The 113,852-nt window shown below is 58.9% G+C and carries 105 protein-coding genes, 3 tRNA genes, 1 pseudogene and 2 riboswitches (1 of these 111 running past the window's edge); of the genes and pseudogenes, 65 read left to right on the top strand and 44 right to left on the bottom strand.

Going from position 1 to position 113,852, the window contains the following annotated elements:
* Both AB4P91_RS18020 and AB4P91_RS18015 read left to right on the top strand, forming a co-directional pair.
* Positions 1–295, top strand: the 3' end of a protein-coding gene (locus AB4P91_RS18020) for a tetratricopeptide repeat protein (RefSeq protein ID WP_150591957.1). It extends 398 nt beyond the left edge of the window; 295 of the gene's 693 nt are visible here — the last part of the coding sequence; its start codon lies off the left edge, out of view; it ends in the stop codon at positions 293–295.
* Between the two features lie 270 nt (positions 296–565).
* Positions 566–979, top strand: a complete 414-nt coding sequence (locus AB4P91_RS18015) for a DUF3304 domain-containing protein (protein ID WP_224795316.1) — start codon at positions 566–568, stop codon at positions 977–979.
* Positions 980–1,615: 636 nt separating this feature from the next.
* Here the strand turns inward: AB4P91_RS18015 and AB4P91_RS18010 are convergent.
* Positions 1,616–1,912 carry a hypothetical protein gene (locus AB4P91_RS18010; RefSeq protein ID WP_150591958.1) on the bottom strand — a complete coding sequence of 99 codons (297 nt, stop codon included), beginning with the start codon at positions 1,910–1,912 and terminating at the stop codon, positions 1,616–1,618.
* 494 nt (positions 1,913–2,406) lie between these two features.
* On the opposite strand from AB4P91_RS18010, the gene AB4P91_RS18005 reads away from it, so the two are divergent.
* On the top strand, positions 2,407–2,676 hold the full coding sequence (locus AB4P91_RS18005) for a DUF2790 domain-containing protein (protein WP_150591959.1): 270 nt from the start codon (positions 2,407–2,409) through the stop codon (positions 2,674–2,676).
* Between the two features lie 89 nt (positions 2,677–2,765).
* A complete protein-coding gene (locus tag AB4P91_RS18000; RefSeq protein WP_042559310.1) occupies positions 2,766–3,164 on the top strand; it encodes a hypothetical protein in 399 nt (132 codons plus the stop codon).
* Here the strand turns inward: AB4P91_RS18000 and AB4P91_RS17995 are convergent.
* Complete coding sequence (locus AB4P91_RS17995; RefSeq protein WP_150592572.1) at positions 3,161–3,430, bottom strand: DUF1652 domain-containing protein; 270 nt, start codon at positions 3,428–3,430, stop codon at positions 3,161–3,163. The genes AB4P91_RS18000 and AB4P91_RS17995 overlap by 4 nt on opposite strands.
* 371 nt (positions 3,431–3,801) lie before the next feature.
* Between AB4P91_RS17995 and eco the strand changes: the two genes are divergently transcribed.
* Together eco and AB4P91_RS17985 are read left to right on the top strand one after the other, a co-directional pair.
* Positions 3,802–4,287 (top strand): serine protease inhibitor ecotin, encoded by a 486-nt coding sequence (gene eco, locus AB4P91_RS17990; protein WP_395603346.1) that lies wholly within the window; start codon positions 3,802–3,804, stop codon positions 4,285–4,287.
* 21 nt (positions 4,288–4,308) lie between these two features.
* Entirely contained in the window at positions 4,309–4,614 is a 306-nt protein-coding gene (locus tag AB4P91_RS17985; RefSeq protein ID WP_150591961.1) for an NIPSNAP family protein, read from the top strand.
* Between the two features lie 30 nt (positions 4,615–4,644).
* On the opposite strand, the pseudogene ilvA reads toward AB4P91_RS17985, so the two are convergent.
* Positions 4,645–5,628: pseudogene (gene ilvA, locus AB4P91_RS17980) on the bottom strand (threonine ammonia-lyase, biosynthetic); the annotation flags it as partial.
* A 361-nt stretch (positions 5,629–5,989) separates the two neighbouring features.
* Here ilvA and AB4P91_RS17975 point away from each other — a divergent pair.
* From AB4P91_RS17975 to pncA, 5 genes are all read left to right on the top strand, one after another.
* The gene (locus AB4P91_RS17975; RefSeq protein WP_150591963.1) at positions 5,990–6,325 is read left to right on the top strand and encodes a DUF2834 domain-containing protein; all 336 of its coding nucleotides are present in this window, start codon (positions 5,990–5,992) and stop codon (positions 6,323–6,325) included.
* A 248-nt stretch (positions 6,326–6,573) separates the two neighbouring features.
* Positions 6,574–6,789, top strand: a complete 216-nt coding sequence (locus AB4P91_RS17970; protein WP_224787105.1) for a hypothetical protein — start codon at positions 6,574–6,576, stop codon at positions 6,787–6,789.
* 78 nt (positions 6,790–6,867) lie between these two features.
* On the top strand, positions 6,868–7,317 hold the full coding sequence (locus AB4P91_RS17965) for a sigma-70 family RNA polymerase sigma factor (RefSeq protein ID WP_395604975.1): 450 nt from the start codon (positions 6,868–6,870) through the stop codon (positions 7,315–7,317).
* Positions 7,317–8,075 carry an anti-sigma factor family protein gene (locus tag AB4P91_RS17960; RefSeq protein WP_395603345.1) on the top strand — a complete coding sequence of 253 codons (759 nt, stop codon included), beginning with the start codon at positions 7,317–7,319 and terminating at the stop codon, positions 8,073–8,075. Before AB4P91_RS17965 ends, AB4P91_RS17960 begins: the two co-directional genes overlap by 1 nt.
* 49 nt (positions 8,076–8,124) lie before the next feature.
* The gene (gene pncA / locus AB4P91_RS17955; RefSeq protein WP_150591966.1) at positions 8,125–8,751 is read left to right on the top strand and encodes a bifunctional nicotinamidase/pyrazinamidase; all 627 of its coding nucleotides are present in this window, start codon (positions 8,125–8,127) and stop codon (positions 8,749–8,751) included.
* A gap of 127 nt (positions 8,752–8,878) precedes the next feature.
* Here pncA and AB4P91_RS17950 read toward each other — a convergent pair whose 3' ends face one another.
* Together AB4P91_RS17950 and AB4P91_RS17945 are read right to left on the bottom strand one after the other, a co-directional pair.
* The gene (locus tag AB4P91_RS17950) at positions 8,879–10,180 is read right to left on the bottom strand and encodes an ATP-binding protein (RefSeq protein WP_150687234.1); all 1,302 of its coding nucleotides are present in this window, start codon (positions 10,178–10,180) and stop codon (positions 8,879–8,881) included.
* A gap of 4 nt (positions 10,181–10,184) precedes the next feature.
* Positions 10,185–10,886, bottom strand: a complete 702-nt coding sequence (locus AB4P91_RS17945) for a response regulator transcription factor (protein ID WP_150591968.1) — start codon at positions 10,884–10,886, stop codon at positions 10,185–10,187.
* A gap of 264 nt (positions 10,887–11,150) precedes the next feature.
* Between AB4P91_RS17945 and AB4P91_RS17940 the strand changes: the two genes are divergently transcribed.
* From AB4P91_RS17940 to AB4P91_RS17905, 8 genes are all read left to right on the top strand, one after another.
* Entirely contained in the window at positions 11,151–12,308 is a 1,158-nt protein-coding gene (locus AB4P91_RS17940; protein ID WP_395603344.1) for an efflux RND transporter periplasmic adaptor subunit, read from the top strand.
* Positions 12,309–12,323: 15 nt separating this feature from the next.
* Positions 12,324–15,422 carry a multidrug efflux RND transporter permease subunit gene (locus AB4P91_RS17935; protein ID WP_395603343.1) on the top strand — a complete coding sequence of 1,033 codons (3,099 nt, stop codon included), beginning with the start codon at positions 12,324–12,326 and terminating at the stop codon, positions 15,420–15,422.
* 176 nt (positions 15,423–15,598) lie between these two features.
* A complete protein-coding gene (locus tag AB4P91_RS17930) occupies positions 15,599–16,240 on the top strand; it encodes a DUF1345 domain-containing protein (protein ID WP_150591971.1) in 642 nt (213 codons plus the stop codon).
* 163 nt (positions 16,241–16,403) lie between these two features.
* Positions 16,404–17,429, top strand: a complete 1,026-nt coding sequence (locus AB4P91_RS17925; RefSeq protein WP_395603342.1) for a LacI family DNA-binding transcriptional regulator — start codon at positions 16,404–16,406, stop codon at positions 17,427–17,429.
* 161 nt (positions 17,430–17,590) lie between these two features.
* Positions 17,591–18,373 (top strand): AP endonuclease, encoded by a 783-nt coding sequence (locus AB4P91_RS17920; RefSeq protein WP_150591973.1) that lies wholly within the window; start codon positions 17,591–17,593, stop codon positions 18,371–18,373.
* Positions 18,366–19,409: a sugar kinase gene (locus tag AB4P91_RS17915; protein ID WP_395603341.1), complete on the top strand. Its 1,044-nt coding sequence runs from the start codon at positions 18,366–18,368 to the stop codon at positions 19,407–19,409. Before AB4P91_RS17920 ends, AB4P91_RS17915 begins: the two co-directional genes overlap by 8 nt.
* A 59-nt stretch (positions 19,410–19,468) precedes the next feature.
* Positions 19,469–20,767 carry an MFS transporter gene (locus tag AB4P91_RS17910; protein ID WP_395603340.1) on the top strand — a complete coding sequence of 433 codons (1,299 nt, stop codon included), beginning with the start codon at positions 19,469–19,471 and terminating at the stop codon, positions 20,765–20,767.
* A 13-nt stretch (positions 20,768–20,780) separates the two neighbouring features.
* Positions 20,781–21,758, top strand: coding sequence for a 2-hydroxyacid dehydrogenase (locus AB4P91_RS17905; protein WP_395603339.1), 978 nt, complete (start codon positions 20,781–20,783; stop codon positions 21,756–21,758).
* Positions 21,759–21,900: 142 nt separating this feature from the next.
* Here AB4P91_RS17905 and AB4P91_RS17900 read toward each other — a convergent pair whose 3' ends face one another.
* A complete protein-coding gene (locus AB4P91_RS17900; RefSeq protein WP_150591977.1) occupies positions 21,901–23,088 on the bottom strand; it encodes a pyridoxal phosphate-dependent aminotransferase in 1,188 nt (395 codons plus the stop codon).
* A gap of 221 nt (positions 23,089–23,309) precedes the next feature.
* Here AB4P91_RS17900 and AB4P91_RS17895 point away from each other — a divergent pair, with 221 nt between their 5' ends.
* The gene (locus AB4P91_RS17895; protein WP_150597825.1) at positions 23,310–24,047 is read left to right on the top strand and encodes a hypothetical protein; all 738 of its coding nucleotides are present in this window, start codon (positions 23,310–23,312) and stop codon (positions 24,045–24,047) included.
* Positions 24,048–24,114: 67 nt separating this feature from the next.
* Here the strand turns inward: AB4P91_RS17895 and AB4P91_RS17890 are convergent, their stop codons facing one another.
* The 3 genes from AB4P91_RS17890 to AB4P91_RS17880 form a co-directional block, all read right to left on the bottom strand.
* The gene (locus AB4P91_RS17890; protein WP_150591979.1) at positions 24,115–25,740 is read right to left on the bottom strand and encodes a methyl-accepting chemotaxis protein; all 1,626 of its coding nucleotides are present in this window, start codon (positions 25,738–25,740) and stop codon (positions 24,115–24,117) included.
* Positions 25,741–25,970: 230 nt separating this feature from the next.
* Complete coding sequence (locus tag AB4P91_RS17885) at positions 25,971–27,110, bottom strand: glycerate kinase (RefSeq protein WP_395603338.1); 1,140 nt, start codon at positions 27,108–27,110, stop codon at positions 25,971–25,973.
* A 248-nt stretch (positions 27,111–27,358) separates the two neighbouring features.
* Entirely contained in the window at positions 27,359–28,477 is a 1,119-nt protein-coding gene (locus AB4P91_RS17880) for a sugar diacid recognition domain-containing protein (protein ID WP_150591982.1), read from the bottom strand.
* A gap of 171 nt (positions 28,478–28,648) precedes the next feature.
* On the opposite strand from AB4P91_RS17880, the gene AB4P91_RS17875 reads away from it, so the two are divergent.
* From AB4P91_RS17875 to rarD, 4 genes are all read left to right on the top strand, one after another.
* Complete coding sequence (locus tag AB4P91_RS17875) at positions 28,649–29,959, top strand: MFS transporter (RefSeq protein ID WP_395603337.1); 1,311 nt, start codon at positions 28,649–28,651, stop codon at positions 29,957–29,959.
* A gap of 154 nt (positions 29,960–30,113) precedes the next feature.
* Positions 30,114–31,127 carry an aldo/keto reductase gene (locus tag AB4P91_RS17870; protein WP_395603336.1) on the top strand — a complete coding sequence of 338 codons (1,014 nt, stop codon included), beginning with the start codon at positions 30,114–30,116 and terminating at the stop codon, positions 31,125–31,127.
* 202 nt (positions 31,128–31,329) lie between these two features.
* Positions 31,330–33,453: an acyltransferase family protein gene (locus AB4P91_RS17865; protein WP_395603335.1), complete on the top strand. Its 2,124-nt coding sequence runs from the start codon at positions 31,330–31,332 to the stop codon at positions 33,451–33,453.
* A gap of 119 nt (positions 33,454–33,572) precedes the next feature.
* Complete coding sequence (rarD, locus tag AB4P91_RS17860; RefSeq protein ID WP_395603334.1) at positions 33,573–34,454, top strand: EamA family transporter RarD; 882 nt, start codon at positions 33,573–33,575, stop codon at positions 34,452–34,454.
* Between the two features lie 48 nt (positions 34,455–34,502).
* Here the strand turns inward: rarD and hppD are convergent, their stop codons facing one another.
* The gene (hppD, locus tag AB4P91_RS17855) at positions 34,503–35,579 is read right to left on the bottom strand and encodes a 4-hydroxyphenylpyruvate dioxygenase (protein WP_395603333.1); all 1,077 of its coding nucleotides are present in this window, start codon (positions 35,577–35,579) and stop codon (positions 34,503–34,505) included.
* Positions 35,580–36,121: 542 nt separating this feature from the next.
* Between hppD and AB4P91_RS17850 the strand changes: the two genes are divergently transcribed.
* Both AB4P91_RS17850 and AB4P91_RS17845 read left to right on the top strand, forming a co-directional pair.
* Positions 36,122–37,657: an EAL domain-containing protein gene (locus AB4P91_RS17850; protein WP_395603332.1), complete on the top strand. Its 1,536-nt coding sequence runs from the start codon at positions 36,122–36,124 to the stop codon at positions 37,655–37,657.
* Between the two features lie 235 nt (positions 37,658–37,892).
* Positions 37,893–38,258, top strand: coding sequence for a histone-like nucleoid-structuring protein, MvaT/MvaU family (locus AB4P91_RS17845; protein ID WP_150592573.1), 366 nt, complete (start codon positions 37,893–37,895; stop codon positions 38,256–38,258).
* 213 nt (positions 38,259–38,471) lie between these two features.
* Here the strand turns inward: AB4P91_RS17845 and AB4P91_RS17840 are convergent, their stop codons facing one another.
* Complete coding sequence (locus AB4P91_RS17840; RefSeq protein WP_150591989.1) at positions 38,472–38,990, bottom strand: DUF4946 domain-containing protein; 519 nt, start codon at positions 38,988–38,990, stop codon at positions 38,472–38,474.
* A 138-nt stretch (positions 38,991–39,128) separates the two neighbouring features.
* Between AB4P91_RS17840 and gloA the strand changes: the two genes are divergently transcribed.
* Entirely contained in the window at positions 39,129–39,650 is a 522-nt protein-coding gene (gene gloA, locus AB4P91_RS17835; protein ID WP_042559344.1) for a lactoylglutathione lyase, read from the top strand.
* Positions 39,651–39,877: 227 nt separating this feature from the next.
* On the opposite strand, the gene ahpF is transcribed toward gloA, so the two are convergent.
* From ahpF to AB4P91_RS17820, 3 genes are all read right to left on the bottom strand, one after another.
* Positions 39,878–41,440 carry an alkyl hydroperoxide reductase subunit F gene (gene ahpF, locus AB4P91_RS17830; RefSeq protein ID WP_150591990.1) on the bottom strand — a complete coding sequence of 521 codons (1,563 nt, stop codon included), beginning with the start codon at positions 41,438–41,440 and terminating at the stop codon, positions 39,878–39,880.
* A gap of 130 nt (positions 41,441–41,570) precedes the next feature.
* Positions 41,571–42,134, bottom strand: a complete 564-nt coding sequence (gene ahpC / locus AB4P91_RS17825) for an alkyl hydroperoxide reductase subunit C (protein WP_007958941.1) — start codon at positions 42,132–42,134, stop codon at positions 41,571–41,573.
* Positions 42,135–42,272: 138 nt separating this feature from the next.
* Complete coding sequence (locus AB4P91_RS17820; RefSeq protein WP_150597818.1) at positions 42,273–43,211, bottom strand: site-specific integrase; 939 nt, start codon at positions 43,209–43,211, stop codon at positions 42,273–42,275.
* Positions 43,212–43,389: 178 nt separating this feature from the next.
* Between AB4P91_RS17820 and AB4P91_RS17815 the strand changes: the two genes are divergently transcribed.
* Positions 43,390–44,406, top strand: coding sequence for a DNA-binding protein (locus AB4P91_RS17815; protein WP_395603331.1), 1,017 nt, complete (start codon positions 43,390–43,392; stop codon positions 44,404–44,406).
* On the opposite strand, the gene gorA is transcribed toward AB4P91_RS17815, so the two are convergent.
* Both gorA and galU read right to left on the bottom strand, forming a co-directional pair.
* On the bottom strand, positions 44,403–45,761 hold the full coding sequence (gene gorA, locus AB4P91_RS17810; RefSeq protein ID WP_150597816.1) for a glutathione-disulfide reductase: 1,359 nt from the start codon (positions 45,759–45,761) through the stop codon (positions 44,403–44,405). The two genes, AB4P91_RS17815 and gorA, sit on opposite strands and share 4 nt — an antisense overlap.
* A 129-nt stretch (positions 45,762–45,890) precedes the next feature.
* The gene (galU, locus tag AB4P91_RS17805) at positions 45,891–46,730 is read right to left on the bottom strand and encodes a UTP--glucose-1-phosphate uridylyltransferase GalU (protein WP_150591994.1); all 840 of its coding nucleotides are present in this window, start codon (positions 46,728–46,730) and stop codon (positions 45,891–45,893) included.
* A 258-nt stretch (positions 46,731–46,988) separates the two neighbouring features.
* Between galU and AB4P91_RS17800 the strand changes: the two genes are divergently transcribed.
* A complete protein-coding gene (locus AB4P91_RS17800) occupies positions 46,989–47,174 on the top strand; it encodes a hypothetical protein (protein WP_007912238.1) in 186 nt (61 codons plus the stop codon).
* Positions 47,175–47,322: 148 nt separating this feature from the next.
* Positions 47,323–47,610, top strand: coding sequence for a hypothetical protein (locus AB4P91_RS17795; RefSeq protein WP_150591995.1), 288 nt, complete (start codon positions 47,323–47,325; stop codon positions 47,608–47,610).
* Between the two features lie 3 nt (positions 47,611–47,613).
* Here the strand turns inward: AB4P91_RS17795 and AB4P91_RS17790 are convergent, their stop codons facing one another.
* Entirely contained in the window at positions 47,614–47,844 is a 231-nt protein-coding gene (locus AB4P91_RS17790) for a hypothetical protein (protein ID WP_042559352.1), read from the bottom strand.
* Positions 47,845–47,915: 71 nt separating this feature from the next.
* Positions 47,916–48,272 (bottom strand): hypothetical protein, encoded by a 357-nt coding sequence (locus tag AB4P91_RS17785; RefSeq protein WP_150591996.1) that lies wholly within the window; start codon positions 48,270–48,272, stop codon positions 47,916–47,918.
* A gap of 210 nt (positions 48,273–48,482) precedes the next feature.
* On the opposite strand from AB4P91_RS17785, the gene AB4P91_RS17780 reads away from it, so the two are divergent.
* The 4 genes from AB4P91_RS17780 to ada all read left to right on the top strand — a co-directional run bounded on the left by AB4P91_RS17780 (position 48,483) and on the right by ada (position 50,851).
* Positions 48,483–48,785: a DUF1883 domain-containing protein gene (locus AB4P91_RS17780; RefSeq protein WP_042559354.1), complete on the top strand. Its 303-nt coding sequence runs from the start codon at positions 48,483–48,485 to the stop codon at positions 48,783–48,785.
* 28 nt (positions 48,786–48,813) lie between these two features.
* Positions 48,814–48,990, top strand: a complete 177-nt coding sequence (locus AB4P91_RS17775; RefSeq protein ID WP_191623971.1) for a hypothetical protein — start codon at positions 48,814–48,816, stop codon at positions 48,988–48,990.
* A gap of 41 nt (positions 48,991–49,031) precedes the next feature.
* Positions 49,032–49,697, top strand: a complete 666-nt coding sequence (gene alkB, locus AB4P91_RS17770; RefSeq protein WP_395603330.1) for a DNA oxidative demethylase AlkB — start codon at positions 49,032–49,034, stop codon at positions 49,695–49,697.
* An 86-nt stretch (positions 49,698–49,783) separates the two neighbouring features.
* Positions 49,784–50,851 (top strand): bifunctional DNA-binding transcriptional regulator/O6-methylguanine-DNA methyltransferase Ada, encoded by a 1,068-nt coding sequence (gene ada, locus AB4P91_RS17765; protein ID WP_395603329.1) that lies wholly within the window; start codon positions 49,784–49,786, stop codon positions 50,849–50,851.
* A 14-nt stretch (positions 50,852–50,865) separates the two neighbouring features.
* Here the strand turns inward: ada and AB4P91_RS17760 are convergent, their stop codons facing one another.
* Positions 50,866–51,849 carry an MDR family oxidoreductase gene (locus AB4P91_RS17760; protein WP_395603328.1) on the bottom strand — a complete coding sequence of 328 codons (984 nt, stop codon included), beginning with the start codon at positions 51,847–51,849 and terminating at the stop codon, positions 50,866–50,868.
* A 188-nt stretch (positions 51,850–52,037) separates the two neighbouring features.
* Here AB4P91_RS17760 and AB4P91_RS17755 point away from each other — a divergent pair, with 188 nt between their 5' ends.
* The 13 genes from AB4P91_RS17755 to AB4P91_RS17695 all read left to right on the top strand — a co-directional run bounded on the left by AB4P91_RS17755 (position 52,038) and on the right by AB4P91_RS17695 (position 64,846).
* Entirely contained in the window at positions 52,038–54,491 is a 2,454-nt protein-coding gene (locus AB4P91_RS17755) for an autotransporter (protein WP_395603327.1), read from the top strand.
* A 111-nt stretch (positions 54,492–54,602) separates the two neighbouring features.
* Entirely contained in the window at positions 54,603–55,667 is a 1,065-nt protein-coding gene (locus AB4P91_RS17750; RefSeq protein WP_395603326.1) for an NAD(P)H-dependent flavin oxidoreductase, read from the top strand.
* 168 nt (positions 55,668–55,835) lie between these two features.
* Entirely contained in the window at positions 55,836–56,603 is a 768-nt protein-coding gene (gene modA, locus AB4P91_RS17745; protein ID WP_395603325.1) for a molybdate ABC transporter substrate-binding protein, read from the top strand.
* On the top strand, positions 56,604–57,284 hold the full coding sequence (gene modB / locus AB4P91_RS17740) for a molybdate ABC transporter permease subunit (RefSeq protein ID WP_150592003.1): 681 nt from the start codon (positions 56,604–56,606) through the stop codon (positions 57,282–57,284).
* 3 nt (positions 57,285–57,287) lie between these two features.
* Positions 57,288–58,367, top strand: a complete 1,080-nt coding sequence (gene modC / locus AB4P91_RS17735) for a molybdenum ABC transporter ATP-binding protein (RefSeq protein ID WP_395603324.1) — start codon at positions 57,288–57,290, stop codon at positions 58,365–58,367.
* 72 nt (positions 58,368–58,439) lie between these two features.
* On the top strand, positions 58,440–59,477 hold the full coding sequence (locus AB4P91_RS17730; protein WP_150597808.1) for a DNA topoisomerase IB: 1,038 nt from the start codon (positions 58,440–58,442) through the stop codon (positions 59,475–59,477).
* A 145-nt stretch (positions 59,478–59,622) separates the two neighbouring features.
* Entirely contained in the window at positions 59,623–61,260 is a 1,638-nt protein-coding gene (locus tag AB4P91_RS17725; protein ID WP_395603323.1) for an ATP-binding cassette domain-containing protein, read from the top strand.
* 71 nt (positions 61,261–61,331) lie between these two features.
* Positions 61,332–61,562, top strand: coding sequence for a hypothetical protein (locus AB4P91_RS17720; protein ID WP_042562104.1), 231 nt, complete (start codon positions 61,332–61,334; stop codon positions 61,560–61,562).
* Positions 61,563–61,683: 121 nt separating this feature from the next.
* Complete coding sequence (locus tag AB4P91_RS17715; RefSeq protein ID WP_150592007.1) at positions 61,684–61,914, top strand: hypothetical protein; 231 nt, start codon at positions 61,684–61,686, stop codon at positions 61,912–61,914.
* 721 nt (positions 61,915–62,635) lie between these two features.
* Positions 62,636–63,193 carry a GTP cyclohydrolase I FolE gene (folE, locus tag AB4P91_RS17710; protein ID WP_150592009.1) on the top strand — a complete coding sequence of 186 codons (558 nt, stop codon included), beginning with the start codon at positions 62,636–62,638 and terminating at the stop codon, positions 63,191–63,193.
* Positions 63,194–63,276: 83 nt separating this feature from the next.
* Entirely contained in the window at positions 63,277–63,819 is a 543-nt protein-coding gene (locus tag AB4P91_RS17705; protein ID WP_395603322.1) for a DUF3833 domain-containing protein, read from the top strand.
* Positions 63,816–64,526, top strand: coding sequence for an SDR family oxidoreductase (locus AB4P91_RS17700; RefSeq protein ID WP_150597805.1), 711 nt, complete (start codon positions 63,816–63,818; stop codon positions 64,524–64,526). Before AB4P91_RS17705 ends, AB4P91_RS17700 begins: the two co-directional genes overlap by 4 nt.
* Before the next feature lie 14 nt (positions 64,527–64,540).
* A complete protein-coding gene (locus AB4P91_RS17695) occupies positions 64,541–64,846 on the top strand; it encodes a DUF6482 family protein (protein WP_150592012.1) in 306 nt (101 codons plus the stop codon).
* Between the two features lie 312 nt (positions 64,847–65,158).
* Here the strand turns inward: AB4P91_RS17695 and AB4P91_RS17690 are convergent.
* The 7 genes from AB4P91_RS17690 to AB4P91_RS17660 form a co-directional block, all read right to left on the bottom strand.
* Positions 65,159–65,245, bottom strand: a tRNA-Leu gene (locus AB4P91_RS17690).
* A 195-nt stretch (positions 65,246–65,440) separates the two neighbouring features.
* Positions 65,441–65,514 (bottom strand) — tRNA-Cys (locus AB4P91_RS17685).
* A 45-nt stretch (positions 65,515–65,559) separates the two neighbouring features.
* A tRNA-Gly gene (locus AB4P91_RS17680) sits at positions 65,560–65,635 on the bottom strand.
* Positions 65,636–65,695: 60 nt separating this feature from the next.
* Entirely contained in the window at positions 65,696–66,256 is a 561-nt protein-coding gene (gene pgsA / locus AB4P91_RS17675; RefSeq protein WP_150592577.1) for a CDP-diacylglycerol--glycerol-3-phosphate 3-phosphatidyltransferase, read from the bottom strand.
* A 32-nt stretch (positions 66,257–66,288) separates the two neighbouring features.
* Complete coding sequence (uvrC, locus tag AB4P91_RS17670) at positions 66,289–68,112, bottom strand: excinuclease ABC subunit UvrC (RefSeq protein WP_395603321.1); 1,824 nt, start codon at positions 68,110–68,112, stop codon at positions 66,289–66,291.
* A gap of 1 nt (position 68,113) precedes the next feature.
* Entirely contained in the window at positions 68,114–68,755 is a 642-nt protein-coding gene (uvrY, locus tag AB4P91_RS17665; protein WP_016984198.1) for a UvrY/SirA/GacA family response regulator transcription factor, read from the bottom strand.
* Between the two features lie 127 nt (positions 68,756–68,882).
* Entirely contained in the window at positions 68,883–69,326 is a 444-nt protein-coding gene (locus AB4P91_RS17660; RefSeq protein ID WP_395604974.1) for a GNAT family N-acetyltransferase, read from the bottom strand.
* A 639-nt stretch (positions 69,327–69,965) separates the two neighbouring features.
* On the opposite strand from AB4P91_RS17660, the gene AB4P91_RS17655 reads away from it, so the two are divergent.
* The gene (locus tag AB4P91_RS17655) at positions 69,966–71,042 is read left to right on the top strand and encodes a 3-deoxy-7-phosphoheptulonate synthase (protein ID WP_150592039.1); all 1,077 of its coding nucleotides are present in this window, start codon (positions 69,966–69,968) and stop codon (positions 71,040–71,042) included.
* A gap of 55 nt (positions 71,043–71,097) precedes the next feature.
* Here AB4P91_RS17655 and AB4P91_RS17650 read toward each other — a convergent pair whose 3' ends face one another.
* Positions 71,098–72,177, bottom strand: coding sequence for a hypothetical protein (locus AB4P91_RS17650; RefSeq protein ID WP_395603320.1), 1,080 nt, complete (start codon positions 72,175–72,177; stop codon positions 71,098–71,100).
* 336 nt (positions 72,178–72,513) lie between these two features.
* Here AB4P91_RS17650 and AB4P91_RS17645 point away from each other — a divergent pair, with 336 nt between their 5' ends.
* From AB4P91_RS17645 to AB4P91_RS17600, 10 genes are all read left to right on the top strand, one after another.
* Positions 72,514–73,383, top strand: a complete 870-nt coding sequence (locus AB4P91_RS17645; protein ID WP_395603319.1) for an esterase/lipase family protein — start codon at positions 72,514–72,516, stop codon at positions 73,381–73,383.
* 96 nt (positions 73,384–73,479) lie between these two features.
* Positions 73,480–73,761 carry a peptidylprolyl isomerase gene (locus AB4P91_RS17640; protein ID WP_003445034.1) on the top strand — a complete coding sequence of 94 codons (282 nt, stop codon included), beginning with the start codon at positions 73,480–73,482 and terminating at the stop codon, positions 73,759–73,761.
* A gap of 133 nt (positions 73,762–73,894) precedes the next feature.
* Complete coding sequence (locus AB4P91_RS17635) at positions 73,895–75,763, top strand: extracellular solute-binding protein (RefSeq protein WP_395603318.1); 1,869 nt, start codon at positions 73,895–73,897, stop codon at positions 75,761–75,763.
* On the top strand, positions 75,763–76,824 hold the full coding sequence (locus AB4P91_RS17630; protein ID WP_150592043.1) for a microcin C ABC transporter permease YejB: 1,062 nt from the start codon (positions 75,763–75,765) through the stop codon (positions 76,822–76,824). The genes AB4P91_RS17635 and AB4P91_RS17630 overlap by 1 nt, the downstream gene beginning before the upstream one ends.
* Positions 76,824–77,846 (top strand): ABC transporter permease, encoded by a 1,023-nt coding sequence (locus AB4P91_RS17625; RefSeq protein ID WP_150592044.1) that lies wholly within the window; start codon positions 76,824–76,826, stop codon positions 77,844–77,846. Before AB4P91_RS17630 ends, AB4P91_RS17625 begins: the two co-directional genes overlap by 1 nt.
* A 9-nt stretch (positions 77,847–77,855) precedes the next feature.
* The gene (locus tag AB4P91_RS17620) at positions 77,856–79,430 is read left to right on the top strand and encodes an ABC transporter ATP-binding protein (protein ID WP_395603317.1); all 1,575 of its coding nucleotides are present in this window, start codon (positions 77,856–77,858) and stop codon (positions 79,428–79,430) included.
* Positions 79,431–79,571: 141 nt separating this feature from the next.
* Positions 79,572–80,987, top strand: a complete 1,416-nt coding sequence (locus AB4P91_RS17615; RefSeq protein ID WP_395603316.1) for a sigma-54 interaction domain-containing protein — start codon at positions 79,572–79,574, stop codon at positions 80,985–80,987.
* Between the two features lie 276 nt (positions 80,988–81,263).
* Complete coding sequence (locus tag AB4P91_RS17610) at positions 81,264–82,655, top strand: GntP family permease (protein ID WP_150592047.1); 1,392 nt, start codon at positions 81,264–81,266, stop codon at positions 82,653–82,655.
* 7 nt (positions 82,656–82,662) lie between these two features.
* Positions 82,663–83,436: a 3-hydroxybutyrate dehydrogenase gene (gene hbdH / locus AB4P91_RS17605; RefSeq protein ID WP_150592048.1), complete on the top strand. Its 774-nt coding sequence runs from the start codon at positions 82,663–82,665 to the stop codon at positions 83,434–83,436.
* A 147-nt stretch (positions 83,437–83,583) separates the two neighbouring features.
* A complete protein-coding gene (locus AB4P91_RS17600; RefSeq protein WP_395603315.1) occupies positions 83,584–85,539 on the top strand; it encodes an acetoacetate--CoA ligase in 1,956 nt (651 codons plus the stop codon).
* 5 nt (positions 85,540–85,544) lie between these two features.
* Here the strand turns inward: AB4P91_RS17600 and AB4P91_RS17595 are convergent, their stop codons facing one another.
* Positions 85,545–86,651: a PilT/PilU family type 4a pilus ATPase gene (locus tag AB4P91_RS17595; protein ID WP_395603314.1), complete on the bottom strand. Its 1,107-nt coding sequence runs from the start codon at positions 86,649–86,651 to the stop codon at positions 85,545–85,547.
* A 127-nt stretch (positions 86,652–86,778) separates the two neighbouring features.
* Here AB4P91_RS17595 and AB4P91_RS17590 point away from each other — a divergent pair, with 127 nt between their 5' ends.
* Together AB4P91_RS17590 and AB4P91_RS17585 are read left to right on the top strand one after the other, a co-directional pair.
* Positions 86,779–89,316, top strand: coding sequence for a PAS domain-containing protein (locus tag AB4P91_RS17590; protein WP_395603313.1), 2,538 nt, complete (start codon positions 86,779–86,781; stop codon positions 89,314–89,316).
* A 51-nt stretch (positions 89,317–89,367) separates the two neighbouring features.
* The gene (locus AB4P91_RS17585; RefSeq protein ID WP_395603312.1) at positions 89,368–89,643 is read left to right on the top strand and encodes a peptidylprolyl isomerase; all 276 of its coding nucleotides are present in this window, start codon (positions 89,368–89,370) and stop codon (positions 89,641–89,643) included.
* Positions 89,644–89,785: 142 nt separating this feature from the next.
* On the opposite strand, the gene AB4P91_RS17580 is transcribed toward AB4P91_RS17585, so the two are convergent.
* The 8 genes from AB4P91_RS17580 to AB4P91_RS17545 all read right to left on the bottom strand — a co-directional run bounded on the left by AB4P91_RS17580 (position 89,786) and on the right by AB4P91_RS17545 (position 96,548).
* A complete protein-coding gene (locus AB4P91_RS17580; RefSeq protein WP_150687177.1) occupies positions 89,786–90,718 on the bottom strand; it encodes a sugar kinase in 933 nt (310 codons plus the stop codon).
* 156 nt (positions 90,719–90,874) lie between these two features.
* The gene (locus tag AB4P91_RS17575; RefSeq protein ID WP_395603311.1) at positions 90,875–92,089 is read right to left on the bottom strand and encodes an amino acid deaminase; all 1,215 of its coding nucleotides are present in this window, start codon (positions 92,087–92,089) and stop codon (positions 90,875–90,877) included.
* 43 nt (positions 92,090–92,132) lie between these two features.
* Positions 92,133–92,897, bottom strand: a complete 765-nt coding sequence (locus AB4P91_RS17570) for an IclR family transcriptional regulator (protein ID WP_047301511.1) — start codon at positions 92,895–92,897, stop codon at positions 92,133–92,135.
* Positions 92,898–93,108: 211 nt separating this feature from the next.
* Positions 93,109–93,498, bottom strand: a complete 390-nt coding sequence (locus AB4P91_RS17565) for a RidA family protein (RefSeq protein ID WP_150597788.1) — start codon at positions 93,496–93,498, stop codon at positions 93,109–93,111.
* A gap of 21 nt (positions 93,499–93,519) precedes the next feature.
* Complete coding sequence (locus AB4P91_RS17560) at positions 93,520–94,317, bottom strand: amino acid ABC transporter ATP-binding protein (RefSeq protein ID WP_395603310.1); 798 nt, start codon at positions 94,315–94,317, stop codon at positions 93,520–93,522.
* Complete coding sequence (locus AB4P91_RS17555; RefSeq protein ID WP_042559394.1) at positions 94,314–94,976, bottom strand: amino acid ABC transporter permease; 663 nt, start codon at positions 94,974–94,976, stop codon at positions 94,314–94,316. The genes AB4P91_RS17560 and AB4P91_RS17555 overlap by 4 nt, the downstream gene beginning before the upstream one ends.
* Positions 94,977–94,985: 9 nt before the next feature.
* Entirely contained in the window at positions 94,986–95,648 is a 663-nt protein-coding gene (locus tag AB4P91_RS17550; protein WP_395603309.1) for an amino acid ABC transporter permease, read from the bottom strand.
* 51 nt (positions 95,649–95,699) lie between these two features.
* Positions 95,700–96,548 carry a transporter substrate-binding domain-containing protein gene (locus AB4P91_RS17545; protein ID WP_395603308.1) on the bottom strand — a complete coding sequence of 283 codons (849 nt, stop codon included), beginning with the start codon at positions 96,546–96,548 and terminating at the stop codon, positions 95,700–95,702.
* A gap of 353 nt (positions 96,549–96,901) precedes the next feature.
* Between AB4P91_RS17545 and AB4P91_RS17540 the strand changes: the two genes are divergently transcribed.
* Positions 96,902–97,321: a thioredoxin family protein gene (locus AB4P91_RS17540; RefSeq protein WP_395603307.1), complete on the top strand. Its 420-nt coding sequence runs from the start codon at positions 96,902–96,904 to the stop codon at positions 97,319–97,321.
* Positions 97,322–97,463: 142 nt separating this feature from the next.
* Here the strand turns inward: AB4P91_RS17540 and AB4P91_RS17535 are convergent, their stop codons facing one another.
* The 5 genes from AB4P91_RS17535 to cobW all read right to left on the bottom strand — a co-directional run bounded on the left by AB4P91_RS17535 (position 97,464) and on the right by cobW (position 106,181).
* A complete protein-coding gene (locus AB4P91_RS17535) occupies positions 97,464–99,023 on the bottom strand; it encodes a TerC family protein (RefSeq protein ID WP_150592058.1) in 1,560 nt (519 codons plus the stop codon).
* A gap of 405 nt (positions 99,024–99,428) precedes the next feature.
* Positions 99,429–100,091, bottom strand: coding sequence for a VWA domain-containing protein (locus tag AB4P91_RS17530; RefSeq protein WP_395604973.1), 663 nt, complete (start codon positions 100,089–100,091; stop codon positions 99,429–99,431).
* A gap of 2 nt (positions 100,092–100,093) precedes the next feature.
* Positions 100,094–101,095 carry an ATP-binding protein gene (locus tag AB4P91_RS17525; protein WP_150597887.1) on the bottom strand — a complete coding sequence of 334 codons (1,002 nt, stop codon included), beginning with the start codon at positions 101,093–101,095 and terminating at the stop codon, positions 100,094–100,096.
* Positions 101,096–101,258: 163 nt separating this feature from the next.
* Positions 101,259–105,107, bottom strand: coding sequence for a cobaltochelatase subunit CobN (cobN, locus tag AB4P91_RS17520; RefSeq protein ID WP_395603306.1), 3,849 nt, complete (start codon positions 105,105–105,107; stop codon positions 101,259–101,261).
* 3 nt (positions 105,108–105,110) lie between these two features.
* On the bottom strand, positions 105,111–106,181 hold the full coding sequence (gene cobW / locus AB4P91_RS17515) for a cobalamin biosynthesis protein CobW (RefSeq protein WP_047301522.1): 1,071 nt from the start codon (positions 106,179–106,181) through the stop codon (positions 105,111–105,113).
* A gap of 99 nt (positions 106,182–106,280) precedes the next feature.
* Positions 106,281–106,493: riboswitch (cobalamin riboswitch) on the bottom strand.
* Between the two features lie 530 nt (positions 106,494–107,023).
* Positions 107,024–107,246, top strand: a riboswitch (cobalamin riboswitch).
* A 120-nt stretch (positions 107,247–107,366) separates the two neighbouring features.
* Between cobW and AB4P91_RS17510 the strand changes: the two genes are divergently transcribed.
* From AB4P91_RS17510 to cobM, 4 genes are all read left to right on the top strand, one after another.
* Positions 107,367–107,564, top strand: coding sequence for a CbtB domain-containing protein (locus AB4P91_RS17510; RefSeq protein WP_150592062.1), 198 nt, complete (start codon positions 107,367–107,369; stop codon positions 107,562–107,564).
* Between the two features lie 11 nt (positions 107,565–107,575).
* Entirely contained in the window at positions 107,576–108,277 is a 702-nt protein-coding gene (locus AB4P91_RS17505) for a CbtA family protein (protein ID WP_395603305.1), read from the top strand.
* Positions 108,274–108,687, top strand: a complete 414-nt coding sequence (locus AB4P91_RS17500; protein ID WP_395603304.1) for a cobalamin biosynthesis protein — start codon at positions 108,274–108,276, stop codon at positions 108,685–108,687. Before AB4P91_RS17505 ends, AB4P91_RS17500 begins: the two co-directional genes overlap by 4 nt.
* 79 nt (positions 108,688–108,766) lie before the next feature.
* Positions 108,767–109,513, top strand: coding sequence for a precorrin-4 C(11)-methyltransferase (gene cobM / locus AB4P91_RS17495; RefSeq protein ID WP_210623380.1), 747 nt, complete (start codon positions 108,767–108,769; stop codon positions 109,511–109,513).
* A gap of 154 nt (positions 109,514–109,667) precedes the next feature.
* On the opposite strand, the gene nfuA is transcribed toward cobM, so the two are convergent.
* The 3 genes from nfuA to AB4P91_RS17480 form a co-directional block, all read right to left on the bottom strand.
* Positions 109,668–110,252 (bottom strand): Fe-S biogenesis protein NfuA, encoded by a 585-nt coding sequence (nfuA, locus tag AB4P91_RS17490; protein WP_042559410.1) that lies wholly within the window; start codon positions 110,250–110,252, stop codon positions 109,668–109,670.
* A gap of 58 nt (positions 110,253–110,310) precedes the next feature.
* Entirely contained in the window at positions 110,311–111,324 is a 1,014-nt protein-coding gene (locus AB4P91_RS17485) for an acyltransferase family protein (RefSeq protein WP_395603303.1), read from the bottom strand.
* 181 nt (positions 111,325–111,505) lie between these two features.
* Positions 111,506–113,788 carry a fatty acid cis/trans isomerase gene (locus tag AB4P91_RS17480; protein WP_150597893.1) on the bottom strand — a complete coding sequence of 761 codons (2,283 nt, stop codon included), beginning with the start codon at positions 113,786–113,788 and terminating at the stop codon, positions 111,506–111,508.
* Positions 113,789–113,852 lie beyond the last annotated feature (64 nt).

Raw genomic sequence — 113,852 nt, 5'->3', positions numbered from 1 at the left:
TGAAAAAGCTGCTGCTTCTAGCTATGTATCAGGAGTTTTTGGCTATGCGTCTTACATCGGCGAAGCCGTGCCAAAATACGGATTCTTGTCAGACCCAGTAAAATCATATGCATTGCTAACAAACCTGTTAGAGCTTGATGGCGGTGGAAATGTCATAAACAATGTAAAGGACGTACTACCAGAAGTTGAAAAAAACATATCAAAAGAGCAGATAGTAAATGCAAAGAAGCTCGCAAATACATGGAAGGCCGACCACCCACCGCTCTCATTTTTTCCTGACAAGCTAGGCTATTAACTACAGCGCGAGTATTTAGTTTAATTTTAGCAATGGTAATTTCAAACTATACTGGAATCAGTTCGGCGACTTCACAAATGACTCCTGAACAGATCGAAAGCTCAATAGCCGTGGCGAAACAATGGAAAGATACTCATCCGCCGCTTTCTTTCCAGAGAAACTAGGCAAGTAAAAACCGGAATGTAATCTTCACCTTTTGGACTTTAACACTTGATAGACATTGCTGCGGACGCACGTCGAAAACGAACATGGCGACGGAGACAAATAGCGTTGAGTGTACTGGCGTTGCTGCTCTACTACGCCACCCCCAAGATCCTCGCCCTACTCCGTACGCCCGGCGCCATGCTGACTTCGGAAAATTACACAGATCGTCCAATTTTCAGTTTCTGGATAAATGATTTTTGGGGTGGAAATCTCGCTGCAATGGGGAGTGGTGGAGTGACCTGCTGCCAAAGAGTTGAGGGAAAAACGGTTCGTGCTTCGTGGATCGTAAGCCTGACAGAAGATCAGTTCGACAAAGGAATGAGGCAAGAAGAGCATGAAGCGGTGTTACCTCTACCTCAACAAAAACGCACCGATCGTTATCTGCATGTGCGCTTCCTACCCGGAAATATTGTCGAGCTGAAATGGAGTCCAACTCTGGACAGCCCATTTGAACCTGAACTCGATGAAAGTGGCCTATGATTTAGCGTTTTTACAGTCGGTGAGAAACACACATTCTAGGCGCAAAACCAGAATGTAATCTTCAGCCTTTGGACTTTATGCATTTGATAGACATTGCTGCGGACGCACGCCGAAAGCGAACATGGCGACGGAGACAAATAGCGCTGAGTGTACTGGCGTTGCTGCTTTGCTACGCCACCCCCAAGATCCTCGCCCTACTCCGTACGCCCGGCGCCATGCTGACGTCTGCAAACTACACGGACCGCCCAATTTTCAGTTTCTGGATAAATGATTTTGGGGGCGGGAACTTGGCTGCAATGGGCGGAGGCGGGACCATGTGCTGCCAACGTATCGAGGGGGAAACCATTCGCGTCTCTTGGATACTCAGTCGGACAGGCGAACAGTTAAGGCAAGGCGTAAAGAAAGAAAACCATGAGGTCACTTTGCCGTGACCTCGCCGAGAACGCGGAGATCAATTTCTGCATGTTCGGTTTTTGCCGGGAAACATTGTCGAGCTGAAATGGGCCCCTGACTTGATCAGCCCGTTTGATCCTTTTCCTATCAAAGAGCCTGACCTTTAACTCATCGAAAAGATACGAGCGTAAGCACGGGCAGAAAGCGCTTCCGCCCGTGAATGCTAGAGCGTGCAACCAGCCTTTATACCGGCGCCTTCCAATTCAACATCTGCTGCTGCGCAACCTGCAGCAAATCATTGCCGTCCTGAATCAGCAGGTACAACGCATGCGTAATGTGCGGAATGTCTTGAACATCCGCGTGTTTGAAGCAGAGGCAATGCAGGGTTTCGAGGAGGTCGGCCGAGGCGCGGACGCGCTGGACGGCGGCTTCGAGGATGTCTTTGGGGTTGGCTTCGGTGTCGATGAGCAGCGTTGGGCTTTCGGTAACGTTGCTGTTGAGGGCGAGGTAGCGGTTTTGCAGCGGTTTAATTATTGGCATATGTGGTTACTCAGACTGGGGCGATAGTAACCGCCAGCACCGTGACCAAACAGTGGGAGGCGGACTGTATGCAGGCTTGGTCAACCGAGAACAACCCCAAACTCAGCTCGCCCGAAGGCGTCCTGCACACAGCCGCCACAGCAATGCACCGCGAGGACATAGATGTCCGCAGCGCAAATGATGGCACATCTGCAATGGGGGAAGTTATCAGGTGACCAAACCCGAATCGCTGATTTTGCAGCGACACCGAACCATACCCGCCCCACTCCAGCCGCCGAAAGCAGACAAGGCATCTGTCCTTGTAGGAATCCGCACTCCCTCCCGCGGAAATCGCCCCGCTCCCTGACAGCCGGCATTCAACTCGGTTAACCATCGCTTAACGCCGTGGTCAAAAACTCTACTGAACCGCACGCCCTCAGCCCTTCGCTGACGCCCAGTGCGGCAGGTTCGGCTACATTGCGCCGAACTCTCATCCGTCGTACGGGAGTCGCACCATGAACATTCGCACGTTACTGCTCACCACCGCCCTCGCCTCTACCGCGTTCGCCGGGCTGGCCCAGGCCAATGACACGTCCACCTCGTCCAACGCCGTTCCCTATCATTACGGTATGCCGCTGCATGTGGCGAAAGTGGTGTCGCTCACCGAGCCGCCAACGATGGATTGCAAGGTGATCACTGCCAACATGAAGTACATCAATAACAACGGGCAGCCTCAGGAAATAAGCTACCGGAAATTGTCTGACGCGTGCAGTTATCAGAACTGACAGAAAAGTCTGATTTGTGCCATTGCGGTAGGTTTGGCGGGCTCGCGGGGTTATGCTCGGGGCCCGCCTCACTGCCGCAAGGATTCGCCATGCAGTTGTCGTTTCGCACGTTGTCGAGCTTCACGTCTTTGTTGTGTTTTCTACTGGCGATCGTCTGGGGATTTTTGCCGGATATGTTGTTGGCCATCTGGAGCATCGAGTCTTCCGGGGTCGCAGGTTTTGTTGCGCGGCGCAGTGCGGTGTTGTTCGCGGCGTTGGGAGTGATGTTTTATCTGGCGCGCAAGGCACCGCCGTCGCTTGGGCGTAATGCGCTGAGCAACGGGTTTATCGTTGGGTGTTTTGGTTTGGCAGTGCTGGGTTTTGCTGAATGGCTGAACGGCCACGCCGGCCCCGGGATTCTGCTCGCGGTGCTGGTCGAGTTCGCGCTGGGCCTTGGATTTTTGCAGGCCCGGCGCGTGACGGTCGAACTGGGCGAAACGGTGCGTTAAATGGCTCTGGATCGTGGGCTGTAATGTTGCGGCAATGCTTTTCGCGCAAGTTCCGAACGCAGCCCGGCGATCAGGTCATTGATTTCACGACAGCCATTGAGGTGACTGGCATCGATGTCACTAACGAACAGATCGACCTGATCGGTCTTGTGATCGCCGAAAACCTTGACGGTCATCGACAAGTCCGGCGACAGCGTGCATTGGCAACGTTTAGGCAGAAAGCTGCTTTCAATGATGTTGCGTAGTTCCAAGGCAGAAAGAAACATGGTGAAGCTCTCCTTATAACTGAGACTGCCAATCAACTCTTCACGTTGACCGTTTTTGCTGCCCCTGCACGGGTGTGTCCCCGCTGATTCCTTGGGTGTAGCAAACGGTGGTACGGCGAAATGCCTCTTGGAGTGTAGGCGCCCGAAGCCGGTGCGCTGCACCAGACAGACGCATAAAGCATGCCTCTCATCGGATCGTTTTGACCCTCGTGAAATCAAGCACTTGCCGACAGGGCCAGCATTAAGCCAGTTGCAAATTGCATGAATCGCCCATTGAGGCACTGCAAATTGCATGTCGGCGGCGGTTTGCATTCAGCGCCGGTGACGGTAAGAATGGCGCTCAACCACACTACACCTGCAAGGAGGCTTTTATGGGTTCTTTCCCAGCTTACGCGACCGTCGGCCTGATAATCGCCAGCCTGTCCAGCCTCGCCCACGCGGCCAAACTGGAAGACGTCGCGCCGTATCCCAAGGCGGAGAGCGGTTTCACCCGTCAGGTCATTCATTTGCCAAAGCAGGACAAGGAAGAGAATTTCCAGGTCGAGATTCTCGCGGGCAAAACCCTTGAAGTGGACTGCAATCTTCAACGCCTCGGCGGGATGCTGGACGAGAAGAACCTCGAAGGCTGGGGTTACCCGTTCTACCGACTGGAAACAGTGATCGGCCCGATGAGCACAATGATGGCCTGCCCACCCGGCTCGCAGAAAAAACGGGCATTCGTGCCTGTCGTCGGCGACGGCTTCATGCTGCGCTACAACAGCAAGCTGCCAGTGGTGGTCTACGCGCCGACGGGCGTCGAAGTGCGTTATCGCATCTGGTCCGCCTCGGACAAAGTCGGCACTGCCCTTCAGGAATAACATGAGCAAGGAGCGTCATCGGTGATTACCTGCCACGTCAGATACGTGATCGACCCTTATCAATTGACCGAGTTTGAGGCGTATGCCAAGGCCTGGCTCGGCATTGTCGAGCGACTGGGCGGCACCCATCACGGCTACTTTTTGCCGTCCGAGGGTGCGAGCAATATCGCCTACTGCCTGTTCAGTTTTCCGTCGCTGGCGGATTACGAAAGCTACCGGCATATCGCGATGACCGACCCGGAGAGCACCGCGCTGGTGGAATCACTGGTCGAGAAGAAATTCATCATCAGCTACGAGCGCAGCTTCCTGCGCCCGTTGCTGCCCTGATCGCCATCACGCCGGGGCGCCGCATGCAGCGGCGCGCTCGGCTACATGGCGCAGGCTGTCGAAGTTGATGTTGGCGCCCGAGTCGATTGCCACGAAGGTCTGCTCGCGCACACCACTTCTCGCTACGTATTGCTTGATCCCCGCCACCGCCAACGCGCCGGAAGGTTCGGTGATCGAGCGGGTATCGTCGTAAATGTTCTTGATCGCCGCGCAGAGTTCGTCGTTGCTGACGGTAATGACTTCATCTACGCAAAATCGACACACTTCAAACCCGTACTCGCCGATCTGCGCCACGGCCACGCCGTCGGCGAAGGTGCCGACGCTGGGTAAAACAACCCGTTGCCCCGCGTGCAGCGCAGCTTTCAGGCACGCCGAGTGCTCTGACTCGACACCGATGATGCGCACTTCCGGGCGAAGGTATTTGACGTAAGCCGCTATGCCGGCGATCAAACCGCCCCCGCCTACCGGGATGAAAATCGCGTCCAATGCGCCTTGGTGCTGACGAAGGATTTCCATCGCAACCGTACCTTGACCGGCGATGACGTCCGGGTCATCGAAGGGTGAAACGAAGGTGCGGCCTGACTGCTCGGACATTTGCAGCGCATGGGCCAGGGCAAAAGGGAAGCTCTCGCCGTGCAGGAGCGCTTCAGCACCGCGACTTCGCACGCCCAGTACTTTGAGTTCGGGCGTAGTCGATGGCATGACGATGGTCGCCGCAATGCCCAGTTCACGCGCTGCCAATGCCACACCTTGCGCATGATTGCCGGCCGATGCGGTGATCACGCCACGTGCCTTCTGCTCGTCGCTCAGTTGCACCAACTTGTTGTAGGCACCGCGGATCTTGAAGGAGAACGTGGGTTGCAGGTCTTCGCGCTTGAGCAGGATGCGATTGCCGAGCGCTTCGGACAATGCCGGCGCGGCCTGCAATGGCGTGCGCACAGCAATGTCATACACCGGCGCGGCAAGGATCTTTTTTACGTAGTGCTCAAGCAGGGCTTGCTGGTCGTTCATCATCGTCTCCTGACTCACCCCACCCTGTAGGAACTGCCGAAGGCTGCGATCTTTTGATCTTGTCTTTGATTCTATAAACCAAAGTCAAAAGCTCGCAGCGTGCCGCAGCTCCTACAGGGGTCGGTGTTCGTGGTTAAAACCCGGGAGACAGAAAGTGAAAACCCGCCTCTAGGGCGGGTTGGGTGCTGCAGTCGTGAGCTAGCCCGCCAAATGAGGAATGGCGGTAATAATGCTTGGCTGGCAGCGCAACACAGTGGAAGTCATGGCCTGAAAATTAGCCCGAGCGCTGCTGGCAAGTCAATGGCCAATTTCAGGCGCAAACGATAGGCTGGCGGTTCTGCTCATCACTTCAAGGAATGAACGCATGATGTCTATCGCCCTGCCCCTCACCGCATTGCTCGCATTTACCGGCTACACCGTTTCGGTGATGCTCCAGGCCGAGCAGTCGTTGATCGATTTCGGCATCAGCCTGATGTCGCGGCCAGATACCGCGCAGGTGGTGATTGATCTGTATCTGCTGGCGACGCTGGCCGGGGTCTGGATGGTCAGGGATGCCCGCTCGCGTGGGCAGACGGTTTGGTCGGTGGTGCCTTATTTGTTGCTGACAGCGGTTTTTGTGTCGATCGGGCCATTGTTGTATCTGGTGGTTCGTGGGGTTCGGGAGCGCCTTAAGGTTGTAGATACGCCTCAGTTGAGCTGATCGCGATTTTTCGGTGCTGGTGAATCAGCCTTCGCGAGCAAGCTCGCTCCCACAGGGTTCCGCGTTATATCCATTTTTTAATGTGACCCCTGTAGGGGTGGGCGGTAAAGCTTTGGATCAACGGTGAACGCTCACGAGCAAAGCGCTTGAATTTAACGCCACCCTGAACAGTCACTGTCTATGTAATGAATAAAATGTCGCTCTGTGCTTTTTCAAACACAGACATGTCCCTTCGTGGAGCCTTGCCCATGACTATCCGATCCGTTATGTTCGCCGCCCCGTGGCTACTGGCCGCCGCCCTGTCCAGCCCAATGCTCATGGCCAGTGGCGATGAAAAGAACCCCGTGCAGAAACCCGAGTGTCCAAAAGGCCAGGTCTGGGACAGCAAGACCCAGAAATGCGTGCTGCTTACCAGCGGTGCCCACGCACTGACATCGATTCATCAAGCACCTGAACACCCATAAACGGAGTCCATCATCAGCGATCAGGCATTCAGAGCAGAGCTGGCTCAGCAGCTCGCACGACTGTGGCGCTACGGTCTGCTGCTGTCGCGCAATCGGCATGTGGCCGAGGACCTCGTGCAGACAACGTGTGTGCGTGCGCTGGAGCGTTCTGCGCAATACGTCGCGGGGACGCGCATGGATCTCTGGTTGCTGAGCATTGTGCATTCGATCTGGCTCAATGAAGTACGCGCTCGCCGCGTGCCTCAGGGTGGTGGACAGGCCGATGGGCAACTAACGCCCGACGGCGAATACGTGGCGCAAACACACGTCATGGCGGCGCAGGTGATCCGCCGCGTCGGTGCGCTGCCCGAAACCCAGCGCGAAACGGTGTATCTGGCCTATGTCGAGGGCCTGTCGTATCGCGAGGTCGCCGAGATCCTGCAAGTACCGATCGCTACGGTGATGAGTCGTCTGGCCACCGCGCGCCTGAAACTCGCCGAATACCCGCCGCTGCAAGCGGTCCCAAAAACCACCGAAGGGGATCGCTAATGAACACACCTTCGGATGAGCAACTGGTGGCGTATCTGGACGGCGAAATCGCCGAGGATTATCGCCGCCAACTCGACGCGGCCATCGCCGATGATCCGCTGCTGAACCTGCGCGTGCAGTGGCTGAATCGCAGCAGCCTGCCGTACAGAAACGCTTACGATGAACTGGCGCAACAGGCACCGCTCGATCGCCTGCAAGCGCGACTGGATGCCATCCCTTCGCCAGAAGCCCCGAGACTGAGTCGGCGCTGGTTTATCGGTGCTGCCGCCGCAACACTGGTGGCCGGCGGCGTACTCGCCGACCGCTTGTTTCTCGGCTGGCAGGCGCGGCAAACGCATGAGTGGCGAGGCTTGATCGGCGACTATATGGCGCTGTATGGGCCGCATACCCTCGACTACTTGCCTGCTGACCAAGCCACACAACGTGCGCAGTTGCGCACGGTCGATGCGCGAATGGGCCTGAATCTTTCGCCTGCCGTGTTGAAACTGCCGGGCGCCGAATTCAAACGCGCACAGATGCTTGAATATGACGGCGTGCCGATTGCGCAGATCGTTTATCTGGATGCCAGGCACGGGCCATTGGCGCTGTGCGTCACCCGCTCGAACAGCGGCAGCCGGCCGCTGGAGCATGAAAGTCGGCATGGTATGAATGTGGTGTATTGGACCGAGCGCGAGCATGCCTGGATGCTGATCGGCCATGACGCCCCGCCAGCACTGGCAGACAAGGCAAAATTGTTGAAAAGCCGCATAAGTGCATGACCCAGACTGCTCTATGCTGAGCGAGTGATTTTCCGAGGATGATTCACCGATGCCCATTTCGTCTCGTGCTGCTTTACTGGTGATCGACGTTCAGAACGACTTCATTCCCGGCGGCCAATTGCCGGTGCCTGAAGGCGATCATATTGTGCCGCTGATCAACCGCCTCGCCCGCCAGTTCAAACAGGTCGTTATTGCCCAGGACTGGCATCCAATCGGTCATGCGTCTTTCGCGTCCAGTCACCCCGGCCACCCACCTTACGATGTCATCCAGTTGCCTTACGGCGAGCAAACCCTGTGGCCCGAGCATTGTGTGCAAGCCACACCCGGCGCCGAGCTCCACCCGGAACTCGACCTGCCCCACGCCCAATTGATCATTCGCAAGGGCTGCAATCCTGACATCGACAGTTATTCGGCGTTTCTGGAGGCAGACCGTCGCACGACCACAGGGCTGTCCGGTTATCTGAAAGAGCGCGGCATAGACACGGTTTACATGGTCGGCCTGGCGCTGGATTTCTGCGTTATGTACTCGGCGCTGGACGCTCGGGCGGCGGGGTTCAATGCGTTTGTCGTGCTGGATGCTTGCCGGGCGATCGACATGAATGGATCGCTGGCGGCCGCGATTGACAGGATGCAGGGCGCTGGCGTTGGATTGATTCAATCGACCGAGCTGATCTGAACAACGCAGCACCCATTAGGAGTGAGCCTGCTCGCGATGGCGGTGTATCAACAACTTACGAGTTGACTGACACGACGCATTCGCGAGCAGGCTCGCTCCCACAGGGATATCTCCCGACGTGTGAGTTTCAGGCGGCTGTTGGTAACCACAAACGGAATCGCGCCCCACCCAATGGCGAAGACTCGACCGTCAACGTCCCGCCTTGAGCTTCCAGGGCCCTGCGACTAATTGCCAGTCCCAACCCAAACCCGCCCGTGGCACGATCCCGGCTGCGATCCAGTCGATAGAACGGCTCGAAAATCCGTTCGCGCTCATCGTCGGGAATACCGATGCCGTCGTCATCCACCCAGATCTCGCAACCCTCGGCGTTAACCTGTACGCCGATCTGAATGCGTTTCTCGCAGTAGCGCATGGCATTGCGCACCAGGTTCTGAATCGCTCGGGCGGTCAACCGCGGGTCGAGCGAAAAACGTTCGAGCTGACCGTGCAACAGCACGTCGATGACGATTTCCGGCGACTCCAGCTCTTCATCGACGCTGCCCAGGATGCTGTCGATGAACTCATCGAGCGAGACTTCGACCTGTTCCGGTGAATGCGCCGGATTTTGCAAACGACTGTAAGACAGCAATTCCAGCACCAACTCATCCAGCTCACGAATGTGCGCGACCAACCCCTGCAAGCGTTCGCGGCTAGCCGCTGGCAGGTCGTCGGAGAGTGCCAGTGCCAAGCCGAAATCCAGGCGCGTCAACGGCGTACGCAATTCGTGGGACACCGCATTGAGGAGGTCACGCTGCTGATTAAGCAGGTTCTCGATGTCGCCGGCCATGGTGTCGAACACCACCGCCAGGCTGCCGATGTTAGAGCTTGGAGCGATTTTCGTGCGCTCGCTCAAATGGCCCTTGCCGAAACGTTCGGCGGTGCCTTTGAGGCGTTCGAGATCGCGCCAGTGCGGGCGCAGCCACATCAACAGACACGCAAGCAGCGTCGCGCCGATCAATACGTTAATGCTCCAGTACAACAGATCGACGTCCATCGGATCCGGCGGCACGATCATTTGCACCGCCATGCTGTCGTCCAGCGGTGCTACCGCGAGGGTGCGCCAGCCCCAGTCACCAATGCGCACCACGTTCTCGCCGCGCCGCAGCCGTTCACGCTCAATGTCGGTAAATTCAGCGTCATCGATACGCGCCAGCACGATGTGCAACGGCTGGAAGTCCTTGTCCATCGACGCCGCCAGCGCCGGCCATTGATCTTGCGGCACCGCCCGGAACTGCTTGGCGATCAGCGATTGCAGACCACGGGAATAATCCAGGTTGTAGGTGACGAAGCGATCCCGGAAGGCCATGACCACCAGGTCTGGCACCAGATAGATGGCGGCGCTGTACGACACAATCGTCACCAGATACAGACGGAACAGGATGCGGAACATCAGCTCAGCATTCCCACTCGGAACGGCTGAACAGATAACCCTTGCCCCACACGGTCTTGATCTTGCGCGCCTCACCGGCGTTGTCGTCGAACTTGCGCCGCAACTTGGAAATCGCCACATCCACCGAGCGGTCGGTGCCGTTGAACTCTATGCCGCGCAGGCGTTGCAGAATCTGGTCGCGGCTGAGCACTTCGCCAGCGTGTCGGGCCAGCACCACCAGCAAGTTGTATTCACCGCTGGACAGTTCCACCGGCTGATCGCGCCAGGTCACGGTGCGTTCGGACAAGTCGATACACAGATTGCCCATGATGATGCGGTCGTTGGCCGTCAACGGCTCCCCGAGACTGCTGCGCCTTAACAGGGTCCGCACCCGCGCCAGCAATACACGCGGTTCGCAAGGTTTGGTGACGTAGTCGTCGGCGCCCATTTCCAGGCCGAGCACCTGGTCGTGGCTGTCATCACGGGCAGTGAGCATCAGGATCGGCAGCGTCGCCGAATCGGCTCGCAGCAGACGGCAGACTTGCAGCCCGTCGAGCCCCGGCAGCATCAGATCAAGGATAACCAGATCCGGTGGACTGACCCGCGCCCGTTCACGCACATGGTCGCCCCGACCAATGACGCTGACGGAATAACCATTGCGTTCCAGGTAGCTGGAAATCAGTTCGGCGAGGGCGGTGTCGTCTTCGACCAGGAGGATGTTGGGCATGGGTGATCCAGGAAAGTGCTGTGGCGACCGAGCAACCGCATTCGCGAGCAGGCTCGCTCCCACAAGTGAATGCAGTCCAAGTGTGGGAGCGAGCCTGCTCGCGAATGCTTTATATGTCGCAATAAATTTCAATGGCTTAAGGATATACGCCCTCACCCGTCCCTGAGTAAAACCCTTACACAATTTCACACAGCGCCTACAAAGCTTCACCGCTACTCTCGCCAACTGCCCGTAGGATGCGGACATCAATATTGGGGGTGGTAAATGTCGAACAAACTGCTGGCCGGGCTCGGCCTGATCGCCGTGGCGCTGACGCTGAGCGCCTGTGACTCTTCTTCGAAGGCCGAAGAGCAGGCACCGCCAGCAACCGTGCGCATCGAAACCATCGAAGCGCGCCCACTGTCGATCAGCAGCGAACTCAGCGGCCGGATCGCTGCACCGCGAATTGCCGAAGTCCGTGCCCGTGTGCCCGGCGTCGTACTGCAACGTAACTTTCGCGAAGGCAGCGACGTGAAGAAAGGCGATGTGCTGTTCCGCATCGACCCGGCGCCGTTCAAGGCTGACCTGGACAGCGCCGAAGCGGCGTTGCGCAAGGCCGAGGCCAATGCGTTTCAGGCGAGGCTGCAGGAACAACGCTACGCCCAGTTGATCGACGACAAAGCCATCAGCGCTCAGGATTATGACAACGCCCGCGCCAATACCCGGCAAACGGCCGCTGACGTCGCCGGCAACAAGGCTGCGGTGGAACGGGCCAGATTGAACCTGGGTTACGCCACCGTCACCGCGCCGATTTCCGGTCGTATCGGCCGCGCGCTGGTCACCGAAGGCGCGCTGGTCGGGCAGAACGAAACCACGCCACTGGCGCTGATTCAGCAACTCAATCCGATCTACGCCGACCTGACCCAGTCGACCCGCGAGCTCAACGAACTGCGCCGGGCATTCCGCTCCGGACAATTGCAGGAAGTCGGTCAGGATCAGGTCAAAGCGACCCTGATTCAGGATGACGGCAGCCTGTATCCGTTGCCGGGCAAACTACTGTTCAGCGACATCACCGTCGACCCGGGCACCGGCCAGATCATTTTGCGCAGCGAGTTCCCCAATCCCGATCTCGACCTCCTGCCCGGAAGCTTCATTCGCGTGCGCCTGCAACAGGCGACTATCCAGAACGGCATCACCGTGCCGCAACGCGCCGTGCAACGTGACAGCGCCGGGATCGCGCAAGTGTTGACCGTCGATGAGCAAATGCGTGTAGCCGAGCAAACGGTGCAACTGGGCGCCGTGCAAAACAATCGCTGGATCGTCACCGGTGGCCTCAAGCCGGGCGATCGCATCGTTATTGAAGGCCTGCAGCACGCCCGCCCCGGCGACAAGGTGCAGATTGACGACACCCCTCTTCCACTTGCCCAGACCTCTGGTCAGTAAGCAGGACGCTTTTATATGCCGCAGTTCTTTATCGATCGCCCCGTATTTGCCTGGGTGGTCGCCTTGTTCATTCTGTTGGCCGGTGCCCTGGCCATCCCGCAATTGCCGGTGGCGCAATACCCCGACGTCGCGCCGCCACAGATCGAAATCTACGCCGTGTACCCCGGCGCCTCGGCGCAAACCGTCGATGAAAGCGTGGTCAGTCTGATCGAGGAGGAGCTGAACGGCGCGGATCACCTGCTTTACTTCGAATCGCAAAGCAGCCTGGGCAGCGCCACGATCAAAGCGACTTTCCAGCCGGGCACCAACCCGGAACTGGCGCAGGTCGATGTGCAAAACCGCCTGAAAGTGGTCGAGTCGCGCTTGCCGCAAGCCGTGAACCAGCAGGGTTTGCAGGTGGAGAAAGTCTCCTCGGGTTTCCTCTTGCTGATCAGCCTGACGTCCAATGACGGCAAGCTCGATGACGTTGCGCTCAGTGACTATCTGGCGCGCAACGTGATGAACGAAATCAAGCGTCTGGACGGCGTCGGCAAGGCTCAGTTGTACGGTGCCGAGCGGGCCATGCGTATCTGGATCGACCCGCAGAAACTCATCGGTTTCAACCTGACCCCGGCTGACGTCAACGCCGCCATTGTGGCGCAGAACGCTCAGGTGTCGGCGGGCAGCATCGGTGACTTGCCCGGCCCGTCAACGCAGGAAATCACTGCAACAATTTTGGTCAAAGGCCAGTTGTCGACGCCGCAGGAGTTCGCCGACATCGTGCTCAAGGCCAACCCGGACGGTTCCACCGTGCGTATCGCTGATGTGGCGCGGGTCGAGATCGGCAGTCAGGACTATCAGTTCGGCACACGCCTCAACGGCAAGCCGTCTACCGCTGTCGGCGTGCAATTGTCGCCGGGCGCCAACGCGCTGAGCACGGCAACGCTGGTGCGGGCGAAGATGGATGAGCTGGCGCGCTACTTCCCGGCCGGCGTGGAATACAAGATCCCGTACGACACTTCGCCCTTCGTCAAAGTCTCGATCACCAAAGTGATCTACACCCTCGGCGAGGCAATGCTGCTGGTGTTTGCGGTGATGTTCCTGTTTTTGCAAAACGTGCGCTACACGCTGATCCCGACACTGGTGGTGCCGGTGGCGCTGATGGGCACGTTTGCAACCATGCTGGCGCTGGGCTTCTCGATCAACGTGCTGACCATGTTCGGCATGGTGTTGGCCATTGGCATTCTGGTGGACGACGCCATCGTCGTGGTGGAAAACGTCGAACGGATCATGGCCACCGAGGGTCTGTCGCCCAAGGAGGCTACGCGCAAAGCGATGACGCAGATCACCGGGGCGATCATCGGCATCACTCTGGTGCTGGTGGCGGTATTCATCCCGATGGCGTTCATGCAGGGTTCGGTCGGGGTGATCTATCAGCAGTTTTCGCTGTCGATGGCGACGTCCATTCTGTTCTCCGCATTCCTCGCCCTGACCTTGACGCCAGCGCTGTGCGCGACACTGCTCAAGCCAATCGCCAAGGGCGAGCAACACGAGAAGTCCGGATTCTTCGGTTGGTTCAACCGCCGCTTCGAGCAACTGACCGAGCGTTATCAGGGCTGGGTCGGTTATGCGCTGAAACGCACCGGGCGATACCTGCTGATCTATGGCGTGTTGTTGGTGGGCCTGGGGATTTGCTTCATGCGTCTGCCCTCCTCGTTCCTGCCGGTCGAGGATCAGGGTTACACCATTACCGATATCCAACTGCCGCCCGGCGCAACCAAGAACCGCACGGTGCAAGTGGCCGAGCAGCTAGAAGCGCATAACGCCGGTGAGCCTGGGATCAGCGACAGCGTGGTGATTCTCGGTTTCAGCTTCTCCGGTAGCGGACAGAACGCGGCATTGGCGTTCTCGACACTCAAGGATTGGTCGCAGCGCGACAGCGAAGATTCGGCCAGTTCGATTGCCGACCGCGCCAACATCGCCCTGAGCCAGATCAAGGACGCCATGGCGTTCTCGGTTCTGCCGCCGCCCGTGGACGGTCTCGGCACGTCCAGCGGTTTCGAGTTCCGTTTGCAGGATCGCGGAGGCCTCGGTCATGCAACGTTAATGCAAGCGCGCACGGAACTGCTGGCAGCCGCGGAGGAAAGTCCGGTCCTGATGAATGTGCGTGAAAGCGCACTGGCCGAGGCGCCGCAAGTGCAACTCGAAGTGGATCGCAAGCAAGCCAATGCCTTGGGGGTGTCGTTCGCCGACATCGGCAACGTGCTATCCACCGCCGTGGGCTCTGCCTATATCAATGATTTCCCCAATCAGGGACGTATGCAGCGCGTGGTGGTGCAGGCTGAAGGCGATCAACGCAGCCAGGTCGATGATCTGCTGAAAATGCACGTGCGCAACAATGCCGGAAAAATGGTTCCGCTGTCGGCATTCGTCCAGGCCAACTGGATTCAAGGGCCGGCGCAACTGACCCGCTATAACGGTTATCCGGCGATTGCGATCTCCGGCGAACCGTCACCCGGCCACAGCACCGGCGAAGCCATGGCCGAGATTGAACGCCTTGTCGCGCAGGGGCCGAAGGGTCTGGGACAAGAATGGACCGGCCTGTCGTTGCAAGAGCGCTTGTCCGGCAGTCAGGCGCCGATTCTGCTCGGCCTGTCGCTGCTGATCGTGTTCCTGTGTCTGGCGGCGCTGTATGAGAGCTGGTCGATTCCGACCTCGGTGTTGCTGGTGGTGCCGTTGGGGGTACTCGGTGCGGTGCTGGCAGTGACGTTGCGCGGAATGCCCAACGACGTGTTCTTCAAGGTCGGGTTGATCACCATCATCGGTCTGTCGGCGAAGAACGCGATCCTGATCATCGAGTTTGCCAAGAGCCTGTACGACGAAGGTCACGACCTGATCGACGCAACATTGCAAGCCGCGCGCCTGCGCCTGCGTCCGATCGTGATGACGTCGCTGGCGTTTATCCTCGGCGTGGTGCCCTTGGCGATTGCCACCGGCGCCAGTTCGGCGAGCCAGCAAGCGATCGGTACAGGGGTGATCGGCGGGATGATCACCGCAACGTTGGCAGTGATCTTCGTTCCAGTGTTCTTCGTCGTGGTCATGAAACTGGTAAAAAGATTCAGCAAACGTTCCTGACACGGTGGGAGCTGGCTTGCCAGCGATGGCGGCACTACGGACAAATGGATGTTGCCTGTCCTGACGCTATCGCTGACAAGCCAGCTCCCACAGGTTCTTTCTTAAGCCCCTCCGTGTCGCCAAAGCGGCCAGCGCTGGGCTAAGGTGTCTACACCACCTTGGCCCATTGAGTCCCCATGCGCTTGCTCGCCCGCACCCACCCTCGCCTTTCCGCAGCCGCCCTGCTCGGCCTCGCCGTCGGTCTGCTTTCGCCCGTCGACTCCATCGTCAGCAAAATCCTCTACGGCTGGAACGCCGGCGTATGGACTTACCTGATCCTGATGCTCTGGCTGACCGCGCGCTCCAAGGCCCCAGACGTGAGGCGCATTGCTGAAGTCGAAGATGAAAATGCCGGCCTGGTGTTGTTCGTGGTGTGCATCGCCGCGTTGGCGAGTCTCGCCACCATTACCTTCGAACTGGCCGGCAGCAAGGATCTGGACACCACTCACAAACTGATGCACTACGGCTTCACCGCCGTGACGGTGATTGGTTCGTGGCTGCTGATCGGGGTGATTTTCTCTGTGCACTATGCACGCCTGTTTTACACCTGGGACGGCAAGGAACCCGCGCTGCGTTTCGCCGAAGGGCTGACCACGCCCAACTACTGGGACTTCTTGTACTTCTCCTTCACCATCGGCGTCGCAGTGCAAACTGCCGACGTCGGCGTGGCGACGCGTGACATTCGCAAAATCGTCCTTGCACAGTCGTTGATCGGTTTCGTGTTCAACACGGCAATTCTCGGATTCTCCATCAATATCGCCGCTGGCTTATTCGGCTGACGGGTACAAGGGCGGCCTGATTTACAACGCCGCCCGTCAGGACCAGACGACTATCTGACGATCCTTCACTTGACGGACGATTGGATTCTGTTGTCTCCTGAAACCGGTTTCAGCGCTACACCAGCGACTGAACCTGATAAATCCAATAATAAGGTTTCAGACCGTGAACGACTTCTCCGCCGCCCAGCGCAGCCGCGTCACCATGCTTGATGTCGCCGAGCGCGCAAGCGTATCCAAGGCCAGCGTCTCGCGTTTCATCGGCGACGACCGCGTCCTGCTGTCCGATGCAATCGCTTTGCGCATCGAGCAGGCTATCGACGAACTCGGCTATCGGCCAAACCAGATGGCCCGTGGCCTCAAGCGCGGGCGCACACGCCTGATCGGCATGCTGGTGGCCGATATCCGCAACCCTTATTCAATTGCCGTGATGCACGGGGTGGAAACCGCCTGCCGTGCGCACGGCTACAGCCTGGTGGTGTGCAACACCGACCGCGATGACGAGCAGGAGCGCCAGCATCTGGCGCTATTGCGCTCGTACAACATCGAGGGGCTGATCGTGAACACCCTCGGCCATCACCGTGACGAGCTGCACGAGCTGCGCCGCGAGATGCCGCTGGTGCTGGTGGACCGCAAGGTCGACGGGCTCGACAGCGACATGATCGGGCTGAACAACCCGCAGGCAGTGGAAATGGCCTTGGCCCACTTGGAACAACGTGGTTATCGCGACGTGTTGTTGGTGACTGAACCTTATGACGGCACCAGTTCGCGGATCGAACGCGTCAGCAGTTTTCAGGCGCAGCTACAGCAGCGCTCTGCATTGAATGGGGCGGTGGTGGAAATCGGCGACGATCTCGCGACGCATCTTCAAACCTTTTTACACAATCCTTATCTCGGCCCGAAAGCGCTGTTTTGTGCCAATGGCGTGGCGGCGCTGGCCGCCACTCATGCGTTGCGCAAGATCGGTTCGCGGTTGTTCGAGGACATAGGGCTGATTGCCCTGGATGATCTGGATTGGTATCCGCTGGTGGGCAGCGGGATTACTGCGCTTGCGCAGCCAACAGAAGCGATTGGCGCGCGGGCGTTCGAGTGTTTGCTCAAGCGTTTGCGTGGAGATGATGAGGCGGCGCGGGTGGTGGATTTCGCGCCAGTGTTGGTTGTGCGAGGTTCCACCCTGGGGGTCTCGCAGTGATTGATCGGGCCTCATCGCTGGCAAGCCAGCTCCCACAATGTCCGTGTCGCTCACTAAACCGGTGGGCTCTGGCTTGCCAGCGATGACGCCCGCCAGAACCACACAGCACTGACTGATATTTTTTTGAACAAAAATGAAACCGGTTTCAGAGGTCTACAACAATGAATAAACCTGCCGTTTCCATCAGCCTGTCCAGCTACGGCGCCGAGCTAGTGCGCCAACGCGGGCAGGACTTTTTTATCGACGTGCTGGCCGCTGCCGGGGCCGATCGTATTGAATGGCGCGAAGAGTTGCTGACTCGCGAGAACCCCGCACAGTTGAGCGCAGCCGCCCAGGCACTGGGCCTGCAAAGCATCTATTCCTCGCCGATCGAGCTGTGGCTGGCCGGCCAGGCGCGCCCCAATCCTGAACTGATCACGGCCCTGCAGCACGCCGAGGGGTTCGGTTCGAAATGGCTGAAAGTCTCCCTCGGCTACTTCACCGACAATTGCGATCTGACGGTGTTGCAGCAACTGCTCGGCAACAGCCGTGTGCACCTGTTGGTGGAAAACGACCAGACGCTGCACGGCGGGCGGATCGAGCCGTTTCAACGCTTCTTTAATGCTGTTGAACAGCACAACTTGCCGATCAAAATGACCTTCGATATCGGCAACTGGCAGTGGCAGGACCAATCCGCTGCCAACGCCGCACGCCTGCTCGGTCGGCACGTCGGCTATGTGCATTGCAAAGCCGTGGCCCGGCGCGCCGACGGCAAACTGGTAGCAGTGCCGCCCGCCGTCAGAGACCTGCATCTGTGGGAGCAACTGCTGCGACACATGGACCAAGGCGTTATGCGCGCCGCCGAATATCCATTGCAGGGCGATGACCTGGTGGAGTTGACCACCGAACACGTCGCGACCCTCGCCCGCCTCGGCCAATCCCGTCTGGAGCCAGCCCATGTCTGAGATCGATATTCTGTCGTTCGGCGAAACCATGGCGATGCTGGTGGCCGAACAAAGCGGGGACCTGGCAAAAGTCGAGCACTTCCACAAGCGCATTGCCGGCGCCGACAGCAACGTGGCGATCGGCCTGTCGCGGCTGGGTTTCAACGTCGCGTGGCTGAGTCGGGTGGGCAATGATTCGCTCGGCCGATTTGTCGTCGACACCTTGGCGCGCGAGGGTCTGGAGTGCAGCCAGGTTGAAGTCTGCAAAACGCATCCAACCGGCTTCCAGTTCAAGTCCCGTTGCGATGATGGCAGCGACCCGCAGGTCGAGTATTTCCGTCGTGGCTCGGCGGCCAGTCACCTGTCGCCGCAATCGATCACGCCCGCACTGCTGAACGCGCGGCATCTGCACGCCACCGGTATTCCTCCCGCGCTGTCCGGTACGGCGCGGGAAATGTCATTCGAGCTGATGACCGGCATGCGCAATGCCGGACGCAGCGTGTCGTTCGACCCCAACCTGCGCCCGAGCCTGTGGGTCAGCGAGCGCGAGATGATCGGCGAGATCAACCGCCTCGCCGCGCTCGCCCATTGGGTGCTGCCGGGCTTGAGTGAGGGGCGATTGCTCACGGGGTTTGACGACCCGGCAGATATCGCTGCGTTTTATCTCGATCAGGGCGCCGAAGCCGTGGCGATCAAGCTCGGGCCGCAGGGTGCCTACTACCGCACGCAGCTGGATCAGGGCTTTGTTGCCGGGGTACCGGTGACCCATGTCGTCGATACGGTTGGCGCGGGTGACGGATTTGCGGTGGGCATGATCAGCGCCCTGCTGGAGCACCAGAGTTTTGCCGAGGCCGTGCGGCGCGCGAACTGGATTGGCAGTCGGGCGGTGCAGAGTCGCGGAGATATGGAGGGGTTGCCGACCCGTGCTGAACTGACTGTTGAATTCATGGACCCCATCGCTGGCAAGCCAGCTCCCACAGGGTCCTGTGGTGTTGCCACTGTTTTTGAAACACCACCAACCATTGTGGGAGCTGGCTTGCCAGCGATGAGGACCTGACAGTCAATCGATTAACCGAACCTGCTGCGACAAAAACAACAAGCTCAGGAGTCACACCCATGAAAACTGCAACCCTCGCCGCCCGCCGCTGGTGGTACATCATGCCCATCGTGTTCATCACTTACAGCCTGGCGTATCTCGATCGCGCCAACTACGGTTTCGCTGCGGCGTCCGGCATGGCCGAAGACTTGATGATCACGCCGGGCCTGTCCTCATTGCTCGGTGCACTGTTCTTCCTGGGCTACTTTTTCTTCCAGGTACCCGGCGCGATCTACGCGCAAAAACACAGCGTGAAGAAGCTGATTTTCGTCAGCCTGATCCTTTGGGGCGGGCTCGCGACGTTGACCGGCGTGGTCAGCAATGCCTACTGGCTGATCGTCATCCGCTTCATGCTCGGTGTGGTCGAAGCGGCGGTGATGCCGGCGATGCTGGTTTACCTGTGCCACTGGTTCACCCGCGCCGAACGCTCGCGGGCCAACACGTTTTTGATCCTCGGCAACCCGGTGACCATGCTGTGGATGTCGGTGGTGTCGGGTTATCTGGTGCAGCATTTCAGCTGGCGCTGGATGTTCATCATTGAAGGTCTGCCGGCGGTGCTCTGGGCGTTTATCTGGTGGAAACTGGCCGATGATCGTCCGGCCCAGGCCAAGTGGCTCAGCGACCAGGAAAAACACGATCTGGAAAGCGCCCTGGCCGCTGAACAGGTCGGCATCAAAGCGGTGAAGAACTACGCCGAGGCGTTCCGTTCACCGAAGGTGATCATTCTGGCCTTGCAGTTTTTCTGCTGGAGCATCGGCGTGTACGGCTTTGTATTGTGGCTGCCGTCGATCCTCAAGGCTGGCGCGCAAATGGACATGATCGAGGCAGGCTGGCTGTCGTCGCTGCCGTATCTGGCGGCCGTGATCGGCATGCTGCTGGTGTCGTGGGGCTCGGACAAACTGCAAAAACGCAAACGCTTCGTCTGGCCGCCGCTGTTGATTGCTTCCATTGCGTTCTACGGATCCTACGCGCTCGGTGCCGAACATTTCTGGTGGTCGTACACGCTGCTGGTGATCGCTGGCGCCTGCATGTATGCGCCTTACGGGCCGTTCTTCGCAATCGTGCCCGAGATTCTTCCGGCCAATGTCGCCGGCGGTGCGATGGCGCTGATTAACAGCATGGGGGCGCTCGGTTCGTTCGGCGGCTCGTACTTGGTGGGTTACCTGAACAGCTCGACCGGTTCGCCCGGTTCGTCGTACCTGCTGATGAGCGGTGCATTGCTGCTGTCGGTGGTGCTGACGATTTTCCTCAAGCCCGGCGCCAGTGATCGCGTCGTGACCAAAGCCGTCGCCACGCCTGCCGTGCCGGCTCACTCCTGAAGAGATCCTTGCCATGAAAAAACAGGTCGTTCTGTACAAGAAACTATCGCCCGCGCTCATGGCGCGCCTGCAAGATCAGTTTGATGTGACGCTGATCGAAAGCCTCGATGCCGACGGCCTCATGCAACTGCGTGATGCCCTGCCCCGCGCCCACGGCTTGCTCGGCGCCAGCCTGAAACTCGACGCCACATTGCTCGATCTGGCGCCACAGCTGGAGGCCATTGCCAGTGTGTCGGTGGGCGTCGACAACTACGACATCGATTACCTGACCCGCCGCAAGATTCTGCTGACCAACACCCCGGACGTGCTGACCGAAACCACCGCCGATACCGGTTTCGCACTGATCCTGGCCGCCGCCCGGCGCGTGGTCGAGCTGGCGAACATGGTGCGCAGCGGGCAGTGGCAGCGCAACCTCGGCCCGGCGCATTTTGGTACCGATGTGCATGGCAAGACCCTGGGCATCATCGGCATGGGCCGCATTGGCGAGGCGCTGGCCCAGCGTGGTCATTTCGGATTTGGCATGCCGGTGATTTACCACAGCCAGTCGCGTAAACCGGCGGTTGAGGCGCGATTCGATGCGCAGTACCGCAGCCTGGAAGACCTGCTCAAGCAGGCCGATTTCATCTGCCTGACCTTGCCGCTGACGGCGCAGACCGAGGGGTTGATCGGCGCCGAGCAGTTTGCGTTGATGCGCCCGGAGAGCATCTTCATCAACATCTCGCGGGGCAAGGTTGTAGACGAGGCGGCGATAATCGATGCACTGCGCCAGCAACGGATTCGTGCGGCGGGGCTGGATGTGTTCGAGCGTGAACCGTTGAATCAGGATTCGCCGTTGATGCAACTGGATAACGTGGTGGCAACCCCGCATATGGGCTCGGCGACGCACGAGACACGCGAGGCAATGGCGCGGTGTGCGGTGGAGAATTTGTTGGCGGCGTTGGGTGGAGAGAAGCCTTTGAATCCGGTGAATCCAGTGGTTTGGCAGGGCTGAGATTATCAGTGCCTGAATGGGCCCCATCGCTGGCAAGCCAGCTCCCCCAGTGGTGAGTGTCGCTCACAAATGTGATGAACACCGAATAACCTGTGGGAGCAGGCTTGCCAGCGATGAGGCCAGTACATCTGATGCAAAACGTTCAGGCACTGCGCGCCTGTAACAGCTGCGCGGCACACAGTGAAATCCGCGCACAGGCATCTGCCAGCCGCACCCGATCCACCACCAGCCCGATGCGAATATGCCCCGCTGCACTGGGTCCGAATGCCTCACCGGCCAGCACAGAGACGCCATACCCTTCCAGCAAGCGCTCGGCAAATGCCTGCGCGCCGAGTCCGGTCTGGCGCACATCGACCATCACGAACATGCCGCCATCAGGGCGGACCGGATGCAGCCCCGGGCAACCGTGCAAGCGCTCGCAGACCAGGTCGCGACGCAGGCGATATTCCTCACGCATCTGCGCCACTTCCGGCAGGTCGGTCTCCAGCGCGACTTGCGCGGCTTTCTGCACGAAATCCGGCAGGCCAAATAGCATGCTCAACGACAGATTGACCAGATGCCCGGCCAACGATTTCGGCCCGATCGACCAGCCGATGCGCCAACCGGTCATGGCATGGGATTTCGACAGACTGTTGATCGTCGCCGTGCGTTCGGCCATGCCCGGCAGACTCGCCGGACTGATGTGCTGGCCTTCGTAGAGAAGTTCGCTGTAGACCTCGTCGCTGATCAGCCACAAGTCATGACGCACGCACAGCGCGGCCAATTCCTGCCAGATCAGTAACGACAGGCTTGCACCGGATGGGTTGTTGGGACTGTTGAGCAGCATCACGCGGGTTTTCGCCGTGATGCGCGCCGCGACATCGGCGGGATCGACGCGAAAGCCGTTTTCCGGGCGAACCGGCACCGGCACCACCGTCGCGCCACACGCACCGAAAACGGCTTCATAGGTGACGTACATCGGTTCGGCAATGATCACCTCGTCACCCGGATCAAGCAGGCATTGCGCCACCGAATACACGGCGCATTGCGCCCCGGGCATGACGATCACATGGTCGGCATCGACCACTTGGCCACTGCTTCGCCGATGACGTTCGGCGATCAGCTTGCGCAGCGCCAAGCGGCCACGTACATCGGAATAGTGCGTGTCGCCGGCCAGCAGACTGTCGATCGCGCCGTGGATGATCGGCAGCGGCGTATCGAAATCCGGATCCCCGACGCTCAGCAATAAAATATCGACACCCTGAGCGCGCAACTCCAGTGCCCGGTCGTGAATTTGCCATGCCGCTGCGCCTTCGCCGGCGATTCGTTGGGTCAAGGCTGAATAGCGCATGCACGTCTCCTGATTGCGCAATGTCCAGCCTTCACCCTATCTCAATTCACAAAACGCGCCAGCGTCAAAAAGAATTAACTCAATTGAAAAAGACCTTCATCGTAATGCTTTTAACGAAGGGCCACACCTGTCAACTCTGACAGTAGCCCCTGCGCAAGTTTCCCCCCTTAAATAGACAGGCAAAACCCTTCCCATTGCGTACGTTATGAGCGAATAACCACATGTTAATTTCAGCTGAAGAAACACAATCCTTCAAACCTCCAGTCATCGACGGAGCCCTCCCCGACATTCCTGATGGACAGGCTAATCTTTTGCCCATCAGTCAGTTGGACCGCCCACTCAACATTACAATCGTGGAGGCCTTGATTGACCCTCCCATTCCACAAGGCCGGCGAGTTGATCTACATACGAAAGTCGGTTTGAGAGGGAGCGTTTTAGCAACTGCGGCAATCCAGTCAGTGACTACGCCGATACAATTTCCTATTCCCAGCGTGATACCCCCGGATTATTTTATTACCGAAGGAATCTACGAAGTGCGAATTGTACTGGAGTATCTTGGAAGCCACTCGGAGTCGGGTCCTGCCTTTTTCGAAGTAGACAAGACCGCCCCGAATTTTGGTAGTCCGGCCGCCCCGCCTGATCTTCCGGAAGAAGTGATCCGTGATGGCCTCACCTCCGACTATCTAGAAAAAAACCAAGACAAGGTCGTCATTGGAGTTGCGCCCTACTTCGGTCAGCGCCCAGGAGATGCCATTGAGCTTTATCTCGGCCGTTTCAACGAGCCTGTTTCAAGTACACAGGTCCTGGACTCAACCTCGGTTACACCTATCGAGTTGAAGGGGAGCGTTGTCCGTAACATAGGCAACGGCAATTGGCCGGTTTTTTTTACGCTAAAGGATCGCGCCGGCAATACAGGTCCGGTATCCAGAAGCCAATCCATCGACGTTAAACTGACCTGAATACCTTGTAACTACGAAAGGCGAAGCACACTTAATGCTTCGCCTTTTTCCTCCCAGAATCAGTCGCTCAAATCACAAAACGCGCCACCATGGCGTTCAAATCCACCGCCAGGCGCGACAGTTCGTGGGTCGCGGCGCTGGTCTGGTTGGCGCCTGCGGCCGATTGCGTGGCCAGGTCGCGGATGTTGACCAGATTGCGGTCAACTTCGCGCGACACCTGCGCCTGTTCTTCCGAAGCGCTGGCGATGACCAGGTTGCGTTCGTTGATCTGGTGGATCGACTGGGTGATCTGCTCCAGCGCAACGCCGGCGGCGCGAGCCATTTCCAGGGTGGACTGGGTGCGCTGGTTGCTTTGTTGCATCGATGAAACTGCTTCGCCGGTGCCGTTCTGGATACCGGCGACCATTTTTTCGATCTCTTGCGTCGACTGCGCGGTGCGATGAGCCAGCGCGCGCACTTCGTCCGCCACCACCGCAAAGCCGCGGCCGGCTTCACCGGCACGCGCTGCTTCGATGGCGGCGTTGAGCGCCAGCAGGTTGGTCTGTTCGGCGATGGCGCGGATCACGTCGAGCACCTTGCCAATGTCGCGACCCTGGGCGGCGAGACCTTCGATCATGTGCGAGGTGTTTTGCACGTCGTGGGTCATGGTCTGGATCGCGTCGACAGTCTTAACCACTTGATCGCGACCTTCGCGGGCGGCGTGAGTCGACTGGTTCGATGCTTCGGAGGTCGACACGGCATTGCGCGCGACTTCCTCGACAGCGGCGGTCATCTCGTTGACGGCGGTGGCCGCTTGTTCGATTTCATTGTTCTGCTGTTGCAGGCCGCGTGAGGCTTCTTCGGTCACGGCGCTGAGCTCTTCGGCAGCGGCACCCAGTTGCGTGGCGGAGCCGGCGATCTGTTCGATGGTTTTGCGCAGGTTGGTTTGCATGGCTGCGAGGGCTTCGAGCAGGCGAGCCGGTTCGTCCTTGCCATCGACTTCGATGCGTTTGCTCAAGTTGCCGCCAGCAATGGTTCGCGCGGCTTCAACGGCGCGGTTCAACGGGGTGACGATGCTGCGGGTCAGCAGCCAGGCCAGCAGCACGGTCGCCAGCGCAGCAACGACGGCGACAATGATGATGCCGGTGATGGCGCTGTCGTAATACTTACCGGCCTGAATCGACGCGGCTTTTGCGTCGGCAGCATTCATTGCGATCAGCTTGTTGAGCTGCTCGCCCATCTGGTCGGTGCCGTCCTTGATACGCGAGTTGATCAAGGCGCGCATTTCGTCGAGTTTGTCCTGACGCGACAGCTCCAGCATCTGGCTCTGCGCTTGCAGATAGTTGTCCAGCGTCGTAACGAATGTCTGGTAAAGCGCCCGTTCTTCAGCGCCTGCGGGCAGCGCGGCATAGCTGGCTTGAGCATTGCGCACTTTGTCCACCAACACATTGATGCGAGTCTGCGCCTCCTGCAAACCAGTGGGCTCGCGATTGACCAGCACGCGGAACGACAGAATCCGCAGGCGCAGCACGTTTTCCGTCACCACGCTGAGGTGCGTCACGCTGGGCAGTTGCGTTACGTCCATGTCGATTGATGCCTGGCGAATGATCGACATGCGATTGACGGCGAATACGCCGAGCACGATCACCAGCAAGGCAATAAAGGCAAAACCGAGGAAGGCACGGGGCGCGATATTCAGGTTACGCAAGGACATAGTTGGACTCTCGGAGGATAGAAACTACGAGCATCCATGCCTTGATCACCGGCCCGCGGGGCGGGCTTCAGTGCGGCGTCACTGTTTTGAGATTTGTTGTGCGCGCCTGTTGGCTGTATCGGCCGGACTTGAGGAAGGATGTGGGTAGAGATGAAATATTTTTCAGGGTGTAACGGCAGTGAAACACCCGACCGCCCATGTCGACGGCGCATTGCGTAGGTGCGAATGTCTCAGGGTTTTGCGGCCAGTTGCCACACACGGGCGATATCGGTAGCCCGTTCGCGCAGCAGTCGTGGTGCTTCGGCGCACGCTTGTTCGAGCGTCATCGGGCCACTAGTCACGGCGAAAGCGGCATCGATGCCGTGGCCATACAGTTCTTGATAACCGTCCCCCAGGGTTCCGGCGATTACGATCACCGGCACGGCATAGTGCTTGGCAATCCGCGCCACGCCGAACGGAGTTTTGCCGCGAAGCGTCTGCGCATCGAAGCGCCCTTCGCCGGTAATCACCAGATCCGCGCCCTTGACGGCTTCGGCCAGCCCGACCAGTTCGGCCACCACCTCGACACCGGCCTGAAACTGCGCGTCAAGAAACGCTTTGGCGGCAAAACCCAAGCCCCCCGCCGCGCCACTGCCCGGTTCATCGCGCACGTCGTTGCCCAGCACCTCGGCGCACAATTGCGCGAAATGACCGAGGGCCTGATCCAGTTGTTGAACCTGCGCTGGCGATGCCCCTTTCTGCGGGCCGAAGATCGCCGATGCACCGTGCGGGCCGCACAGTGGATTGTTGACGTCCGCTGCGATATCAAACCGCACCTGCGCCAGACGAGGATCGAGCTCAGTCAAATCCACACGCGCCAATTGCGCCAATGCCAAACCGCCCGGCACCAGCATTTGGCCTTGGGCGTCGAGCAACTTCACACCCAACGCCTGCATCGCCCCTGCTCCGCCATCGTTGGTGGCGCTGCCGCCAATCGCCAGGATCACCCGTTGCGCACCGGCATCGAGTGCGGCGCGAATCAGTTCGCCGGTGCCGAACGTGCTGCTGATGCAGGCATCGCGCTTGCCCGGCGGCACCAGTTGCAATCCGCTGGCCTCGGCCATTTCAATGATTGCCGTGTGGTTGTGCGGCAACCAGCCCCACGCGGCATCAACCGCCGAGCCCAACGGGCCACGCACAGTAGTGCGGCGCAACTCGCCTTCGCACGCCGCCAGAATCGACTCGACCGTGCCTTCGCCACCGTCAGCCATCGGGCATTTGACCAGCGTGGCGTGCGGCCAGACTTGCGCCAGGCCCAGCGCAATGGCCTCGGCAACGCCTTGGGCACTCAGGCTGTCCTTGAACGAATCGGGGGCGATGACGATCTTCATATGAATTCTCCAGTTCCAATGCCCCTCATGCTGCCAGTCGGCATGCGCATTGACGCCTGTCTGCTGCACAAGTGGCGCAGGGGTTTATTGTTCATTTCTACAAAAGGTCCTGGTGTTGATGCTGAATGTTCCGGCGCCATCGCTGGCAAGCCAGCTCCCACAGGGGCTTCGGTGGCTACCGATAGTGTGAACACCCCTAAAAACTGTGGGAGCTGGCTTGCCAGCGATGGCATCAGTGAAAGCAGCAATTAACCCGGTTCAATCTGCGGCAACAACTGCACACCCAGATACAACGCCAGCATCCCCTCCAGCCTTAGCGGATCCACCCCGCTGATCTCGGCAATACGCTCCATCCGATAGCGCAAGCTGTTGCGATGAATACCCAGCGCATCGGCACAGGCCTGACTCTGGCCATCGTGATCACACCAACTGCGCAGCGTCGCCAGCAACTGGCCGTTGCCGTCCTTGGCGATCACCTTGCGCAGTGGTTTGAGCAGTTCATCCAGCGCATCGTCGTTGCGATGGCGCCAGAGCATCACCGGTAGACGATAGCGATTGAGGGTCAACAAGCGCGAATGGGGCAATACCTCACGGCCGTAGGCCAGCAGATCGCCGACCCGACGATAACAACGGCGCAACCCGACCAGCCCGTCCGCCTGCCCGCCCACCGCAATGCGCAGGATTTTCCAGCCGAGGCCGTCGAGTTTTTCCAGCAAACGATCGTGCTCGATGTTTTGACTGGCCGGCCGACACCACAGCAGCGACGACTTGGCCGAGCTCACGCACCAACTGTCCGGGTATCGCGAGGTCAGCCAGGCACTCAGCGCTTCGACCGTTTGCCCCGGCCCGTGCTCAAGACCCAACTCGAACAGATACGGCACACGCGTCAATTGCGGCTTGAGCCCGAGTTGCTGCGCCTCGTCGACCAGACGCGGTGAATCCCCCGCGTCGCTCAGCAGCAAGGCCAGCAGATCATCGCAACGCTGGCGCCGCCATTGCTGCTCGGCCTGCTGATTGCGTTGGCCCACCAGCATTTCGGCGGTCATGCGCACCAGTTCGGCGTAAGTGCGCAGATGCTCTGGTTCGCCGGTAATGCCCAGCACGCCAATCAAGCGCTGATCGAGCCACAGCGGCAGATTGATCCCCGGCTGCACACCCTTCAGATGCAGGGCTGTCGGCGCGTCGATCTCCACCACGCGCCCGTTGGCCAACACCAGTTGCGCACCTTCGTGGCGGGTGTTGATGCGCTCCGGCTCGCCGCTGCCGAGGATCAAGCCCTGGCTGTCCATGACGTTGACGTTGTACGGCAAAATGGCCATGGCCCGGTCGACGATGTCCTGAGCGAGGTCGTGATCGAGTTCGAACATAACGGCTGCAATCCTTCTAAACAGGCGCGGACGGTTGGTCACCCGCACAGGGTCTGGTGGCAAACCCTGTGCTCAGGCACAAAGACAATCCGGCCGAAGGTGGCCGAGACTCTCAGGGCGATCAACGTTACCCTTTGCATCGCAAAAAATCATAATAAAGAGAGAGCCGCTATGTCGCAGAGCGCCGCAGCTACCCAGACCATCGACGACGATAAAAACGCCGTTTACAAACGCATTACCCTCCGCCTGATTCCCTTCATTTTTATCTGCTACCTGTTCAACTACCTCGACCGGGTTAACGTTGGATTTGCCAAACTGCAGATGCTCGACGCGCTTAAATTCAGCGAAACCGTGTACGGCCTCGGTGCCGGGATCTTCTTTATCGGCTACGTGCTGTGCGGCGTACCGAGCAATCTGGCCTTGACCAAATTCGGTCCGCGGCGCTGGATTGCGCTGATGATGATCACCTGGGGCACGTTGTCGACCTGCCTGTTGTTCGTCACCACACCGACCGAGTTCTATACCCTGCGCCTGTTCACCGGTGCGGCCGAAGCCGGGTTCTTCCCGGGCGTTGTGCTGTATCTCTCGCAGTGGTTCCCGACCTTCCGTCGTGGCCGGATCATGGCGCTGTTCATGTCGGCGATCCCGGTGTCCGGCCTGCTCGGTAGCCCGTTTTCGGGCTGGATTCTCAATCACTTCGCGGCGGGCCAGGGCGGTTTGGCCGGCTGGCAGTGGATGTTTTTGCTGCAAGGCATTCCGACCGTGGTGCTGGGCTTGCTGGCTTACTTCCTGCTGAGCGACAGTTTCGCCAAGGCCAAATGGCTGACCGCGCATGAGCGCGCGGTACTGGAAGCGGATCAAGCCGAGGACCTGGCGAACAAACCAAAAACCACCACCGATTCGCTGTTGGCGGTGTTCAAAAACCCTGCAATCTGGGCGTTCGGCCTGATCTATTTCTGCATCCAGAGCGGCGTGTACGCGATCAACTTCTGGCTGCCGTCGATCATCAAGAACCTCGGTTTCAGCGATAACCTGGTGATCGGCTGGTTGAGTGCGATTCCGTATCTGCTGGCGGCCGTGTTCATGCTGGTGGTCGGGCGTTCTGCGGACCTGCGCAAAGAACGCCGCTGGCATCTGGTGGTGCCTATGTTGATGGGTGCGATCGGTCTGGTGATTGCGGTGAATTTAGCCGGCAATCCGGCCATCGCTATCCTGGGTCTGACCATCGCGACCATGGGCGCGCTGACCGGCCTGCCGATGTTCTGGCCGGTGCCGACGGCCATGTTGAGCGCGGGCGCTGCTGCCGGAGGGTTGGCGCTGATCAACTCGATGGGACAGATGGCCGGATTCCTCAGCCCGTACCTGGTGGGTTGGGTCAAGGACAGCACCGGATCGACGGATGCGGCGTTGTATCTGCTGGCCGGTGTGATTGTTGCCGGGAGTGTGTTGGCATTGCGCATGACGCGGACATTGCGCGCCTGATTCAAGCCGTAACAAAAGATCGCAGCCTGCGACAGCGCCTGCACGGGATGGATGTACGCCGTGCAGGCGCTGTCGCAGCTGCGATTTTTTGCTTTGTCTTGCGCAGCGCATCTGATATTTGATTAGCGTTTTCCACCGACAAAAGGATTTCGGCATGAGTTATCGCACACTGGGTCACTCAGGACTGCAGGTCTCCACCCTCACCCTCGGCACGATGATGTTTGGCGAGCAGACCAGCACTGAGGAATCGCTGCGCATCATCGACAAGGCGTGGGATCAGGGGATCAACTTCATCGACACCGCCGACGTGTATACCAACGGCCGCTCCGAAGAGATCGTCGGTGAAGCGATTGCCGGTAATCGCCACGAATGGGTGCTGGCGACCAAGGTCGGTTTCGGCCCGGTGGACGGTGTGCCGAACCGTAGCGGCCTGAGCCGCAAACACATTTTCAACGGCATTGATGCCAGCCTGACCCGGCTCGGCACCGATTACCTCGACATCTATTACCTGCACCGCGAAGACCACAACACGCCGCTGGAGGTCTCGGTGGCGGCGATTGGCGATCTGATTCGTCAGGGCAAGATTCGTTACTGGGGTTTGTCTAACTATCGCGGCTGGCGGATTGCCGAGGTGATTCGCATCGCCGATAAACTCGGCGTTGATCGGCCAGTGATCAGCCAACCGCTGTACAACATCGTCAACCGTCAGGCCGAGACCGAGCAAATTACTGCGGCGCAGACCTATGGCCTCGGCGTAGTGCCTTACAGTCCGCTGGCTCGTGGCGTGCTAAGCGGCAAGTACGCGCCGGATGTGACACCCGACGCCAACAGCCGCGCCGGGCGTCAGGACAAGCGTATTCTGGAAACCGAATGGCGGGTCGAGTCGTTGCGCATTGCCCAGCAAATTCAGCAGTACACCGAGGGCCGAGGGGTGGGCATGGTTGAATTTGCGATCGCCTGGGTGCTGAACAACAGTGCAGTGACGTCGGCGATTGTAGGGCCACGCACGGAAGCCCAGTGGGATGCGTACACCAAGGCGCAGGCAGTCAGAATCACGGCTGAAGATGAAGCGTTTATCGATTCGCTGGTGGTGCCTGGACATGCATCGACACCAGGCTTCAACGATGTCAGTCATTTTGTGTCAGGGCGTAAACCCCATTCGGTGTGACGTTTTCCTCTCTACCTTGGCGCTCTCACTACAGGAAAGCGCCAAGGTGGCGGATCGTTTGATTACAAGATCCGAGCTGAACCAGGCGATTGAAAAAATCTCTGTAACATTTCTGATACCCTGCGCATCGCGCCTTTTTCCAATGAATTGAGCGCAATCAAAAAACAAATCAGATCGTTCGAGACTGTTTCAGGATAAGTAAATGCTCAATCGCCCTTTTGAGTTTGCATGGAAGCCTTTGCGCGCGATATGGCATAAAGCACTCGGCGCCAATGACAAGACCGCAGAAGCCCCCTCACCCTCGGCGCAGGCCTCTGCGACCCCGCATCGCAAACCCACTATTGAATACCGTGCAGACATCGACGGGCTGCGGGCGATTGCCGTTCTGCTGGTGTTGATCTTTCACGGCGGATTGACGTTGTTTCCGTCGGGCTATATCGGTGTGGATATCTTCTTCGTGATCTCGGGGTATCTGACGACCTCGATCATCATGAAGTCGCTGGACAATGGGACGTTCAGCTTCTCGGGGTTCTACACCCGCCGTATCTGGCGATTACAGCCGGCCATCATTGCGTTGCTGATCGCCACACTGATCATCGCAACGGTGCTTTACTTGCCCGATGACTATGTCGACTTTCTGAAAAGCGGCAAGTACACCTCATTACTCCTCTCGAACCAGTATTTTTCCAATGCGACAACCGGTTATGCGACACCCGATGCGGCGACTTTGCCGCTGCTGCACACCTGGTCGCTGGCTATCGAGTGGCAGTGGTATCTGGTCCTGCCTTTGGGCATTTGGCTGCTCAACCGCTATGTGGCGAAAAAAGCCTTCAAGGTGACCGTCCTCGGTTTAACGGTCGCGGCAATGGCGCTGGCCTTGTACTGGTCGCACACACTGACGGATAAAAACTACTACCTCTTTACCGCCCGAATTTTCGAATTGATGATCGGCTCCTGTGCCGTGATTTTCAGCACGGACAAATTCAGGCTCAATCGATTAAGTGCATCGTTGGTCTGTACGCTTTCGCTGGCGACGATTCTCTACTGCGCGACGCGGGAAGATATCCTCGCGGGGTTCCCGGGCTACCACGCCATAGCGGTTTGCATCGCGACCGCAGCCTTGCTCTTTCGGGGCATTGGCGATGCGAGCGTCACTTCCAGAATACTGGCCCTCAAACCGCTGGTATTTATCGGCACCCTCTCCTACTCGTTGTATCTGTGGCACTGGCCGATTCTGGCGTTCGTGGCCTATGTCGGCATCACGCTTACGCCGATGGTGACGGTCATCTACTTCGTCGCCACGTTTGTGATTGCCTGGCTTTCGTTCGTGCTCATCGAAAACAAATTTCGCAAGCCAAGGGCGGGATTTGCCAAAACCCTGATACTGCTGATGCTGCTGCCCGCGATCGGACTCTCGTTGCTGCACACTGCCGGCAAGAAGCACGATGGATGGCCCGAGCGTTTTGGCGAAGATTCGAGTCAGGTCTTCAGTGGTCTGAAGGCCTATGTCCCAGTCCACCGGGAAAAATGCCTGGGTGTCAGTGATGGCACCGACCTCGGCTGCATCATGGGTGCCGCCCAGGCAGACCCGCAGGTCTTTCTACTGGGTGATTCGTTTTCGAACCATTACTGGGGATTTGTTGAAACGCTGGCTAAAGATGCCAACCTGTCGGCACTCGCACAGGGTTACCCGGCGTGCCTGGCACTGCCCAAGGTCTACCTCTACGACGCGAAAAAATACAAGGGCGGGCTGTATCAAAAGTGCCATACCGCCGCTCAGCAATATTACGACCTGATCAGCAAAAGCCATTTTGAGTACGTGATCGTTGGCCAATTCTGGGAGGCCTACCTGAACGCTGACATCGTCACGAAACAGGATGACCCTCGCAGCACTGAGCTCTCACAACAACGTCTGGGCGTGGCGATCCGCGAAGCCCTGGACATCATCGTCAAGTCGGGCGCCACGCCCATCTTCCTGATGAACACGATGCCAATGCCGGCGGGTATCAACGACTGCCTGTTAAAACGAGTCAAGTTGCGGGGCTGGATGGGAAGCACCGAGCAGAGCAGTCTGTGCGCCACCTCACCCTGGTCGGGTGGCGAAGACCCGGTATTGGCGAAACTGTTCAGCGAACTGCAGGAGGAGTACCCCAGTCTGATTGTTATTGACCCGAAAGGTGTTCAATGCCAAGACGGCAATTGCGCGACGGTCATCGACGGTTTTCCGGTCTATCGTGACATTGGCCACGTGACTGACTATGCCTCCTACAAACTCGGCCAAATGTACCTCAAACGCTTCAGGAACCCGTTGAGGAGTACTCCGTAAGTTTTCTGCAAGCGCTACCGCCATAACGGATGTGTGGAATATCGAGCACTCGAGCAATATTCAGCACAAAAACCACGTATCCTTCGCGCCCCGTTTGATCACCCACCCGCGAGGACAGTTTGTCTAAAGGTATCGCTTTATCGGTTACAGCCTCGGTGCTGTTTGCCGTCATGTATTACTTCACTTCGTTGCTCACCCCGTTGAGCGGCGTGGAGATTTTCGGCTGGCGGATGCTCCTGACGGTACCGTGCATGACGGTGTTCATGCTGGTCTCCAGCGAATGGCGGCGGGTGCTGGAGTTGATTCGCCTGATGGCGGACAAGCCCAGACTTATCGGGGGGCTGATCGTCTCGTCAGCGCTGCTCGGCGTGCAATTGTGGCTGTTCATGTGGGCACCGCTCAACGGTTACAGCCTCGACGTGTCACTGGGCTACTTCCTGCTGCCGCTGGCCATGGTACTGACCGGGCGGATTGCCTATGGCGAGAGCCTGTCGTACCTGCAAAAGGTCGCGGTGTTCTTTGCAAGCCTGGGCGTGTTAAACGAGTTGTATCAGGTCGGCGGATTTTCCTGGGCGACGCTGGTGGTTGTGGTCGGCTATCCGCTGTACTTCGTGCTGCGCAAATACCTGAAAACCGACCACCTCGGCGGGCTGTGGGTCGACATGACCCTGACGCTGCCGGTCGCGTACTGGTTTGTGCAGAGTGGAGAGCAAGGCCTGGACGTGTTCAATCAATATCCGGGGTTGATGTGGCTGATTCCGCTGCTCGGCTTGATCAGCGCTTCGGCACTGGTGGTTTACATCATTGCCAGCAGGTTATTGCCGTTCAGTCTGTTTGGGTTGTTGAGCTATGTTGAGCCAGTGTTACTGCTGGGTGTCGCGCTGATCCTGGGCGAAAGCATCAAGTCCACTGAGTGGCTGACCTACATTCCGATCTGGCTGGCGGTTGTGGTGCTGGTGTTCGAGGGATTTAAACATCTGCTGCGACAGCGCAGACCTTAAAAGCAAAAGATCTGAAAAAGCCTGGCCGAAGCCAGGCTTTTTTATCGCTTACTCGGTCGCGAGTACACCGCGGCGAACCTGGTCACGCTCGATCGATTCGAACAGTGCCTTGAAGTTGCCCTCACCGAAACCATCATCGCCTTTACGCTGGATGAATTCGAAGAACACCGGGCCCATCAGGGTTTCCGAAAAGATCTGCAGCAGCAGGCGCTTGTCGCCCTGCTCCGATGAGCCGTCGAGCAGAATGCCGCGCGACTGCAGTTGATCAACCGGCTCGCCGTGGTTCGGCAGGCGCCCTTCGAGCATTTCGTAATAGGTTTCCGGTGGCGCGGTCATGAAGCGCATGCCGATCTTCTTCAGGTGATCCCAGGTCTTGATCAGGTCGTCGGAGAGGAACGCGACGTGCTGGATGCCCTCACCATTGAACTGCATCAGGAACTCTTCGATCTGCCCGGCGCCCTTGGACGACTCTTCGTTCAGCGGGATGCGGATCATGCCGTCCGGCGCGGTCATCGCTTTGGACGTCAGCCCGGTGTATTCGCCCTTGATATCGAAGTAGCGGATTTCGCGGAAATTGAACAGCTTCTCGTAGAAGTTTGCCCAATAAGCCATGCGACCGCGATACACGTTGTGAGTCAGGTGGTCGATAATCTTCAGGCCGGCACCGACCGGATTGCGATCAACACCTTCGATAAACACGAAGTCGATGTCATAGATCGAGCTGCCTTCGCCGAAACGGTCGATCAGGTACAGCGGCGCGCCGCCAATGCCTTTGATCGCCGGCAGGTTCAGCTCCATCGGCCCTGTTTCGATGTGGATCGGCTGGGCGCCGATTTCCAGCGCGCGCTTGTAGGCCTGCTGCGAATCCTTGACGCGGAACGCCATGCCGCACACCGACGGGCCATGCTCGGCCGCGAAGTAGGAAGCCACGCTGTTCGGTTCGTTGTTGAGGATCAGGTTGATCGCGCCCTGACGGTACAGGTGCACATTCTTGGAACGGTGGGTGGCGACTTTGGTGAAGCCCATGATCTCGAAGATCGGCTCCAGAGTGCCAGGGACCGGCGATGCCAGTTCGATGAACTCAAAGCCCATCAGGCCCATTGGGTTTTCGTATAAATCTTCCATGGTGACGCCTCATCATTTCTTATCAATTAACCAGGGTTATTTGTCAGTCATGCTGAGGGAGCTGGGTGGCGCGCAGGAGATGCCACGCACACTGCGGGCGAGAAAGTCACCGTAGATCAGTTGAAACCCGAATATCTTCATTGTCGACCCAAGGCTCTTGCGGGCGAGGCTTCTGCTGCCAGAAGACGAATTATTATTGTATGCGTAACCCGATTCTACACAGCGTAAATAGGGTTGTCTGCCCTCTCTATAAAATCCGCTTTTCTGGCGCCGGTGCAAGGGGTTTATTACACAGGTAAATGCCTGCCCGATCACCGCGGGATTCAACGCGACCATCAGCGTTGGCTCGCGTAGCATTGACCAGCGCCAGGCATCACCGGCGGCGCTGGCCTTTATCGCGCTGGCATCACGACTTAACCGGCAATGAGCGACATAAGTGTCATCTGCCATCTATTCTGCCCACTGGCTGAAATGTTTTTCAGCGGTGCACCGGTGCCTGGTCTGATGTTGGGCGCCCCACTTTCTCGCGACAGGATGCGCCCATGCCGTTGACCGTCAGACCTCGCCGTAAACGTAGCGTGCGCATCGCCATCACCCTGCTCAGCGCCCTGCTGCCAGCCTTGCTGGGTGGCGTGATTTTGTACATGCAAGCCGAGCGAACGCTTGCGCAGAGTTCACAGAAAACTGCCGAAGAGGCGTTGCGCCAGTTCGAGTTGATGCTTGACAGCACGGCCCAAGCGGCCCGGGATCTGCTGCCGCTGGCCGGTCAACCGTGTGAAAACGTCAAACTGGCCCTGCGCGAACAGGTGACCCGCCGCCCTTTCGTGCGCTCGACCAATCTGGTGTGGGACAACAATCTTTATTGCAGTTCGTTGTTCGGCGACTTCAAGGAAGCCGTCAAAGCAGGCGACTATGTTCAGGGCAAGTTGTGGTTGATGAACGGCAATCCGGTCACCCCCAACACCGCGCTGCTGGTGTATCGACTCAGCGAAGGGCGCGGTGGTGCACTGACGACACTGGATGGCTATCACTTGAGCAACATGCTGCGACTGATCGGCCGGCACACACTGCTGTTATTGCAGGTGGGTGATAACTGGATGTCAGCCAATGGCCAGGTCCGCCAAGGCGTGCTGCCCGCACTGCCGGTGGCGCAAACCATGCTGGACTCTTCCCGGCATGCCTTCAGCGTGTCGGCAGGTTTTCCAAAGGGTGAAACCTGGCGTTACATGGCCGAACAGTACCCACCATTGTTCAGCCTGCTGATGTTCTTTGGTGTGGTTTCGGGCGCCATCGGCCATGTCGTGCAGAAGCGCTCGACTTCGCCGAGCCACGAAATGCTTCGTGCTCTCGAAGCCGGCGAGTTCATTCCATACTTCCAGCCCGTGGTGCACGGCGACAGCAAGAAATGGTCGGGCGCTGAAGTGTTGATGCGCTGGAATCACCCCAAGGAAGGACTGGTGCGCCCGGACCTGTTTATCCCGTTCGCCGAACACTCAGGGCTGATCGTGCCGATGACCCGCGCCTTGATGCAACAAACAGCGGCGTTACTTGGGCCCCGGTCATCGACCTTTGCCGCACCGTTTCACATCGGTATCAACATTACCGCGAGTCATTGCCGGGATCTGCTATTGGTCAAGGATTGCCGTGAGTTCCTCGAATCCTTCGCGCCCGATAGCGTTAGCCTGGTGCTGGAACTGACCGAGCGCGAGCTGATCGAGCCTACCGAAATCACGCGGCAGCTGTTTGAGCAACTGCATGCACTGGGCGTGATGATCGCCATCGACGACTTTGGGACGGGGCACTCAAGCCTCGGTTACTTGCGCCAATTCAATGTGGACTTCCTCAAGATCGATCAGAGTTTTGTGGCCATGATCGGCGTTGACGCCCTTTCGCGGCACATTCTGGACACCATCATCGAACTCTCGGCCAAGCTTGATCTGGGCATTGTTGCCGAAGGTGTCGAAACACAGGCACAAGTCGATTATCTGACCGCGCATAACGTTAACTTCCTGCAAGGCTATCTGTACGGCAAACCCATGCCGGCAGCAGACTTCATTAGTGCATTAACTCACCATTAACTAAATGGACTTATGCGAGATGCGCCGACAAGGCGCACAAAAAATGATACAAAAGACCACTGCCGTTACATAAGGACAACATCAGGATTTACTCCTGACGCATTAACAACTACAATTTTTCTTGCCTGTGCAAAGATTGGCAGGCGAGCCACTTATCACCGAGTCGCTACAAGGCTCCAGTTTTAAGCTTTGTTTGCGGTTGGTATCAGCCAAATACACTATTGGAGTAAAGATATTGTCCAGACTCGCTGAATTTCGTGCAGCTGAAAAGGCCCTTCAGGAACAGCTCAAGCAGTTGGAATCGCTGAAGAACGATGCCGGGCTCAAGAAAGAAATCGAATTCGAAGAAAAGCTTCAAGGGCTGATGAAAAGTTACGGCAAAGGCCTCAAAGACATCATCGCCATTCTCGATCCGAATCCGACGAAATCCGCACTGCAAAGCGCTTCAGCGCCTAAAACCCGTCGAGCTCGCGTGGTCAAGGTCTATCATAATCCGCACACCGGCGAACTGATCGAGACCAAAGGCGGCAACCACCGTGGCCTCAAAGCCTGGAAGGAAGAGTATGGTGCAGGCACCGTTGATTCCTGGTTGCGCGGTTAATCCGGCCCCCACCAAAGCCCTGCATGATGCAGGGCTTTTTTATTGACAATATCTAACAAATGAAATGAATTTCATCGAGCAAGTTGCGACTTTTGTGTAACGTTACTGAGCCAAAAACCTGAACATTCTGCTGCATCATGTTGCGAGCGACGCCAACGTTAAACTTTGTGCTTAATCCCTTTGGGTATCTAACCGGCGAAAAAGTACAGAGGCTTAAAGTTTCAGGCTGTTTCTCACCGCGACAATTTCTTCTGCACTCGCCTTATAAGCTTCGGCCTGGCCGGCATAGGAAAGAACATAAGCCTTATCCGCCGCGACCGCCGCCACCAGCGTTTGCGATAACACATGCCGACCGTTTTCGGTCACCGTGCAAGTCGTCTCCAGCGCAGACAAAGAACCGAGCGTCGCCGGATGTACCTTGTTGCAGACACTTTGATAGCCGCCCTGGAAAAAATCCTTTTGTATCGACTTGCGCATTTCCAGCAAAACGCCCTGCAAATTGACTTGATGACCTGTTTCAACCTGAGTCATGGTCAACTCCATCACCATTACCTGATTGCCACCGGCATCGTTCTTGACCGCCCGCTGGCGAGAAACCTGCGGCGCGGTGTCGGCAAGCGGCTCCACCTGCCAGCCTGCGGGCCAGGTGATGCTCGGTTCTTCGGCAAACACAGTAGCGGTGCACAGAAACAAGCCAAAGAAAACTAACGGGGTTTTAAACAGTCGGATCATTGCCGGACGCACTCGAAGATTGAGCCGCAAAGTCTGAGCCCCGGCCGCGCCCACGGCAAGCCTGCCCTTTCATTTGGCGATGCCGGCAGGCATGCGTATCATTGCGCCAATCACTCGCCCATAGTTATTGGAGGGCCCATGAGCCTGCACGAACTGAACACTTTCCCCGGCGTAACCGCCACGCCAGACAGCGCAACCCACAATTTCGTTTTTAACCACACCATGCTGCGCGTCAAGGACATCACCAAGTCCCTGGATTTCTACACTCGCGTATTAGGTTTCTCGCTGGTTGAGAAGCGCGACTTTCCGGAAGCGGAATTCAGCCTGTATTTCCTGGCGCTGGTCGACAAAGCGCAGATCCCGGCCGACGCCGCTGCTCGCACCGAATGGATGAAGTCGATCCCGGGCATTCTGGAACTGACCCACAACCACGGCACCGAAAACGATGCTGATTTTGCCTACCACAATGGCAACACTGATCCGCGTGGTTTTGGCCACATCTGCATCTCGGTGCCGGACATCGTGGCAGCGTGTGAGCGTTTTGAAGCGCTGGGCTGTGACTTCCAGAAGCGCTTGACCGATGGCCGCATGAAAAGCCTGGCGTTTATCAAGGATCCGGATGGTTACTGGGTCGAGATCATTCAGCCTGCACCGATGTGAAAGGCGAAAAGCCCCTCACCCTAACCCTCTCCCAGAGGGAGAGGGAACTGACCGAGTTGTTTTTCATAGTTACGGCGGCCTGAGATATCAAGTCGAATTTAGATTTGAAGAGCATAAAAATCGGCTCCCTCTCCCTCGGGAGAGGGCTGGGGTGAGGGGCTGCATTTTCACGCACAATAAAAAACCCCATGATCACTCATGGGGTTTTGTCTTTTCAGGCCTGGCGTTTATGCCGGAGCCGAAGTCCGAATCAAGTGATCGAACGCGCTCAGCGAAGCCTTCGCGCCCTCGCCCACCGCAATCACGATCTGCTTGTACGGCACAGTGGTCACGTCACCGGCAGCGAAGATGCCCGGGATCGACGTCTCGCCACGGTTATCGACAATGATTTCACCACGCGGCGACAGCTCGATAGTGCCTTTGAGCCAGTCAGTGTTGGGCAGCAGACCGATCTGCACAAAAATCCCTTCCAGCTCGACAGTGCGCAGTTCATCAGTGTTGCGATCCTTGTAGCGCAGGCCGTTGACCTTCTGGCCGTCGCCGGTGACTTCAGTGGTTTGCGCACTGGTGATGACAGTAACGTTCGGCAGGCTGTGCAGTTTGCGCTGCAACACGGCGTCGGCTCGCAACTGCACATCGAACTCCAGCAGCGTCACGTGCGCCACGATACCGGCCAGGTCGATGGCCGCTTCAACGCCAGAGTTACCACCGCCAATCACCGCGACACGCTTGCCTTTGAACAGCGGGCCATCGCAGTGCGGGCAGTACGCCACGCCTTTGTTGCGATAGTCCTGCTCACCCGGCACGTTCATTTCACGCCACCGCGCACCGGTCGCCAGAATCACGCTCTTGGCTTTGAGGGACGCGCCACTGGCAAAACGGATTTCATGCAGCTCGCCGTTTTTACCCGGGGTCAGCTTGTCGGCGCGCTGCAGGTTCATGATGTCAACGTCGTACTGCTTGACGTGCTCCTCCAGCGCCGTGGCCAGTTTCGGCCCTTCGGTTTCCTGCACGGAAATGAAGTTCTCGATGGCCATGGTGTCCAGCACTTGACCACCGAAACGCTCAGCCGCAACACCGGTGCGGATGCCTTTGCGCGCGGCATAAATGGCCGCCGAAGCACCGGCCGGGCCGCCGCCGACCACCAGCACGTCAAAGGCTTCCTTGGCGCTGATTTTCTCGGCCTGACGCTCGATGGCGCCAGTGTCGAGTTTGGCGAGGATCTCTTCCAGACCCATGCGGCCCTGGCCGAAGTTTTCGCCATTCAAGTAAATGCTCGGCACGGCCATAATCTTGCGATCGTTGACTTCGTCCTGGAACAACGCGCCGTCGATGGCGACGTGGCGGATGTTCGGGTTGAGCACTGCCATCAGGTTCAGCGCCTGAACGACGTCCGGGCAGTTCTGGCAGGACAGCGAGAAATACGTCTCAAAACTGAACTCGCCTTTGAGCGAGCGAATCTGCTCGATGACTTCGACACTGGCTTTCGACGGGTGGCCACCGACTTGCAGCAGGGCCAGTACCAGCGAAGTGAATTCGTGGCCCATCGGGATACCGGCGAAACGCAGACTGATATCGGCGCCCGGGCGGTTGATCGAGAACGATGGCTTGCGAGCATCGTCACCGCTGTCGATCAAAGTAATTTGGCTCGAAAGACTGGCAACGTCTTTCAGCAGGTCAAGCATTTCACGGGATTTCGCACCGTCGTCGAGGGAAGCAACGATCTCGATCGGCTGGGTGACCCGTTCCAGGTACGATTTCAACTGGGCTTTAAGATTGGCGTCCAACATACGGGCGATTTCCTTTGGTGTGTTTCAGACATAAAAAAACGCCCGAGCGAATCTCGCCCGGGCGTTTTATTGGGCGGTGCAGCTAACTTAAGTAGGTGCGGAGTTCCGCCCTGAGTTGCGTGTCACGGACTTAGATCTTGCCGACCAGGTCCAGGGACGGAGCCAGAGTGGCCTCACCTTCTTTCCACTTGGCTGGGCAAACTTCGCCTGGGTGAGCAGCCACGTACTGAGCAGCCTTGATCTTGCGCAGCAGCTCGGAAGCGTCACGGCCAACGCCGCCGTCGTTCAGTTCAACGATTTTGATCTGGCCTTCAGGGTTGATCACGAAGGTGCCACGGTCAGCCAGGCCAGCTTCTTCAATCAGCACGTCGAAGTTGCGGGAGATCACCTGAGTCGGGTCGCCGATCATGGTGTACTGGATTTTGCCGATGGCTGGCGAAGTGTTGTGCCAGGCAGCGTGAGCAAAGTGGGTGTCGGTGGAAACGCTGTAGATCTCTACGCCCAGCTTCTGGAAAGCAGCGTAGTTGTCAGCCAGGTCTTCCAGCTCGGTTGGGCAAACGAAGGTGAAGTCGGCTGGGTAGAAGAACACGACCGACCACTTGCCTTTCAGGTCAGCGTCCGAGACTTGAACGAAGTCGCCGTTTTTGAACGCGGTAGCTTTGAACGGTTTTACTTGGCTGTTGATGATAGGCATTGATGACTCTCCGTCAGGGGTTATGAAGTTGATGGGGTGAATCCTACCCACTCACTCGACGGATGGCTCATTGGCAAACCTGATGCTGCTGATTTGTTTTCGCTATTAGCTGACTGTATTAATAGAAGAAAACGATATCTAGGGTGAAACCGGTTTATCCGTAATCCGAGCCATCCCTTGGAATGGGCTGGCTTCAACATAGCGCATGGCTGACTTCATATCCTTCCAGCCCACGTAATTCATTAACGATTTCAGGTCCCAGCCACTTTGATGGGCCCAAGTCGCAAAGCCACGGCGCAATGAGTGACTGGTGTAGCGCTCGGCGGCAATCCCGGCGCGTTCCAGCGCTTGGCGCAATAACGGGATGATGCTGTTGGCGTGCAAGCCCTCTTCACTCAGATTGCCCCACCGATCGATGCTACGGAAAACCGGGCCGCGCACGAGCGCCGCTTCGGTAATCCAGTCGATGTAAGCCTGCACCGGGCATAGCTTGAGCAGTGCCGGAGTCTGATACGTCTGGCCGAGGTTTTCCCGATCGCCCTTGCTGCGCGGCAGGTACAAGGTGATGCCATTGCCGGCATGCGCCTGTACATGCTCGATCTGCAAGCGGCACAACTCATCGCTGCGAAAGCCGCGCCAGAAGCCCAGCAGAATCAGCGCGCGATCGCGATAAGCCTTGAGCAATGACGGACGATCCTGCTGCGCCTTCGCAGTTTGAGCTTCCTGTTCCAGCCAATCGATGACTCTCTCCAAATCCTGCAATTGCAAAGGCTCGGCTTGTTTTTCCTGCGCCGGGTGCAGCGCCCGAATGCCTTTGAACACTTTGCGCACCACGGGCGCTTTCGTCGGGTCGGCAAAACCCTGGCTGTTGTGCCACTGCGCCAGCGCCGACAGCCGCAGCTTCAGCGTATTGATCGCCAGCACCCCCGCATGCTCGACCAGATACCGCGCAACGCTGTCGGCTGTGGCCGGCAGAAACCCACCCCACGTTATTTCGAAGTGCTCAATGGCGGCGCGATAGCTGCGACGGGTGTTGTCACGGGTGGCTGCTTGCAGGTAGCGATCCAGATCGCTCATGGGCTGTTTTCTCGCTGGCGTACTGATTCAAGGGTGTCGGAAACGCATTTTGCCCCCTGACACTGGGTAATACCAGTATATCCCGCCTCTTTAATATCAAGGATTTAACTTTATTGTCACCGTGGTACACTGCGTACCTTAGTGGCATGTACCACAGTACGTAACCGTAGGAGTTCACATGGCCCGTGGCGGCATTACCAAAGCACTGGTTCAGATTGCGCGCACAGCGATCCTGGCCCGCGGCGAACACCCAAGCATCGATGCAGTACGCATTGAAATGGGTAACACCGGCTCGAAAACCACGATCCATCGCTATCTAAAAGAGCTGGATGACGGCGCTCAGCCGATCGAAGCGTCGGCGGAGCCCATTGATGACGAGCTGACCGCACTGGTTTCGCGCCTTGCTCAGCGCCTTAAAGAACAGGCACAGGAACCCATCGAGCAGGCTCGCGAGCAGTTCGAGGAGCAACGCGAGGCACTCGAATCCGAACTGAAACAGGTTCGCCACGCTCTAGAGCAACTGGAGCATCAGCACGAGATTCAAGGCGCAGCACTGGAGCGCGAGTCGGAAGCGCTGGGCAACACCCGCTCGATGCTGCAAACCGAGCAAACCCGCAATGCCGGTCTGAATCAGGCATTAGCCGATTTCGAATTGCGCTTGCAGGACAAGGACGAGCAGATCCGCTCGCTGGAAGAAAAACACCTGCACGCCCGTGATGCGCTGGAACACTATCGCAACGCCACCAAGGAGCAGCGCGAGCAGGAACAGAGCCGCCACGAAGGCCAGGTGCAGCAAATCCAGGCAGAGCTGCGTCAGGCGCAGCAAAGCGCGATGGTGCGCCAGGATGAAATTACCCAACTGCATCGCGACAACGAGCGCTTGCTCACCGAGAACCGCGGCACTCAACGCGAACTCAGCCTGATGCAAGACCAGCTCAAGCAAAGCAATCAGCGCCAGGATCAATTGCTGGAGCAAGCCTCCCGCGTTGACAGTGAGCGCACCCTCCTCCAGGAACGTCTGCGCGTAGCAACACTGGAAAGCCAGACACTCAAACAGAGCGTCGAGGAGCAGACGCTACTCAATCAGTCACTGGAAAAGGAATTGACCAAGGCTCAAGCGAGCCTGGAGGACAGCCTTCGCCTGACAGCTACCGTTGCGGCAGCGCCAGACTCAGCCAAACCGAAAGACGCTTAAGCGCCGACCGGTGTACGCATGGTGACAAACTCTTCGGCGGCCGTCGGGTGCACCCCGATCGTGTCGTCGAAGTCACGCTTGGTCGCGCCAGCCTTCAGCGCAATCGCCAGGCCCTGGACGATTTCGCCCGCGTCCGGACCGACCATGTGGCAACCAAGAACCTTGTCAGTCTTGCCGTCGACCACCAGCTTCATCAGCGTTTTTTCCTGACATTCAGTCAGGGTCAGCTTCATCGGCCGGAAACGGCTCTCGAAGATCACTACATCGTGACCCGCTTCACGCGCTTCTTCTTCGGTCAAACCGACAGTGCCGATGTTCGGCAGGCTGAACACAGCCGTCGCGATCATCTTGTAATCCACTGGACGATATTGCTCGGGCTTGAACAGACGCCGCGCCACGGCCATGCCCTCGGCCAATGCCACGGGCGTCAGCTGCACGCGACCAATGACGTCACCCAGCGCCAGAATCGACGGCTCAGTGGTCTGGTATTGCTCATCGACCTTGATGAACCCTTTGTCGGTGAGCTGAACATCGGTGTTTTCCAGCCCCAGGTTGTCCAGCATCGGACGGCGACCGGTCGCGTAGAAAATGCAATCGGCCTCCAGCACACGGCCATCCTTGAGCGTGGCTTTCAAACTGCCGTCCGCCTGCTTGTCGATGCGCGCGATGTCGGCGTTGAACTGCAGGTCCATGCCGCGCTTGGTCAGCTCTTCTTGCAAGTGCTTGCGCACCGAACCATCAAAGCCTCGCAGGAACAGATCGCCGCGGTACAGCAATGTGGTGTTGGCGCCGAGGCCGTGGAAGATCCCGGCAAACTCGACCGCGATGTAACCACCACCCACGACCAATACGCGCTTGGGCAGTTCTTTGAGGAAGAACGCCTCATTGGAACCGATCGCATGTTCATGCCCCGGAATCTGCGGAATCTGCGGCCAGCCACCGGTAGCGATCAGGATATTTTTTGCAGTGAAGCGCTCGCCATTGACTTCGACTTCATGCGGACCAACGATCTTCGCGTGAGCTTCGTGCAGGGTCACACCGCTGTTCACCAGCAAATTTCGATAAATACCGTTCAGGCGATTGATCTCGCGATCCTTGTTGGCGATCAACGTCGCCCAATCGAAATTCGCCTCACCCAGACTCCAGCCAAAACCGGACGCCTGCTCGAAGTCTTCGGCGAAATGCGCGCCATAGACCAGCAGCTTCTTCGGCACACAGCCAACGTTGACGCAGGTCCCGCCCAGATAACGGCTCTCAGCCACCGCCACTTTCGCACCAAAACCGGCAGCAAACCGCGCTGCCCGCACACCACCGGAACCAGCACCAATTACATAAAGGTCAAAATCGTAGGCCATTTCTATCTCCTCGGCAGGCGATCAGCATACCTGCAGACGTCCATTGGGCAAGCACTGCCATCCATATAAGGGCTGAAAATGAAAAAGCCACCCGAAGGTGGCTTTTTCGTGCAGATGGATCAAGCGCTCTTAATAAGCCTTGCCAGTCTTGTAGAAGTTCTCGAAGCAGAAGTTGGTCGCGTCGATGTAGCCTTCAGCGCCACCGCAGTCGAAACGCTTGCCTTTGAACTTGTAGGCCATTACGCAGCCGTTCTGGGCTTGCTTCATCAAGGCGTCGGTGATCTGGATTTCGCCGCCCTTGCCTGGCTCGGTCTGCTCAAGCAGGTCGAAAATGTCCGGAGTCAAAATGTAGCGACCGATGATGGCCAGGTTCGACGGCGCATCTTCCGGCTTTGGCTTCTCGACCATGCTGTGAACGCGATAGATGTCGTCGCGAATCATCTCACCGGCAATCACGCCGTATTTGTGAGTTTCTTGCGGATCGACTTCCTGAATGGCCACGATCGAGCAGCGGAACTGCTTGTACAGCTTGACCATCTGGGTCAGTACGCCGTCGCCTTCGAGGTTGACGCACAGGTCATCCGCCAGCACCACGGCGAACGGTTCGTCACCGATCAGCGGGCGGCCGGTCAGGATGGCGTGGCCCAGGCCCTTCATTTCGGTCTGACGAGTGTAGGAGAACGAGCACTCGTCCAGCAGTTTGCGGATGCCGACCAAGTATTTTTCCTTGTCGGTGCCTTTGATCTGGTTTTCCAACTCGTAGCTGATGTCGAAATGGTCTTCCAGTGCGCGCTTGCCACGACCGGTAACGATCGAGATTTCAGTCAGGCCAGCGTCCAGAGCTTCTTCAACGCCGTACTGGATCAGTGGCTTGTTTACCACCGGCAGCATTTCTTTAGGCATGGCTTTAGTCGCTGGCAGGAAGCGAGTACCGTAACCGGCTGCTGGGAACAAGCATTTCTTGATCATATAAGTCCTTGAAAAGGCTGTGTGTTCGAGTTTCGGCGCAGTCTAATCAGGCGGCGTGCACCTTACAATGCCCCGCACTGGCTGACCGATGCCAAAATAGAGAAATATTCTTGCCGATAGTTCCATCGACACCTGCAGACCATCACCCAGCGTAGCGCAAAGTGAGCGACAAGCTGGATCACCATACGCTCATCGCCCCCGTTGTGAACATTTTGCCGGTATCATGGCGACTTTGAACCAGCGAACGAGACAGATTAGATGGCCGCCGTAAAAATCATCAACGGGTATGTGATCGACAAGAAAGACGGAAAGTGGACCCTCACCACGACCAATGGCGAACACATTGCCGGGCCTTTCGACAGCGAGCAGATGGCGACTGATGTAGCGTCGGTGTTCACTGACACTCCTGCATCGGCAAAGCGCCGCGGCAAAGATCAGGACTGATCGGCTGCCCAGCGCCGCAAGCCCTGCCGTCGAGCAGGGCTTTTTTGTGCCTGGCACACGAGCGTCGTAAACAAGTGGCCAATCGCTATAACCTTTTCACACCGGCGCTGTCAGAGCGTTTAGTCCCCCACCGTTGAAGACGACATCTATGAACATGAACAGATTTTTGCCACTGATCGCAATACTGGTATTGAGCGGCTGCGCCACTTCCCAACCGACCACCCTGAACAACGGCGAACAGGGGCTGACCATCGACTGCTCCGGCGAAGCCAATTCCTGGGCCACCTGCTATGAAAAGGCTGACGCCTCGTGCGCAGGGACGGGCTACCGCATCGTCGGCACTGACGGCACACCGGCGCCGAAGGAAAGCGAAAAGACACTGGGCGTCGATGTCGGCAATTACAAAAACCGCAGCGTGGTAGTGGTCTGCAAATAGACTCTACATGTGAATTTCCGCGAACTTGATCCCGAGTCCGCGTACGACTTCGATCAGATCGTCGAGCCGATTGAAAGACTCGACTTCGTCGTTTTCGTCCACCAGGAAATAACTGCGCCCGGCGCTCTTCTTGAAAAACACGATCCATTCTCCGGAATTTGCCGGGTTCTGGATGACATGTGTGGCAGAGATCAAACCCTCTGCATGGCGTTCGCGCACTTGCTCTCGCTTCATCACAACTCCTGAAATGAAAATGCCGTCACAGCATGACTGTGACGGCATTGATGCTGATGACCAACAGTCTATCAGCCGGATATACAAGCGTTGGCAGCGTTACGCACATCACGCGGGCGCACCGGCACATTGGACATGCGCTCATGCAGTTTGATGCTGCTACCGCCGGAGCGGTCTTCGATATCAAACACGGCAGCGGGGCCAGAAGACAGTTTGCCCGGAACAATCACGCGAACCCCCTCCTTTTGCGGCTGTACCTGCAGCGCGCCGCGGCTGTTCGCCAGTTTTTCGGTCAGGCATTGCGCATACTCATGGGGCTTCTTGCCAGAGATTACGCTCACGGTCGGGAGCGTTTCATTGATTTCGGAAACGTTCGCACAACCACCCATAGCCAAAACCAACGGCAGACACACCACACCCCACTTCATACAAAACCTCCGTTAAAGACCGTCCGACAGCACAAATGCCGTTTTTCTCCGGGGCCTTCTGCATTTAACCCGCATCCAATCGCGAATATCTGTTCAAAATTGTCAAACCAACGCCCGACGGCCAGATAATAACCTGTGCAGGCTGATAAACTGCGCCCAATTACAAGCTATCGTTTTGATTTTGTAGAAAAAGCCCTTCTGGAGGCGCCCATGAAATTCATTCACCAGCGCGAACACCTCAACGAAGACGACATCGTCGTCATCCAGTGCTCGCAAACCTGCAACATCCGTTTGATGAGCGACGCCAACTTCCGCAGCTTCAAAAATGGCGGTCGTCACTCTTACCACGGCGGCGCTTTCGACACGTTCCCGGCCCGTATCACCGCGCCGAGCACCGGTTTCTGGAACATTACCATCGACACCGTCACCACCCGGGCAATCAGCGTTACACGCAAACCGACGCTGACGCACTCGATCAAGATCATCCGCCGCTCCAGCTCTAAACTCAGCTGAGCCGCCCCGCGCACACAGACAGGTATTCATGACCGTGGCCCAAACGACTAAATACGTCATCAAGTACAAGCTCAACGGCGAGCGCCGTTTCGAGTTCGCGCAACTGGAGAGCGGCACCGAGGAAGAAGCCAAGGCTGCTCTCGACGCAATCCACGGGCAGACTGAAGATGTGATCAGCGATATCGCCGTCAGCAAGGCGCTGTAACAGACCAACAGAATGACTGCCGCAGGGTATTGGTGATCGCTATGCAGCCACCCACTTTCGATCTGTTCGCTGATCACGAACCCGTACAGCAGCCCCGCGCCGAACAGATCGGTGAACAATCGTGGGTACTGCGCGGATTCGCCCTGCCGTTGATCGATCTATTGCTACCGGCGTTGGACGCCGTTCTGGTCGCCGCCCCACTCCGCCACATGGTCACGCCGGGCGGCTTCAGCATGTCGGTCGGCACCAGCAGTTGCGGGCAACTGGGCTGGATTACTGACCGCAGCGGCTATCGTTATTCAAAGGTCGATCCACTCAGCGGATTGCCCTGGCCCGAGCTGCCGCCAGTGTTTGCCGATCTGGCAGAGGCCGCGGCGCAGGAGGCCGGTTTTTCTGACTTCAAGGCAGATTCCTGCTTGATCAACCGCTATATCCCCGGCGCCAAGATGTCATTGCATCAGGACAAAGACGAAAATGCCTACGCAGCACCGATCGTTTCGCTGTCGCTCGGCTTGCCGGCAATGTTTCTGTTTGGCGGTTTCGCTCGTGGTGACAAGAGCCAGCGGATCCCTCTGTTGCATGGCGACATGGTGGTTTGGGGTGGTGTCGATCGTTTGCGTTTCCATGGCGTTTTACCGATCAAGCAGGGGCGACACCCGCAACTGGGCGAACAACGCATCAACCTGACTTTTCGTGTTGCCGGATGAACCTTGAAATTTGACCGCAAGGCCCGGAGTGTCGTGTTCACCAACGCTGGTTAACCTGAATTAAACAGGTCAACGGATTAGCCATCATGAAAACGCTTTCGAGCACGCCCAACATTGAACACGATCCACGCTGGGCCGCTGTTGTGGCGCGGGATGCGCGGGCGGACGGGACGTTCGTCTATGCGGTGAAGACCACAGGCATCTACTGTCGCCCAAGCAGTCTTGCGCGCTTGCCGAAACCGCAGAATGTGGAGTTTTTCGCTACGGCGCTTGAGGCTGAGGCCGCCGGCTACCGCCCGAGCAAAAGGGCCAGCAAGGATCAGAGCGATGTACTCGCGCAACATGCTGCCACCGTGGCGCTGGCATGCAGGCAGATCGAGTCCGCCGACACTTTGCCGGCGCTCAATGAACTTGCCGAAACGGCCGGTCTGAGCCCGTTTCATTTTCACCGCGTGTTTAAAGCCGCGACCGGACTGACGCCCAAGGGTTACGCCAGCGCCCACCGCTCGCGCCGCGTGCGTGAGCGCCTGGCAGACGGCGGCTCAGTGACCGATGCGTTGTATGACGCAGGTTTCAATTCCAGCAGTCGTTTCTATGAAAGCGCCGATCACTTGCTGGGAATGAAACCCGGTGACTACCGCGCCGCCGGGCAAAACAACAACATTCGCTTCGCCGTTGGACAATGTTCGCTCGGGGCGATTCTGGTGGCACAAAGCGAGCGCGGGGTTTGCGCGATTTTGTTGGGCGACGATCCTCACCAACTGGTGTGTGATCTGCAGGACCAGTTTCGCAAAGCCAATCTTATTGGCGCCGATGCCGGGTTTGAACAGTTGATCGCCAAAGTCGTCGGTTTTATCGAAGCCCCGGCCATCGGCCTCGATCTACCGCTGGACGTGCGCGGCACGGCATTTCAGGAGCGCGTGTGGCAGGCGCTGCGAGAAATCCCGGTTGGCAGCACCGCCAGTTACGCCGACGTTGCCCAACGCATCGGCGCGCCGACATCCATGCGCGCCGTGGCTCAGGCATGCGGTGCCAACCGATTGGCCGTCGCGATCCCTTGCCATCGCGTGGTGCGCAGCGATGGCAATCTTTCCGGTTATCGCTGGGGGGTCGAACGTAAACGGCAACTGCTGGAGCGTGAAACGCAACCCTGAAGCTGCGTACTACTTCAGCGATTGACGTCCACCACAACGCGTCCGCGCAGCTGCCCTGCGAGCAGTTTCTGCGCGGCATCGATAACGTCGCCGAGGGCGATTTCATGGCTGATCAATGGCAGTAAGGCGAAGTCCAGATTCTTCGCCAGTCGACCCCATGCCTCCACGCGGCGCGCTTTTGGCTGAGTCACACTGTTGATGCCGGCCAGGGTAACGCCGCGCAAAATAAACGGCGCCACCGACGCAGGGAAATCCATACCCTGGGCCAGACCGCACGCGGCGACGGTGCCCTCTGCACGCGTGCTGGCGCAGGCATTCGCCAGCGTGTGACTGCCGACCGAATCGACTACCGCTGCCCAACGCTCCTTGGCCAGCGGCTTGCCCGGTTCGGACAGGGTCGCGCGGTCAATGATTTCACTCGCGCCCAATTGCTTGAGATAGTCATGCTCGGACACCCGGCCCGTGGACGCCACAACCCGGTAGCCAAGTTTGCTCAGCAGCGCGATGGCAAAACTGCCCACGCCGCCATTGGCCCCCGTCACAAGCACCTCGCCCTGCGCAGGCGTCACGCCATTACGCTCAAGCGCCAAAATGCACAACATTGCGGTGTAACCCGCCGTGCCGATCGCCATCGCCTGAGCAGCTGTAAAAGCTTTTGGTAACGGAATCAGCCAGTCGCCGTTGAGCCGGGCCTTTTGCGCCAGGCCACCCCAATGGCTCTCGCCCACGCCCCAGCCATTGAGCAGCACCTGATCGCCCACTTTATAGTCGGGATGTGAGCTGACCTCGACGGTGCCTGCCAGATCGATCCCCGGCACCAAGGGAAATTTGCGCACCACCGGGCTGCTGCCCGTAATCGCCAAGCCATCCTTGAAATTCAACGTGCTGTACGCAACGGCCACGGTCACGTCGCCCTCGGGCAACTGGTCTTCGTTGATCTGTTGAAAGTTGGCGCGATAACCGCTGTCGTCTTTATTGATCAAAATACCGTTGAACATGATGGCCTCTCATGGATGGGTTTCAGGGGGTCATGGCTTTCAAATATCACATCGCAATACGTTGCCACACTCGACTTTCAGCCAATCCACGAATCGGCCGGGTATTTCCATGGTGGCCGACTATGCTTTTTCGACGGTGGTGCTTTTGCTGGTTTTCCTCAGAAAACGGCCTGTCGATGGAGCGGTCAATGTCTTACCTGCGTTCTTTTTCATTCATGCTGATGCTGTGTCTGCTCGCCTTTGGAAGTGCGTCGGCGGCGCCCGCCACCAAGCCTGCCGAGACAGTCCCCAATGAGCCAGCATGGCCGCAAGTCATCACCCGCGAGAAGGCCAAACTGACCGTATATCAGCCGCAACTCGACAGTTGGGACGGCTACACCCTCAACGCCCGCGCTGCCGTCGAGGCCACCGGTGCCGATGGCAAAGCCACGTACGGCATCATTCAGTTCAGTGCCCATACGCTGGTCGACAAGGCCACGCGCTGGGTCGCACTCGATCAATACAAAATCATCAAAGCCGACTTCCCCGGTGATGCGGCTCAGGCTGACAAATGGCTGACAGTGCTGGAAAAAGACGCCGGGAGCCGGATAAAAACCATTTCACTGGATCAACTCGAGGCCGCCGTCGGTGTGCTATCGGCAGAGCAGAAAGCTGACAACGCGCCTCTGGAAAACACTCCGCCCGCGATCATCAGCTCCGACGTACCGGCGATGCTTGTCTACATTGACGGCGATGCAGCCTATCGTCCGGTCGAGAGCACTGCCCTGCAACGGGTGATCAACACCCGACCTTTGCTGCTGAAAGATGCGCAGGACAAACATTACCTGCACGTCTTCGATGGCTGGATGGTCGCTGACCAGCTCAACGGCGACTACAAGCGCCTGGCCACGCCGCCCGCCGACCTTGAAAAAGCCAAGCAGGCCGCCATCGCCAGTCGCCAGGTGGATCTGTTGACCGGGCTGAGTGACCCGAAAGACAAGGTGCCCAGCCTGGCCAAGCCACCGCAGCCAAAAATCTTTGTCGCCACAACGCCCACGGAGCTGCTTGTCACCGACGGAGCGCCACAGTGGCTGCCGATTCAGGGCACGCGGCTTTTATACGTGAGCAATACCACCGGGCACATCTTCAAGGAGATCGGTGATCAGAACAGTTACGTGCTGATTTCCGGTCGCTGGTTCCGCGCCGGCGACATGAACGGCCCCTGGACATTTACCCCAGCAGACGAACTGCCTGCAGACTTCGCCACCATTCCCGACGACAGCCCGAAAGAGAACGTCAAAGCCTCGGTCGCCGGCACGCCACAAGCCAAGGAAGCCGCGATTGCTGCGACCATCCCGCAGACCTCGGCAATCAAGAAAAGCGCGGTGAAAATGACCTCGCCGCAGTTCGATGGCGAACCACAACTCAAAGCCATCAATAGCACGCCGCTGCAATACGTGGTCAACAGTGCCACGCCGATTATCCGGGTCGACAACAACAGTTGGTATGCGGTGGAAAACGGTATCTGGTTTACCGCCACCACATTGAAAGGCCCGTGGATTGTGGCCAGCTCTGTACCGGCGGTGATCTACTCGATCCCACCCAGCTCGCCCATGCACTATCTGACTTACGTGAAAGTCTATGAGGCCAGCGGCGATACCGTGGTGGTCGGCTATACACCGGGTTATCAGGGTTCCAATGTGGACCCCGCCACCGGCGTGGTGGTCTACGGTACCGGTTATCCATACACGCCATGGGTTGGCAGTGTCTGGTACGGGCCGCCAGTGACTTATGGGCTCGGCGTCGCCATCCGTTACACGCCCTGGACTGGCTGGACCTTCGGTTTCGGTTTCGGCTGGAGTTGGGGCAGCAGCACCGTCGCCATGGGTTGGGGCTGGGGCGCGTATCCCTGGTGGGGCAATTATGGTTGGGGTTACGCCTGGGGGCCGCGCTTGTATCCGGCACCACTGGCGTGGGGTGGCGCAGCTTACGGATATCGCGGCGGCGCCGTGGCCTGGGGACCGGGAGGATGGGCCGGCACCACGGGCAATATCTATCATCAATGGGGTGACCGGGCGACGGTCAGCCGTGCCGGTGCCGGTTACAACGCCTGGACCGGCAATCGCTGGGCGGGTCAGGTGGGGTCCTCGTATAACTCGCGCACTGGCGTTGCGGCGGCAGGCCAACGCGGTGCCGTGCACAACGCCTTCACCGGTAACTATGCGGCCGGACGCAGTGGTGTGGCGACGGGACCGAACGGTGGCGCGATCGCCGGCCAGAAGGTCACCGCCGGCAACGCGCGCAACGGCACTCAAGTTACGGCCAGTCGCGGCGCGGCATACAACCCCAATACTGGTAAAACTACCCAATACGGCAGTGTTCGCGGAAAAAACGCCGGCGCCGCACACGTCGGCGACAACGTGTATGCCGGCCGCGATGGCAATGTCTACAAGAAGACCGATGATGGCTGGCAATCCGTGGCCAAGGGCGGGGAAAACCGCCCGACTCCGATCAATAACAACGCGCAATTGCAAAACCTCAACCGTGAATCCGCCGCGCGCAACTTCGGCAATCAGCGCACCCATCATTTTCAAGACTCCTCACGAAACATGAACCGTTCCTTTGGAGGAAGAGGTGGTGGTGGCGGATCTCATCGACGCTGAGAACCTGCGTCAGGTGATGTTCACAATTTCAAAGTGGCCCAGCGTCTGGTTTTGCTGGTAAAAACCGGCTGTGCCGTCCCTGCCCCTTTTCATCGTTCGGAGTCCGCTTCCATGAGCCAATGGCCAGATACCCGTATTCTCGACCTGCTCGGCATTCAATCGCCGATCATTCAGGGCCCGATGGCCGGTGCGACAAATTCATCCATGGTGATCGCCGTGTGCAACGCTGGCGGACTGGGGTCGATGCCGGCGGCGATGTTGAGCATCGAGCAGTTACGCGAAGAGCTGAAAACGATTCGCGAACACACCGACAAGCCCTTCAATGTGAATTTTTTCTGCCACCAGCCACCCGCCGCTGATGAACAACGCGCACGCGAGTGGAAGAACCTGCTGGAACCGTACTACCGCGAACTGGGTGCCGACTTCGAGGCGCCAACACCGGTATCCAACCGGGCCCCGTTCGACACAGCAGCATGCGAAGTGCTGGAAGAATTCCGGCCGGAGGTGGTGAGTTTTCACTTCGGTTTGCCAGAGAAATCCCTGCTCGATCGAGTAAAGGCCACCGGCGCAAAAATCCTCTCCTCGGCAACCACCGTCGATGAAGCGATCTGGCTGGAACACCATGGCTGTGACGCGATCATCGCCATGGGCTACGAGGCCGGGGGTCATCGCGGGATGTTTCTCAGCGAGGACTTGAGCAGTCAAGTCGGCACGTTCGCACTGGTACCGCAGATCGTCGATGCGGTGACAGTGCCGGTGATCGCCGCCGGTGCAATCGCAGATGCGCGAGGCGTCGCGGCAGCTTTCATGCTCGGTGCGTCAGCGGCTCAGGTTGGCACCGCGTACCTGTTCACCCCGGAAGCGAAAGTAAGCGCCTCTCATCACAAGGCCCTGCGCACCGCCAAAGAGAGTGAAACCGCGATCACCAACATTTTCACCGGGCGCCCGGCGCGGGGCATTCTTAATCGTGTGATGCGCGAACTGGGGCCAATGTCGGCCAAAGCGCCGGCATTCCCGCTGGCCGGTGGCGCCCTGATGCCTCTACGTGCAAAAGATGATGCGCAGTTCGCCAACCTGTGGGCAGGCCAGGCATTCACGCTGGGCCAGGACCTCAGCAGTGCTGAACTGACTCGCCAATTGGCCGAGGGTGCATTGGCGAAGCTGAATGCTCGTTGATGTCGCGCGCGGGGGGCGTTTCAGGTCAAGCGGCGCGTCAGGATAAATCCTCTCGCCACAAAGTGGGGATCGCTATATATTTCGCTACATAGCGATTTCCCCCTTTGCAACGGCGCAGTCCACCTCGAGTAAAACTGCCCTGTGCACCGCCCACATCGGAGCTGCTACATGACCATTCGCGCCTCACGTTTTGCCCCAGTCTGTCTCACCGCACTGCTTACAGTATTCGCCACCGGTGCTGCTCAGGCCGATGAAGTGCAGGTTGCTGTTGCTGCGAATTTCACCGCACCGATCCAGGCCATCGCTGCCGATTTCGAGAAAGACACCGGTCACAAACTGGTCGCAGCCTATGGCGCCACCGGCCAGTTCTACACTCAGATCAAGAACGGCGCGCCGTTCGAAGTGTTCCTCTCGGCGGACGACACCACGCCGGAAAAACTGGAAAAAGAAGGCGATACCGTCAAGGGCTCGCGCTTCACTTACGCCGTTGGCACCCTGGCGCTGTGGTCGGCGAAGGACGGTTATGTCGATACCAACGGTGAGGTTCTGAAGAAAAACCAGTACCAGCACCTGTCCATCGCCAATCCGAAAGCCGCGCCATACGGCCTGGCAGCCACGCAAGTGCTTGAAAAACTGAAACTGACCGAAGCGACCAAAGCCAAGATTGTCGAAGGCCAGAACATCACCCAGGCCTACCAGTTCGTTTCGACTGGCAACGCCGAACTCGGCTTCGTCGCGCTGTCGCAGATCTATAAGGAAGGCAAAGTCACCAGCGGTTCGGCGTGGATCGTACCGGCCAGCCTGCATGATCCGATCAAACAGGACGCGGTGATCCTCAGCAAAGGCAAGGACAACGCCGCCGCCAAGGCACTGGTTGAATACCTCAAGGGCCCGAAAGCCGCTGCGGTGATCAAGTCTTACGGCTACCAACTCTAAATGTCGCTGACGAGTGCCGATTTTGCGGCGATCTGGCTGACCCTCAAACTGGCGTCCCTGACCACCGCGATCCTTTTGATTATCGGCACGCCGATTGCCCTGTGGTTGTCGCGTACCCGCTCATGGTTACGCGGCCCGGTCGGGGCGATCGTCGCCCTGCCCCTCGTGCTGCCGCCGACCGTCATCGGTTTTTATCTGTTGCTGATGATGGGGCCACACGGTTTTCTCGGCCAGTTCACCCAATGGCTGGGGCTCGGCACGCTGACGTTCAGTTTCACCGGGCTGGTGATTGGTTCCGTAATCTATTCCATGCCGTTCGTGGTGCAACCGTTGCAAAACGCGTTTTCGGCAATCGGTACCCGCCCGCTGGAAGTGGCCGCAACGTTGCGCGCCAATCCGTGGGACACCTTTTTCAGCGTGATCCTGCCGCTGGCCCGCCCCGGCTTCATCACGGCGGCCATCCTCGGTTTCGCTCATACCGTCGGTGAGTTCGGCGTCGTGCTGATGATTGGCGGCAATATCCCCGACAAGACCCGCGTGGTCTCGGTGCAAATCTACGATCACGTTGAAGCGATGGAATACGCACAGGCCCACTGGCTGGCAGGCGCGATGCTGGTGTTTTCGTTTGTGGTGTTGCTTGCGCTGTACTCAAGCCGCAAGACCCGCGCGGGCTGGAGCTGATCGATGATTGATGCACGTTTGAAAATGGCCTATTCAGGCTTCAGCCTGGATGTCGATCTGCACTTGCCGGGCCGCGGCGTCAGTGCGCTGTTCGGCCACTCCGGGTCGGGAAAAACCACGTGCCTGCGCTGTATCGCCGGGCTTGAACGCGCAGAGCAAGGCTTTATTCGGGTCAACGACGAGATGTGGCAGGACAGCGACAACGGTGTTTTCGTCCCGCCGCACAAACGCGCGGTGGGTTATGTGTTTCAAGAGGCCAGCCTGTTTGCGCATCTGTCAGTGTTGGCCAACCTTGAGTTCGGTCTCAAACGTATTGCCAAGTCCCAGCGCCGGGTCGACATGACGCACGCCACTGAATTGCTCGGCATCGGTCATTTGCTTGAGCGTCATCCGCAGCACCTCTCGGGTGGCGAGCGTCAGCGTGTCGGCATCGCCCGTGCGCTGCTGACCAGTCCAAAACTGCTGCTGATGGACGAGCCACTCGCCGCACTCGACAGTCAGCGCAAAAACGAAATCCTGCCCTACCTGCAGCGCCTGCATGATGAGCTGGATATTCCGCTGTTGTACGTCAGCCATGCGCAGGACGAGGTCGCGCGCCTGGCCGATCATCTGGTGCTGCTCAGCGACGGCAAGGCCCTGGCCAGCGGGCCGATTGGTGAAACTCTGGCCCGTCTGGACTTGCCGATGGCCATGGGCGATGACGCCGGCGTGATCATCGAAGGCCAGGTCTGTGCCTACGACGCGGATTATCAGCTACTGAGCCTGCAATTGCCGGCCACCGAAATGAGCATCCGCGTAACGCATGCGCCAATGGCGGTGGGCCAGACCTTGCGTTGCAAGGTACATGCGCGCGACATCAGCCTGACCCTGCAAAACAGCGAATCCAGCAGCATCCTCAATCGCCTGCCAGTCACCGTCATCAGTGAGCTGGCCGCGGACAATGCTGCGCATGTGTTGATTCGTCTCGACGCGGGCGGCACGCCGTTGCTGGCGCGCATTACAAGGTTCTCCCGCGATCAATTGGGCGTGCGTCCTGGCCTGCAATTGTGGGCGCAAATAAAGGCAGTCGCGGTGCTCGCGTAAATCATTCGGCACGACGGCTTCGGCGTGCGGTCAATGGTTTTAACGACCACCGCGCCACCGAAGGAAGCCGCCATGCCCGACACCGAGCTGACCGATGCACTGCCATCCGACCTGCATTACGTCGATGACACACAGCCCGGCATTACCCGCAAAAAACTGCGCGGCAAGTTCAGTTACTTCGAACCGTCAGGCCAACGCATTACCGATGCGGATGAAATCAAACGCATCAATGCCCTCGCCGTTCCGCCGGCCTACACCGACGTGTGGATCTGCCCGGACCCCAGCGGTCATCTTCAAGCCACCGGCCGCGATGCCCGGGGCCGCAAGCAATACCGTTATCACGTGAGATGGCGTGAAGTGCGTGATGCCGACAAGTATTCGCGGCTGCGCGAGTTCGGCCAGGCATTGCCGAAGTTACGCAAACAACTGGAAGCGCTATTGGCTGCACCCGGTTTCAGTCGCGACAAGGTCATGGCCACGGTGATCACGTTGCTCGACGCCACGCTGATTAGAGTCGGCAATACGCAATACGCGCGGGATAATCGCTCCTATGGTCTGACTACCCTGCGCAGCCGGCATGTCGAGGTCAACGGCAGTGCGATCCTGTTCCAGTTTCGGGGCAAGAGCGGTATCGAACACCAGATCACCGTGAAGGATCGACGCCTGGCGCGGGTCATCAAACGCTGCCTGGAAATCCCCGGGCAGAACCTGTTTCAGTATCTGGATGAACACGGCGAACGGCACACCGTCAGCTCTTCCGACGTCAACACCTACCTCAAAACCCTGACCGGCGCAGACTTCACCGCCAAGGACTACCGCACCTGGGCCGGCAGTGCCTTGGCCTTGTCTGTATTGCGCGAGCTTAAACATGAATCAGAAACCGAAGCTAAACGGCATGTGGTGGACATGGTCAAAGGCGTCGCCAAACAGCTGGGGAACACGCCTGCAGTGTGCCGTAAGTGCTACATCCACCCGGCCGTGGTAGAAAATTTCATGCTAGGCGCGCTTGCCGAACTGCCGCGCCCTCGCGTACGCAAGGGGCTGCGCACTGAAGAAGTGGCGCTGGCGATGTTTCTCGAACGCATGAGCGAGATGACCGTCGCCCCTTGATCGACTCGGCACCGTCCTTTAGGCTAGCCACCTTTGCCTCCTCAGGATGATCGCAAACGTGAACAACCCGGCCTTCTAAAAATGTAATCGCGACTTGCCGCTTATTAGCGCTTGTCAGTTTTCACGACATTTTCTGGAGGTGCCGATGACTCACGTCTCGCGTACGCCTGCACTCGTCTCCCTCAATCAAATGGGCTTTCAATTCGCCAATGGCGAGACGATTTTCAATGACCTCAATCTCAACTTCGATCATCTGCCGACCGCTATCGTGGGTCGTAATGGCGTCGGCAAAAGCGTGCTCGCGCGGCTGATAGCCGGACAATTGCAGCCTGTTACCGGCAATGTGGTGCGTCCGGTTTCGGTGAGCTACGTCGCGCAAAACTTCGTCGCAATCTGCGGGCAGACAGTGGCCGACGCAACAGGCACGGCGCCGGGGCTCGCAGCGCTCGAGCGGCTGGCGAGGGGTTGCGCCAGTAGCGAGGATTTCGACCTCATCGGCGAACGCTGGGATTTACCGGAACGCTTGCGTCAGCGACTGGATGAAGCCGGACTGCCCGACATCGTTGCCACCGACCTCACTCAAACGCTCAGCGGTGGCCAACAAGCCAGAATTGCCCTGATCGGCGCGCTGCTGACCCCCGGGCAATTGTTGGTGCTGGATGAGCCGACCAACCACCTCGACAACGCGGGTCGGCAATGGCTGATGAACGCACTGCAAGCATGGCGCGGTGGCCTGATTGTCGTCAGTCACGACCGCCAGTTGCTGGAACAGATGCGTCGAATTGTCGAACTCACGCCATTGGGGGCGACTGTCTTCAGGGGTCGTTATTCTGAATTCACTGAACAACGGCGGATCCATCAAGCCGCGGCGCAGGCACAGCTTGATCAGGCCCGAGTCGAACGCCAGCGCCAGCGTGCGCGACTGCAACGCGAGCACGACACAACCCAGCGGCACGCCGCCAGCAGCCGGCGCAATGCACAGACCGCCAACGTGGCCGGCTTCGAACGGGCGGCGATGAAAGCGGCTGCGCGGGACATCATGGGCCACGTGCGACTCGGCCAGCAGTCACGCAAAACCGATCTGGATACCGGGGTACGTGACGCTTTCGCGAAGGTCGTGCCTGACGAGGCTGTCTTGATCAATCTGCCGGGCAGTCTCGTGCCGAGCACACGCCGGATCTGCACGTTGATCGACGCTCGTTTGCCCTGGCTACCGGCTGATGCACCATCGTCGCGGCTGAACCTCGACATCCACGGGCCGATGCGCATTGCGGTCAGTGGTCCGAATGGCTGTGGCAAATCGACGTTGTTGAATCTGCTAAGCGGTGAACGGCAGCCACTGTCCGGCGCCTGCATCACCCATGTGCCGTTGGCTTTCCTCGATCAACAACTGACGTTGCTGGATGATCGTATGTCTATCGTTGAACAGCTGAAGGAGCAACAATCACAGATGAGCGAAGGCACGTTGCGCAGTTACCTGGCGCACCTGCAACTCAACGCGCAGCGCGTCACCCTGCCCTGCGCTTCACTCAGTGGCGGTGAACGCCTGAAAGCCGCGCTTGCTCTGGCGTTATGGCGTCAGACACCCGCCCAACTACTGTTGCTCGATGAGCCGACCAATCACCTGGATCTGACTTCGGTAGAAGCTTTCGAACAAGCCTTGCGGACGTTTCCCGGAGCGATTGTGGCGGTTTCCCACGACCAGGCGTTTCTACGGGCGTTAAACCCAACCCATGAACTGCAGTGGCACGCCGAAGGATGGCGTCTGCAACCGACGAGTTGACCTGGCTGTTTTTTGCACAATTGCTTAAGGCTTCTATAGTTGATGTGACACGAATCAACTGCGGTGACGCCATGGAAGACATTTTCATCGTGAAGCGTTGCAACAAAATCATCATTCACGGGCGACGCGCCACTGATAGCCAGCATGATCCGGCAGAAGCCAAAAGCTGGTTTCGCATCTGCGATAGCCGCACTGGCGGTTTCATTGGCGATGGCTACGACGTGGAAGAGGACGCTCGAGACGAATGCAAGCGTCTCAACGCAGCCAGTTCAACCACACCGGCCCGACAGTTATCAAGCTGATGCCGATCAGCAGCGGGTCTATACTGAAACCAGCTGAAGGAGCAGCGCCCCATCGGCAGAAAGCTCGCAACTCGCGGGCTTTTTGCTGCTGTTCAGCGGTTTCAACGTACGGAGGTGTTTCATGTCCGAAAAAGAGTCCATCACCACCCTCCTCACCCTGCTCGACGCCCGGCAGGCGCGCCTCGCGGCGGCTTGCAAAGAGATAGCCGACTGGGTCGATCACCAGGGCGGGCACCCGACAGCCCTGCGCATCCGTGATCGCCTGAATGACATCGACAAAGATACTCCGCTGATCCGCAACTCACTGTCGGCACTCAAGCCTATTGATCGGCCACTGCCTCGATTCAGATGACAGTGGGTTTTACGCGGTAATCATCTGAGCCCTGACAGCGGTGGCACGCGCGTCACCGAAATCCTGGCTGGGCGTTTTTTATCTGGATTGTGAATGGGCGTGGTTCTTTTCACATAACCATCACATCTGCTGGCCTACAGTAGAGTTACTCCTTTAGAAACACCCCTCTCACCCGCCCGCATGCGGGTGTTTTTTTTCCTGCCGAAAACCTCCCCCGCACGAAACAAGCGAGAAAAGACCAGCGCAATGCGGCCCGCCGCACCGCGCGAAAAGCAAAAACCTCACACGGCCCAACCAACTGGCGCGCCGAATGGCTTGAACGGCTGACGACGATGGCCGGACTTCAGCCCTTGCCCCGTGGCTTTAGCGAACAGGCCTTTGTTTAGGACAGTATAAAAAGGGCCGATCCACTCGGCCCTTTTTCGCGTCTCTTGTGCGTCATCCATCGCCTCTCATTCAACGGGTCGAAGATCAAAGAGATGCACCCTTCACTCGTGCGTCAAACGCATTGCCATCGCCTGACGCACCCTACTGGGGTGTTTCCCATCCCTGGCTGGTTCTGAGATGTGAGGTTTTCGCAGCTGCACAAAAAGATTGCCGAGTCGTTGTCAGATGATTCTTTTCGGCCTATCTTGAATAAACCTATACAAAGACATTGTTCGCGTACAACTCTTTAGCGATGGGTTGACCTTCACGCACAGCAACGCCGCGAGACACTTGAATGAACCCACTCCTAGCCAGTCATTATCGTGAAATTCTTGTCGGCGTCGGTGAAAACCCCGAGCGCGAGGGTTTGTTAGATACGCCCAAGCGTGCCGCCAAAGCGATGCAGTATCTGTGCAATGGCTACACGTTGAGCCTGGAAGACGTCACCAACGGTGCCTTGTTCGAGTCGCAGAGCGATGAAATGGTGATCGTCAGCGACATTGAGCTTTATTCCCTGTGTGAACACCACATGCTGCCCTTTATCGGTAAGGCGCATGTGGCGTATATCCCCACCGGCAGGGTGCTGGGGCTATCAAAGGTCGCGCGAGTGGTTGATATGTTCGCGCGTCGCCTGCAGATCCAAGAAAACCTTACCCGACAGATTGCTGAAGCCATCCAGCAGATCACCGATGCCGCCGGTGTGGCGGTGGTCATTGAAGCCAGGCACATGTGCATGATGATGCGCGGCGTCGAGAAGCAGAATTCAATCATGACTTCTTCCGTGATGCTGGGCGCCTTCCGTGAGAGTTCGACGACGCGGCAGGAATTTCTGCAGCTCATCAGACGGCCATAAACCTATACAGCGCCTTCGCACTGTACAAGCAAATAGCTCGAAACTTCACCCTCATCCACCTGTGTACTTCAGGGAGTATGGCAATGACACGATTTCTGCTGTTAGTGGCAATGGCACTCAGCGTCGCAAGCTGCGGCAGTGTGGATGTCGCCCGTTATGCGGATCAGCAACCGGCATTGAATCTGGAGCATTTTTTCAGTCAGCCCGTCAAAGCCTGGGGGATGTTTCAGAAGCGCAGCGGTGAAGTTGTCAAGCGCTTCGAGGTCAACATCGTCAGCCGCCGCGAGGGCAACAACCTGATTCTCGACGAGCGCTTCCAATACAGCGACGGCACACGCCAGCGCCGCGTCTGGACCCTCACGCCCGAGGGCCAAGGGCGCTGGAGCGGTCGCGCGGATGATGTGGTGGGTGTCGCCCAGGGCCAAGTCGCTGGAAACACGTTGCACTGGCGTTATCGCCTGAACCTGCCGGTCGACGGCTCGACCTACGAAATGAGCATGGACGACTGGATGTTCCTGATGGACGAGGACACGTTGATCAACCGCACCACTATGTCCAAGTTCGGGGTAGAGGTCGGCCAAGTGACGCTATTCTTCCGTCGCCAAAGCCCCGGAGCGAGCCAATGAATCGCGTATTGACCATGGCTTCGCTCGGCGACGGTTATCGCGCGTTGGTGATCGGCGCCAGTGGAACCCTCGGCACGGCTTTTTGCGAACAGCTTGAACAGGATCCGCGCTGTGCCGGGGTTCGCGCGCTGGGGCGTCATACCGTCCCCGAGCTGGACCTTGAGCGACCCGAAACCATTGCCAGCGCCGCCACCGAGCTGGCAGCCGAAGCACCGTATCAATTGATCGTACACGCGGCCGGCCTGCTCCATCGCGACGGGATCAAGCCGGAAAAAAGCCTCAGTGCGATCGAGCTGGAGGCGCTTCAGACCGTGTTTCAAGTGAACGCGCTGGGGCCGGCAATGGTGCTGCGCCACTTTCTGCCGCTGCTCGATCCAATGGGGGCGATGGCGATGCTTTCGGCAAAGGTCGGGAGCATTGGCGACAACCGTTTGGGCGGCTGGTACGCCTATCGCGCCTCCAAGGCTGCGCTGAACATGCTGATCAAAACCGCCGCCATCGAACTGGCGCGCACTCGCCCGCAGAGCCGCTTGCTCAGTCTACACCCAGGCACGGTTATCTCGGGGTTGTCGCAACCTTTCCGCGGAGCCTCCAGTGCCCGGCCGGCAGACGTTGCCGCGGCCCAATTACTGACCTTGATAGACCAATTGACGCCGGCCGACAGCGGCCATTTCTTTGCTTACGATGGAGAACGCCTGCCCTGGTAGGCAAGGAGTGAAACATGAACCTGAAAACCCTCACCGAACATGCGGCCAACAGCGAAATACGCGAGCTGGAGCTGCTGTCACTCGAAGGTGGTTTTTATCTGGCACGGATCCGCCTGGACCACGGCCAGTTCACCCTGCTTGATGATGCGACCAAACCGATGCACCTGCGTTCGATCACCCACCTGCGCGACTTGCTGCAGACCGTCCCTGCATTTCCTTGCGTGCTGGTGCAGCAATGCGTGCACGACGAAATGTGCGGCCGGGATACAGGGCCTGTCGAAGAGCTGCGCATTCCGTTTTCGCTTACCGCGCCATTATGAACCGGACAGCGCCGGGCTCCACTGAATCAACGTTACCCGCCGGTTGCGCCTGGATTCTGTAAGCAGAATTTCAAATGCGGGATCCGAGCAAAAGCGGCAGCTGGCGAAGAGGAGCCAACAGAGAGCATTCACGAAGCTCGAGACCAGTCAGGGCCTATCTCTGTCGGGATGACAGAACAGGGTATCCGGACGCGTAAGGGCATGCAGGTAGCCCCTACTAAGTGACAGAAGGACAGGAAGTGCGGATGATTTTTGACTGCGGAAAAAACTAAGGGCCTGCATGAGGTATCTCATGCAAGCCCTTGATATAGATGGTGCCCGAAGCCGGAATCGAACCGGCACGCCCTTACGAGCGGGGGATTTTAAGTCCCATGCGTCTACCAGTTTCGCCATTCGGGCGGTAGCGCTGTGTTGCTGTTTCCAGCGGCATGCTCTCAATGCTGACAGCACGCAGGCTTCAGCAGCCGAGCGGGAAATATATACATCACTTCCCGGTGAAGCAAGTTCGCAATGAACGTTTTCAAGACTAAATCTTGCAACGCACCGCAAATAAAAAAGCTCCGTAAATCATGGATCTACGGAGCTTGTTTATAGTGGAGGCCGAGGTCGGAATCGAACCGGCGTAGGTGGATTTGCAATCCACTGCATAACCATTTTGCTACTCGGCCTCAAAGCATCTGCTGTCAGTAGCACAACAACAGACACGTACAAATTGGAGCGGGAAACGAGACTCGAACTCGCGACCCCGACCTTGGCAAGGTCGTGCTCTACCAACTGAGCTATTCCCGCTTGGTGATGCGCATTCTATAGAATTAAGAAGCTCCGTCAACCCCTTGATTCAAAAAAGTTTTATTTCTTTTCTACATCGGTCTTCAGATGTGGCCAAGCGGCGCGCAGGTATTGAACCATCGACCACAAAGTCAGGCCTGCCGACACCAGGAGCAAGGCGTAACCCAAGATAACCCAGAAATTGAAATCCTTCGGATGAGCCAACAGAATCACCAGCGCGAGCATCTGCGCTGCAGTTTTCCATTTGCCGAGATTCGATACAGCCACGTGCGCACGCGCACCGAGTTCGGCCATCCATTCACGCAGTGCCGAAACGACGATCTCGCGACCGATAATCACCGCCGCGGGCAGCGTGAGCCAGAGGTTGCCGTGCTCTTGAACCAGCAGCACCAGCGCAACGGCGACCATGAGTTTATCAGCGACCGGATCAAGGAACGCTCCGAACGGAGTGCTTTGCTCCAGGCGACGCGCAAGATAACCATCCAGCCAGTCCGTTGCTGCCGCAAAGGCAAACACCGAGGCAGAGGCCATGTAGCTCCACTGATATGGCAGATAGAACAGCAAAATGAAGATCGGGATGAGCAGGACGCGTAGAACGGTAATCAGATTAGGGATATTCATCGGCACAACTGGCTACGAGGTGAAGGGGCATTCTACTCGCTATGCAGGTTCGCATAAATCGACTCTGCGAGCTTTTTACTGATCCCCGGGGCTTTCGCTATCTCTTCGATGCTTGCACGAGTCAGCTCTTGCAATCCACCAAAATGTTTCAACAAGTCGCGACGTCGAGTCGGCCCTACTCCAGCAACGCCTTCCAGCGTTGACGTACGGCGGGTTTTGCCCCGACGTGCTCGGTGCCCTGTAATTGCAAAGCGGTGCGCCTCATCGCGAATCTGCTGAATCAGGTGCAGTGCCGGCGAGTCACCGCGCAAGGTGAATTCATGCGCAGCATCATTCAGATACAACGTTTCGAAACCCGCCTTGCGCGTTGTCCCCTTGGCGACACCAAGCAGGATCAAATCCGGCACGGCCAATTCATTGAGCACGTCACGGGCCATCGATAGCTGACCCTTGCCACCGTCGACCAGCAGAATATCCGGCAACTTGCCCTCGCCGTCCTTGAGCTTACTGAAACGTCGCGTCAGGGCCTGGTGCATGGCGGCGTAATCATCGCCAGCCGTGACACCTTCAATGTTGTAACGGCGGTAATCCGATTTGATCGCGCCTTCCGGGCCAAAGACAACACAGGATGCAACCGTCGCCTCCCCACTGGAATGGCTGATGTCGTAACACTCCAGCCGTTGCGGTGGCTCATCCAGGTTCAGCACTTCGGCCAAGGCCTCAAATCGCGCTGCAGTGTGCTGACGATTGGCCAGACGCGCACCCAAAGCCTGCTCGGCGTTGGTAACAGCCAATTGCTGCCAACGCGCGCGAGTGCCTCGTACCCGATGACTGATGGCCAGTTCGCGACCGCGCAATTCATGGATCGCCTCAATCACCGTCGGAAAGTCTTCGTGCATCACGTTGACGATCAGCTCGCTGGGCAGGTCGCGCTCCGGGCTGCTGATGAAGTAATGACCGAGAAACGCCGCCATGACCTCAGAAACGTCTTCATCAATTCCGACCTGCGGGAAGAAGTTCTTGCTGCCCAGCACGCGTCCGCCACGGACGCTGATCAAATGCACGCAGGCGCCCCCCGGGTTGACGAAAGCTGCGATGACATCGATATCGCCCGTGCCACCCTCCATGCTTTGTTGATCCTGCACACGGCGCAGCAGGGCAATCTGATCACGCAACTCGGCAGCGCGCTCGAATTCGAGGTTGATCGCCGCCTCTTCCATCGCGGTGGACAGCTCGTTGGTCAGCGCATGACTGCGCCCTTCGAGAAACATCACCGAATGACGGACGTCGTCAGCATAAACCTCAGGCTCGACCAGCCCGACGCAAGGTGCCTTGCAACGCTTGATCTGATATTGCAGGCACGGGCGAGTGCGGTTCTTGTAGTAACTGTCTTCACACTGGCGGACGAAGAACGTTTTCTGCAGCAGGCTCAGACTTTCACGGATGGCGCCAGCACTTGGATAAGGCCCGAAATATTTGCCCTTGGCCTTTTTTGCCCCACGATGAATGCTCAAACGCGGGAATTGGCCGTCGGACAAAAATACATAGGGATAGGATTTGTCGTCGCGCAACAGAATGTTGTACGGCGGCCGCCATTCCTTGATCAGCGTCTGCTCTAATAGCAGCGCCTCGGTTTCATTGGCGGTGATGGTCGTTTCGACCTGAGCAATGCGCCCAACCAGCGCAGCCGTCTTCGGCGCCAGGCCGGTTTTGCGAAAGTAACTGGCCAGTCGCTTCTTGAGGTTCTTGGCCTTGCCGACATACAACAGTCGCGCATCGCTGTCGAACATGCGGTACACGCCGGGGCGCCCGCTAACGGTCGACAGAAAGGCACTGGAATCGAATGTTTCAGTCATGTCAGAGGCTAGCATCAACCATGCCGTGACGAACCGCCAAAAGTGTCAACTCGACGTCGCTGCTGATCGAAAGCTTCTCGAAAATACGGTAGCGATAGGTGTTCACGGTTTTCGGTGAAAGGCACAACTTGTCGGAAATGATCTGAACCTTCTGACAGCCAACAATCATCAGTGCGATCTGGATTTCGCGCTCGGACAAGGCATCGAAAGGTGAGTCATTGGACGGCTGGAAGGACTTGATCGCCAATTGCTGGGCAATCTGCGGGCTGATATAGCGCTGCCCGGCAAAGACCAGGCGAATGGCCTGTACCATTTCCGGTAATCCGGCGCCCTTGGTCAGATATCCCGCAGCACCAGCCTGCAGCAACCGTGTAGGAAAAGGATCCTCTTCACACACCGTAACCGCGACCACCTTGATGTCCGGATGACTGCGCAGCAGTTTGCGCGTGGCCTCCAGTCCGCCGATGCCAGGCATCTTGACGTCCATCAGGACCACATCGGGTTTCAACTCTCGGGCCTTGATCAGGGATTCTTCCCCGGACTCGGCTTGGCCAACCACCTGCAAGCCATCAATATCGGCCAGCATCCGGGTAATGCCCGTACGAACGAGATCATGGTCATCGACCACCAGCACCCTAATCAAGCAGACACCTCGCGATATGGTCATATTGGGATGCCGGACACCTTAGCAAAAAGTGCCCGGCAGACCTAGCGGCAAGCGTCATTTAAAAAGTTTCAAACGATCATTGAGGGCTTGCCGGCCGTGGGTTTCAGAGCACAGGTGTACTGATATCGAGCTGCATTCGCAGGAAACACTCGTCCTCGCCTTGTACGTGTAGTCCTTTTCTCTCATACAATTTTTTTGCCGGATTATCTTCGAACACTGTCAGGCGTAACGCCGGGCGCCTTTCATGCCGGGCCATGCTGATAATCTGGTCGATCACCCAGGATCCTGCGCCCTGCCCCCGAAAGGCTTCAGCCATTTGCAATTCACGAATATACAGCGCCCGCACATCCCGACTTAGACTGAAAAAACCTGCCGGTACGTCATCAAGCACTATCAGCCAGTTTTCACGACCCGACCATGCCACGTCGAACGCCTCGTCCTGCCACAACAGCTCATGATGAATGTAGTAATGCAGCATGTTCTGACAGGTGAGAGCGCGGGCAAAAACCAAGTCTTCAGGTGTCGCCCGACACATACGAAATCTCATATTGCCTCCATCACCGGACTCACCCGCCCCCGCCATCTGCGGGTAAAAGTGGAGTGTGTCACAACGCATACTGCACTCAAGCAATAGGTGTTTCATTGGCGGCTTGATAGCATTTTCTGATTGCTGAGGTGTATTGGCCTCTAGTAAGCTCGGCGCATTCATCGGAGACAGACCATGTTCAACGCCCTCTCACAGCTTCACACCGCCAGCGCCCTGCGCTCGGTTGCGGCTGCCCGGGCGAATGACGTTTGCGCTCCGGTCAGCTTTTATTTTGGGTATTGGTTTAGCCACTGGCGCGCCTGATACCCACACGGCGCCCAAGCAAACGGGTCGCCTACCAGAGATTTCTCAACCCCCGGTCGGCTTCCCGACCGGGGGTTTTGTTTTTTCAGGCCACAAACTTTTCAGCCACACACCAGACACTTTGAGGATTCATCAAATGAACTACGCCACTTATTACCGTTACGACAGCTTTAGCGCCTGGCGATTTACCAGCCTCCGCTCGGGACAACCTGCCGCCTCCGATCGGTCACCTACAGGTGGCAAACCCGAACACGTAGCCAATACGGCCAATTGTCGAACACCCCAGTAGGGCCGAGCGAGCGGGAAGCACCCGCCGCCTGCCCAGGAAGACCGAATATGAACTCGTCCATTTCTGCACTGCCATTGTCCACCCATGCTTGCGCCAACGAAGCCCTGACCTTGCGTCTGCCGAGCTCGTTGCAACTCAAGCAACAATTGCCATTGAGCCATGCCTTGAGCCGGCAAGTCGCCGCCCATCGCCAAGCGGTTCGCGCGATCCTCAACGGTGAAGACCAGCGTCTGCTGGTAATTGTCGGACCTTGCTCAATCCACGACCCTCAGTCCGCCCTTGAATACGCTGGCAAGCTCGCTCGACTGGCTGAACAAGTCAGCGACGAAATGCTTCTGGTGATGCGCGCCTACGTCGAAAAACCGCGCACCACTGTCGGCTGGAAAGGTCTGGCCTACGACCCGCATCTGGATGGCAGTGATGACATGGCCGGTGGCCTGGCACTGTCCCGCGAGCTGATGCTGGAAATGATCCGGCTGGGTTTGCCGGTGGCGACCGAACTGTTGCAACCGATGGCCGCCGGCTACTTCGACGATCTGCTGAGCTGGGTTGCCATCGGTGCACGTACCACTGAATCGCAAATCCATCGCGAAATGGCCAGCGGCTTGAGCATGCCGGTGGGCTTCAAGAACGGCACCGACGGTGGTGCGACCGTTGCAGTCGACGCCATGCGTTCGGCAGCCCATCCCCATCGGCATTTCGGCGTCGACAGCCAGGGACACCCGGCCATCATTCAGACACCCGGCAACGTTGACACGCACCTGGTGTTGCGCGGAGGCCATCAGGGGCCGAATCATGATCGCGAAAGCGTGGCACGGATTCACGCCGAACTGATCCGCCTGAAGATCCCGAGCCGGATTATGGTCGACTGCAGCCACGCCAACAGTGGCAAGGATCCATTGCGCCAACCTGGCGTGTTCAACGAAGTGCTTGAACAGCGCTTGCAGGGCGATCGCTCGTTGATTGGCATGATGCTGGAGTCGCATCTGTTCGAAGGCTGTCAGCCACTCAGTGCATCGCTGCAATACGGTGTTTCGATCACCGATGGCTGCCTGGGTTTCAGCGCAACCGAGCAACTGCTACTCGACGCGGCTCAGCGCCTTGGCGCGAAAGCCAGAGGCTGATATCGAGACTTGCCCTCCGGTTTTTAAAAAAACCGGAGGGTGAAGCGCGTCGCAACTACGCCTCGACCCGCACCAGCGTAACCGCAGACGCCTGACTGACGTCGTCCAGACGCTCGACGGTGTAGGCAACAGAAACAGTCGACCCAAGATGCTCACGCCAGAAGCGCTGTGGAACGATGAAAATCAGCGGTTTGCCTGCGGTTTCCCGGGTGACTTCACGGTCATCCCGATGATTGAAATATGCACCGTCGCACTTGAGGTAGACCAGCTCACCCTCTTGCGTTTGGGCATTGCCGATCACCACAGTGACGCCATCGATCGAATCCTCCGTCAGTAGCACACCCCCCTCAGCTTCCAGTACATCAGGCGCATCCAGCTCACCGAGCAGCAACGGCGTGATGAGTATTCGCGCGGGCTCGGATTCGCGCACCACTCCACCCGCCTGCTCGATTCGGTAGCGTACCGAGACCTCGCCACCCAGATGGGCCGCGATGAATTCAGGCGGGACCCAAAATGACAGGACATCGGAGACTGCGAAGGTTTCGACCTTCAATCGATCGCTGAACGACAGCGGGGATGCCTCGCCAGACCACATCAACAGCACTTGGTCGCCTGCAGCCATGCGGGCGTATGGCTGAAGCGTGATGAGTACGCCTTCAGCGACACGCGCCGGATCCAGCGCCCCGCCACTTGCACCCTCGACATGCGGCGCAAGCAATTGCGCCCGCGTATCCCCCACAGACAATTGCAGGCGCGCAGACAATGCGGGCTCGGACAATGCTGCGCTGACGAGTGTCCAGCGGACCTCCAGCGAGCCGCCATCCAAAGCCGCGACGTGCATGCCCTTGATAACGAAAATGACGTCCTTGCCAACCTGGGCTTCGCTGACGAAGCGCACCATTTCATGCTGGTAGGCGTAGCCCTCGATATCCAGGCCGTCCCAGCTCAACAGCAGTTGATCACCACTGGCCATGCCCGGATACGGGGCGATACGGACGACAACCTTGCTTTGCGAGGGGTCGAGCACGAGGCCCTCCAGCGCATCAAGTGTCACTGCTGGCAACAATTCAACTGTCTTGCTGGCGCTGGCTGGGTGGCGCATCCGGTAGCAAAACTCGATCTCATGCGTGTTCATTCGCAATTCCATTCCTTGGACAAAACGCTGTCTTCATTGACGGCGTCGACAGCCAACATTGAACGCGTTTGCGGGTGCTCTCGCTATCAGCCCAATTCGCCGCATCCATGGCGCAAAAGCTGTAGAGCCGGTAGGCAAGTTGCGCAAATTCGAACTGCTTCCTGCAGGAGACGGCCGGAACTTCCGATTTAGGTTTCAACTGTTGCCGAAAACTCCCACGACTATTAGTCCAGATTCAACGGTCAATTGAAGCGCCTTCGTACCTCTTCAACGAGTTGTGTGTTTTAGAGTGGCCCACAGATTCCCCAATGAACTTCTGCGAAGAAAGGTAAGAACATGCAACGGAATGCTGTAACTCGTTATCCCATCCTTCTGGTACACGGCCTGTTCGGATTCGAGCGTATTGGCCATTTCGAGCTGTTTCATGACGTCAAGGAGGCGCTGAAAACTGCTGAAAACAGGGTGTTTGTTCCCCACCTCTCCGCCACCCACAATAACGAAATGAGGGGCGAGCAGTTGCTGGCGCAGATTGATCGTGTCCTGCGAGGCACAGGTGCCAGCAAAGTCAACCTCATCGGCCACAGCCAGGGCGCACTGACTGCAAGATACGCGGCGGCGCTTGCTCCGCACGCGGTCGCTTCGGTGACGTCAGTCAGTGGTCCAAACCACGGTTCCGAACTGGCTGACTTCCTGCGCAAGGCCCTGGTTCCAGGGCAATTGCCGGAACTGGTCGCGCACAATATTGCAACGCTGTTTGGCGATTTCCTTTCATTGCTCAGCGGAAGCGTCAACCTGCCGCAGAACGCACTGGCGGCGCTCAATGCACTGACTACCGAAGGGGTTGGCGCCTTCAACGACAAATTTTCACAGGGGTTGCCCAGCACTTGGGGCGGCGACGGCCCCGGGAAAGTCAATGGCGTGCACTATTACTCCTGGAGCGGAGTGCTGCCTGCAAACGGCCTGCCCAGCCTTGATCCGATTCAAGGCGTTCACCAGGCGCTGTCGCAATATTTCATAACAGAGGGACAGCAGAATGACGGTTTCGTAGGACGCTTCAGCTCCCACCTGGGGCAAGTGATCCGGTCTGACTATCCGCTGGACCACCTGAGCACCTTGCGCCGTCCTGCCAATGGGTTACCCAGTCAACTGGACCCGATTGGTCTTTACGTAGAACATGCCGCGCGCCTGAAAGCAGCGAATCTGTGATCAGATAGTCGACAATCCCACGGAACTTTGCCGAGAATTCGGCCACTGATTCCGGTAGGCTCCACACTTTACTGAAATAGATTGGAGAATTTCCCCATGGCTAAAGCCACTGCCCGCCACATCCTTGTTGCCAGCGAAGACAAGTGCAACGAACTCAAGGCCCAGATCGAAGGCGGCGCTGATTTCGCCGAAGTCGCGAAGGCCAATTCCACCTGCCCATCCAGCCGCCAAGGCGGTGATCTGGGTTCGTTCGGTCCAGGCCAGATGGTCAAGGAATTCGATACCGTGGTCTTCAGCGCGCCGATCAACGTCGTGCAAGGCCCGGTGAAGACCCAGTTCGGTTATCACCTGCTGGAAGTCACCAGCCGTCAGGACTGATCCTTCGTCTGATTGCTATACAACGGCCCGCCTTTTGGTGGGCCGTTGTGTTTCAGTTACACATACGGCTGGCGACGGACGCGCCTCTCGCGTACAACTTGCGCTTATCGATTACCCGGCTCCAAGGCTGACAATGCGACTGGTTTTCCCAACATTGATGCTCACCGCCCTCGCCCTGCTATCGGGCGCCGCTGGTGTGAACGCTGCACCGCAGCACGCGTTGACCGTGTATGGCGAACCCGCCAGATACCCCGCAGGCTTCAGTCACTTCGACTACGCCAACCCGCTGGCCCCAAAGGGCGGAACGATGCGCCGCTCGGCGCTCGAAATCGGTCACTTCGACCATATCCTTCCTTATATAGACAAAGGCATAGGCGTCAGCCAGATCGACGGCATGCTGTACTCACCGCTGGCTCAGCGTTCGATGGACGAGCCCTACACCGTCTACGGCCTGGTCGCGCAAAAAATGGAGCGCTCGGACGACGGCCTGTCGCTACGATTTTTCATCAACCCCAAGGCCCACTTCGCCGACGGTAAGCCGATCACCGCCGAAGACGTGCGTTACACCTACGATTTGTTGATGACCCAGGGCAGTTTGCGCTATCGCACGCAGTTCGCCGACGTCAAAGGCCTCGAAGTGGAAGCACCGCTGACCGTGCGCTTCGATTTCAAAAGCAATGAAAACCGTACCTTGCCCCTGGATATCGCGACCCTGCCGGTGTTTCCCGAACATTGGTGGAAGCGTCGCGATTTTGCCGGCGGTGGTGGTTATGAACCGCCACTGGGCAGCGGCCCTTATCGGGTCGGCAAGGTTGACTCGGGACGAAGTATCACGTTTGAGCGCAATCCCGATTGGTGGGGCAAGGATCTGCCGGTCAGCCGCGGCTTGTATAACTTTGACCATTTCAGCATCGAGTATTTCGGCGACACCGACGTTGCACGCCAGGTGCTGCGCGGTGGTGCCTATGACTACAACCGCGAGTTTTCGGCCACCGGCTACTCGATTGGTTATGACAGCCCTGCCCTGAGCGACGGACGTCTGCAAAAAGCCCATCTGGCCACCGAGGCGCCGCAATCGGCCCAGGGATTTGTGTTCAACCTGCAGAAACCGACGTTCCAGGATCGACGCGTGCGTCAGGCACTGGCCATGTTGTGGGATTTCGAGTGGAGCAACCGGCAGATGATGCGCAACCTGTACATCCGCCAGCAAAGTTACTTTTCCAATTCAGATCTGGCGGCGCGGGAGTTACCCGATGCACAAGAGCTGAAAATCCTTGAACCCTTGCGAGGACAGGTTCCCGACGAGGTCTTTACAACAGTCTTCGAGGCGCCGAAAACCGATGGCAGCGGCCTGATCCGCGACAAGCAATTGCAAGCCCTCGCTTTGCTTGAGCAGGCCGGCTGGAAACCTGACGGCGATCGACTGGTGAATGCCGAAGGCGAGCCGCTGAGTTTTACCTTTCTGGTCAGCCAGAACGGCATCGATCGACTGTTATTGCCCTACAAGCGCACGCTGAAACAGATCGGCATCGACCTAAACATCCGCCGCATCGACGCCTCGCAGTACGTCAACCGCTTGATGAGCCGCGACTACGACATGATCGTCACTGGCTATCCGGTCACTACGTCTCCGGGTGGCGAACTGCTCAACTATTTCGGCTCGGCGGCCTCCAACGACCCTGGTGCCAACAACTACATGGTGTTGAAAAACCCGGCAGTGGACACGTTGATCAACGGCCTGATCCGCGCCTCGACCAAACCCGACATGCTGCACTACGCCCATGCGCTGGACCGCGTGCTGCAATGGAATTACTACTGGATCCCCAACTACTACCCGCCGGGCAGTTCGACGGTCTGGTGGAACCGTTTCGGCATTCCGTCGGTTCAGGCGAGCAATGACGAAGCCATCGAGAGCTGGTGGGAAATCAGCCGCACGCCGCTGACCAATCAACAGATGACCGCCGAGAAAATCACCCGCGGCAGACCCGGAGGACCTCGCTGATGTGGGGTTACATACTGCGGCGTCTGCTGCTGATCATTCCAACACTGGTGATCATTCTGCTGGTCAATTTCGTCATCATTCAAGCCGCGCCGGGCGGCCCGGTCGAGCAGGCAATCGCGCACTTGCAGGGCATTGGCGGAACGAATGTCGGCGGCGGTTCGGGCGAGACCATGAGCGGTACATCACGCGCCAGCCGTGGTCTCGACCCGCAACTGATCAAGGACATCGAAAAACAGTACGGTTTCGACAAACCGGCCCATGAACGCCTGTGGCTGATGCTGAAGAACTACGCGCAACTGGACTTCGGTAAAAGCTTCTTTCGTGGCGCGACGGTCACTGACCTGATCCTGGAAAAAATGCCGGTGACCGTCTCGCTCGGGTTGTGGGCCACGCTGATCACTTACCTGGTGTCGATTCCGCTGGGCATCCGCAAGGCCGTGCATCATGGCAGCCATTTCGATATCTGGAGCAGCACGGCAATCATTATTGGCTACGCGATGCCGGCGTTTCTGTTTGCGATGTTCCTGATCGTGGTGTTTGCCGGCGGTACCTCGCTGAACTGGTTTCCGGTGCGTGGCCTGGTCTCGGACAACTTCGAATCGTTGTCGACCCTTGGCAAGATCGCCGACTACTTCTGGCATCTGGTGTTGCCGGTCACCGCGCTGGTGATCGGTGGATTCGCGACATTGACGATTCTTACCAAGAACTCGTTCCTCAACGAAATCACCCGCCAATACGTGGTCACGGCGCGGGCCAAAGGCTTGAGCGAGCGTCGTGTGCTGTATGGCCACGTGTTCCGCAATGCGATGTTGCTGGTGGTGTCGGGCATTCCTCAAGCCTTTATCAGTGTGTTCTTCGCCGGTTCCCTGCTGATCGAAGTGATCTTCTCCCTCGACGGCCTCGGCCGCATGAGCTACGAAGCGGCGGTTTCACGGGACTATCCGGTCGTGTTCGGCTCGCTGTTCATCTTTACCCTGTTTGGTTTGCTGATAAAACTGATTGGCGACCTGTGCTACACCCTCGTCGATCCGCGCATCGACTTCGCCGCGAGGAACGCCTGATGTTCAAGCTCTCGCCCCTGGGTCGTCGTCGCTTCGAGCGTTTCAAGAAAAACCGCCGGGGCTGGTGGTCGTTGTGGTTGTTCATCGGACTGTTCGTCGTGACGTTAGGCGGTGAACTGATCGCCAACGACAAACCGCTGATGGTCAGCTATCAGGACCAGTGGTACTTCCCGGTATTCAAACGGCACACCGAACAGGAGTTCGGCGGGCAGCTACCCTTCCAGGCCGATTACCGCAGCGACTACGTGCAGAACCTGATCCGCAAGGACGGTGGCTGGCTGCTGTTTCCGCCCATCCCGTTCAGTGACGACACACCCAATTACGACCTCAACAAACCGGCGCCCAGCCCACCCACGGCAGTCAACTGGCTCGGCACCGATGACCAGTCGCGGGATGTATTGGCGCGGGTAATCTTCGGCGCAAGGGTGTCGATTCTGTTTGCCCTGATGCTGACGTTTGTCAGCGCCGTGATTGGCATCGCTGCCGGCGCCTTACAGGGCTATTACGGCGGCTGGGTCGATCTGCTCGGGCAACGTTTGCTAGAGGTGTGGTCCGGGTTGCCGGTGCTCTATCTGCTGATCATCCTCTCCGGTTTCGTCGAACCCAATTTCTGGTGGCTGCTGGGGATCATGGCGCTGTTTTCATGGCTGGCATTGGTAGACGTGGTGCGTGCCGAGTTCCTGCGCGGACGCAATCTTGAATACGTCAAAGCCGCGCGCGCCCTGGGTTTGACTGACCGCAAAGTGATTGTCCGGCACATCCTGCCCAACGCCATGAATGCGACATTGAGCTACCTGCCGTTCATTCTGACCGGAGCGATTTCCACCCTCACCGCACTGGACTTCCTGGGTTTCGGCATGCCGGCCGGCAGTGCCTCGCTGGGCGAGCTGATCGGTCAGGGCAAACAGAACTTGCAGGCACCGTGGCTCGGACTGACGGCGTTTTTCACGCTGGCGCTGATCCTTTCCTTATTAGTGTTCATCGGCGAAGCGTTACGTGACGCATTTGACCCTCGATCCTGAAGCGTGGCCATGACTGACAACCTGATTGAAATCCGTAATCTGAACGTCGCCTTCCAGGGTCAGACCGTGGTGCGCGATTTGTGCCTGGATATCCGCCCCGGTGAATGCCTGGCACTGGTCGGCGAGTCCGGCTCGGGCAAATCGGTCACAGCGCATTCGATCCTGCAATTGCTCCCCGTAAGCGACGCGCACACCAGCGGCAGCATTCGCTATCGCGGGCAGGAACTGGTCGGCGCCGATCCGAAGGTCCTGCGTGAACTGCGCGGCAATCGCATCGCAATGATCTTTCAGGAGCCGATGACCTCGCTCAATCCGCTGCACACCATCGAAAAGCAGATCGGCGAGACGCTGTTGCTGCACCGCGGCCTCGGTGGCAAAGAGGCGCAAAAACGCATCCTCGAGCTGCTCGGCCTGGTGGGCATCCAGAAACCCAAAGAGCGGCTCAAGGCCTATCCGCATCAGTTGTCCGGCGGCCAACGTCAACGGGTGATGATTGCCATGGCGCTGGCCTGCGAACCGGAGTTGCTGATCGCCGATGAGCCAACCACTGCCCTTGATGTGACCGTGCAGCGCAAGATCCTGCTGCTGCTCAAATCCCTGCAACAGCGGTTGGGCATGTCGCTGCTGCTGATTAGCCACGACCTCAATCTGGTGCGCAGCATCGCCCAGCGCGTCTGCGTGATGAAGGCCGGCGAGATTGTCGAGCAGGCGCCCTGCGAAACGCTGTTCACCGAGCCGAAGCATCCTTACAGCTGCGTGCTGCTCAACGCCGAGCCAGAGGGCGAAGCATTGCCCCGGGATGAGCGCGAAAACGTCCTGGAGGTCGATGATCTGCGGGTGGAATTCGTCGTCGGTGGCGGGCTGTTTCAGCGCAAACAGTCCCTGCGCGCAGTGGACGGCATCAGCCTGAACATTCAACGCGGCAAGACCTTGGGCATTGTTGGCGAATCCGGTTCGGGCAAGTCGACGCTGGGTCAGGCAATTCTGCGTTTGCTCGATTCGCAAGGCAGCATTCGTTTTCAAGGCACAGCGCTCGATGGCCTTAATCAGAAACAACTGCGACCGTGGCGCCGGCAGATGCAGGTGGTGTTTCAGGACCCTTTCGGCAGCCTCAGTCCGCGAATGTCGGTGGCGCAGATCATCAGCGAGGGCCTGGAAGTGCATTGCGAATCCACCGCCGACGAATGCGATGAACAAGTGATCCGCGTACTCAAGGAAGTCGGGCTCGACCCGGACAGCCGTCATCGCTATCCCCACGAGTTTTCCGGTGGTCAGCGCCAACGCATCGCCATTGCCCGGGCGCTGGTACTGAAACCGGCGCTGATTTTGCTCGATGAACCGACCTCGGCACTGGATCGCACGGTGCAGAAACAAGTGGTCGCCCTGCTCCGTGATCTGCAGGAAAAACATGGTCTGACTTATCTGTTTATCAGCCATGACCTGGCGGTGGTACGCGCTCTGGCCCACGACATGATCGTGATCAAGGACGGTAAAGTGGTCGAGCGTGGCGCCAGCCATGATGTGTTTGATTCGCCGCAGCATCCGTATACCAAAGAGCTGTTGGCGGCGGCGCATCCGGGGTAGGCATAATTGGCGCCCGGTTTGAAACCGCGTCGCGGCATTCGCGAGCAAGTTCGCTCCCACAGATGAAATGCATGCTCCTGTGGGAGCGAGCTTGCTCGCGAAGAGGCCAGCACCGGCAACACACATTCAGGATCAGCCTTCATGAACACCACCGAAAGCCTCAAGGACTACCAACGGGTTCGCACCCTGGCGATCCGCTCGCTGTTCGAGATCATCGAGCAATCGAGCGAAGGCACGGTGATTGTCGATCGCGACGCCAACATCGTCTGGATGAACGAGCGCTACGCCCGACGTTTCGGCCTGGAGTCCGCTGCCGGTGCGATCGGCAAGCCTTGCGAAAGCGTGATCCCCGGCAGCCTGTTGCGTGAAGTGGTGCGCAGCGGGCGGCCGATTCTGCTGGATATGCAGGACACACCGAAAGAGCCGTTGGTGGTGATGCGCCTGCCGATTCACGACGATGCCGGCACGGTGATTGGCGCAATCGGTTTCGCCCTGTTTGATGAGTTGCGCACCCTGTCGCCGATGCTCAAGCGCTACCTGAGCATGCAGGAGGAACTGGCCTCGACCCGCTCCTTGCTGCGTGCGCGGCAGACCAAGTACAACTTTGCGCATTTCATCGGCACCAGTGCCGCCAGCCTCGAAGTCAAACGCCGCGCTCGCCGCAGCGCCAGCGCCGACTCGCCGGTTTTGTTGCTCGGCGAAACGGGCACCGGCAAGGAGCTGTTGGCCCAGGCAATCCACAGTGCTTCGCCACGGGCGCACAAGGCGTTTGTCAGCATCAACAGTGCGGCGATCCCCGAGGCGCTGCTCGAAGCGGAGTTTTTCGGCACGGCACCGGGCGCCTTCACCGGCGCTGACCGCAAGGGCCGCACTGGCAAACTGCAGATTGCTCAGGGCGGCACGTTGTTTCTTGATGAAATTGGCGACATGCCGTTGCCGCTGCAAAGCAAACTGCTGCGCGTGCTGCAAGAGAAAGAGTTCGAGCCGGTGGGCTCCAATGAAGTGATCCAGAGCGATGTGCGGGTGATCGCCGCGACATCGACAGACTTGCAAGCGGCAATCAAACGCGGTGAGTTCCGCGCTGACTTGTATTACCGACTCAACGTATTGCCCATCAATGTGCCGCCGTTACGGGACAGGCTCGATGACCTGCCCGCGCTCAGCGAAGCCATTCTCGAAGAGCTGCGCAGCCAGCACGAACTGCACCGCGAAGCCTTGGCGTTGCTCGGGCAGCATGCCTGGCCGGGCAACATTCGCGAGCTGCGCAACGTGCTGGAACGGGCGGCGCTGCTCAGCGATGACCTGATGCTTTCAGAGGTCGACATTCGTGCGGCAATCGGCACGTTTACGCCAGTGGAGCGGACCTGCGCACCGATTGTTGAACCGTTGGCCGTGGAAACATTCGCCCAGGCGCGCGAACGGTTTGACCGACAATTGATCCAGTCTGCACTTGTGCAATGTGGGGGCAAGGTGCCGGCCGCAGCGGCTCGGCTGGGGCTTGGGCGGTCGACGTTGTACAAGAAGATGATGGCGTTGGGGGTTGTCGAGTCTCAATAGAGAGACATGCATCTCGATATAAAGACAAGAACAAAAGCATCGCTGGCAAGCCAGCTCCCACAGGTTTATCGCAGTCCTGTGGGAGCTGGCTTGCCAGCGATGACGTCGGATGATTCAAAAAAACATCTCAAAACAGAGACAAAGCGTTTGTTTAAAGCCCGCCACTCAGAATAATTTCCATATATTTCAACAAGTTAGATATATGGCACAAAACTCGCTAAAGCCTCTCCCACACCTGTTTCAACCACAAAAATAACAATTCTGGAGAGACACACCATGAGTGTGATCATTGCCTTGGCAGCCCTCGCGCTGCTGATGCTCGCGGCCTACCGTGGCTACAGCGTTATCCTTTTTGCCCCGATTGCCGCCCTCGGCGCTGTCCTGTTGACCGACCCCTCCGCTGTCGCCCCTGCCTTCACCGGGGTGTTCATGGAAAAAATGGTCGGTTTCATCAAACTGTACTTTCCCGTGTTCCTGCTCGGCGCAGTGTTCGGCAAGTTGATTGAGCTGTCCGGATTTTCGCGCTCTATCGTCGCTGCCGCGATTCGCCTGCTTGGCACCAGGCAAGCCATGCTGGTCATCGTGCTGGTGTGCGCCGTGCTCACCTACGGTGGCGTTTCGCTGTTCGTCGTGGTGTTTGCGGTCTATCCGTTTGCCGCGGAGATGTTTCGCCAGAGCAATATCCCCAAGCGTCTGATCCCGGCGACCATCGCCCTCGGCGCGTTTTCGTTCACCATGGATGCCCTGCCCGGCACGCCGCAGATCCAGAACATCATTCCCAGCACCTTCTTCAATACCACCGCGTGGGCAGCGCCGTGGCTGGGTGTGATCGGCACGATTTTCGTGTTCTGCGCCGGCATGCTGTTCCTCCAGCGTCAGCGCAACAAGGCCCAGCGCGCCGGTGAAGGTTATGGCACCGAGCTGCGCAACGAGCCGGAAACAGCCGAAGACCTGAAGCTGCCAAACCCGTGGCTTGCGCTGTCGCCGCTGCTGGCAGTGGGCATCATGAACCTGCTGTTCACCCAGTGGATTCCGCAGTGGTACGGCAAGACCCACAGCCTCGCGCTGCCGGGCATGGCCACGCCGGTCACCACTGAAATCGCCAAACTGACGGCGATCTGGGCGGTACAAGCGGCGCTGCTGATCGGCATCCTCATGGTGCTGGTGTTCGGCTTTAAGGCGATTCGCAGCAAACTGGCCGAGGGCAGTAAGAGCGCGGTCAGCGGCGCGTTGCTGGCCGCCATGAACACCGCCTCCGAATACGGTTTCGGCGCGGTAATCGCCTCGCTGCCGGGGTTTCTGGTGCTGGCCGACTGGCTCAAGCAAATCCCCAATCCGCTGGTCAACGAAGCGATCACCGTGACCTTGCTCGCCGGGATCACCGGTTCGGCATCAGGCGGTATGAGCATTGCCCTGGCGGCGATGTCGGAGCAATTCATCAGCGCGGCGAACGCGGCGAACATTCCGCTGGAAGTGCTGCACCGTGTGGCCGCGATGGCCAGCGGCGGCATGGATACTCTGCCGCATAACGGCGCGGTGATCACGCTGCTGGCGGTTACCGGTCTGACCCACCGCGAAGCCTATAAAGACATTTTCTGTATTACGCTGATCAAGACCCTGGCGGTTTTTGTGGTGATCGGCACTTTCTACGCCACTGGCATTGTGTGAGGTATTGATGACGACTCTTACGGGCAAAACCGCACTGGTTACCGGCTCCACCAGCGGCATCGGCCTGGGCATCGCCCTTGCACTGGCCAAGGCTGGGGCCAACGTGATTCTCAATGGTTTCGGCGATGCCGCCAAAGTGATTGCCGAAGTGGCGCAGTCCGGCGGCAAGGTCGGCCATCATCCGGCCGACGTCAGCGACCCGGCGCAGATCGCCGAGATGATCGCGTACGCCGAGCGCGAGTTCGGCGGCGTCGACATTCTGGTCAATAACGCCGGTATCCAGCACGTCGCGGCGGTGGAAGAATTTCCGATCGAGCGCTGGGACTCGATCATCGCCATCAATCTTTCTTCGGTGTTCCACAGCACTCGCCTGAGCTTGCCGGGCATGCGCGACAAGGGCTGGGGACGAATCATCAACATTGCCTCCGTCCACGGCCAGGTAGGCTCGACGGGTAAAGCGGCTTATGTTGCGGCCAAACATGGCGTGATCGGGCTGACCAAAGTGGTCGGCCTGGAAACGGCGACGAGTAACGTCACCTGCAACGCTATCTGTCCGGGCTGGGTGTTGACGCCGCTGGTGCAGAAGCAGATCGATGATCGCGCAGCCAAGGGCATTGACCCGCAGCAGGCGCAACATGATTTGCTGGCAGAGAAACAGCCGTCACTGGAATTCGTCACCCCGCAGCACTTGGGCGAACTGGTGTTGTTTCTGTGCAGCGAGGCTGGCAGCCAGGTGCGTGGCGCGGCGTGGAATATTGATGGTGGGTGGTTGGCGCAGTAAGTTTTCGCGCAGCCATTCTCCTTGTGGGAGCGAGCCTGCTGGCGAAGGCGGTGCGTCAGTCCCGTATGCATTCACTGACAGAATGCTTACGCGAGCAGGCTCGCTCCCACAGGTGATGTGCATGAACAACAAAACAAGAGGCAACCCATGTCCGACATCCTCTGGCAACCCAACGCCAGCCGCATCGCCAAATCGCGGATGGACGCGTTCCGACGCTTCGTCAATGAGCGCCATTCGCTGAACCTTGGCAACTACCCTGTCCTGCATCAGTGGAGCATCGATCAGCGCGACGAGTTCTGGCAGGCCATCGTTGATTTCTTCGACATCGGCTTCCATGCCCAGCCCGACGCCGTGCTGCGCGAAGGCGCGAAAATGCCCAGCGCCGAATGGTTTCCCGGTGCGACGCTGAATTTTGCCGAGCACCTGTTGCGCCGGCGCGATGAGGCGGTGGCAGTCGTGAGCGTGGCGGAAAATGGTCAGCGCGAGCAGTTGACCTGGGCCGAGCTGGCCCGCCAGGTCGCGGGGTTTCAGGCAAGCCTGCAAGCAGCTGGCGTTGGTCTCGGCGACCGGGTGGCAGCGTGCATGCCAAACACCTGGCAGACCCTGGTGGCGATGCTCGCGACCACCAGCCTCGGCGCGATCTGGTCATGTTCATCACCGGACTTCGGCACCCATGGCGTGATCGACCGCTTTGGCCAGATCGAGCCGAAAGTGCTGATCACCTGCGCCGGCTATCGCTATGCCGGCAAAGAGATCGACCAGACGACCAAGCTCAATGAAATCCTTGCGCAACTGCCGTCGCTGCAACAGCTGATCATCGTGCCTTACGCGCGCTCGCAGGCTCGCGTGGACGATTATCGAACACACACCGATGTCACGCGCTGGGATGATTTCTACACGCCGGGCGGCGAGCCGTTCTTCGTCCCGGTGGCATTCGCCCATCCGCTGTACGTGCTGTATTCCAGCGGCACCACCGGCGTGCCGAAATGCATCGTGCACAGCACCGGCGGCGTGCTGCTGCAACACGTGAAAGAACATGGATTGCACGTCGACCTCGGTCCCGGCGACCGTTTGTTCTACTACACAACGTGTGGCTGGATGATGTGGAACTGGCTGGTGTCGGCCCTCGCAGTCGGCAGCGCTGTGGTGCTGTATGACGGTTCGCCCTTTCACCCAGGTCCCGAGCATTTGCTGGATCTGCTGGAAGATGAGCGCGTCAGCGTATTCGGCACCAGCCCAAAATTTCTCGCAACCCTGGAAAGCAATGGCCTCAAGCCCCGCGAAAGCCATGATCTGAGCGCCTTGAAAACCCTGCTCTGCACCGGCTCAGCCTTGTCGCCGCAGAGCTACGATTTCGTCTATCGCGACTTCAAACCGGACGTCTGCCTGGCCTCGATGTCCGGTGGCACCGATATCGTTTCCTGCTTCGTTAACGGCAATCCGCTATCCCCCGTGCGGCGCGGCGAGATCATGGGCAAAAGCCTGGGCATGGCGGTTGAAGTCTGGAACGACGCGGGTCAGCCGGTGATTGGTGAAAAAGGCGAGTTGGTGTGCACCCGGCATTTCCCGGCGACGCCGATCGGCCTGTGGAATGACCCGGAGGGCGAGAAGCTGCGCAAATCCTATTTCAGCCTGTTCCCCGGAGTCTGGGCGCAAGGCGATTACGCCGAAGAGTTGCCCCACGGCGCCATGATGATTCACGGCCGCTCCGACGCCGTGCTCAATCCGGGCGGCGTGCGCATCGGTACGGCGGAGATTTATCGGCAGGTGGAAAAAGTCTCGCAAGTGCTCGACAGCGTGGCTATCGGGCAGCAATGGCAGGACGATGTGCGGGTGGTGTTGTTTGTGCGACTTCAGGACGGTGTTGAACTGGACGAGGCACTGGAAGCACAGATCCGCCAGGTCATCCGCGCCAACACCACACCTCGCCATGTGCCAGCGAAAATCGTCGAAGTCACGGACATTCCGCGGACGATCAGTGGCAAAGTCGTCGAACTCGCCGTGCGCAATGTCGTCCACGGCGAGAAGGTCAAGAACACCGATGCACTGGCCAACCCCGAGGCGCTGGAGCAGTTTCGCAATCGCGTCGAACTCAACGACTGAACGGCTCAGTCCATCAGGCCCCACTCACCCGACGCGGATGGCGCCGCAACCGCATCCGCTTGCAACTTCAAACGCAGGCGCAGGTTGTTCACCGAGTCGGCATGTTTCAGCGCTTCGTCTTCGCTGATGGCCCCTTCCACCACCAGGGCGTGCAGCGCCGCGTCAAAGGTCTGCATGCCCAACTCAGCGGACTTCTCCATGATGCCTTTGAGTTCGCCCAATTCGTTACGCCGGATCAGATCGGCAATGGTGGGCGTGCCCAGCATCACTTCGACCGCCGCACGCCGTTGCCCGTCGAGCGTGCGGACCAAGCGCTGGGAAACGAAGGCCTTGAGGTTGTTGCCCAAGGCATGCAGTAACTGCGGTCGGCGCTCCTCGGCAAACAGGTTGATGATCCGATCGAGTGCCTGATGGGCATTGTTGGCGTGCAGGGTCGACAGCACCAAGTGACCGGTTTCGGCAAATGCCAGCGCATGTTCCATGGTTTCGCGGTCACGGATTTCCCCGATCAGTACCACGTCGGGCGCCTGGCGCAGGGTATTTTTCAGCGCGGCTTGAAAGCTGCGCGTGTCGACTCCGACTTCACGCTGGTTGATGATCGAAAGCCGGTGCCGGTGGATGTACTCGATCGGGTCTTCGATGGTGACGATATGTCCGCTGCTGTGGCGGTTGCGGTGATCGATGAGTGCTGCCAGCGAGGTTGATTTTCCCGAATCGGTGGCGCCGACAAACAGTACCAGCCCCTGCTTGAGCATCACGGTTTCGAGCAATACTGGCGGCAGCTTGAGATCCTCGAAACGTGGAATATCGAGTTTGACGTTGCGGATCACAATGGATACATCGTTGCGCTGTTTAAAGATGTTGACCCGGAAGCGACCGGTGCCGGGGCGTGAGATTGCCAGGTTCATTTCCAGATCCCGGTCGAACTCCCTGCGCTGCTCGGCGTCCATGAGGGAGGAGGCTACCGTTGCCACCTCGCCGGGTTTGAAAGGTTGCTCGCTCAACGGGGTAAGCACGCCTTCAAAACGTGCACTGGGCGGAGCGCCCGTGGAGAGGAACAGGTCCGAACCATGACGACTCGCCAGTTGTTTTAGCAGTGCATCGATTTCCATGGCTGAAAGCACCTGCGAAGCTTGCAATGAACAGAGAGGACCCGCGCCGTGACGCCGCGAGCCAATGCGCGTCTACCAGACTAGGATAGTAGACGCCGCCCTACCGACTGACGCTCAGGATGCAACGATGAACGCTGTACCAACCAGCAACGACGCCCAGGCACTGATTGCCCGTACCGATTGGAGCCGCAGCCCTCTGGGCGCTGCAGGCACCTGGCCGCAGAGCCTGCGCACCGCCGTGGACATCGTGATTCACTCGCCGATGCCGATGTTGCTGATGTGGGGTCCGGAGTTGACGCAGATCTATAACAACGGCTTTGCCCTGCTCGCCGGGAGCAAGCACCCGCACGCTTTCGGACAGCCGGCGCACCAGATATGGCCCGAACTTCGAGACTTTACCGATCCGATTTACAGCGCCGTCCTACAAGGTCAGGTACGCACCTACAGTGAACAGCGCTTCACCCTGCAACGTGATGGCAAGGATTCGGAGTTCTGGCTTGATCTCACGTATAGCCCGATCCGTGATGAAAACGCACAGGTAGCCGGGATCCTCGTTACCGCGATTGAAACCAACGAACGGCGGCGCATCGCTCTGGAGTTGCAGCAGCGTTCGGACGAAAGCCTCAGGGTTCAGCGCGACACCGAAGAGCGACTGCAACTGGCGCTCGCCGCCACCGATGCGGTCGGCACCTGGGACTGGGACATCGGTGAAGATCGCTTTATCGCCGACGCGCACTTTGCCCAGTTGCACGGCATTGATCCGGCCCGCGCCGGGCAATTGCCGATCAGCGATTATCTGAACGGCGTTCACCCCGAAGACCGTGCGCTGCTGGCCCGCAGCATCAAACATTGCATCACCCACGGCACGGAATACGCCGAGGAATACCGCTTGCTGTTGCCCGGCGGCGAGCAGCGCTGGGTATTCGCTCGCGGCCGCTGCTACAAGGATCACCATGGCCGGCCGGTGCGTTTTCTCGGTGCAGCCCTGGATCTGACCGAGCGTAAACAGACCGAACATGCGTTGCGCCAGAGTCAGACCGAATTACAACTGGTCATTAACGCCATGCCGATCCTGATCAGCTATGTCGACCACGAAGAACGCTTTCGCCTGAATAACGCGGCGTATCTCGACTGGTACGGTCTGACGCCGCAAGAGCTGTATGGTCGCACCATTCGCGAGGTAATCGGCGAGGAGGCCTATTTCCTGCGTTCGCCGTACATCGGCGAGGCGCTGGCCGGACGACCCTGCTCGTTCAGCCTGTACACGCCGCATCGCGACGGCAGCACCCGGCATGCGCTGATGAACTACTTGCCCCGCCACGGAGCGGATGGCGCGGTGAACGGCTTCTACATCTTTGTGATCGACGAGTCCGAGCGCAAGAAAACCGAAGAGGCGCTGCGCAATCTCAACGAAACACTTGAAGAGCGCGTCAGCGCCCGCACCGAACAATTGGCCCAGGCCAATGAGCGCTTGCAGAACGAGATGTTCGAACGCGAGCGCGCCGAAGATGCGTTGCGCCATGCACAGAAAATGGAAGCGGTCGGTCAGCTCACCGGCGGCATCGCCCATGACTTCAACAACATGCTCACCGGGATCATCGGCAGCCTCGACCTGATGCAACGCTATATCGCCAATGGTCGGGCCGACGAGATCGGGCGTTTTACCGACGCCGCCGTGTCGTCCGCCAACCGTGCCGCTGCGCTGACGCACCGCCTGCTGGCGTTTTCGCGACGCCAGTCACTGGATCGCAAAACCCTCGACGTCAACGCGCTGATCCGCTCGCTGGAAGATCTGATCCGTCGCACCAAGGGCGATCCGATCGCGCTCACGTTACGCCTGGCGGAAAACCTCTGGCCGGTCAGCACCGACGTCAGCCAACTGGAAAACGCCCTGCTCAACCTGGTGATCAACGCCCGCGACGCCATGCCCGATGGCGGTGAATTGCTGATCGAAACGGCCAATGTTTATCTCGATGGCAATGACATCACCACGCTGGAACCGGTCAAGGCCGGCGATTACCTGATGCTGGCGGTCAGCGACAACGGCAGCGGCATGACCCCTTCGGTGCTGTCCAAGGCTTTCGACCCGTTTTTCACCACCAAACCCATCGGCCAGGGCACCGGTCTGGGATTATCGATGATCTATGGTTTTGCGCAGCAATCAGGCGGCCATGTCAGCCTCGACAGCGTGCCGGGCCAGGGTACTTGCGTGCGTCTGTACTTGCCGCGTTTGCATGGCAGCGAACCGGAAAGGCCGGAGGCTGAACTTGTTGAGCAACCTGCGTCCATCGCCGCCGGTGAAACCGTGATGGTGGTCGAAGACGACCCGGCGGTGCGCATGCTGGTGCTCGATCTGCTCAGGGAGCTGGGCTACAACGGCTACGAGGCCGAGGACGCCAAGACCGCCCTGCCTTTGCTGGAGTCGAATGTGCGCGTCGATCTGCTGATCACCGACGTCGGGCTGCCGGGCATGAACGGGCGACAAATGGCGGAAATCGCACGCCAGCATCATCCGAAGCTCAAGGTGCTGTTCATGACCGGGTATGCGCAAAAGGCTGCCGAGCGTCAGGGCTTTCTTGAGGACGGTATGGACATGGTGGCCAAGCCGTTTTCGATTGAGCTGCTGGCCAGCAAGATCCGCACGATGATCAGCGAGACACCTTGAGTTGAGGCATAATCCGCGCCCCGCCGTCACCCCGTTATCAGGTACCGCACGATGAAAGCCCAAGCCCGCCACATTCTGGTGAAAACCGCCGATGAGGCCGAACAGCTCAAACAACGCATCGCCAAGGGTGAAGCGTTTGATGTATTGGCGAAGAAATACTCGACGTGCCCGTCCGGCAAGCGCGGCGGCGATCTGGGTGAAGTTCGGCCGGGGCAGATGGTCGGTGCGATTGATGCGGTGATCTTCAAGAAACCGCTGCGCACGGTGCATGGGCCGATCAAGAGCAAGTTCGGGTATCACCTGGTGCAGGTGTTTTACCGGGATTGAGTGGTTGGCTTGAGGGCCTCATCGCTGGCAAGCCAGCTACCACAGGGACCTGCCGGATGACATGGATCGTATGCACAGCGGTGATCCCTGTGGGAGCGGGCTTGCCCATGAACCGATTGCGCAGCAAGCGGCCATTCACCTTTTACCTCGGAATCAATGCCCCCGGCACCTGAATCACCTGGCTTGCCAATCGATGCCCGGCCTCGGCCGCATCCTCTGGACTTCCACCCAGCAAACGACTCGCCAGATAAGCCGCACTGAACGAATCCCCTGCCGCCGTGGTGTCCACGACTTTCTCGACTTTCTGTGCCGGCACTGCAAACGCCTCACCGTCACACCGAATCAGGCACGCCTCAGCGCCGCGCTTGAGCACCACTTCGGGCGTGCCAATCTGCGCGTAAGCCTCGAACACCGCATCGCAGCCACTGAACCCAAACAGCGCCTGCTCGTCCTCCACGGTCAGCAACGCCAGATCGATGTGCGGTAACACGCTGCGATAAGCCGCACGCGCCTCTGCCACTGACGCCCATAAACGTGGCCGGTAGTTGTTGTCGAAGACGATCCGCGCATCACGCTCGCGTGCATCGATCAGGGTCTGGATCAGTCTTTCTCTGCCCTGCGCACCGAGCACGGCCAGGGTGATGCCGCTGAAATACAGCACGTCGTAATCCGGCAACGCCGCCAGAGTCGGCTCGGCTGCCGCAGTGGTAAAGCAATCGCGGACGGCCGCCTCGTTGCGCCAGTAGAGAAAGCGTCGCTCGCCGTTGGCGTCGGTCTGGATGCAATACAGACCCGGCAAGCGTCCAGGCAGGCGCTGTACGAGATCGAGGCCGATGCCTTCGCTCGACCAACTCTGACACATGGCGTCGCTGAAGCTGTCATCGCCCAGCGCGGTGACGTAGTCGACTTGCGCTTTATCGCCCATGGCGCGCGACAGGTAGACGGCGGTGTTGAGGGTATCGCCGCCGAAGCTTTGCTGCAGGCTGCCGTCGGCACGCTGCTGGAGTTCGATCATGCATTCGCCGATCAGGGCGATGCGTGGGGTATTGGGGCCCAGGGGGCTGAGAGTGGTCATTTTTTGTGGTGTCTCTGGTTGATCGATGGTGTCTGATCTGGCCCCATCGCTGGCAAGCCAGCTCCCACAGCTTTTGGGTCGTACACAAAATGTGCATCCACACTTCACCCTGTGGGAGCTGGCTTGCCAGCGATGGCGGCGCCTCGGTCTGGAGACCTAGAAACACGTCTCCATGGTTTCGATCACCGACAACTGTTCATCCACCAGCAAGCCCACGCGCCATTTATCAAAGGTCAGGCACGGGTGCGATGTACCGAAGGAAATGATGTCACCAACGCGCAGCTCAACGCCCGGCGCCACCGTCATGAACGCATGCTGATCCATCACTGCCGTGACCTTGCACGCGCCAACGTCCTTGCCCACCGCCGGCACCACACCGGCCGGGTAACGCAGCAGCGGCACCGGCAGCCCGGCGTCGTACGCCACGTCACGCTTGCCCAGTGCAATCACCGCAAACCCCGGCTCCGGCAGCGACTGCACGTGCGCCCACACTTCCAGTGCCGGACGCAGGCCTTCGTGCAGATCACTGCGACGATCAAGCACGCAGCACTGCGCCTCTTTGTAGATGCCATGGTCGTGCGCCACATAACTGCCTGGTCGCAACACGCTGAGGAAGCGGCCAGCAGCATTCTGCGCCTCGAACGATTCGGCAATCAGGTCGTACCATGCCGAGCCCGACGCCGTGATGATCGGTTTGGCGATGGCAAACGCGCCGCTGTTCTGCAACTGCACGGCCAGGCGCACCAACGACGCGGCAAATTCGCGAATGCCGCTGACCGCATGATCGCCGTGGATCACGCCCTCGTAACCTTCGATACCGGTCAGCGCCAGCGCCGGTTGCGCGCTGATTGCCTTGGCCAGCTCAATGACTTCCTGTTCGCTGCGGCAACCGCATCGACCACCGACCACGCCGTACTCGATCATCACGTTGAGTTTCACACCGCGCGAGGCGAAGTAAGCGCCGAGATCGGCCACGTTGTCCGGGTGATCAACCATGCAATAGAAGTCGAACGACGGATCCGTCAGCAGATCGGCGATCAGCGCCATGTTCGGCGTGCCGACCAATTGGTTGGCCATCAGCACACGACGCACACCGTGGGCGTAAGCCGCGCGGGTTTGAGTGGCGCTCGCGAGGGTGATGCCCCACGCACCGGCGTCGAGCTGACGCTTGAACAGGGCCGGGGTCATGCTGGTTTTGCCGTGGGGCGCGAGTTCGGCGCCGCTGTCGCTGACGAATGCCTGCATCCAGCGAATGTTGTGTTCCAGCGCTTCGCGGTGCAGCACCAGCGCCGGCAGGCTGACGTCTCGCACCAGGTGCGCGCCGATGGCGGCGTCGCCCTTTTCTACAGCAGTATTGATGGCAGTCGTCATGGTCAAACTCCTCACATTCATTCGCGGCCGCAGGCGGCCGCGGTTATTCGTTGATGCGCCGGGCGAGGCTGTTGGCGCTCTCGATCAATACCCGGCGATAGTCGTTGTAATGGGTCTTGGCATCGGCCCGTGGGGCGACGATGCACAAGGTGCAAATGGCTACGCCGGAAGGGTCTTTGACCGGTGCGGCGAAGCAGTGAGTGAAGGTGTCGGCGACGCTGTCGAAGGAGAAGAATCCATCAATGCCGGCCTGACGAATTTCCGCCAGAAAGCGCTCCAGCGGCAAGCGTTCGCCGTCGGGCAGGATGTAGTCACCTTCGTCGATCAGGTCGATGATTTGCTGGTCACTCAAATGCGCGAGCAACAGACGCCCGGACGCGGTCCAGGGGATTGGCGCGTTTTCGCCGATATCGGAAGAGATACGGAAATGCCGCTCGCCCTCCTTCATCAACGCCACCGTGTATTTGCGCCCGTTGAGCAGGCACATCTGCGCGGTTTCGCGGGTTTGGCTGACAATCTCCTGCAAGGCATGATCGGCCTCGCGGCTGAGGTCGAAATGGCGCAAATGCGCCTGCCCGAGAAAGTACAACTGCCGGCCCAGATAGACGTGACCGTCCTTGCCCACCGGTTCCAGAATCCGTCGTTCCAGCAGGGACGCGACGAGTTCGTAGACCGTGGATTTCGGGCTGCCAATGCCGTTGGCGATGTCGTTGGGACGCAGCGGCTGGCCGATCTCCTTGAGGAAATCGAGAATATCGAACGCCCGGTCCAGACCGCGTGCCCGGCGCTTGATGGTGTCTTCGGTCATGTCATTGGGTTCCCATAAAAGTTGCCGGGATGGTAACTGGCCCGCGTTGCTGTGTCAGTCGGATCGCTGCCCTCACCCCCCGCCCTCTCCCGGAGGTAGAGGGAGCTTGACCGTATCGAGGCAGAAGAAACTGACATGCCCCGAACTCCGCATCGACAGGGATCAGTCCCCTCTCCCTCGGGAGAGGGCCAGGGTGAGGAGCAGCCTTCACTCAAACCTTCTTCTTGTACGCAATGCAGTCGACCTCGACCTTGCAATCAACCATCATGCTCGCCTGCACACAGGCCCGTGCCGGCGCATGTTCCGGTTTGAAGTATTCGCCAAAGACCTTGTTGAAACTGCTGAAATCCCGTGGGTCATCCAGCCACACCCCGGCACGCACCACGTCTTCCAGGCCATACCCGGCCTCTTCGAGAATCGCGATCAGGTTCTTCATGGTCTGGTGGGTCTGCTCGACGATGCCGCCAACAATGATCTCGCCATCCACCGCCGGCACCTGACCGGAAACGTGTAGCCAGCCATCGGCTTCAACGGCGCGCGCGAATGGACGAGGCTGGCCGCCTGCGGCGGTGCTGCCGGTGCCGTAACGAGTAATGCTCATGGGTGTTTCTCCTGATAAAAATTAAAACCGCGTGTTTTTGAGGAACTCAGCCAGACGCGGCGATTGCGGGCGTTCGAACAGTTCCTTGGGAGGTCCCTGCTCCTCGATTCGCCCCTGATTCATGAATACGATTTTGTCCGAGACCTCGAAAGCGAAGCGCATCTCGTGGGTCACCAGCAGCATGGTCATGCCGTCCTCGGCCAGCCCCTTGATCACGCTGAGCACTTCGCCGACCAGTTCGGGGTCGAGGGCTGAAGTGACTTCGTCGAACAGCATCAGGCTCGGGTTCATCGCAATCGCCCGGGCAATCGCCACGCGCTGTTGCTGACCGCCAGACAACTGGCCGGGAAAGTGATTGCGGCGCTCCAGCAGGCCGACCCGCTCCAGCCATTTCTCGGCCAGCACCACGGCTTCGTCCTTGTGCATTTTCTTCACCTTGAGCAGGCCCAGGGTGACGTTCTGCAACGCAGTCAAATGCGGGAACAGGTTGAATTGCTGGAACGCCATACCCGTCATCGCCCGATGACGGGCGATGACTTTCTCGCTATGCCGCACGCGCTTGCCATTGATCTCGTCATAACCGATGGACTCGCCGTCGAGCAGGATCTGCCCGCCCTGAAACTCTTCGAGCATGTTCACGCAGCGCAGCAAGGTGGTTTTGCCCGAACCGCTGGAACCGATCAGCGTCACGACGTTGCCGCGTTGCATGCTCAGGTCGACACCCTTGAGCACTTCGACCGCGCCGTATTGCTTGTGCAGACCGCGAATATCCAGCAGCGGCTGGCTGTTTGCAGCGTTGAAAACTTGAGCTTCAGTCATGGCAAGGCCACCCGCTTTTCAATGTGCCGGCCGAGTAATTCGATGCCGTAGTTGATGACGAAAAACAGAAAACCGGCGAACAGATAGAACTCCAAAGTCATGAAGGTCCGGGCGATGATCTGTTGGGTGCTGAGGAGCAATTCGGCCACGCCGATCACCGAGAGCAAGGTCGAGGCCTTGACGATTTCGGTGGACGAGTTGACCCACGTCGGCAGGATCTGCCGCAGCGCTTGTGGCAGCAGCACGTAACCGAGCGACTGGTAAAACGTCAGGCCAATCGCCTTGCCCGCTTCCATCTGCCCGCGCGGCAACGCTTGCAATGCACCGCGCACGATTTCCGCCACGTGCGAGCCGCAGAACAGCGTCAGCCCTAACGCACCGGCCTGAAACGCGCTGATCTGCCAGCCGGCCGCTGGCGCCATATAGAAGCAGGCCAGCACCAGCACAAACACCGGCGTACCGCGAATGATGTCGACGTAAAACCGGAACGGCGCACGCATCCAGAATCGGCCGTAAGTCAGCACCAGGCCGGTGACGACGCCGAGCAGCGTGCCGAACAATATCGCCAGCGCCGACACCTGCACGCTGGTCAGAAAGCCCTGCCACAAGGTTTCGCGGGCAATCCACAATTCATTCAACCAACTGGGGGATTCGTACATCACAGCCTCCTATCGGCGGATCGCCAGACGCTGCTCCAGATAACGCAGCAGCATGGCGATGAGGTAACAGGCCGCGACATACAACGCCGTGGTCACCAGCCAGGTTTCGATCACCCGGTAGCTTTCGACGTTGATCTTGCGCGCGTAATAAGTCAGCTCCGGCACCGCTATCGCGGCGGCCAGCGAGGTGTCCTTGAACAGCGAAATGAAGTTGTTCGACAGCGCCGGCAACACGTTGCGCAGCATCACCGGCACGGTGACGTAGGCTTTGACCTGCCATTCGCCGAGACCGATCGCCAACCCGGCTTCGCGCTGTCCTTTGGGGATGCTCAGCAAACCGCCCCGGAACACTTCGGTCAGGTAGGCGCCGGCATACAACGACAGCGTGATGATGAACGAGGGAATCTTGTCCAGCCGAACCCCAAGACTTGGCAACGCAAAGTAGATCAACAGAATCAACACCAGAATCGGCGTGTTACGGACCACCGTGACGTACACCGATGCCAGCACCCGCAAGGCGCGATGCCTGGACAGCAAGGCAAACGCCATCAGCAGGCCGATCACGCAGCCGATGGCGATCGACACCAGTGCCAACTGCAAGCCCAGACCGAGCCCCGCCAGCAAAGTGTCGAAATCGCGCCACACGGCGGCAAAGTTCAACTGATAGTTCATGGTCAGCAGTACCTTGAACGGGGCGATTGGGATCGCCCCGCTCTCACGGGATCATTTGAATTCGACTGGGAAACCGATCGCGGGCGACGGCAGGTCCACGCCGAACCATTGCTTGAATGAAGCGGCGTAAGTCGGGAACTCAACGCCGGTCATGGCTTCATGCAGCGCGGTGTTGACGAAGTTCAGCCAGTCCTGATCGCCGCGTTTGACCGCGCAGGCGTAGGTCTGTGGGCTCCACGCATAGGTCGGGCTGCGATAGCGGCCAGGGTTCTGCACCATCAGGTATTTGACCGAAGACTGGTCGGTGGCGGCGGCATCGGCGCGACCGGAGTTGACGGCCTGATACATCAGATCGACGCTGTCGTACTGATCAACCTTGGCTTTGGGCAGTGCCTGATGCACCAACTCTTCGGCGTAGACGTTTTGCAGAACGGCAACGGTGACGCCGTCCCCGCCGGCCTGCAGGTCTTCGATTTCCTTGTACTTGCTGTTGTTCGGCAGCAGCAGGCCGACCCCTTCGCGGTAATACGGCAGGGTGAACGCCACTTGCTGGGCACGGCTGGCGGTGACAGTGATGAACTGACAGCTCATGTCGACCTTGTCGGTCAGCAGGTTGGGAATCCGCGCATCGGACGACTGCACGACGAACTCGACCTTGCTCGGGTCGTTGAACAAACCCTTGGCCACAATCCGGGCGATGTCGATATCAAAACCCTGCAACTTGCCGTCCGCCCCCTGGAAATGCCACGGCGCATTGGTGCTGCCGGTGCCCACAATCAATTTTCCACGGGCCAGAACACTGTCGAGCTTGCCATCGGCGGCCTGGGCCAGGCCCATGGCAGCGGACGAAGCCGCGAGAACAAAAACACACGCTTTGAACAAGGAAGGTCGGCGATGCATGGCAAGCACTCCAGGAAGATGTTTATTCCGCTATACCGGAAGACGGTTTGTTACTACGGAATAGACAGCAGAAAGTGTGCCACAGGACTCGCGAAGAATCTGCCCGGGGTTTAAATGTTTTTGGAATCAACGGGATGCACATATCGCTGCATTCGGTACTGTTTGCGCCGCCGCTTCATGCTTGCTACCAATGACCCCACATGGCGGGTATCAGGGCCACATTTGAGTGCATAGTGATGAAATGAGGCCAGTTGCTCTGTGCTGCCTACCTGTCAACTCTGACAGTAGATGAAAGGTTCCAAGGGGATTACGGTTGCAGACAAGCACACTGTTGATTGGAAAAGGAAGTTTCCATGAACCCGACAACTCACCGTTCAGATTTGGCCCCCACGTACCGCAAAGCCCTGAAAACCTGGCGCCCGGTGATCCTGTATTTCGCCAGCGAACACTGCCCCGCCTGCGAATCGGCCGGGCCGGTGTTTCGCAAGATTGCCGCGCCGTATCGGCTGCGGGCGAATATCTACATGCTCAACACCCGTGAGTCGCCGCGCCATCCGCTGGTCACGGCTACGCCGACGGTGCTGTTCTATAAGCACGGCAGGCTGGTGAAAAAACTTTTGGGGATTGGTACAGAGGAAACGCTGGCGGCCGAGTTTGTCCGGCACATCGGCCGGGCCAGGTTACCGGCGGTGCCGCGCAAGCCGCGGCATGATTTGCATTGGCTTCGTCAGGCACTGCGCAACCTCTGTACCGTTGCCCGTGCACGAAGATGAGCGGGCCTGTGGCATCGCCATCGCGGGCAAACCCGCTCCCACAGAGTCTGGCGGTGCGCACAAATCTTGTGAACGACCGAAGTCCCTGTGGGAGCGGGCTTGCCCGCGATGAGTCCAGCGCAGCTAGTGTATTGCTGGAGGCTTACGCGACTTCCCGCACCAACAACACCCGCGTCACCCGCCGCTCCTCGACCGCTTTGACCGTCATCTGCCAGCCGGCATATTCCAGCCGATCACCCTTCATCGGCAACCGATCAAGCAAACTCATTACCAGCCCGGCCATGGTCTGATAATCCTCGGTGGGTTCGGCGCCGAAACCGGTGCGCTGACGCACACGCGTCAGGTTCAATGCGCCGCTGACAATGAACCCACCCTGCTCTTCGACCACGTCCGGGCCTTCGATTTCGCTGGCATCGGGCAACTCACCGGCAATCGATTCGAGGATGTCGGTCATGGTCAGCACGCCGACAAAATCGCCGAATTCATTGACCACGAATGCAATGTGCGTCGACGCCGCGCGCATCTGTTCCAGTGCGTTGAGGATCGAATAGCTGTCGAGCAGATTGATCGTCTTGCGCGCCAGGTGCTCCAGGTTCGGCTCGGTACCCGCCAGGTATTCCTTGAGCAATTCCTTCTTGTGCACGAAGCCCAGCGGTTCATCCACTGCGCCATCACGGATGAGCGGCAGGCGCGAGTAGGACGAGTGCATCAATCTGGTACGAATCGCCTCGGCATCGTCCGCCAGGTCGATACTGTCGACGTCGGCCCGCACGGTCATCAGTTGGCGGATCGGCCGCTCGGCCAGTTGCAGCACACCGCTGATCATCACTCGCTCGCGACGGTCGAACAGCTCGGCGCTTGGCGCATCACCGTTGTCCAGCAAATCGGAAATCTCTTCGCCGACTTCCTCCGCCGCCAGTGTGCGACCGCCCAGCAGACGCATGACTGCGTGGGCGGTGCGCTCACGAATCGGGCGCAGGCCCTGCATCGAGCGTTTGCGTCGAGCGCGGGCAATCTGGTTGAACACCTCGATCAGGATCGAGAAACCGATGGCCGCATACAAGTAGCCTTTCGGGATGTGGAAGCCCAGGCCTTCAGCGGTCAGGGCAAAACCGATCATCATCAAGAAACCCAGACACAGCATGATGACCGTCGGGTGCGCATTGACGAAGCGCGTCAGCGGCTTGCTCGCAACGATCATCAGGCCAATGGAGATGATCACTGCGATCATCATCACCGCCAGCTCATCGACCATGCCCACTGCAGTAATCACCGCGTCGAGGGAGAACACGGCGTCGAGCACGACAATTTGCGCAACGATCGGCCAGAACAGTGCGTACGCCGTGTTGCTCGTGCGCTCGCCGACATGACCTTCGAGCCGTTCGTGCAACTCCATGGTGGCCTTGAACAGCAGGAACACACCGCCAAACAGCATGATCAGGTCTCGACCGGAGAAGCTCTTGTCGAACACCTCGAACAGCGGCTGCGTGAGGGTGACCAGCCAGGAGATACTCGCCAACAAGCCCAGGCGCATGATCAATGCCAGCGACAGACCGATGATCCGCGCGCGGTCACGCTGGTGCGGCGGCAGTTTGTCCGCAAGAATTGCGATGAACACCAGGTTGTCGATACCCAGCACCAGTTCCAGCACGATCAAAGTCAACAAGCCTAACCAGGCCGTGGGATCCGCTAACCATTCCATAAAACGTCTCGATCTCTCTTCAGTAAATTCAGGCTGCCGGACACGGCAAAGCGCAACGCGAAGGCTCTGGGGCCGCGTTATCAACGATAGTCGTGTATCGGAAAACCGGATGCTGCGAATGCGTCAAGACTGCGCCAAGGCGCGAGGGGAACGTGCTTCGTATCTGAAGACTGGGAGGCTCCGAGAGGGTGTTCATGTAAATCCTGAATGAAAAAAGGCCTTGAAGCGTACAGCCTGAAGTGACTTTTCCTACAGCAGGAAATCATTTCAAAATCTGTAAGCCATCAGACATTTGTGGTTCCTGACGCCCCCCCTTCGCCGAGCAAGCTCGCTCCCACAGGAGAACGCATTCCAAAGGTGGGAGCGAGCTTGCTCGCGAAGAGGCCCTTTCAAAGAATGAAGATCTCAGGCCGGAATAAGGTCATCAATATGCCGATAATCCGCCTCCAGCGCCCCGGCCAGATCTTTCGCCCGTCCCAACCGGATCGGCCCACGCTCGATGTCGATCAACAGCCCCGGGCATTCCAGCACTGGCAAACCTGTCCACGCTTTCAAACGTCCATCCGTGACCACCAGCAAGCGCTGTTGCTCGGCGGGAAAGCGCTTGCGCCGGACCGTCAGCCATTGCTGCGCCTGCGACAATGCCGCGACTAACGGCGTACCGCCGCCCGCCCCCAAGCCATCGAGCCAGGTGCGCAAATCGCGGGATGCTTTCAAACCCTGCACCTGCCACTTCGGTGTCGCACCACTGGCGGTCAGCAATGCCAATCGCGCGCGCTGTCGATAGGCGTCATCGAACAGCTGCGCGAGCAGGCCTTTGGCATCGCTCAATGCCTGATGACGGCGCGTCGACGCCGAGGCATCGACGATCACCAGCCACAACTCATGGGGCGTGCGCGTGCGCAATTGGAACAGCAGGTCTTCACGACGTTGCGGACGCCCCTTGAGCAGCGTTCCCGGCCAATTCACTGAGCCACTGCGAGCCGCGTGACGCTTGCCCTGGCGTCCGTTGTCGAGCCGACCGGCACGGGGTCTGGCATTCGCCCCCGCGTCGGATCGGGGGCGAATGCCTAGGGCTTTTTTGGCCAGCTCGGGATTTCGCGACGGTTACCAGTGGCGAGCGCCGGGGCCGGCATGTCGCCCCACTGGCCCTGCCCTTCGCTCGGGTTCGCTGCAGCGTTTTCCGGGGATTGCGCCGGTTGTTGAGGGCTTGACGATGGCGGTTCACGACGACGATGACGCAAGGCAAATTCGGCCACGGCATCGATGTCCTCTTCGCCAATCGCCTCAGCTGCGCGCCATGCCGCGTGCGCACGCGCCGCACGCAGCCACACCAGATCGGCGCGCAAGCCATCGACGCCGGCGGCAAAACAGCGCTCGGTGATTTGCGCCAGTGCAGCATCGTCCAGAGGAATGCCGGCCAACGCGCTACGAGCGTTTTCACAGCGCTCGCGCAAACCTTGTTGGGCGCTTTCCCACTGCGTGCAGAACGCTTGCGGGTCGCTGTCGAAGTCGAGGCGTCGACGAATGATCTGCCCGCGCTCGGCCGGCGCGGTGTGGCCACTGAGCGCGACGTTCAGGCCAAAGCGATCGAGCAACTGCGGGCGCAACTCGCCCTCTTCCGGGTTCATCGTGCCGATCAGGACGAACTTCGCCGAGTGCCGATGGGAGATGCCATCACGCTCGACCACGTTGGTGCCGCTGGCCGCGACGTCGAGCAGAAGATCCACCAAGTGATCGGGCAGCAGATTGACTTCATCGACGTAGAGCACGCCGCCGTCAGCCTTGGCCAGCACGCCGGGGGAAAACTGCGCGCGACCCTCGCTGAGGGCGGCGTCGAGATCGAGCGTGCCGACCAGACGTTCTTCGGTGGCGCCCAGCGGCAAAGTGACGAACTGACCGCTGGCGAGCAGGTCCGCCAAGCCCCGGGCCAGGGTCGACTTGGCCATGCCGCGTGGGCCTTCGATCAGCACGCCACCGATTTTCGGGTCGATGGCGGTGAGGCACAGAGCGAGTTTGAGGTCATCGGCACCGACCACGGCGGAGAGTGGGAAATGCGGGGTGTCGGTCATCTTCAGTACTCGGTCATGGTCGGTGATCTGGCGAGGTTCTTTGGGGCTACCCTGATCCACTGTGGGAGCGAGCTTGCTCGCGAAGGCGTCCTGTCAGGCAGTATTTCTGCGGATGACACTCCGCATTCGCGAGCAAGCTCGCTCCCACAGGGAATGGCGTGCATCAAGTGTCTTCTTCTATATCCAGCAACAAATTCTCCAGCGCCTCTTTATACGCCCCCGGTTCCTGCCACATCCCGCGTTGCTGCGCTTCCAGCATGCGTTCGGTCATGTCCCGCAGTGCATGTGGATTATGCTCGCGGACAAAATCGCGAGTGGCCGGATCAAGCAGATAAGCGTCAGCCAGCAGTGCGTATTGATGATCATCGATCAACTGCGTGGTGGCATCGAATGCGAACAGGTTGTCGACCGTTGCCGCCAGTTCAAACGCACCCTTGTAGCCGTGACGCTTGACCCCGTCGATCCATTTCGGATTGGCCGCACGCGAGCGGATGACCCGATTCAGCTCTTCTTTCAAAGTGCGGATCTTCGGCAAGTCCGGCTGGCTATGATCGCCGTGATAACTGGCCGCCGCTTCACCGCGCAGGGTTTCCACGGCCGCGAGCATGCCGCCCTGGAACTGGTAATAGTCGTTGGAATCAAGCAAGTCGTGCTCGCGGTTGTCCTGATTCTGCAGCACCGCTTGCACCTGACTCAGGCGCTGGACGAACTGTTCGCGGGCAGCGGTGCCTTCATCGGCACCGCCATAGGCGTAAGCGCCCCAGTTCAGGTAAACCTCGGCCAGATCCTCGCGGCTCTGCCACAGACGACCGTCGATGGCGCCTTGCACACCGGCGCCATATGCACCGGGTTTGGCACCAAAGATTCGCCAACCGGCCTGGCGCCGCGCGGCCTCTTCATCCAGACCCGATTGCTGCAGAGCCACCCGTTCGGCGCGTACTTTGGCGGCAAGAGGGTTCAGATCGTCGGGTTCGTCCAGCGCCGCCACCGCTTGCACGGCGGCGTCGAACAAACGGATCAGATTGGCAAACGCATCGCGGAAGAATCCCGAGACCCGCAGCGTCACATCGACCCGCGGTCGGTCCAGAAGGCTCAGCGGGAGGATCTCGAAATCGTCGACTCGCTGGCTGCCCGTGGCCCACACCGGGCGCACGCCCATCAGCGCCATGGCCTGGGCGATGTCATCACCGCCGGTGCGCATCGTCGCCGTGCCCCATACCGACAGGCCGAGTTGGCGCAGATGGTCGCCGTGGTCCTGCAGGTGCCGCTCGAGAATCAGCGTGGCCGACTGGAACCCGATGCGCCACGCGGTGGTGGTCGGCAGGTTGCGCACGTCCACCGAGTAAAAGTTGCGCCCGGTGGGCAGTACGTCGAGACGGCCGCGACTCGGCGCACCGCTCGGGCCGGCCGGGACGAAACGCCCGCTGAGGGCATCGAGCAGGCCGCGCATTTCTGCCGGGCCGCAGGCGTCGAGGCGCGGGGCGACGACTTCGTGCAGGTTGTCGATGATGGCGCGGACTTCGGCCCAACCCGATTCCTGTGGGAGCGAGCTTGCTCGCGAAGGCGTCGTGTCAGGCATCGTATCGTTCACTGGTCCACCGCTTTCGCGAGCAAGCTCGCTCCCACAGGAACCGTGCAAGTTTTCGCAGATCAGCTCGGCGGCGAACAGTTCGAGGCGTTCGCGGGTGTCGCCGGCGGTGCGCCAGGCCTCATCGGTCACGGTTTGCAGTTCGACGGGACGCGGGCCGACCCACGGCTCAGCCAGCGCACAATCCAACGGGTCAAAGCCCAGTTCAAACGCCTTGGCCAGCGCCCGCAACAGGCTCGACTGCGCCCCTTTGCCATCGCCGCGCGGAATGCGCAGCAATGCCAACAAGGTATCGATACGCAAACGCCCAGAGGGTGATTCGCCAAAAATGTGCAAGCCATCGCGGATCTGCGACTCCTTCAAGTCACATAAATACGTGTCGAGACGCGGCAGCCAGATCGCGGCATCGGCATCGCTGTCCATGGCGGCATCCAGTTGCAATTCGCGGTCGATCTGCGTGTCGCGCACCAACTGCAAAATATCGCGCTGCAATTCGCGGGCGCGGCGTGGATCGAGCAGCTGCGCTTCGTAATATTCGTCGGCCAACAGCTCCAGATTACGCAGCGGGCCATAGGTTTCGGCGCGGGTCAGCGGCGGCATCAGGTGATCGATGATCACCGCTTGCGTGCGCCGTTTGGCCTGGGCGCCCTCGCCCGGATCGTTGACGATAAACGGATAGATGTTCGGCAATGGCCCAAGCAACGCGTCAGGCCAGCAGTTTTCCGAAAGGCCGACACCCTTGCCCGGCAGCCATTCAAGGTTGCCGTGTTTGCCGACATGGATCACGCCGTGGGCGCCATAGGTGTTGCGCAGCCAGAAATAGAACGCCAGATAACCGTGCGGCGGCACCAGATCCGGGTCGTGGTACACCGCGCTCGGATCGACCTGATAACCGCGCGCCGGCTGGATACCGACGAACGTCAGGCCAAAGCGCAACCCGGCGATCATCAAGCGCCCTTCGCGGCACATCGGATCGTTTTGTGGCGGGCCCCAACGCTCGGTCACTGCCGCGCGATTGGCCTCGGGCAGTGCGTTGAACATCGCCAGGTAATCGTCCATCGCCAGACTTTGCTGGCACGGGCGCAAATCGATGGTGTCAAGATCATTGCTGACGCCACCGAGCAATTGCTGGATCAACGCGGTGCCGCTGTCCGGCAACTCGGCCGTCACCGGATAACCCTCGGCCTGCAACGCCCGCAAGATATTCAGCGCTGCCGCCGGCGTGTCGAGGCCGACACCATTGCCGATGCGCCCGTCGCGAGTCGGGTAGTTGGCGAGAATCAGCGCAATGCGTTTCTCGACATTCGGCACCCGCGCCAGATCGATCCAGCGTCGTGCCAGTTCAGCGACAAAATCCATGCGTTCGGGTTGCGCCCGATAGCAGACCACGTCGGACTGACTGCGCTCGCTGCGCCAGGCCAGATCCTTGAAGCTGATCGGGCGGCTGATGATGCGTCCGTCGAGTTCCGGCAAGGCGATGTGCATCGCCAGATCCCGCGGGCCGAGGCCCTGCTCGCTGTCGCGCCAACCGGGTTCGTTGTCCTGAGCGCAGATCGCCTGAATCACCGGGATGTTGCGGCGAAACGGCCGCAAATGCGGCGCTTCGGGACTCGACTGAGCAAAACCGGTGGTGTTGAGAATCACCCCCGCCTCGACTTCATCCAGCCAATCCTCGACCACCGACAGACAGCCGGGCTCTTTCAGACTCGCCACCGCAATCGGCAAAGGGTTCAGCCCCGCCGCTTGCAAGCGCTGGCAGAAAACATCGATGAACGCGGTGTTTGCCGCCTGCAAATGCGAGCGGTAAAACAGCACCGCCGCGACCGGTTGATCGGGCCGCCAATCGGCCTGCCAGTCACTCAGTGCGGCGCTGATTTTTTGTGGATGGTAAATCGCCGTGCGAGGCAGGGATTGGGGTTCGCCCCACGGGTAATCGCGGGCGAGCCAACGGCTGGCCAGGCAGTGAAAGAAATCCACTGCGTTGCCCATGCCGCCCTGTCGCAGGAACTGCCAGAGCCGGTCTCGATCCTCGGCGTTGACGGTGCTCAGGTCACTGAGCTCCGGATCGGGACGATCATCACCCGGCACCAGAATCACCTGCACGCCGCGCTCGGACAACTCGATCAAACGCTCGATGCCGTAACGCCAATAGGCAATACCGCCGTGCAGCGAGATCAGAATGACTTTGGCGTGGCGCAGCACCTCATCGACATAGAGATCAACCGAAGCGTGATTCTGCACCTGCATGGGATTGGCCAGGCGCAGGCTCGGATAATCCTCGGGCAATTGCTGCGCAGCTTCGGCGAGCAGCGCCAGGCTGGAATCGCCGCTGCACAGGATCACCAGGTCGGCGGGGGTTTGCCCGAGGTCGGCGATGTTGTCATCCGAGACGAAACCGCCGGGCTGGGTCCTGAGCAGGTGCATGGGTTAAACGCTGAGCGCAGCGCGCAGTTGCGCTTCGAGTTGCGCGGCGTCGAGTTCCTGACCGATCAACACCAGACGCGTGACGCGCGCTTCATCGGCGCCCCACTGACGGTCGAAATGCTTGTCGAAACGTGTGCCCACGCCCTGAATCAGCAAGCGCATCGGCTTGTTCGGGATCGCCGCAAAGCCCTTCACACGCAGAATGCCGTGCTTGACCACCAGTTGCGTCAGCGCGTCGAGCAACAGGCTTTCGTCGGCTTGCGGCAGTTCGATGGAGATCGAATCGAAGGCGTCGTGATCGTGGTCATCATGGTCGTCATCACCGTCGTGGTGATGGTCGTGATGGCTATGACGGCTGTCGATGTGTTCTTCGGAACCGGCGCCGAGGCCGATCAGCACGTCCAGCGGCACGCGGCCACTGCTGGCTTCGATGATCTTCACCGCTGGCGGCAATTCTTCGGCGACTTCCAGGCGTACGCGCGCCAGGTCTTCAGGGCTGATCAGGTCGGATTTGTTGAGGATGACGAGGTCGGCGCTGGCCAGTTGGTCGGCGAACAATTCGTGCAGCGGCGATTCGTGATCCAGGTTCGGGTCGAGTTTGCGCTGGGCATCGACTTGATCCGGAAACGCGGCGAAGGTGCCAGCGGCCACGGCCGGGCTGTCGACCACGGTGATCACCGCGTCAACCGTGCAGGCGCTGCGGATTTCCGGCCACTGGAAGGCTTGCACCAACGGTTTTGGCAGGGCCAGGCCGGAGGTTTCGATGAGGATGTGATCAAGGTCACCGCGACGGGCAACCAGCTCGCGCATTACTGGAAAGAACTCTTCCTGCACAGTGCAGCACAGGCAGCCGTTGGCCAGTTCATAGACGCGGCCGGTGGCTTCTTCTTCGGTGCAACCGATGGTGCATTGCTTGAGGATTTCACCGTCGATGCCCAACTCGCCAAACTCGTTGACGATCACCGCAATACGGCGGCCCTGCGCGTTGTCGAGCATGTGCCGCAGCAGCGTGGTTTTGCCCGAGCCGAGGAAGCCGGTGACGATGGTGACAGGGAGCTTGGCCAGTGTTTTCATCGGTATGCCCTTTGGCAAAGTGGCGGGCATACGGGACGAGAACCGGCACCGCGCGTGCGTGCCTGGAGAGTTCGCCACCGGATCACCCCGCCCGGTTGAATTGAGAATCTGTGACGAGGCAGGTCTCCTGGCTGACGGTGTTCAGGCGCTGGGCCTGGCATTCACTGCGCCTTCCCGCGGGCTCTGTGGATTGAGCTTGCAGTGGCGTGGCAGCGAATATCACCGTTCACAGTTGCGGGGGCAGCCGCGGCATTGACCGCGTTCCCTTCTTAGCTTCGGCAATGCCGAAGAACCTCGAAGGCGCAAGGCTACGCATGGTGCAGTGGTGGGTCAATGTTTGGATACGGGGCATCCGTTGCTGTGGGTGCTGCCGCTGGCGGTTTCGCTCTTACAGCGAGTCCCTTTTTCAAACGCCAAAAAGAAACCACAAGGTTTTGCCGGCATGACTCACCCACATAGGTAACAAAACAGTTCAAGCACATAGGTAACAGTTTTTAACTGGCACGCTCCTCCCCCACTCAACACAATGAGCGTTAGCTCGAGTGCAGCTTTTGATCTTGATCCACGGACGACGTCGGGAGGCTGAGTGGAGGGATTCATCCGGGGAGTACATCGAAAGGAGGTGCAGCGAAGCAAACCGGAATCGTTGCCCCGGATGGATTCCGGAGCGAAGGAACCCCGAGCTTTAGCGAGCGGGCCGGACGTTGGAGCAAGCGTTTTTGGTTACTTTTGAGGCGTTTTTCAAAAGTGACCCGCCGTAAGGGCGGAACCGTAATCAGCCACACCCGCAGCAACGGATAAGCCCCCAAAGCAAATTGACTAAAAACCCCACACCATGCTCTCCTACACAACTTGTTACGGGTGCCCTTCACGGGGTGAAACGGGAAACCGGTGAATCATGTGCTTTACTCAGAGCCATGTCAGTCCGGTGCTGCCCCCGCAACGGTAAGCGAGCGAAGCGTCAGATCCACTGTGCCCTTGCGGCATGGGAAGGTGACGCTTGCAGGTCGGCCCGACGCCAACCCCTCGTGAGCCCGGAGACCGGCCCGCAACACACAGTGCGCACCTGCGTCGCTGAACATAACAAACCCGCGGTGGGCGGGCGCTGTTTGAACCTCTGCGTGCCCGCGCCGCAGGGGGTTTCATGCGCTCTGTTCACCTGCTGACATTCCAGAGGGAAGCGCCATGTCAATCGTCACCAGCACCGGCAGCAACACGGACAAAATCTCCAGCACCACCACCCTGAGCCAGCGCCTGACCGCCGCCATCTTCGCGTCGATTCTGGGGGCAGGCCTCGTCTATTTCGCGGGCTTCTCGCACATCGAAGCCGTGCACAACGCGGCTCACGATACCCGCCATAGCGCCGCGTTCCCGTGCCACTGAGACCTGCCGACATGATCAAGCGAATTGCGCAAACCGCGGGCTTCACCGGTCTGCTGGCCGCCCTGCTGCTCACGCTGCTGCAAAGTTTCTGGGTGTCACCGCTGATTCTTCAAGCCGAAACCTATGAAAAATCCGAACCTGTTGCCGCCGTTCACGAACACGTCGCCGGCACCGCCGCGCACACCCATGATACCGAAGCCTGGGAACCGGAAGACGGCTGGCAGCGGGTGGTCTCGACCACGGGTGGCAATCTGGTGGTGGCCGTGGGTTTTGCCCTGATGCTGGCCGGCCTCTACACCCTGCGCGCGCCGACCAAAACCTCGCAAGGCCTGCTGTGGGGTCTGGCCGGTTACGCGACGTTCGTCCTCGCACCAACCCTGGGCTTGCCGCCTGAACTGCCGGGTACTGCCGCGGCGGATCTGGCTTCGCGGCAGTTGTGGTGGATCAGCACCGCCGCTTCAACCGCTGCCGGTCTGGCGTTGATTGCGTTCAGCCGTCATTGGCTGATGAAAATCCTCGGTGTAGCCATCCTCGCTGTACCGCACGTGATCGGCGCGCCGCAACCGGAGGTGCATTCGATGCTCGCTCCGGAAGCACTGGAAGCGCAGTTCAAAATCGCCTCGCAATTGACCAACGTCGCGTTCTGGCTGGCCTTGGGCTTGATCAGCGCCTGGTTGTTCCGCCGCAAGATCGATGGTCAATACCACGCATGACAACTGACAGCGCAGCGCCGACTTTCGTGGTCGGTCTGGGCTGCCAGCGCGGCTGCCCTGCGAGCACGCTGCGCGCGTTACTCGATCAAGCCTTGCAAGCCAACCGCATCGAACTGCATGCCGTGAAGGCTTTGGCCAGCATCGACTTGAAGCGCGATGAGCCCGGCCTGCAGGAACTCGCGAATCAGCTGGCCCTGCCGCTGCTGTACTTCAGCTGTGAGGAATTGGCCAGTTATGAACCGCAACTCAGCCACCATTCGCAGATTGCCTTCGAACGCACCGGTTGTTATGGCGTAGCCGAAAGCGCCGCACTGGCACTCGCCGAACAGCTGATTCAGGCACCGGCAAAGCTGCTGATTTCCCGACAAAAATACGCACAGGCAACGCTGGCATTGGCCGGCGCCGCGTAAATTCCCGATAATCCCCGCCATCAATCATGAGCAATCTTCATCTGAAGCGTTGCCGCGCCTATTTCCCAAGGATTCAACGATGACCGTTTACTTCATCGGCGCCGGCCCAGGCGACCCGGAATTGATCACAGTCAAAGGCCAGCGGCTGATACGCAGTTGCCCGGTGATCATCTACGCAGGTTCGCTGGTACCGGCGGCGGTGCTCGACGGTCATCAGGCACAGACACTGGTCAATAGCGCTGAATTGCATCTGGAGCAGATCATCGATCTGATCAAAACCGCCCATGCCCAAGGTCAGGATGTGGCGCGGGTGCATTCCGGAGATCCGAGTCTCTACGGCGCGATTGGCGAGCAGATCCGCTATCTGCGTGAACTGAATATCCCGTTTGAAATCATCCCCGGAGTGACAGCGACCGCGGCATGCGCGGCGTTGCTGGGCGCAGAACTCACGCTGCCTGACGTATCGCAAAGCGTGATCCTGACCCGCTATGCCGACAAGACGGCAATGCCCGCCGGCGAAGAGTTGGGCAGTCTGGCGCAGCATGGCGCGACGATGGCGATTCATCTGGGGGTCAATCACCTGGAAAAGATCCTGACTGAACTGCTGCCGCATTACGGCGCCGACTGCCCGATCGCGGTGATTCACCGAGCGACCTGGCCGGATCAGGACTGGGTGGTGGGGACGCTGGCGGATATCGCCGAGAAGGTTGCCGCCAAAGGCTTTCGCCGCACAGCGCTGATTCTGGTTGGGCGGGTGCTGGGAAGTGAGGTGTTCAGCGAGTCATCGCTGTATCGCGCCGGGCATGCGCATCTGTATCGCCCATGACGGCCCCTTCGCGAGCAAGCTCACTCCCACAGGGTTGGTGAACGACATGGTTTCACTGTGTGCGCGTGCCTGCTCGCGAAGGCGTCCTGGAATTTCACACAAAAAAAACGGCACTCACGGGTGCCGTTTTTTATGCTCGCAGTGAACACCTGACTTAGTAGTAGGCGTTTTCTTTCTGCGTGTGGTCAGTCACGTCGCGAACACCTTTGAGCTCAGGAATACGCTCAAGCAAGGTGCGCTCGATGCCTTCCTTCAGGGTCACGTCTGCCTGGCCACAGCCTTGGCAACCACCACCGAACTGCAAAACAGCGATGCCGTCTTCAACCACATCAATCAGGCTGACCTGACCGCCGTGGCTGGCCAGCCCCGGATTGATTTCGGTTTGCAGGTAATAGTTGATGCGCTCGTTGACCGGGCTTTCGGCATTGACCATCGGTACTTTGGCGTTTGGCGCCTTGATGGTCAGCTGGCCGCCCATGCGGTCAGTGGCGTAATCAACAACGGCGTCATCGAGAAACGCTTCGCTGAACGAATCGATATAAGCGGTGAAGCTTTTCAGCCCCAGCGCGGTGTCTTCAGGTTTTTCTTCGCCCGGCTTGCAGTAGGCAATGCACGTTTCGGCGTACTGGGTGCCAGGCTGGGTGATGAAGACGCGGATGCCGATGCCCGGGGTGTTCTGCTTGGACAGCAGATCGGCCAGGTAATCGTGGGCGGCGTCAGTAATGGTAATAGCGGTCATGGAAACTCCTCGCAGGCTTGTGGCGGAGTTTACGCCAATCATTGCGCCGGACAAAGTCCTAGTATTTTTGTCGGGAATGATTCTCGACGGAACGGTCATCTATTTGCGCCTTGAGCCAACGATAGCTGCGTTTTTCCACCCATTCGTAGCTCAGCCACGAGCCCGCGCCAATGGCCAGCACACATGCGATAAACATCAGATACGGGTTGATGGCGTATCGTTGAGCGATGAATCCACCTGCAGACAGCACCAGCACGTGCATCAAATACACCGAATATGAACAATCCCCGAGCAGCTTGAGCGCCTTGTTGCGCTCGACGTAGCGCTCCAGCGCGATGCACGCCGTGACCAGCACCGCGCTCGGCACGCCCCAGTTCAGCAGTCTCGGTCCCGGAGCCAGATGATAAATCGCTGCCAATGCACCAACGATGCCCAACAGCGGCAGCCATAACCCCGCCCCTATCAGCCCTCGGCGGTAGAGCACGCCGATGCCGATCCCCAGCAAAAATTCATAGACGATGTCTGCCCGGTAAAACTCGTTGAGCAAGCCGAACGCCTGGCAAGCGGCAAACAACAGCGTCGCGACCACCAGCAGGCGCACCTGCCAGCGAAACACCAGCGCGCAGGCAAACAGCACGTAGAACAGCATTTCGTAATTGAGTGTCCAGCCGACATTCAGCGTCGGGTAGATGCCGTAACCACCAGGGTTTTGCGTCGGGATAAACAGTAACGATGACAGTAGATGACGCCATTCCAGCGTCTGATCCGGCAACAACGGATGGGCGAACACCACCAGCAGCGCCATCAATAGCGTATACAGCCAGTACGCCGGGACGATGCGAAACAGCCGATACAGAAGGAATTTTCCGGGTCGCAGATCCTTGTCTCCGGTGGACAGGAAAATGACCAGACCGCTGATGACAAAGAAAATGTCGACCCCCACCGCGCCCTTGTCGATGAACAACTGGCCAATCGGCCCGCGCGCCTGGAAGCCGAAAAAAATCTGCATGAAGTGATGGCAGACCACTGTCCACGCGGCAAGCGCCCGCAAGGCCTGCACTGAAATCAACATCGATCACTCCTGTCCAACCCCTCAAACCACCGCGAAGCCCTTGGGAGTGGACTGGCTCGCGATAATGAAAGGTCAGGCACCAGCAATGCTCAAGGGGCCGGGGCAATCGCGAGCAGGCTCAGTTTCACAGGGGTTTTGCGATGCTGCTTGAAAACTGGGACAGCAGGTATCACTCAAATGATCAAAGATTCTCGTAGCGGTTCATGTCCAGTACGCCCTCTTCCACCGGCTCGGTTTCGTGGATGTACTGACTTAAATCGTGGAAATAGAACCAGAATTGCGGATGACTGCGACGAATACCCCAGCGTTCGACGATTTTTTCGAAACGGTTGGCATCCTTGGCATTCTCCATCGCATCGACGAAGGCCGGCACCTGATCAGCGGGAATGTTGAAGATAAAGTTCGGATAACTGCTGAGCACGCCCGGATAGAGGGTCAGCGTATCCAGCCCCGGCTGATAGCGCAGGGATTCACCCAGCAGAAACGCCACATTACTGTGCGCGCGGTTGCGCATCAGGCTGTAAGCCTCGCGTTTACCGCTGGCCGTTTCGATACGCAGCATGGTCGCTTCCGGCAATTGGTCGATGACCTTCAAACCGGCCGCCGGGCGTGATGTCAGACGGCTCAGCGCCTGCTCGGCATTTTGCAACGCCGGGTCGATATTCGGCCGCGAGCAATAAGCGCCGGCGCAACGGTTGATCGGGTCTGGGCGCGCATTGAGATCGCCGTAGCGCGTGAGCAACTGCATGGCGAAGTCGTGTTTCGGGTCCTTCTCATCGAGTTTCAACGCGGTCGGCGTGTCGTCGTCGATGGCTTCGTAATCGAGCCACATCTTGAACTGGCCACCGCTCTGGTACCAATCGTTGAGATAGTCCTCACGGGAGTCGGCCGGCATCAGGCGCAGGAAGTTCTGCTCGGCACCGTTGCGGATCAGGTCGAAATACAAGCGGGTTTGCGCCTGATGCGAGACATTGCCGAAGACATCGAAGTTGACCGCCAACTGGTAATAGGTGCGTTCCAGCAGCGGGTAGTCGAACAGCCACATCGTTTGCGGCACTTCACCAATCAGGCCTTTGTTCACCGAGGCACTGTCAAAGTGGCGGAAGATGCTCAGCAACGCGTTGTCGTTGCCCGCCCACAGGGTCGACCAGCTCGGCGCCGGCAAGTCGGCGTAACTGTCGCGACGCAGCGCCTCGTATTCATTACGTTTGTCGCGGTAGTTGCGCCACAGGCTCAGCACACTGCCGACATCGTCGTTCTGCCCGGGCATGGCCAGCAACGGTGTGGCCTGGCCGCGATAGTTGGGGTCGGTGATGTACAGGTCATGTTCCGGCGCCTGGAACAGTGCCCAGAAGTTGTCGCGAATCACGTCGGTCGCGATCTGCCCCCGACACACCGGGCCGCGAATAAACGTGCGGACGAAATATTCAGCGTTATCGAGCATGAACTGATAGCGCGCCTGCGCCGGAATCGCCTCGAACGTGACGAACGGATTCGCCCGGCTCTGCGGGCCGTAACCCGGCAGCGCGTTGACCTGCCAGTTGCCGCTATAGAACAGGCTTTTGACCCGCGCCATCTTTGCCGCGCTCAGCGGATAGGTGATGTGGGTCTTGTGTACGATCACGCCCTGTACCGGCCACAAGCGGTAATACACCCGCGTGCCGGGATCGTCATTGGGACGGCGGGTGGCGATCAGGTCGATCGGCTGACCGGGCGGCGTACGCGAGCGCACCCACTGAAAAAAGTGCCCGGGCTCGCCGCCCGTGAAGTAGATGTGGGCCAGATACAAGTGCTCGAACAACCAGCGGCCGACCAGACTTTCCCGTGCACCGGGCAGGTTGAGCAGATTCTCCCACTGCACAATCTGCATCGCTTCCTGGGCACTCGGCGCCAGGCCTTGTTCGTCGATTGGCGCACCGGCGGCCAGCCAGCGCTGCAAGGTCTGGTATTGCTGATCGGTCAGGCCAGTGACGGCCAGCGGCATGCCTTCTTTCGGGTGAGCCCCTGCATAGCCGTCAAATTCGGCGGGCATCGCGCACATGTTCGGGCGGTTGAGACCCAGGACTATGTTTTCCGGCAGTCTGGCGTTGGGCTCAAGCGGGGTCTTGTGCCCCAGCTCCAGCATGCGCGCCATCAGCGCAGCCTGACTGCCCTGGGCGTCGAGTACCGAGTAAAAGCCTTTCTGCTGCCAGGCGCGTTGGCCGAAAGCGTCGTAGAACAATCTTGTGGTCGGCGCCGCCTGACTGCGCTCGCCGTCGTAGACCGGCATTTTGCTCGCGCCACGGCCGGCGCCCTCGCCACTGCCCAGGTTGAGCTGGCAGGCAGAGTCGTAGCACGCATGGCAGGCCACGCACTTCTCGGTGAAGATCGGCTGGATGTCGCGGCTGTATGAAATTGAGGGATCCTGCGCAGCGGCGCCCCAGCTTATAAACAGCAAGAAAATGCTGATGACGCGGTATGGCATGCCCGGAACCCCGATCCTGAAGAAAAACGCTGCGATTCTACAGTTCTGACGCTCGTACCAACAT

The organism is Pseudomonas sp. B21128 (assembly GCF_044218865.1).
In the GTDB taxonomy this organism is placed as follows: Bacteria; Pseudomonadota; Gammaproteobacteria; order Pseudomonadales; family Pseudomonadaceae; genus Aquipseudomonas; species Aquipseudomonas iridis.
This window is presented reverse-complemented; position numbering and strand designations above follow the sequence as displayed.

Excerpts from the sequence above, each read along its gene's own strand:
- eco (WP_395603346.1), top strand. The coding sequence starts at position 3,802 with ATGGGTTCTTTCCCAGCTTACGCGACCGTCGGCCTGATAATCGCCAGC.
- AB4P91_RS17565 (WP_150597788.1), bottom strand. The coding sequence starts at position 93,498 with ATGAGCATTACTCGTTACGGCACCGGCAGCACCGCCGCAGGCGGCCAG.
- AB4P91_RS17610 (WP_150592047.1), top strand. The coding sequence starts at position 81,264 with ATGAGTGTGATCATTGCCTTGGCAGCCCTCGCGCTGCTGATGCTCGCG.
- AB4P91_RS17720 (WP_042562104.1), top strand. The coding sequence starts at position 61,332 with ATGGAAGACATTTTCATCGTGAAGCGTTGCAACAAAATCATCATTCAC.
- modB (WP_150592003.1), top strand. The coding sequence starts at position 56,604 with ATGTCGCTGACGAGTGCCGATTTTGCGGCGATCTGGCTGACCCTCAAA.
- AB4P91_RS17615 (WP_395603316.1), top strand. The coding sequence starts at position 79,572 with ATGAACACCACCGAAAGCCTCAAGGACTACCAACGGGTTCGCACCCTG.
- AB4P91_RS17580 (WP_150687177.1), bottom strand. The coding sequence starts at position 90,718 with ATGACCACTCTCAGCCCCCTGGGCCCCAATACCCCACGCATCGCCCTG.
- gloA (WP_042559344.1), top strand. The coding sequence starts at position 39,129 with ATGAGCCTGCACGAACTGAACACTTTCCCCGGCGTAACCGCCACGCCA.
- AB4P91_RS17540 (WP_395603307.1), top strand. The coding sequence starts at position 96,902 with ATGAACCCGACAACTCACCGTTCAGATTTGGCCCCCACGTACCGCAAA.
- AB4P91_RS17885 (WP_395603338.1), bottom strand. The coding sequence starts at position 27,110 with ATGAAGATCGTCATCGCCCCCGATTCGTTCAAGGACAGCCTGAGTGCC.
- AB4P91_RS17525 (WP_150597887.1), bottom strand. The coding sequence starts at position 101,095 with ATGACCGACACCCCGCATTTCCCACTCTCCGCCGTGGTCGGTGCCGAT.
- AB4P91_RS17485 (WP_395603303.1), bottom strand. The coding sequence starts at position 111,324 with ATGTTGATTTCAGTGCAGGCCTTGCGGGCGCTTGCCGCGTGGACAGTG.
- AB4P91_RS17750 (WP_395603326.1), top strand. The coding sequence starts at position 54,603 with ATGAGCCAATGGCCAGATACCCGTATTCTCGACCTGCTCGGCATTCAA.
- AB4P91_RS17875 (WP_395603337.1), top strand. The coding sequence starts at position 28,649 with ATGTCGCAGAGCGCCGCAGCTACCCAGACCATCGACGACGATAAAAAC.
- AB4P91_RS17900 (WP_150591977.1), bottom strand. The coding sequence starts at position 23,088 with ATGCGCTATTCAGCCTTGACCCAACGAATCGCCGGCGAAGGCGCAGCG.
- AB4P91_RS17505 (WP_395603305.1), top strand. The coding sequence starts at position 107,576 with ATGATCAAGCGAATTGCGCAAACCGCGGGCTTCACCGGTCTGCTGGCC.
- AB4P91_RS17760 (WP_395603328.1), bottom strand. The coding sequence starts at position 51,849 with ATGTTCAACGGTATTTTGATCAATAAAGACGACAGCGGTTATCGCGCC.
- AB4P91_RS17730 (WP_150597808.1), top strand. The coding sequence starts at position 58,440 with ATGCCCGACACCGAGCTGACCGATGCACTGCCATCCGACCTGCATTAC.
- hbdH (WP_150592048.1), top strand. The coding sequence starts at position 82,663 with ATGACGACTCTTACGGGCAAAACCGCACTGGTTACCGGCTCCACCAGC.
- AB4P91_RS17920 (WP_150591973.1), top strand. The coding sequence starts at position 17,591 with ATGAATAAACCTGCCGTTTCCATCAGCCTGTCCAGCTACGGCGCCGAG.
- AB4P91_RS17975 (WP_150591963.1), top strand. The coding sequence starts at position 5,990 with ATGATGTCTATCGCCCTGCCCCTCACCGCATTGCTCGCATTTACCGGC.
- AB4P91_RS17715 (WP_150592007.1), top strand. The coding sequence starts at position 61,684 with ATGTCCGAAAAAGAGTCCATCACCACCCTCCTCACCCTGCTCGACGCC.
- AB4P91_RS17655 (WP_150592039.1), top strand. The coding sequence starts at position 69,966 with ATGAACTCGTCCATTTCTGCACTGCCATTGTCCACCCATGCTTGCGCC.
- AB4P91_RS17645 (WP_395603319.1), top strand. The coding sequence starts at position 72,514 with ATGCAACGGAATGCTGTAACTCGTTATCCCATCCTTCTGGTACACGGC.
- uvrC (WP_395603321.1), bottom strand. The coding sequence starts at position 68,112 with ATGACTGAAACATTCGATTCCAGTGCCTTTCTGTCGACCGTTAGCGGG.
- alkB (WP_395603330.1), top strand. The coding sequence starts at position 49,032 with ATGCAGCCACCCACTTTCGATCTGTTCGCTGATCACGAACCCGTACAG.
- hppD (WP_395603333.1), bottom strand. The coding sequence starts at position 35,579 with ATGGAAGATTTATACGAAAACCCAATGGGCCTGATGGGCTTTGAGTTC.
- AB4P91_RS18000 (WP_042559310.1), top strand. The coding sequence starts at position 2,766 with ATGCAGTTGTCGTTTCGCACGTTGTCGAGCTTCACGTCTTTGTTGTGT.
- modA (WP_395603325.1), top strand. The coding sequence starts at position 55,836 with ATGACCATTCGCGCCTCACGTTTTGCCCCAGTCTGTCTCACCGCACTG.
- AB4P91_RS17590 (WP_395603313.1), top strand. The coding sequence starts at position 86,779 with ATGAACGCTGTACCAACCAGCAACGACGCCCAGGCACTGATTGCCCGT.
- AB4P91_RS17780 (WP_042559354.1), top strand. The coding sequence starts at position 48,483 with ATGAAATTCATTCACCAGCGCGAACACCTCAACGAAGACGACATCGTC.
- AB4P91_RS17880 (WP_150591982.1), bottom strand. The coding sequence starts at position 28,477 with ATGTTCGAACTCGATCACGACCTCGCTCAGGACATCGTCGACCGGGCC.
- AB4P91_RS17870 (WP_395603336.1), top strand. The coding sequence starts at position 30,114 with ATGAGTTATCGCACACTGGGTCACTCAGGACTGCAGGTCTCCACCCTC.
- AB4P91_RS17840 (WP_150591989.1), bottom strand. The coding sequence starts at position 38,990 with ATGATCCGACTGTTTAAAACCCCGTTAGTTTTCTTTGGCTTGTTTCTG.
- AB4P91_RS17625 (WP_150592044.1), top strand. The coding sequence starts at position 76,824 with ATGTTCAAGCTCTCGCCCCTGGGTCGTCGTCGCTTCGAGCGTTTCAAG.
- cobN (WP_395603306.1), bottom strand. The coding sequence starts at position 105,107 with ATGCACCTGCTCAGGACCCAGCCCGGCGGTTTCGTCTCGGATGACAAC.
- AB4P91_RS17815 (WP_395603331.1), top strand. The coding sequence starts at position 43,390 with ATGGCCCGTGGCGGCATTACCAAAGCACTGGTTCAGATTGCGCGCACA.
- AB4P91_RS17575 (WP_395603311.1), bottom strand. The coding sequence starts at position 92,089 with ATGACGACTGCCATCAATACTGCTGTAGAAAAGGGCGACGCCGCCATC.
- AB4P91_RS17650 (WP_395603320.1), bottom strand. The coding sequence starts at position 72,177 with ATGAACACGCATGAGATCGAGTTTTGCTACCGGATGCGCCACCCAGCC.
- galU (WP_150591994.1), bottom strand. The coding sequence starts at position 46,730 with ATGATCAAGAAATGCTTGTTCCCAGCAGCCGGTTACGGTACTCGCTTC.
- AB4P91_RS17640 (WP_003445034.1), top strand. The coding sequence starts at position 73,480 with ATGGCTAAAGCCACTGCCCGCCACATCCTTGTTGCCAGCGAAGACAAG.
- AB4P91_RS17800 (WP_007912238.1), top strand. The coding sequence starts at position 46,989 with ATGGCCGCCGTAAAAATCATCAACGGGTATGTGATCGACAAGAAAGAC.
- AB4P91_RS17995 (WP_150592572.1), bottom strand. The coding sequence starts at position 3,430 with ATGTTTCTTTCTGCCTTGGAACTACGCAACATCATTGAAAGCAGCTTT.
- AB4P91_RS17630 (WP_150592043.1), top strand. The coding sequence starts at position 75,763 with ATGTGGGGTTACATACTGCGGCGTCTGCTGCTGATCATTCCAACACTG.
- AB4P91_RS17480 (WP_150597893.1), bottom strand. The coding sequence starts at position 113,788 with ATGCCATACCGCGTCATCAGCATTTTCTTGCTGTTTATAAGCTGGGGC.
- ahpF (WP_150591990.1), bottom strand. The coding sequence starts at position 41,440 with ATGTTGGACGCCAATCTTAAAGCCCAGTTGAAATCGTACCTGGAACGG.
- ahpC (WP_007958941.1), bottom strand. The coding sequence starts at position 42,134 with ATGCCTATCATCAACAGCCAAGTAAAACCGTTCAAAGCTACCGCGTTC.
- AB4P91_RS17545 (WP_395603308.1), bottom strand. The coding sequence starts at position 96,548 with ATGCATCGCCGACCTTCCTTGTTCAAAGCGTGTGTTTTTGTTCTCGCG.
- AB4P91_RS17890 (WP_150591979.1), bottom strand. The coding sequence starts at position 25,740 with ATGTCCTTGCGTAACCTGAATATCGCGCCCCGTGCCTTCCTCGGTTTT.
- AB4P91_RS17930 (WP_150591971.1), top strand. The coding sequence starts at position 15,599 with ATGCGCTTGCTCGCCCGCACCCACCCTCGCCTTTCCGCAGCCGCCCTG.
- AB4P91_RS17570 (WP_047301511.1), bottom strand. The coding sequence starts at position 92,897 with ATGACCGAAGACACCATCAAGCGCCGGGCACGCGGTCTGGACCGGGCG.
- AB4P91_RS17795 (WP_150591995.1), top strand. The coding sequence starts at position 47,323 with ATGAACATGAACAGATTTTTGCCACTGATCGCAATACTGGTATTGAGC.
- AB4P91_RS17850 (WP_395603332.1), top strand. The coding sequence starts at position 36,122 with ATGCCGTTGACCGTCAGACCTCGCCGTAAACGTAGCGTGCGCATCGCC.
- AB4P91_RS17950 (WP_150687234.1), bottom strand. The coding sequence starts at position 10,180 with ATGTTCCGCATCCTGTTCCGTCTGTATCTGGTGACGATTGTGTCGTAC.
- AB4P91_RS17635 (WP_395603318.1), top strand. The coding sequence starts at position 73,895 with ATGCGACTGGTTTTCCCAACATTGATGCTCACCGCCCTCGCCCTGCTA.
- AB4P91_RS17905 (WP_395603339.1), top strand. The coding sequence starts at position 20,781 with ATGAAAAAACAGGTCGTTCTGTACAAGAAACTATCGCCCGCGCTCATG.
- modC (WP_395603324.1), top strand. The coding sequence starts at position 57,288 with ATGATTGATGCACGTTTGAAAATGGCCTATTCAGGCTTCAGCCTGGAT.
- AB4P91_RS17725 (WP_395603323.1), top strand. The coding sequence starts at position 59,623 with ATGACTCACGTCTCGCGTACGCCTGCACTCGTCTCCCTCAATCAAATG.
- AB4P91_RS17500 (WP_395603304.1), top strand. The coding sequence starts at position 108,274 with ATGACAACTGACAGCGCAGCGCCGACTTTCGTGGTCGGTCTGGGCTGC.
- gorA (WP_150597816.1), bottom strand. The coding sequence starts at position 45,761 with ATGGCCTACGATTTTGACCTTTATGTAATTGGTGCTGGTTCCGGTGGT.
- pgsA (WP_150592577.1), bottom strand. The coding sequence starts at position 66,256 with ATGAATATCCCTAATCTGATTACCGTTCTACGCGTCCTGCTCATCCCG.
- AB4P91_RS17945 (WP_150591968.1), bottom strand. The coding sequence starts at position 10,886 with ATGCCCAACATCCTCCTGGTCGAAGACGACACCGCCCTCGCCGAACTG.
- AB4P91_RS17935 (WP_395603343.1), top strand. The coding sequence starts at position 12,324 with ATGCCGCAGTTCTTTATCGATCGCCCCGTATTTGCCTGGGTGGTCGCC.
- cobM (WP_210623380.1), top strand. The coding sequence starts at position 108,767 with ATGACCGTTTACTTCATCGGCGCCGGCCCAGGCGACCCGGAATTGATC.
- AB4P91_RS17510 (WP_150592062.1), top strand. The coding sequence starts at position 107,367 with ATGTCAATCGTCACCAGCACCGGCAGCAACACGGACAAAATCTCCAGC.
- folE (WP_150592009.1), top strand. The coding sequence starts at position 62,636 with ATGAACCCACTCCTAGCCAGTCATTATCGTGAAATTCTTGTCGGCGTC.
- nfuA (WP_042559410.1), bottom strand. The coding sequence starts at position 110,252 with ATGACCGCTATTACCATTACTGACGCCGCCCACGATTACCTGGCCGAT.
- AB4P91_RS17700 (WP_150597805.1), top strand. The coding sequence starts at position 63,816 with ATGAATCGCGTATTGACCATGGCTTCGCTCGGCGACGGTTATCGCGCG.
- AB4P91_RS17695 (WP_150592012.1), top strand. The coding sequence starts at position 64,541 with ATGAACCTGAAAACCCTCACCGAACATGCGGCCAACAGCGAAATACGC.
- pncA (WP_150591966.1), top strand. The coding sequence starts at position 8,125 with ATGCCCATTTCGTCTCGTGCTGCTTTACTGGTGATCGACGTTCAGAAC.
- AB4P91_RS17970 (WP_224787105.1), top strand. The coding sequence starts at position 6,574 with ATGACTATCCGATCCGTTATGTTCGCCGCCCCGTGGCTACTGGCCGCC.
- AB4P91_RS17820 (WP_150597818.1), bottom strand. The coding sequence starts at position 43,211 with ATGAGCGATCTGGATCGCTACCTGCAAGCAGCCACCCGTGACAACACC.
- AB4P91_RS17785 (WP_150591996.1), bottom strand. The coding sequence starts at position 48,272 with ATGAAGTGGGGTGTGGTGTGTCTGCCGTTGGTTTTGGCTATGGGTGGT.
- AB4P91_RS17550 (WP_395603309.1), bottom strand. The coding sequence starts at position 95,648 with ATGAACTATCAGTTGAACTTTGCCGCCGTGTGGCGCGATTTCGACACT.
- AB4P91_RS17960 (WP_395603345.1), top strand. The coding sequence starts at position 7,317 with ATGAACACACCTTCGGATGAGCAACTGGTGGCGTATCTGGACGGCGAA.
- AB4P91_RS17585 (WP_395603312.1), top strand. The coding sequence starts at position 89,368 with ATGAAAGCCCAAGCCCGCCACATTCTGGTGAAAACCGCCGATGAGGCC.
- AB4P91_RS17535 (WP_150592058.1), bottom strand. The coding sequence starts at position 99,023 with ATGGAATGGTTAGCGGATCCCACGGCCTGGTTAGGCTTGTTGACTTTG.
- AB4P91_RS17775 (WP_191623971.1), top strand. The coding sequence starts at position 48,814 with ATGACCGTGGCCCAAACGACTAAATACGTCATCAAGTACAAGCTCAAC.
- AB4P91_RS17755 (WP_395603327.1), top strand. The coding sequence starts at position 52,038 with ATGTCTTACCTGCGTTCTTTTTCATTCATGCTGATGCTGTGTCTGCTC.
- AB4P91_RS17705 (WP_395603322.1), top strand. The coding sequence starts at position 63,277 with ATGACACGATTTCTGCTGTTAGTGGCAATGGCACTCAGCGTCGCAAGC.
- AB4P91_RS17555 (WP_042559394.1), bottom strand. The coding sequence starts at position 94,976 with ATGTACGAATCCCCCAGTTGGTTGAATGAATTGTGGATTGCCCGCGAA.
- AB4P91_RS18010 (WP_150591958.1), bottom strand. The coding sequence starts at position 1,912 with ATGCCAATAATTAAACCGCTGCAAAACCGCTACCTCGCCCTCAACAGC.
- AB4P91_RS17865 (WP_395603335.1), top strand. The coding sequence starts at position 31,330 with ATGCTCAATCGCCCTTTTGAGTTTGCATGGAAGCCTTTGCGCGCGATA.
- AB4P91_RS17915 (WP_395603341.1), top strand. The coding sequence starts at position 18,366 with ATGTCTGAGATCGATATTCTGTCGTTCGGCGAAACCATGGCGATGCTG.
- cobW (WP_047301522.1), bottom strand. The coding sequence starts at position 106,181 with ATGAAAACACTGGCCAAGCTCCCTGTCACCATCGTCACCGGCTTCCTC.
- AB4P91_RS17910 (WP_395603340.1), top strand. The coding sequence starts at position 19,469 with ATGAAAACTGCAACCCTCGCCGCCCGCCGCTGGTGGTACATCATGCCC.
- AB4P91_RS17600 (WP_395603315.1), top strand. The coding sequence starts at position 83,584 with ATGTCCGACATCCTCTGGCAACCCAACGCCAGCCGCATCGCCAAATCG.
- ada (WP_395603329.1), top strand. The coding sequence starts at position 49,784 with ATGAAAACGCTTTCGAGCACGCCCAACATTGAACACGATCCACGCTGG.
- AB4P91_RS17790 (WP_042559352.1), bottom strand. The coding sequence starts at position 47,844 with ATGAAGCGAGAGCAAGTGCGCGAACGCCATGCAGAGGGTTTGATCTCT.
- AB4P91_RS17940 (WP_395603344.1), top strand. The coding sequence starts at position 11,151 with ATGTCGAACAAACTGCTGGCCGGGCTCGGCCTGATCGCCGTGGCGCTG.
- AB4P91_RS17595 (WP_395603314.1), bottom strand. The coding sequence starts at position 86,651 with ATGGAAATCGATGCACTGCTAAAACAACTGGCGAGTCGTCATGGTTCG.
- AB4P91_RS17620 (WP_395603317.1), top strand. The coding sequence starts at position 77,856 with ATGACTGACAACCTGATTGAAATCCGTAATCTGAACGTCGCCTTCCAG.
- AB4P91_RS17660 (WP_395604974.1), bottom strand. The coding sequence starts at position 69,326 with ATGAGATTTCGTATGTGTCGGGCGACACCTGAAGACTTGGTTTTTGCC.
- AB4P91_RS17560 (WP_395603310.1), bottom strand. The coding sequence starts at position 94,317 with ATGACTGAAGCTCAAGTTTTCAACGCTGCAAACAGCCAGCCGCTGCTG.
- AB4P91_RS17895 (WP_150597825.1), top strand. The coding sequence starts at position 23,310 with ATGTTAATTTCAGCTGAAGAAACACAATCCTTCAAACCTCCAGTCATC.
- AB4P91_RS18005 (WP_150591959.1), top strand. The coding sequence starts at position 2,407 with ATGAACATTCGCACGTTACTGCTCACCACCGCCCTCGCCTCTACCGCG.